A 98,315-nucleotide genomic window follows, 5' to 3' on the forward strand; every position below is an offset into this window, starting at 1 on the left:
AAGGTCGCAAGTGATGCCGTCCAGGCACCGGACCTCATACTTCCCCTGCCCGTGCAGTGGCGCCTGGCCGTCGCTTGTGCCAAAGAAGATATTAGCGCCATCGCTTGTCAACCACGGGTAGGTTGCGGACAAGTTAGCACCGTCCGGTATCAGAGTGCCGTCCGGGTATGTCCATGGATAGCGGGCGACACCCCAGTGATTCCTGATAAGCGGGTCGTAAGGTATATGAGATATCGGATAGACAGCGTCGAATGCGGCGGGATCGCAAGGTGGCGACGAGGGATCATAGGCGCTGTAGACACTGTCATATTTACCCTCAATCAGCCGGCCATCCTCGGCTCGATATGAAAGTTCTGCACCCGATACCCGGCCGACCATGAAATGGCCGTCACCGCTGATCATCGTCTCAAGTAACACCTTAATGCCAGGCCAGACGGCGCCTCTTTTCGGTTCGCCCGTGCGTATATCAGCAATGGCTGCATCAACTGTCTTGGGATTGCTTACTTCGACCGTCACGTCGGTGCCCCAGATTTCAAGCTGAGCATCCTCGGCGTTGTAGAAAGGGGTAATGACCGAGAAGTGATGGCAGTCGTTCTTGCCACCTTGTCCGCAGGTCGTCATGGGCTTGCCCGGATCATTGCAGATAGCCGAGTGCAAAGACTCTGACTCGCCTGCGGCTTCTGACGCTACGAACCGATGCCTGGGCAGGGCGTAACTGTCTCGATTGGCTACGATGTCCATGCCGGCGCCGTTGGTGGCGCTGCCGGGCGGCGAGGAAAGGAAAGAAGTGTTGATTCGCTTTGGCTCAAACAGGAAAAACCGGAACACTTCTGCTGTCGGGTCTTTGGTGCGGGTTCGCGTCTGCATCGCAATCCGGCCGTCGGCCGTGGTCCGATAGGGTGGAATATGGGGGCGAGTGAAATAGCCCTCGTCGCGGGTATTGCTGTCCGGATCGGTGCGGGCACCGTCGCCTACTTCCACGAGGTGAATGTCCCGTTTGATTGCAGGCGCCAAAGGCAGCGCCCGCTGGTCATCCGCTTCAGTGCCAACGCTGCCGTCAGTGCAGCTTCGATCCAGAGATGGGTTTTCATCGCAGGTTTTGATGACGGGCGGCGGCGGGGGCGCGACGCTTAGCGAAAGCACGGCGCGGCTTTCAGCGCCCTGATTATCCTGCGCCACGGCGACCAATTCATAATTGCCCTCGGCAACGTTTCTCAGGAGCGCATCGTGACTGCCGCCGGGTGCACCCCATTCAAAAGGGGGCCCTGTGAGCTCGCGTAGGACAGTGCCATCAACATACAGGATGACGCTGGCGATGGAGCCATCCTTGTCGACCGCTCCAGTGACGACATGGATATCGTCCCCAGCATTCAGGCGTGCGCCTGACAACGGCATGGTGAATGTGACTTCGGGGGCCATGTTGGCGGGCGTTTCGGTGCCACCGCCTGGATTCCCGCCAGAAACCAAGCCTTCATCATTGCCACTGCCACTGCCACTGCCACCGCCGCAGGCGTTAAGGAGCGTAAACAAACCAATCATCCAATAGCGAGAAAGAAATAGCACAGCGTTCCCCTGGTCTGGTTCGGCCGCCGCGGCCACGGGTTCTACCCCGTTTCCACGGACGGTTACAAAAGAGCTGAAAACTTCTGACCCTGCGCAGCACCTCTTCGGCGCATCCTGGGACTAAGGAACCGTTCGATGTAATCGAACAAGTCCACCCTGGCCTTGTCACGGGTGCGGTACCGGCGATGGCCCACACGGTCAAGTTTGAGCACCCGGAAGAACTCCTCACAGGCTGCGTTGTCGCCGCAGTGGCCCACCGCGCTCATGCTGCTGACTAACTGCTTCGAGCTGAGGTAGTGAGTTTATACAATGTTTGCTCGGCATTGGGTTCCAGAGCGCTTATATCCACGCCGCCGCCAACATACGAGTTATTGGCAAAAGCCTGGCTGGAAGAAGCGGCACCCAGCATGACAAGCACTACCGGACGCAGCGTTCGCACGCCTGATTTACGGCATGCAATCAAGGCTGAGATCACCGACAGCCAGACCAGACCGAACGAACCAACACCCGTTTCAGACACAACGATGTCTTTACTCTGCTTGTTTACACCATCGATAAGCGCCTGAAGCTCTTCCAGGCTATCAAGCGAGCCGCCAGAGGCTGCGATGGCCTGCTGATAGTAGGCCAGCTGCCTTGCATCAACACGCTCAAGACCCACGATGCCATTCAGAACATCGATGGTGATGTCACTCGCGTCATTGCTTCCAGCCGCCGCACTGATGCCGGCCAACAGTTCATCACTACAGTCACGCACCGCGCCCTCAATCATCCAGCCATAGGTTTCGCTCAATACACTCAGGGCGCCTTCCGCATCGCAGTAGCTCAGACCTGATGCGCCCAGCCTTGCGCCCGGCACCAGATCCAGGGCTGCCCAGGCAGTGAGCATGTTCTCGAAGCTTTCATCGCTGATTGCGCTATTGGAAAGCATGTCATACATAGTCATCGCACCTGAGACGTTCCAGCTGCTGAGATCGCCAGCAAAGCTGCTCGCCCCGGAAAACGCACTCGAAAGATCTTGCACATTAGAAACGTTCCAGCGACTTACATCACCGTTAAAGCTTTCGGCCCCCCTGAACATGGCGTTCATATCGGTGACCTCTGACACATTCCAGCCACTCACATCACCGTTAAAGCTTTCCGCTCCCCTGAACATGGCGTTCATATCGGTGACCTGTGACACATTCCAGCCGCTCACGTCACCGTTGAAGCTGGCAGCATCCCTGAACATCTGATTCATGGTTGTCACTTGCGAGACATTCCAGCCACTCAGGTCACTGTTAAAGCTGGCAGCTCCGCTGAATATTTCAGTCATGTCGGTAACCTGGGACATATCCCAAGCGCTCACATCACTGTTGAAGCTTGTGGCACCCTGGAACATCGCATTCATGTTCGTCACTTGGGACACATCCCAGCCACTCAGGTCACTGTTAAAGCTGGCAGCGCCGCTAAACATTGCAGTCATGTCCGTAACCTGGGACATATCCCAAGCGCTCACATCACCGTTAAAGCTTGACGCACCGTTGAACATATAGGCCGTATTCGTAACCTGGGACGTGTGCCAGGTGCTCACATCACCGTTGAAGCTCGTGGCACCCTGGAACATCCCATTCATGTTTGTGACCTGAGAAACATCCCAGCCGCTCAGGTCACTGTTGAAGCTGGCAGCGCCACTGAACATTTCAGTCATGTCCGTCACTTGGGACATGTCCCAGCTGCTGACATCACTGTTGAAGCTTGACGCACCGTTAAACATATAGGCCGTATTCGCAACCTGGGATGTGTCCCAGGCGCTCACATCACCGTTGAAGCTCGTGGCATCCCGGAACATCCCATTCATGTTCGTGACCTGAGAAACATCCCAGCCGCTCAAGTCACTGGTAAAGCTTGACGCACCTCCGAACATATTGCTGGTATCTGTTACCTGGGACACATCCCAGCCGCTCAGGTCACTGTTAAAGCTTGGCAAACCGTAGAGCATATAGGCTGTATTGTTTACCTGAGACATGTCCCAGCCACTCAGATCACTGTTAAAGCTGGGTGCATTGGCGAACATTCCAGTCATTTCCGTAACCTGAGAAACGTCCCAGCTGCTGAGATCACTGTTAAAGCTTGACGCAAGGTTAAACATATAGGCAGTAGTCGTAACCCGGGAAATGTCCCAGCCACTCAGATCACTGTTAAAGCTGGTTGCCCCACCGAACATCACGCGCATGGTAGTCACTTTCGACACATCCCAGCCACTCAGATCGCCGTTAAAGCTGCTGGCAGATTTAAACATCTCAGCCATGTTCGTCACATTCGAGACATCCCAGGCACTGACGTCACCGTTGAAGTTCTTTGCTGTATGGAACATCGAATTCATGGTAGCCACGTGGGATACATCCCAAGCATTCAAATCTGCGTTAAAATTCTCAGCACCGTAGAACATTTGAGACATGTTCGCTACCTGTGACACATCCCATAGGGCGATGCTGACATTAAAATCACCGTGCACGTCTCTAAACGCAGCCCGCAGAGACGTAACTGCGGCAAGGCCTGGGACGTCTATTGCATTCATGCTCATATTGCTACAACCATAAAATGCGTGGTGAAAACTTGACCAATCTGACGTTCCCCACTGATCAACAGAGCGGATCTTCAGCTTGTCCCCGCCATTATTAAAATAGATTCTGAGTGTGGCGGAGGTCGTGGGCATAATGCGCACGGAATAAACACCCGGGTTGGCATAGGTGTGTGAAGGCGCGACACCAGCACTGACTGATTCAATGGCTGATCCATCGCCCCAATCAACGTCAAAATCAGCAAGGGAGTACTGCATGGGAATGGTGATGCTTTCGCTGGCCAAGGTGGTTTCCCACGTGGTCACGAAATCATCCGCGAATGCAGCAAATGCCTTCGACGAACACAGCACCATTAGTAAGTTGATCAAGGCGACCCGAAAAACGTTCGGATAGCCTTGCCTGATTATTGGTCGAATGTAGCGAGACATTGTGTGTGAACTCAAGGAAGGGACATTTTGGCAATTGTGTCACAGTTCACACCGCCCGGAAGTGTCGGGGCGCAATATGTCCAGACATGCAGGGTATTTGTCTATTGCTGCATGCTCCGATAGCTATGGATCGGTAGTGTCAGGGAGGGTTATCACCGCGGCCGGCTGTTTAGTAACGAAGGAAATGATCTGGGATAAGCGCCGCTAGAGTTGGCACAAAACGTAACCGGAGATAGCACATCGAACTGAGCGGGTTTTGCTTTTTGCTATCGCCGCCGCACTCACCCACCTTCTTGATCTTCACGACTTACGGTGTTGCTGACGGTATTCTCTTGGCGACTCGCCAGTCCATCGGCGGAACGCACGGGCAAAATTTGACGGGTCGCTATAACCCAGCACAGCGGCGATGTCGTCCACCGAGCGCTGACTATGCAACAGGTAATGCACAGCCAGCCGCCTACGCATTTGCTCGATCAGACTCTGATAACTGGTGCCGGCCTGCTGCAGCCTGCGCCGCAGGGTTCTCGTGGTCAGGTGTAATTCGCCTGCAACCTTCTCGAGGGAGTTTTCATCCGTCAGGTGGCGCCGGGCAATATCCCGTACCCGGCTAACGATATCGTTACTTTCACCAGCCTGGCGTAACTCCTCTTCACAACGGGCCGCCGCTAATGCGGCAAGCGTAGGGTCTGCTGTGCTAATGCTCATATCCAGCAATGCCGCCGGGAACTGCAGCTGCATCCAGGCGCGGCCAAATTGAAGATTCAGCCCGGTTTTCTTGCGCCAGCCCTGATGGTGTTGCTGCTCGGCATAGGGCAGGCAGAGGGTAACTCGGTGCGCCAACATGACGCCAAACATCTGCTGGCCAATGGCGAGAATCGATGTGATCACCGCATCCGCCACTATCTGGGTCAGGTCGCCAAGGTCGTAGCGCTCTTCCAACACCAGTGCAGCGCGCTTGCCATCACGCTCGATGCGAATATCGAACAAACTGGTTCGGGTGCGCAGGAATCTTACCGCCAGATCGAAGGCCTCGCCGAGATTGCGGCTGGACTGGAAAGCATAGCCAAGAAAGCCGTGGCTACCGATGTTGAGCGGCGCGCCGAGCCGAACGCCGAGATCCGGCGACGGATCAATCGCCCTGACATTACGTAGCAACTGCAGAGTGGCCGCCAATGACATGCGCCGGCCCGGTTCCTGTAATTGCGCGCGGGTCAGCCCGGTGCCGGCCAGCACGATATCTTCAGCAACCCCTTTTTCACCCAGCAGGCCACAGAGCAGATCACCGTAATGCGCGAGCAGCACGCCCTCCGGGGCGGCAATGGCTACTGTCATGCTGGCCTCCAATGACCGATTTATGGCTGAAGATAACCTTCTTGTCGTAGATGGCACAAGTAACATCAGTGAATGTCGATTTGATTCGCAGGAGGTTGTATGAACGCTGTCTCTGCTCCCGCTAGCAATGTCCGCCGTCTTGCCGGTGCCAGCGTCGGCATCCCGCCACGTCATCTGGATTTCAGGATCCCCGAGGCGCCGCGCTATTTCCTCGCCGACAACGCCACTGCCACTACCTTTATCGCCGTGCTGTCGGCGTTCTTTCCTCCGGGCGAGCGCTTCTTCATGGAATCGGTGCGTCACTTCCGCAAGAACATTACTGATCCGGTTCTGAAAGCGGAAGTGGCCGGCTTTATGGGACAGGAAGCCATTCATGGCCGCGAGCACGAGCGCCTGAATGAGCTACTGATGGAACGGGGCATCAATACCAAAGTACCGGAAGCCGCCGTCAAGGTGGCGTTGAAAGTGCTGGAGCAGTTTTCGCCGAGCCAGCAGCTCGCCTGTACCACCTTTATGGAGCACTTCACTGCTCTGGTTGGCGAACAGCTGCTGACGGACAAGCGCTTTCAGGAAAGTGCCCATGGCGAAATGCTGCAGCTGTGGCTGTGGCATGCCCTCGAAGAGCTTGAGCACAAATCGGTGGCTTACGACGTTTACGAGACCATCGGCAATAGCCGTGCCGAACGCGTGCTTGCTTTCCCGCTGGTCACCATGGTCATGCTGCCGGCGATCTTCAGCAGCTGGGGCTACCTGCTGGCAAAGGAAGGCAAACTGTTCGATCGCCGGGACCTGCGCAAGGGGCTGAGTCTGATTCTTGGCGGCCGGCGCGGTTTGATCAGCCGCATCCTGCCGAAGATGAGACAGTTTGCGCGCAAGGATTACCACCCTAACAAGAAGGACACCAAGGCACTGGAGGCGCAGTGGCGCGAAAAACTGTTTGGTGAGAACGGCACCCTGCGAGATCAGGTCAGCAACCTGCAATCGCTGATCCACTGACAACATCGCTCGAATAGAGCGCGACCAGATTGCGCGTCGCACACGCGGGTTCAACAGCACTCTGTTGAACCTCTTTTTTTAGGAGAAGAGTATGCCAGTTCAGGGTCCGTTTATCGCCACACCACTGCAGGAACATATCCCCGGTGAGCTTGCCTCATTGGTTCATCGCACCAGTGGCAAGATCACTGATCGCGACAAGAAGCTGGGCATTGATCTGCTGGTGGATGCCTACTGCGATGTGGTGGATCACACCCTGATCGGGTTGCTGGATGAAATTGGCCGCAGCCATGACTCGTCGCAGCTTGGACAAGCCCGCCGGGTCGCCAATGACGTCAAGGACAAGGCACGCCATTACGTCGGCTGGGCCGGCGGACTGATTGCCAGCCACCGACTACCCCCGGTTATCCATCACTTTAATGGACTGGTTCACCAGATTGATCTGGGCAGCGGTGACCGCTCCCATGCCGTGCTGCCAGTATCCGTACCGCTGGCGACCCGAGCGGATACGGTACTCGCAACCTTGCGTGATGGCAGCGCCAAAGACCTGCAGGAGGGAGTTCGGTTACTGAGCACAATCGTCGACGAGCTGATGATTCCGCTCGCCATCGAACCGAAGAACCTGCTGGATTTCAATTTTCTGGTCAGCAAGCCACTGGATGGCGCCATCAGTCTGGTGCGCACCTTAATCCATCGCATGCTGGCCCGCTTTGGCGAGCAACTGACACCGGAACTGTACCCGGTGGTGGCGTTGCATCTGGAGAAATTCCTGATTCTCGAACACAAAACCAACGCCGCATAAAGCGGCGTCAGGGATCTTTGTCAGCGCTCAGGCCCTTGGAGTTGCCCGCTCAATAATCACCGCACAGTCAACGCCTCGGGGCAAGGCGCCGTAGTTGTGATGCCCGGCACCAGCCAAACGCGAAACACAGAAGCCATCAGCGATGCTCTGGGGAGAATTCTGCACCAGCAATGCGCCCTGCAGGGCCAAGGCCATTCGGTCAACCACATCACGGGCACGGTATTCCAGATCCGACAAATCCGCGAACTCGCTTTTCAGCGCATTGACATGCTTATCAAGATGACTATTACCGCCCCTGGCCCTGGCTAGCTCGGCAAAAAAGGCATCAACGACAGCAGGTGTTTTCTGCATGGCACGTAACACATCGAGACACTGGACATTGCCACTGCCTTCCCAGATCGCATTGACCGGTGCTTCCCGATACAGCCGCGGCATCATGCTGTCTTCCATCACGCCACTGCCACCGATGCACTCCATGGCTTCATAGGTAAAGTTCGGCGTGCGCTTGCAGATCCAGTACTTGCCGACCGCAACACCAAGGCGCATCAACAGGGATTCATGCTCGTCATCAAGGCTGTCCAGTGACCGCGCCATGCGCATGCCGGTGACCAGTGCCGCTTCACTTTCGATGGCCATATCTGCGAGCACGTTCTGCATCAGCGGTTGCTGATTCAGGACATTGCCAAAGGCATGGCGAATGGAGGTGTGATGCAATGCCTGGGACGCCGCCATGCGCATGGTGGCGGCGGAGCCGATCATACAATCGAACCGGGTCAGGCTGACCATTTCGATAATGGTGCGCACGCCGCGTCCTTCCTCGCCGACCAGCCAGCCCATGGCGCCACGGAATTCGACTTCGCTGGAGGCATTGGAAGCATTACTCAATTTTTTCTTCAGCCGCAGTACCTGAAGTGGATTCTTGCTGCCATCCGGACGCCAGCGCGGCACCAGAAAGCAACCCAGTCCGGCCTCGGTTTGCGCCAGTACCAGAAAAGCATCACACATCGGCGCGGACAGGAAAAACTTGTGGCCCACCAGCTCATACACTTCACCGGCACCACGGGCAGCCACCGGATAAGCACGGGTGGTATTGGCACGGACATCGGAGCCGCCCTGCTTCTCGGTCATGCCCATACCAATGGTGACACCCTGCTTCTGGCTGTCCGGCACATTGCGCGGGTCATACAGGCGCGAAGTGATCTTCGGCTCCCAGTACTCGGCAAGCTTTGGCGTGGTGCGGATCGACGGAATCGCCGCAAAGGTCATGGTGATCGGACAACCGTGGCCGGCCTCGACCTGCGACTGCATGTAGGTATGCGCCGCGCGGGCGACATGGGCGCCGGCTTTCGGGTCGGTCCACGGCGATGAGTGCAGACCGTTCTCGATCGCCGTCTGCATCAGGGTGTGATAGCTGCCGTGATACTTGACCAGATCGACCCGATTACCGAAACGATCATGGGTATCGTATTCCGGCAGGTATTTATTGGCCTGAAAACCCAGCTCCAGATAGTCGGCACTGCCGGTCAGTGCACCAAAGGATTGCAGGGAAGATTCGGCCCAGCCGGCGCCTTCGCGCTGCACTGCTTCCTGCAGGGCGCGGTCCTGAGCGTAAAGGTTATAGTTCGTCAGTTCGCGCGAGACATTCTCGACCTGATGCGTGTCCGCCATAAACAGGCTGCTGTGACGATCATTTTTCGGTGCATTCATGCTCAGTCCCTCCTCTCATGCCGCTGATATCAGTGTGCAGCGGATGAAACAATGCGTAGCACATCTAAATAGCCGGGCGGCGGTGGCACTTCCTGACGCTCGCGCAGCAACTTATGCATGTGCCGCAAGCGAAACCACGGCACCGATGCCATCACATGGTGCTCGATGTGATAGTGGACTCGTAATGGCGCGACAAAGGCCCGCGCCAGCCAGCCGGCGCGGGTGGTACGGGTATTACGGAACATGTCGGCGCTACGTTCGGTGCAGGCATGCTCGGCGAGCGAACGGATACGCAGAAAAAACGGAAACGGGGTGACATAGGACAGCACCCAGAACAGGTATAACCAGGCATGGCCAGTCAATGCCAGCAGCGAGAAAATCACTGCATTAGTGATCAGCATCGGCAGCATATTGCGCAGCAACAAAGCGAGGTGCTGGTACCAGTGTTTACCGTCACGCGGCAGCCAGACCACGTCATTGGCCACGGTCCACTTCAGCAAGCCGGCATCCTGCAACAGCCGGCCAAACAGGAACTTCAGCCCGGTCAGCCCGGACAGGTCGCGGGCAAACTTGCGCAACAGTGAACCACGGCTGGTCGGAAACGGGGCGATCAGGGAAATATCGGTGTCCTCATCGCTGCCGGTACGGGTGTGATGCACCAGATGATGGACCCGATACTTGTGCAGGTCATTCCAGATCGGTCGGGCGCAAAGCCAGTCACTCAGGACATCGTTCAGCCACCGGGTTTTGAACAGAGTCCCGTGCGAAGCATCGTGCATCAGAATTGCCAGACATAACTGACGACCGGCGATCACCGCCATGGCCAGCAAGAAGACTGGCAACGCAATCCACCACGTCCGGGTACTGGCCCAGACCATCAACACAAACGACAACGCGATAATTCCCCAGGTAGAGATAATCGCCCAGGCACCCATCAGATCGGAGCGCGCGGTCAGCACCCGGATCTCATCGCGACTGAAAATATCGGTGACCCGGCGACGAGTCACCGCGCTGTGACTAAAAACATCCTCGTTACTGATTTCGGCGGGGTTGGCTTGCATATTCATCACGTCACTCACTGCAGGGCTTGCCCGGGCCGGCGGTCTTCCGGCGCCAGAGCGTATTGCTGATAAAGACGCTGCCACAGGGCGTAGCCGGCGCGGTCGAATTTTTTTACGGTATTGACGAACGCATGGCGTGCCTGCGCATCCACCAATGGCGCTGGCAGCAACGGATCAAATACGATCTGCCGGATCGCCCGACCTCCCAGAAGAAAGGATTCCCGTGCGGCATCTTCCAGTTCCAGCTGATCCGCTTTTTCCAGCCAGCGCTCAAGTTGCTCGCGCTGCCGCAGATATCGCTGATTCAGTGCTTCGCTATCCCACAGGGTACGCAACCGCCCTTCCCTTTCCGCGTCAAAATCGCTGGCAATGAACACCGCCGCTTCAGATTCCAGACCCAGCGCATAGAGACGGCGACGAATCGCATCGGCGCCGCCGATAAGATTGTCCGGACGGACAAACAAATCCCGCTCCAACTCGCGCAGACCAAGCATTTCCAGCGCCCGCTGGCGACGGCGCAGCGCAGTGCGGTCAGTACGACCAAGCGGCCCGCAGTGAACCATCACATAGCGGCCGGTCCACTGCGCCAGCCGCGCTTCGGCATCGCGCCAGGTCGCGACGTCGCCGGCCAGCACCGTGGCGGCTTCGCCCAACTGGTAGCTGCCTCGCTCCCCGGAAGCGATCAGTCCGGCGGCAGACAAGCGCGCCAGCGCTACCCGGGCATTGTTTTCGGTAATTCCGAACAGCCGGCAGGCGGCAACAATCTGCCGGCTGGAAAGGGCCTCGCCCTCCTCCTCTGCCTGCAACAGGCCCATGACAATCTGCCGGGCATTCGGCGCCCCTTCACGACTCATTACGTATTCCTGCAGATAATGTTGACTCAATGAAACATTACTAATAATGTCAATGTCAACACTATTTAGTAATCATTCCACCGGAGACCGCCATGACCCCGCCCGTTGTGCTGATCGAGCGCCGTCCGCCACTGGTCCACATCCGCATTAACCGGCCTGAAGCACGCAACGCGGTAGACGGCGCCACCGCTGCGGCGCTGGTGGATGCATTTCGCCAGTTTCAACAGGATGAAGCATTAAGCGTTGCCATCCTCAGCGGCAATGGTGAGCACTTCTGCGCCGGAGCGGACTTGAAGGCCGTAGCCAGCGGCACGGGCGGCAACCGCATTGCCGCAGAGGGTGACGGCCCCATGGGGCCGACCCGCATGCAACTGTCCAAGCCGGTCATCGCTGCGGTATCCGGTTACTGCGTCGCCGGGGGCATTGAACTGGCTGCCTGGTGTGATCTGCGGGTGGCCGATCACACCGCCGTGTTTGGAGTGTTCTGCCGTCGCTTTGGTGTACCACTTATCGATGGCGGGACAGTACGCCTGCCACGGCTGATTGGCATGAGTCGGGCCATGGATCTGATCCTCACTGGCCGCCCCGTGAGTGCTGATGAAGCGCTGCAAATGGGGTTAGCCAATCGGGTGGTTGCGGCCGGCAAAGCTATCGAAGCCGCCGAGCATTTAGCGCTGCAACTGGCCGGCTTTCCACAACAGTGCCTGCGCGGTGATCGGCAAAGCGCATACCAGCAATGGGGCATGGATGAAGTTGACGCCATCGCCAACGAATTTCGTCATGGCCTCACCACCCTGCAATCTGGCGAAACGCTGTCCGGCGCCGCACGCTTCCGCGATGGTAGCGGCCGCCATGGCGACTTCTCTGATCACTGACACTTCACTGCCAGCACAAGGAAACTTTATGCAAACCCTGACCAGCATGACCTATGAGGTTACCGGCAAGATCGCCCGCATAACCCTGAATCGTCCCAGCCGTGGTAACGGCATCACCATGCAGATGCCGCAGGAACTGGCTGCCTGTGTCGAAAAAGCCAATCTCGATCCGCAGGTGCATGTGATTGCCCTCAGCGGCAACGGCAGCGGCTTCTGCGGTGGCTACGATCTGGTAGAAAGCGCAGAGGGCATGCTCAAGGGGGAGGCCGATCCGTCGCGATCGAAGGGCTCGCCGCTTGATCCCATGGTGCAGATGCAGAACCACATGCCGAACACTGCCTGGGACCCGATGATCGACTACGCCATGATGAGCCGGAACGTGAAGGGCTTTATGAGCCTGTTCCATTCTGACAAACCAGTAGTGTGCAAGGTGCATGGCTTTTGTGTTGCCGGCGGCACGGATATGGCACTGTGCTCGGACTTGCTGGTGATCGCCGAGGACGCCAAGATCGGTTATCCACCGGCTCGGGTCTGGGGCTCGCCCACCACCTCAATCTGGTTTCATCGCATCGGACTGGAAAAAGCCAAGCGGCTGCTTTTTACCGGTGACTGCCTGACAGGAAAACAGGCACTGGAATGGGGCATGGCCACCGAGTGCGCGCCGGCGGATCAGCTTGATGAACGTTTTGAAGCTTTGCTCAATCGTATCGCCCTGATGCCGATCAATCAGCTAATGATGATGAAACTGCTACTAAACCAGTCAGTCATGCAGCAGGGGCTGCACACCACCCAGATACTCGGCACCGTGTTTGACGGCATCACCCGTCACACGAAGGAAGGCTATGCCTTTCAGCAACGCTCTGCCGAGGTTGGCTTCAAGCAGGCGGTAAGGGAGCGCGACGAGCCATTCGGCGATTACGGGCTGAGCAATTTTCGCAACTGAACGTTGCTACGGCCCCGGGGCGAGCTGCATAGAGGATATCAGGGAGTAAACAGAAACTGGCGCATCCGTACCAACCTGCTAAGATTCGCCCCATGACTGCGACCAAGAAGAATCATCCCCTGACCATGCTCCGGCAACTCGGCAAGCGCGTCCTGCCTTCAGACAGGAAAGCGCCGGGCGCCCACGAGTACACCATTGACGAGCTGGCCCGTCTGGCCGATACCACGGTGCGCAATGTCCGCGCCTATCAGGATCGGGGCCTGCTGCCGCCGCCGGAAAAGCGTGGCCGCACCGGTATCTATTCCGACGTGCACATGGCCAGGCTGCGGATCATCAGCAAGTTGCTGGAGCGTGGTTACACCATAGCCAATATCAAGGACCTGCTCGCTGCCTGGGAACAGGGACGCGACCTGAACGACATTCTGGGCCTGGAAGTGGCGGTCACCAGCCCATGGGCAGAAGAGGCCGCTTCCTATGTGGACTATGAGGATCTGCTCAGATGGTTCGGCGAGCAGATCACCCCGGATGTGTTGCAGAAAATCATTGCACTGGACTACGTCCGACCAGAAGGCGATCGTTTGCGGGTACCCAGCCCACGGATTCTTAATGCCGGCATTGAACTGGTTGATGCCGGCATTCCTCTGGAAGCGCTACTCGACGAGGTCAATTCCGTGCGCGGTCAGGTGGACATGATTGCCGACGGTTTCGTTCGGCTTGTGGTCACCCACCTGATTGATGCCAAGTATGGTGACAAGGGACTGCCAGAAGGTGAGGATGTGGCCAACCTGGCCGAGTTCATTACTCGGGTAAGACCCATTGCCGATATGGTAGTAAGCGGCGAGCTGGCCCGCATTCTGGACAAGGCCATCAACAAGGTACTGATGGATCGTCTGGCCAATGTGCTGGAACACCTGGAAACTCGCACTCCAGGATAACCTGTTAAAACAAAAAAGCCGCCTGACTAAGGCGGCTTTTTTGTTTTAACAGGGCAACTACTTCTTCAGACTATCGCGAATTTCCCGCAACAGAACAATGTCCTCCGGGGGAGCAGCCGGTGCCGGCGGTGGTGCTGCCTCTTCCTGACGCTTTAGCCTGTTAATGCTTTTGACTAGCAAGAAAACGGCAAACGCAACAATCACAAAACTGATTACATTGTTGATGAACAGACCGTAGTTGATGGTCACCGCGCCCGCTGCTGCTGCGTCTGCCAGAGTCACGAGGTCACCCTCACCCTTCAGCACCACAAACAGGTCAGTAAAATCTACCCCACCAAGCATCAAGCCAATCGGCGGCATAATGACATCGGAAACCAGACTTTTCACAATGGTCCCGAAAGCACCGCCGATAATAATACCAACCGCCATATCCACCACATTGCCCTTAACGGCAAATTCCTTGAACTCCTTGACCATTCCCATAGCGCTCTCCCTTGGACTCCAGCGCGGGACCGCCCCGCGTGCCGCCAAGCATAGAAGGAAATCCGGATTGCGCCCAGAAGAAATTCTCCCCACCCCATGAAGGCTCGCTTCAAACCTCTGAAAGTCGGTCAAAAAAAAGCCCGGCTCTTATGAGCCGGGCTTTTTGGTTGGCGTCCCCTAGGGGATTCGAACCCCTGTTACCGCCGTGAAAGGGCGGTGTCCTGGGCCTCTAGACGAAGGGGACTTAAACCTTCTTGAAGCGTGTGCGTGTTGCCCAGGATATTCGGTAGATCTATTTGGTGGAGCCAGGCGGGATCGAACCGCCGACCTCTACAATGCCATTGTAGCGCTCTCCCAGCTGAGCTATGGCCCCATATGCTGGCACCGGGCTGGCGCCCCGTGTGAGGCGCGCATTGTAGCAGTGATCAGGGGGCTGTCAAGCACGGCACCGACTGATTGATCACTCTGTGTCCGCCCCATCCAACGGCAGACCCTGCTCAATACGCTGCCAGTTCTTTTCCAGCTTTTTGGCCTGCTTTTTTGACACTCCGCCCAGCACCTCAATGGCCTGACGAATGCGTGCCCGGGACAGATCCGAGCCGATAATCTCCATACTGTCTACCACCGAGAAGCTGGCGGTAGTACCTGCAATGGCAACGAACACCGGGTGCAATACATCCTTGACCTTGACGCCCGTCGCCGCTGCAATACGCTGCGCCTCAGCAAAGATCGCGTCACGGTTCCAGTGGCGCAGAGTCTCCAGCGCCCAAAGAAAATACTGCAACCACTCACGCATCTGATCGTGGCTAAACTTGTCATGGTCAAAAGCAGAGGCATTTACCGGCGGCACCCCGGTAAAGCAGAAACTGCCACGCTCTGCCACCTGACTCAGGGTTTCCACCCGACCGCGCAGATGTGGCAGTACCTGCATCACATAGTCCCGATTAAACGCCCATTCCATCAGGGTGCTGAGAAACGCCTCATCATCCAGTTCACGCAGCCACAGACCGTTAAGCCACGACAGCTTCTCTACATCAAATACCGGGCCGCCAAGCGAGACACGGCTGATATCGAAGCTGGCAATCATCTGCTCGAGGGAGAACTTTTCACTCTCATCCGGCATGGACCAACCCATGCGACCAAGATAGTTGGTCAGCCCTTGCGGCAGATAGCCCATGCGCCGGTAGAAGTTGATGCTGGTCGGGTTCTTGCGCTTCGACAGCTTTGACTTGTCCGGGTTGCGTAGCAACGGCATATGACATAACACCGGCATCTGCCAACCAAAGTACTCATATAAAAGCTTGTGTTTGGGGGCGGAATTGATCCATTCCTCACCGCGAATCACATGGCTGATTTCCATCAAATGATCGTCAACCACATTAGCCAAATGATAGGTCGGCATACCGTCTGACTTAAGTAGAATCTGGGCATCCACCTGGGCCCAGTCCAGCTCCAGATTACCGCGCAACAGATCGCTAATATCGCAGCGACCTTCCTCAGGCACTCGCATACGGATCACATAGGAAGCTCCGGCAGCATGACGGCGCTCTACCTCATCCGCAGGCAGCTCCAGATCAGACGGCTTCAAGGCACGCTGCACCCCGCGGGCCTTGAGGTCCTCGCGAAGGGCATCCAGCTCCTCGCCGGTGCGGTAGCAACGAAACGCATGGCCTTTCTCTACCAGCTCTTCAGCATAGCGGCTATAGATCGCGCCACGCTCACTCTGTCGATAGGGTGCATGCGGCCCACCGATATCCGGGCCTTCGTCCCACTCAAGTCCCAGCCAGCGCATTGAATCGAAAATCATCTGCTCGGATTCAGCCGTGGAGCGTGTCTGATCGGTGTCCTCAATGCGCAAAATGAACTGACCGCCATGCTGGCGGGCAAAACACATATTAAACAATGCGATATAGGCAGTGCCCACATGCGGATCACCAGTGGGCGACGGGGCAACTCGGGTACGTACGGTCATGACCACTCCTGCAGCGGAAATCCGATGGCTGCTGGCAGAAAGAACTGCCAGAACCATGTCTGAAGGCGCGCATTATACGCACTTGTACGGGCAATGGCGTTTCTCTCACCGGCGGGATGCATTCGCACAAGCAAAAAAAGCCGGCACAAGGCCGGCGTTCCATATCAAGTTAGAGTAACCGTTTGCAGATCAGGCGGCGTTAACCTGAACTCTCGCCAAATCAACGTTATACGCACCCGCCTTAAGACAGCCGGCGATAGTCAGTGGCTTATCATGACTATCACGCTCAACCTCCAGCAAATTGACAACTCTAGGCATGGATAGCTGACGCTTGTCCTGATCAAGCACCACCATCACCTGCGGGCGCAAGCGGCGAGTTGGGTTCTGGGCAATCACCACACCCACTTCGTTGTTGGAAAGCTCTACAAGGGTTCCAGTGGGATAGACGCCAATGGCCTGGATAAACTGCTCCACCAGCGCACTTTGGAATGCCTTGTCGCGCTGATCATAAAGGTTTGAAACTGCCTCCGTGGAGGTCACTGACTCAGCATAGGGGCGCGGGCTGGTAATCGCATCATAGGTATCAACAATGCCGGCAATGCGCGCCAATAGGGGAATCTGGCTGCCACTAAGACCATGGGGATAGCCACTGCCGTCATGACGCTCGTGGTGATACTGCACCACCCCCAGAATCTGCTCATTGATATTGTCACAGCTCTCCAGCATATCCAGACCGTAACGCACATGCTGACGTAATTCGGCTTGCTGTTCACCACTCAGAGATGCCTCTGCACGGCCAAGCAACTCCCTGGGCATACGCGCCATGCCAATGTCCATCAGCAAAGTGCCAGTCGCCAGATTGAGCAGCACGTCCTCCGGCAAACCAATATGACGGCCAAACACAGAGGCCAGAATCGATGCCCGGACGCTGTGGCTGTAACCGTAGGAATCTTTGTCTTTCAAACGCGCCAGCCAGACCATTGCATCCGGGTTGCGCATAACGCTTTGCACCACCACTGAGGCGGCCTTTCTGGCCACCGGAAAACTCAGCGCCTTGCTCTCTCTGGCCTGCCCCAGCAAGTGCAACATCGCACGACTGATTTCACGATGATAGGGAGCAGCAGTGGCTACTTCTCGCTTGAGTGGCTGACTGGTGCGATAGCGGGTCGGAGTAAACTTGCCAAGATTGCCTCGCACCGCTGTCGGGGCGGCAGGACGGACAACGGGACGGTCGCTTACCGCATGGGGAGGCAGTGCCGCATTAATGACACTGCGACGCACATCAATAAGAACGAATTTGCACCACACCCTCAGTTTTTCGATATCGTCCTGAGAACGAATGGGGAAGCCCTGCAGGGGAAATGGCGTCTCAATCCACGGACGATCCAGCTGCGACACAAACATGCCGACCTGCAGATCCGATGTGGCGACTTTCTCGACCTTGACTGCCATAACATGCCTTCTGACGAAGAGGTGGTGTAGCGCTTTACAGTATCTACTACTTTCTTACTAACAATTAGGGATCATCTCACACTGGATACGTGATAATCATCACACTCAGAAAAAAAGCCCAGTTTCTGCCGACGAACGGCTGCTGGCGGGCTCTCAGCGCATATCCGCCGGGCTGCGCAGCCACAGCAAACGCCCCCCACCCGGAGCCATAACGTCCACATCAACACAGGCAACAGCGCCCACCGGGAACGGATAACGCTGACCATCCACCAGCACACCACACAGCAGGTCCACAAATGGCATATGACTGACCAGAGTCCAGCCATCATCAGCCCGCAAAGCGATCAACTCCTCAATGACTTGGGCAGGCTCGCCATCCGGGGTAATACTGCTCATCTCGCCGCGAGCCACCTGAGGAAAGCTCATGGCAATAATATCGGCGGTCTGGCGCGCCCGCACATAGGGACTCGTGATCAGCTTGCTCGGCGTGACACCACGCTGGGACAACGCCTGCCACAACTGCGCCACATCTTCCCTGCCACGCTGGGTCAATGCTCTGGCCTGATCTGTTGTGGTCTGCCCTTCTGCCTCACCATGACGGACGATATACAGGCGCATCAGTGTTTCCCCGGCACCACAAACTCAACATCATGGTTATGCTCGCCGCCCATCAGATCGGCGATGACCTTCTGCACTGGCTTGCCGGCAAACAGTATCTGCCCAAGTCCGGCAGCAATGGGCATATAAACGCCCAGCTCTTCCGCCCGCGCGGCAACCAGTCGCACCGTATTGACGCCTTCCGCGGTCTGGCCCAACTCTGCCACCGCCTGATCAACTGACTTCCCCTGACCAATGGCATAACCAACCCGATAGTTACGCGATAGCGATGAAGTGCAGGTAACAATCAGGTCACCAACGCCGGCCAAACCGAGAAAAGTAAGCGGATCCCCACCCAGACGCACGGCAAAGCGACTCATCTCCGCCAGGCTACGGGTAATAAGAAAAGCGCTACTATTTTCGCCGACACCAAGCGCTGCGGCCATACCGGTGGCCATGGCATAAATATTCTTCAGTGCGCCAGCCAGCTCCACGCCGAAGCGATCCGGATTATCGTAAACCCGGAAATAGCTACAGCTCATGGCATCCTGAACCCGTTGACACAAAGTCTCATCGGGGCTGGCGATGACCGTACCGGAAAAGCGCTTTTCAACCACTTCGCGAGCAAGGTTTGGACCACTAAGCACAGCGACACGCGCCTGCGGCCACTCACGCTCAAGCAGTTGGCTCATAAGCAGGAAGCCATCCGCATGAATGCCCTTGGTGCAACTGACAACTATCGTATCTGGACGAATCAGCTCCCGGGCAAGTGGCAACACATCTGCAAATGCCTTGCTTGGTAATGCGACAAAAACCAGAGTGGCTCCACTCAGGGCATCCTCCAGCGACTCAGTAGCCAGCAGCCCCTCCGGCAAAGCCTTGCCGGGCATATATCGAGTGTTTTCTCGCTGCTCGTTAATGGCCGCTACAGTTTCCGGGTCGCGCACCCAAAGACGAGCATCATGGCCGTTCTCCGCCAGGATGGTTGCCATCGCCGTACCAAAACTGCCACCACCAAGGATGGTGGCCACTTCACGAGAATCTGTCATTGCAGAGTTCATCTCCAGATTATTTTTTGCATAGTGCCGTCAGTGCCTGATCAATTGATGGATAGGCAAAGGTGAAACCCTGACTATCAAGGCGCGCTGGCAAAACCCTCTGACCACCAAGCAGCAGAACGGACATTTCCCCCAATGCCAACTTCAACGGCAAGGCAGGAGCAGAAAACAGCGCCGGACGGTGACAGGCACCAGCAAGGGCCTCATGGAAACGACTGTAGGTGACCGGCTGCGGAGCCACCGCATTGTACACACCCTCCGCAGATTTCTGCTCAAGGCAGCGCACCAGCAAGGTCACCAGATCATCCAGATGAATCCACGACAGCCATTGCTGACCGCTACCCAGTCTGGCGCCCAGGCCAAGACGATAAAGTGGTATAAGCCGGGATAGCATGCCGCCATGCCCCAACACCACACCAATCCTCAGAACACAAACTCGTAAACCACGACGGCCAATATCTCGGGCGGCTTTTTCCCAAGCATCACAAAGTAAATAGGTGAAATCACGGCGCGCTGCCGGGCTGGCTTCCGTCAACTCAAGCGAACCCGCGTCTCCATAAAAACCGACGGCGGAACCATTAACCAGAACTGAAGGGCGCTGATTGAGACGATCCACCAACTTTGCCAGCGCTTCGGTAACACCAACCCGGCTGTCCAGCAAGGCCTGCTTGCGTGCCCTGCTCCAGCGCCGGTCCGCAATGCCTTCACCGGCCAGATTGATCAAGCCATCAATTTTTTCGTCGTCAGCAATTTCATCCAGGGAGCTGACCAATCGGGTGCCGTCAGGCAGTTTGGCCGCAGCCTTTGCAGGCGAACGAGACAGCACAATCAGCTCGTGACCACGCGTAGCCAGTTGTCTGCAGAGAGCCGTACCAACGAAACCACTACCGCCGGTGAGCAAAACTTTCATCGCGTCACTTCCGTCAGAGAAACAATATCCGCCGGCGAGTAGAAGTACTCCAGACTACCGGTGCCGACTCGCACGCTGAGCGTCAACTGACGCTCAGTGACTGCCGTGAGAATACCGGTTCTTGTGCGCGTATCACGACTGGTGATAGTCACTTCACGGCCTACCATAGCCGTAAACTCAAGTGCAGTCTCTGCGACTTCAGACAGCGTCTCAGGCTCTTGCGCCTCGCTGGTAGCAGTGCTCTCTGGCACAACGGGCTGGACTTCTGGCAAGCCACCCTCAGCCAGTTCAACACCCGCTAGCAACACCTGCTGACCACTGGCAAGAACAATGTATTTGAGCTCCTGCTCAGCATAGGAAAACTCTGCCGTGCCGCCAGCCACATTGGACTCAATAAACAAACGATTACGGCGCAGACCACGCAGAATCCCCTCTCGGGTGCGGCCATCAACCTGATAAATCACCCCTTGCTGGCCGTTTAGCGTGTCCAGCGAAGCAAACTCCAGTGTCACCGGCGGCGGCGCCTCAGCCACAACCTGACCACGCTGGGGGGCGGCACCAGGAACCACCAGACGGAGCTGCTGGTTACCACCTTCTGCCAACACCCGGGTCTCCATCTTGCCCGGTCGCACGGCCCAGCCAATGTCTGCGCGATCAAACTTCATATCTCGCTGCTCAATACGACCATTCACCAGGGTGATGGTGGCAACGCTGACACCCCCGCTTTCGCTCATTAACAAGCGAGTGTCACTGAATTGGATGCTGCTAACCGTTTTTTCGGGAAACTGGGTTTCCAGGTACTGGCGACCAACGTATTCCAGGGTGTCTGGGTGATCATAGGTTAAATCGACGCGATCTTTGATAAAGCGCAGGTTGTTGGTACGCACCGCAAGCTCCCCAGACAGGTAACTACGATCCGGGTCCGGCAGAATCACTTGCATAAAACCGGTCAAGGTATGCGCGTCGCGACGGGTTAACTGCAGCTCCATCTGGTAGCCGCCACGAATGATCTCTGTATGTGGCGTGCTACCGTCCTCCGCTCGCCAGGTAATCTGCAACTCTGGCGCGGACTCATCCGCAGGCCTGACATAGAAGGTCTGCCGCTCCTGTGTCACCGTTGCGGGATCCAGATCAAGCAGAATGCGAACCTCAATATCCGGGATAAATCCCTCACCCTGCTGAGCAGATAGCACGCCTCCAACCAGCTTGGCATGACTGTACAAAAACGGCTGGCCACGTAGCCGCCCGGACAGCATCGGATTGGCGTCACTACGAATGGCCAGCAGCACCGCTTCCTGTGAGTTGGCAAAGGTATTAATCTCGGCTCGCTTACTACCAACCAACTCTGCAGGCGCACTGACACCGAACAAACGGCGCGGCTGCTCTAGCACTAGAGGGTCCCTTGCCACCGCAACCGCTCCGGAAATCAACACCAAAGTCGCGCCCGCAACCCTTAGCAAGGCCGCCAGCCAGACATCCGACCAGAAATGCCGAATATAGCCACTGCCGGCAAATGGCAGGGCAAACATCAACGAACTCCTGCCACGATGCTGGGCGTCCATCCCCAACATGACGGTACCCATTAAAAAAATGGTCAGACCAACAATCAGCAGGGCACTCACCATAGCTTCCTGATTCCTCTGTAATATCTGCCCGGCGGACAGTGCAAATCACCTGCACTTTACAAAGGAACCTCCGGACAAGTCCATGACGAATGCCCGCTTCTGGCGCATCGACTGATAACCTGCGCAGATTCACATCCAGGCCACATACATCGATACTTGGCGACTCTGCTGGCTACAACCAGCCACAGATCACATCACAGAGCCAGAAAGCATGCACAGCGACCGCCACAATCCCGTACTCGGTATTAGCTATGCCCTGGCTACCAGCCTTGTAGCCAGCACCGCTGCTGCCAGTGCCAAGTACCTTAGCGGTAGCCTGTCACCGTGGTTCATCGTCTGGTGTCAGTACGGGCTGTGCACCTTGCTGACTCTTCCCTGGGTGCTACGTCAGGGCATGGATGGCTTACGCAGCCGACGCCTCGGTCTCCACTTGGTACGCTCGTTAGGCGGCTGGCTTGGCTTTACCACCTACTATCTCGCCCTGCCATTTATCGCGCTGGCGGATGCAAGCGTGCTTCGGTCTGCCGCTCCCCTGTGGGTGCCCCTCATTGTTTTTGTATGGTTTCGCGAAAAGGTTCCCGCTGTCCGCTGGATAGCGCTGCTATCTGGCTTTGTGGGCGTCCTCCTGATCCTGCGCCCCGATACTGGCAGCATTAATCCGGGTCACCTGCTCGGCATGTTTGCAGGCATCGGACTTGCCATTTCCATGGCCACCACCCGCGCGCTGTCCACCAGCGAACCAGCGACCCGGGTATTGTTTTACTACTTCTTCATTTCCTTTATCGCTTCTAGCCCCATGGGCATAGCCCATTTCAGCCCGGTTTCTGCGGCTCAGTGGCCCGCTTTGCTGTACGTCGGCCTGTCCATTTTTCTGACCATGGTGCTGTACAACCGGGCCTACAGCCTCGCACCCACCAGTCTGGTGGCACCTCTGGGGTATGTGGCTGTGCCAGCAGCGGCATTAATTGACTGGCTGATCTGGGATCACCTTCCGGACCACTGGATGCTGGCCGGCTGCACCCTGATTATCCTCAGCGGCATCTTTGCAGTAACCCTGCGTGGGCGAGGTCAGGGCGACCACTGACCTCCTCTGCACAACCATTTGTCTGGCAAAAATTCTGTGATGAAAAAAAATGCTTGTCGAATGACATCGTCAGCGCTATATAGGCGCCAAGAGAGCAATGCAATCTATCCGTTTGCCTGACCTCTCGAACTGGCAGTCATGTGATACTCAGGGAGCCGTGCATACGCCTCCGGGCGTGCGCGGACCCCAACAACAACATGGGGACCGTCATGGCCAGCAGTCGCATTAATACCGATCAAGACGAAACGGATGATTTGCTGATGAACGAAGACGCTGATTTCATCGAAGAAGAGCAGGACGAGGCGGACGTTCAGAACAGTCGATCTAAAAGCTTCAATCTAGACATGCGCCATCGTATAGAGAACAGGCTTGAAGAGAGACGTCTGCAACGCGAGCTGAATGAATACGAATTCTTCGAGCTGGACGACGAAGATACTGTGCATTAAAAAAAGGCCCGCATAGCGGGCCTTGTCATAGTGCGCTGTGGCACCCGCGTCGCCCTCTGGACGACACGGGTACTATTACCAGCCTGTCAGCTCTTTAAGAGCCAAACCCATCTCGGATGGGTTACGCACAGTTTTCACTCCGGCAGCTTCCAGTGCCGCGAACTTCTCATCAGCAGTGCCTTTGCCGCCGGCAATAATGGCGCCTGCATGGCCCATACGCTTGCCCGCCGGGGCAGTCACACCGGCAATGTAAGATACTACCGGCTTGGTAACATGATCTTTAATAAACGCAGCAGCTTCGTCTTCTGCGCTACCGCCAATCTCGCCGACCATGATAATCGCCTCGGTCTGCGGGTCATCCTGGAACAGGCGTAAGGCATCAATAAACGTCATACCAGGAATCGGATCGCCGCCAATACCGATACAGGTAGACTGACCAAAGCCCAGCGCCGTGGTCTGATTCACCGCCTCGTAGGTCAGCGTGCCAGAGCGGGAAACAATACCCACCTTGCCCGGCTGATGAATATGGCCAGGCATAATGCCAATCTTGCACTCGCCCGGAGTAATAATGCCTGGACAGTTCGGACCGATAAGGCGGACACCGCCCTTACGGATGACATACTCCTTTACCTCAAGCATATCCAAGGCCGGCACACCTTCGGTGATGCAGACGATTAACTCGATACCTGCGTCCGCCGCTTCCAGAATAGAATCCTTGCAGAATGGCGCAGGCACATAGATCACTGAGGCATTGGCACCAGTGGCCTCCACCGCTTCGCGCACGGTATTAAAAACTGGCAGGCCCAGATGGGTCTGACCACCCTTGCCAGGAGTTACACCACCAACCATTTTGGTGCCATAGGCAATCGCCTGCTCAGAATGGAGTGTCCCCTGAGAGCCGGTAAACCCCTGACAAATAACCCGGGTTTCTTTATTGATCAGTACGCTCATGCTGCACCCCCGACCGCCTTAACGACCTGCTCGGCAGCATCGTTAAAACCAGTTGCTGCGATAATGTTCAGGCCGCTTTCAGCCAGTTTCTTACTGCCCAGCTCGGCGTTGTTACCTTCGAGGCGAACGACCACCGGCACCTTAACACCCACTTCCTTGACCGCACCGATAATACCCTCGGCAATCATGTCGCAACGGACAATACCGCCGAAAATATTCACCAGAACAGCTTTCACATTGCTATCGGAAAGAATGATCTTGAACGCTTCGGTGACCCGCTCTTTGGTGGCTCCACCGCCAACATCAAGGAAGTTGGCCGGAGCGCCGCCCTTCAGCTTGATGATATCCATGGTCGCCATGGCCAGACCGGCACCGTTGACCATGCAGCCGATGTTTCCATCCAGGGCCACATAGTTCAGCTCCCATTCCGCCGCGCGACGTTCGCGTTCGTCTTCCTGAGAAGGGTCTTCCATTGCCTTTAGCTTGGGCTGACGATAAAGCGCACTACCATCCAGATTAATCTTGGCGTCCAGACAATGCAGGTTGCCTTCTTTGGTAATAACCAACGGGTTTACTTCCAGCAACGCCAGATCGTTCTCTTCAAACAACTTGGCGAGGCCAAGGAAAATCTTGGTGAACTGCTTGATCTGCCCAGCATTCAAACCAAGCTTGAACCCAATCTCTCGTGCCTGATAGGGCTGCGCGCCAACCAGCGGATCAATGGCCGCCTTGAGAATCTTTTCCGGAGTTTCGTGGGCAACTTTCTCAATTTCCACGCCGCCTTCCGTAGATGCCATAAAGACGATCCGACGACTGGCACGATCGAGCACTGCACCTAGATACAATTCCTGGGCAATGTCAGTACAGGACTCAACCAGAATCTTGGACACCGGCTGGCCGTGCTCATCAGTCTGATAAGTGACCAAGCGCTGGCCGAGCCACTTCTTGGCAAAGGCGGCGGCCTCTTCTGCAGACTTGACCAACTTGACGCCACCAGCCTTGCCACGACCACCGGCATGCACCTGAGCCTTGACCACCCACTCAGTGCCACCAATTTCTTTAAGCTTTGCCGCTACCTCTTCCGGGGTATCGCAAGCAAATCCTTTGGAAACCGGTAGTCCGTATTCTGCAAACAGCTGTTTGCCCTGATATTCATGGAGATTCATGTTCTGATCCCGTTATCTTCCGTTAAGGAACTGTTCTCCGAAACAACCCAGTGACCTTGTGAGCCACCGGATCAACCTTCGTTCTGTGTTATTTCTTGCGCTTACGCTGAGCAATGTGAATCGCTTTAGAGTCCACCGCCAGGGCAGCCTCATGCACCGCTTCAGACAGCGTTGGATGACCAAATACCATCAGCTGCAAATCTTCCGTGGTGGCACCGAACTCCATTGCGATCACGCCCTGCTGGACCAGCTCGGAAGCCTGTGGTCCAAGCACATGCATGCCGAGAATGCGATCTGTCTTCTCATCGGCAATAAACTTGACCATGCCGTGACTTTCACCTGCCGCGAGCGCTCGGCCGTTAGCCGCAAATGGCACAACACCGGTTTTGTAAGGCTCGCCGCTGGATTTCACTTCCTCTTCGGTCTTGCCTACCCAGGCAAGTTCTGGATGGGTGTAAATTACCCATGGAATAGTGTCGTAATTCACCTGTGTATGCTCACCAGCAATTACGTCGGCGACCATAACACCCTCTTCCATTGCCTTGTGAGCAAGGGCTGGACCACGCACCAGATCACCAACGGCGTATACCCCTGGCACATCCGTGCGACACTGCTGATTCACATAAATAAAATTACGCTCGTCCATGGTCACACCGGAATCCGCAGCCAAAAGATTCTGTGTTACCGGACGACGCCCCACTGCCACGATCAGACGATCAAAGGTTTCCTGATGTTCGCCACTGGCATCGGTGTAAGTGACATTAACTTTCTTGGCCTTTACTTCAGCGCCGGTTACGCGAGCACCAAGGCGGATATCCAGACCCTGCTTGGTAAGAATCTTACGCGCCTCCTTAGCCAGCTGCTGGTCCACCGGCTGGAGAAACCCGTCTACGGCCTCCAGCACGACCACCTCGGCTCCCAAACGGGACCAGACACTCCCCAGTTCCAGGCCAATCACACCGGCACCGATCACGCCGAGACGCTTGGGCACTTCACTAAAATCCAGCGCACCCGTGGAATCAACGATGCGATCGTTATCCACCGCTGCCACCGGAATACTTACAGGCTCTGAGCCCGCCGCCAGAATCACATTCTGGGCAGCCAGCACCTTAACTTCACCGTCGTTACTGGTGAACTCAACTTGCTTGCCGGCAAGCAATTTACCGCTACCCTGCAACCAATCAATTTTGTGTGCCTGAAACAACTGGGCAATACCACCGGTCAGCTGCAGAACCACCTGATCCTTACGCTCAACCATTTTCTTAACATCAATAGACAGTTTGCCCGTGCCAATACCATGATCGGCAAAACTGGCCTCGGCCTCGTGATAGCGCCAGCTGGAATCCAGCAGAGCTTTCGACGGGATACAGCCAATATTCAGACAAGTGCCACCCAGCGCAGGCTTGCCTTGCTTATTAATACGCCGCTCAACACAGGCCACCTTCATACCAAGCTGGGCACAGCGAATTGCAGCGACATAGCCGCCCGGGCCACCGCCGATTACGACGACATCGTATTGTTCAGACATAATCTTTCCCACTTCTGTCATGGAGGCGCCGGTCATGCCGGCGCCGATGCGTCAGATATCCAGCAACAAACGTGCCGGATCCTCAATAAACTGCTTGATGGCCACGAGGAACTGCACCGCTTCACGACCATCAATCAACCGGTGGTCATAAGAGACTGCCAGATACATCATCGGCAGGATTTCCACCTTGCCATCAACTGCCATCGGCCTTTCCTGAATCTTATGCATGCCGAGAATGGCTGTTTGCGGCGGGTTCAGAATGGGAGTCGACATCAGCGATCCAAATACACCACCGTTGGAAATAGTGAAGGTCCCGCCAGTCATCTCTTCGATGGACAACTTGCCTTCCCGAGCTTTTTTCCCAAACTCGATAATATCTGTTTCGACTTCCGCCAGCCCCTTCTGATCAGCGTCGCGCAACACAGGAACTACAAGGCCCCGATCACCGGACACGGCGACGCCGACGTCGTAGTAACCGTGATAAACAATGTCGTCGCCGTCGATTGAAGCATTCACCATGGGGAAGCGTTTCAACGCCTCAACACAGGCACGCACAAAGAAGCTCATAAAACCAAGGCGAACACCATGAGCCTTTTCAAAGTCGGCCTGATAATGCTTGCGCATATCCATGATCGGCTTCATGTTGACTTCGTTGAAAGTGGTCAACATGGCAGCATTATGCTGGGCATCCACCAAACGCTCCGCAATACGTTTGCGCAGCCTGGTCATTGGCACGCGGCGCTCTTCACGATCGCCATTTGCCACTGGCGCCGGCGCAACCGCAGCTGGCGTCACTGGCGCTGGCGCTGAGGCTTTCTGCTGCTCGCGCTGCTTCAGCGCGTTATCCACATCATCGCGGGTAATTCGCCCACCCTTGCCAGTGGCCTCAACCTTGCTGGCATCCAAGCCGGCTTCCGCCAAGCGCTTGCGAGCTGCCGGCCCTGCCACTGGCGCCTTATCTTCTGCAGCAACAGGCGCGCTGGCAGGCTCTGATTGAGTTTCTGTCGCCGGCGCAGCACCATCGCCCGCTTCGAGCACCGCCAGTAATGCCTGGCTTTCGATGGTGTCGCCTTCACCATGGTGAATCTTGGTCAGCACACCATCCGCTGGCGCCACGACTTCGAGCACGACCTTGTCGGTCTCGATATCCACCAGCAACTCATCACGACTGACACGATCACCTTCCTGCTTATGCCAGGTTGCGACGGTACCGTCAGCCACGGATTCGGGAAACTGCGGAGCTTTGATTTCAATAGACATGATCTGTCCTGCGTCCTTTTATTGATCCGTTATTCGGTTATTCGATGCCAAATGCATCGTTAATCAGTCGTTGCTGCTGCTCTACATGCAAAGCCATGGATCCAGCCGCCGGGGCAGCCGCGCTTTCCCGGCCAGCATATTGCAGGTACAGCTGAGCATTGTGCTGTTGAATCACATGACGCATGTGATGCTGACTACAGTACCAAGCGCCCTGGTTCTGCGGCTCTTCCTGACACCAGGCAACGTGCTTTAGATTCTTGTAAGGGGCGATAACTTCCTGCAAACGCTGCTCCGGAAACGGATAGAGCTGCTCAATCCGGACAAGCGCAGTATTGGTAATGCCATCGTTCTCGCGCTTTTCAAGCAGGTCGTAGTAGACCTTGCCTCCACACAGCACCAGACGAGTTACCTCATCTGCATTTACATCAGTATCCGCAAGAACGGTTTCAAAGCGGCCTTCAGATAACTCCTCCAGCGTCGAAATTGCCCGCTTGTGGCGAAGCAGACTCTTCGGGCTCATCACCACCAGCGGCTTGCGCGTTGGGCGCAACGCCTGGCGGCGAATAAGGTGATAAATCTGCGCCGGCGTAGTCGGGGTACACACCTGAATGTTCTGCTCAGCACAAAGCTGCAGAAAACGTTCAAGACGGGCAGAGGAGTGTTCAGGCCCCTGCCCTTCGTAGCCATGCGGCAGAAGCAGCGTCAAACCGCAGATGCGCGCCCACTTGGACTCACCTGAAGAAATAAACTGATCGATCACCACCTGAGCACCATTGGCGAAATCACCGAACTGGGCTTCCCAAATGATTAATGCCTGTGGCGTTGTTGTCGCATACCCATACTCAAATGCCAGCACGGCCTCTTCAGAAAGCAGCGAGTCATAAATATCGAACGGCGGCTGGGCTGGATCAATATGCTGCAGTGGCACATAGGCCTCACCATTTTTCTGGCTGTGCAGCACTGCATGGCGATGTGAGAAGGTACCTCGGCCAACATCTTGGCCAGTGAGACGCACTGGAACGCCCTCATCAAGCAAGGTAGCGTATGCCATGGTCTCAGCGTAGCCCCAATTGATTGGCATGGCACCGGCGGTCATTTTCTGACGGTCTTCAACAATCTTTTTGACCTGACGCTGCAACACCACACCTTCAGGAATTGTTTCCAGACGGCCGCCAAGCTCCTGCAAACGCTTGAGGCTGAAGGAGCTATCCCAATCATCGCTGAGCGTATGCCCCAGATAGGGAGACCAATCAACAAACAAAGCCTTATTCGGCTCTCTCACCAAACTCTTGACGACATGAGTACCTTCGTCGAGCAGGTTACGATAGTCCTCAATAAAACGGGCATTCTCAGCCTCGTTGATAATCCCTTCGCGCATCAACTGCTCTGCATACAAAGTGCGAGTAGTCGGATGGGACTTGATTTTCTTGTACATCAGCGGCTGAGTAGCAGACGGCTCGTCCGCCTCGTTGTGACCAAGACGCCGGTAGCAGATCAGATCGATAACCACATCTTTCTTGAACTGTTGACGATAGTCGACGGCCACCTGAGTAACGAAATACACCGCCTCCGGATCATCCGCGTTGACATGGAAAATGGGCGCTTGCACCATTTTAGCCACATCTGTGCAGTACTCCGTTGAACGAGCATCTTCGCGCTTGTGAGTGGTAAAGCCGACCTGATTATTGACGATCACATGCACGGTGCCACCGGTTTTGAAGCCGCGGGTCTGGGACATCTGGAACGTCTCCATGACCACACCCTGACCAGCAAATGCCGCGTCACCATGAATCAATAATGGCACCACCTGATCGCCCGCATCGTCATCACGACGATCCTGACGAGCGCGTACCGAGCCTTCCACTACGGGAGACACAATCTCCAAATGTGACGGGTTAAATGCCATCGCCAGATGCACTTCTCCACCGGGCGTTTGCACATTAGAAGAGAAGCCCTGATGGTATTTCACGTCACCGGAGCCCTGCTCGATAAAGCTCTTTCCTTCAAACTCACCAAACAGGTCTGCAGGGCTCTTGCCGAGTGTGTTGACCAACACATTCAAACGGCCACGGTGGGCCATGCCGATGACCACTTCCTTGACGCCATAACTACCGGCTCGCTGGATCAACTCATCAACCAGCGGAATCATAGACTCGCCACCTTCAAGGCCAAAACGCTTGGTCCCCGGGTACTTGTTACCCAGATATTTTTCCAAGCCTTCGGCCGCAGTAAGACGCTCGAGCAGATGTTTCTTGATATCGGCGCTGTATTGCGGATGGCTGCGCACGGTTTCCATACGCTGCTGCAACCAGCGTTTTTCTGCGGTATTGACGATATGCATATATTCCGCACCCACTGTTGAACAGTAGGTGCCTTTAAGGCAATCAACGATTTCCCGCAGCGTGGCTTCCGGTTTGCCGATAAACAAATTACCGGTCTGGAACACGGTATCCAGATCCGCACTGGATAGACCGTGATGGGACAGCTCAAGATCCTGAACCTCCTCACGCTCCATCTGGCCCAGCGGATCAAGCCGCGCCACCTGATGACCGCGGTTGCGGTAGGCAGCGATCAAATGCAGTACACGTACCTGACGACGCTCATGCTCACTACTTACCGAGCCTGCACCAACTTTCTGCACTCGCGAGCGGTTTTTCGCCTGCAGCAGAAAATACTCGCGCACGGCAGAGTGCGGCACGTCAGACTCAACGGCACCATCAACAGCAGGGAGTTTTTCAAAATAGGAGCGCCAGTCTTCAGGCACGGAGTTGGGATCAGTTAGCCAATCTTCATACAGGTCATCGACCCAAGCGGCGTTTGCGCCACCAATATGGGAGGAACCCCATTGCCGATACATGGAACTGTCTTGCATTGCAGCGCGTTCCCTCATGAGGAAGGATGCCACACTCCAGCTGCTGGCCTGGTCGATATGGTGACCGCAGGGAGATAGCCCCGTTCCCACTTCTCTTCAGTTCAAGAGCCGGCACTTTGTGAGCACCAACTCTCCCTTATTCGGTTGTCTCCGAGGGGTTACCCCGGATTGCTCCAAAGTCTAGCCCCTTTTGCTGAGCATTGTTAGGCACAATGCGTAAAAAGTGACTGACACAACACAACATTTTGCAGATCAACCCTGCCATCAGGGGTAAAAAAAAGGCGACCCGCAGGCCGCCTCTTTTACTTATACCGCCCGCTCGAGCAGCATCTCCCGAATATGGCCAATGGCCCGGGTTGGATTCAACCCCTTCGGACAGACACTGACGCAGTTCATGATGCCGCGGCAACGGAACAGCGAGAACGGGTCATCCAGCTTACCCAGACGCTCATCAGTGGCCTGATCACGGCTGTCCGCAAGGAACCTGTAGCTCTGCAGCAATGCAGCCGGCCCCAGGAACTTGTCCGGGTTCCACCAGAACGACGGACAGCTGGTTGAGCAGCAAGCGCAAAGAATACACTCGTACAGACCGTCGATCTTCTCGCGATCTTCCGGCGACTGCAGGCGCTCTATAGCCGGTACCGGGGTGTTGTTCTGCAGGTACGGCTGCACCTTTTCGTACTGGTTGTAGAACATGGTCATGTCGACAACCAGATCACGAATCACAGGCAGGCCCGGCAGAGGACGCAGAATCAGCGCCTTCTTACCCTCCAACACGCCCGGCGCGGTGGCCGACAGCGGTGTAATGCAGGCCAGGCCATTCTTGCCGTTGATGTTCATGCCATCCGAGCCACACACACCCTCACGGCAGGAGCGCCGGTAACCCATGCTATCGTCCTGCTCCTTCACCAGGTTCAGAACATCCAGCACCATCAGGTCCTTGCCACCGGTGTCGACCTCGTACTCTTTCATGTACGGCTCGCGGTCGGTCTCCGGGTTGTAACGGTAAATACTGACTTTCATACAGGCTCTCCGTCAGTAGGTGCGAACTTTCGGCTGGAAGGTATCGACGGTCTTCGGCTTGAAGTTAACGTCGCGCTTACCAAGCTGCTTGGTTTTAGGGTCGAAAATTGAGTGGCACAGCCAGTTCTCGTCATCACGATCCGGATAGTCGTAACGGCTGTGGGCACCACGGCTTTCGGTACGACCTTCAGCGGCGATGGCGGTGGCTTCTGCCACTTCGAGCAGGTTATCCAACTCCAGCGCCTCGATGCGCGCAGTATTGAAGGCCTGGCTCTTGTCGCCCAGATGCGCTTCGCCAATACGGCTACGCAGATCAGCCACTTTCTTGACGCCATCAATCATCAGGTCACCCTTGCGGAATACCCCGAAGGCGTTCTGCATAGTGCTCTGCAGCTCTTTACGCAGGCTGGCCACTGACTCGCCGCCCTTGGAGTCGTCCCAGCGACGCAGGCGAGCCATGGCACGATCCATGTCATCACTATTTGGCTCGGCCTGATCCATGCCCTGACGCAATGCATCTTCGATATAAAGACCCGCTGCGCGACCAAATACCACCAGATCAAGCAACGAGTTACCACCCAGACGATTGGCACCATGCACAGATACGCAAGCCACTTCGCCCACCGCAAACAACCCTGGAATTTGCTCTGCCTGACCCTGGTGGCCGCCATCCAGACGCAGCGCCTGACCATGAATATTGGTCGGAATACCACCCATCATGTAATGGCAGGTGGGCACCACCGGAATCGGCTCTTTCACCGGATCAGCATGAGCAAAGGTCTTGGATAGTTCACAGATGCCCGGCAGGCGGCTATGCAGCACTTCCTCACCAAGGTGATCCAGCTTCAGGTAGACATAGTCACCGTTCGGACCGCAACCACGGCCATCGAGGATTTCCATCATCATCGAACGGGCCACCACGTCACGGCCGGCGAGATCCTTGGCATTGGGGGCGTAACGCTCCATAAAGCGCTCGCCATCCTTATTAATCAGGTAGCCACCTTCCCCGCGGCAGCCCTCGGTCACCAGCGTACCCGCGCCGGCAATACCGGTGGGGTGGAACTGCCACATCTCGATGTCCTGCACCGGCACGCCAGCGCGCAGCGCCATGCCGATACCATCACCAGTGTTGATCAGGGCATTAGTGGTAGAAGAGTAAATACGGCCGGCACCACCGGTGGCAAAGACAGTCGCTTTTGCCTTGAAGAATACGGTCTCACCGGTTTCGATGCAGATAGCGATTACCCCGGCAGCATGGCCACGGGCATCGGTGACCAGCTCAGCGGCATACCACTCGCTGTAGAACTGGGTGCCATTCTTCAGGTTCTGCTGATACAAAGTATGCAGCAGGGCATGGCCAGTACGGTCAGCTGCAGCACAGGTGCGGGCAGCCTGACCACCCTCACCAAAGTTCTTCGACTGACCACCGAAGGGACGCTGATAGATGCGACCTTCTTCAGTACGGGAGAACGGCAGGCCCATATGCTCAAGCTCGAACACGGTCTGCGGACCAACCGAACACATATATTCGATGGCATCCTGGTCACCGATATAGTCGGAACCCTTGACGGTGTCATACATGTGCCAGCGCCAGTCGTCATTCGGATCAGCCGAAGCGATGGCGCAGGTGATACCACCCTGAGCAGACACCGTATGCGAACGGGTTGGAAAGACTTTCGAGATCAGTGCGGTTTTAAAGCCGGACTGGGCCATTTGCAGCGAGGCACGCATGCCTGCACCGCCGCCACCAACTACGATGGCATCAAAGGTTACCGTGCGAATGCTCATGGATCAGGCGCCTCCCCAAATAATCACCAGACCCCAGAGTACGTAAACGAGGGTCAACAACGCGATAACGAGCTGAGCAATCAACCGGACCACGGTACCCGCAGCACCAATCTGACGATTGGTCAGATAGTCGGTAGTCACGGTCCACAGGCCGACCCATGCATGGGCGCCAACAGCGACGATCATAAAAGTATTGGCAATCTGCATCACCAGACACCCCATAAAGCCTGACCAGGCCTCATAGGTAACCTCGCCCTGAGCAATCAGCCAGCCCAGCACGACCAATGTATAAATAGCCAGAAGGACAGCACTAACACGCTGTACCAACCAGTCTGACAGGCCATTACGGCCCAGACTTGTAACGCTGGTTACCATACCCAGACCCCCGCGAGAATGATCAGTACCGCAGCAATAGCGAAACTAAGAATGGCGCCGCGGCGGCCGCCTTCCAGAGTTTCACCGATGCCCCAATCCATAATCAGGTGCTTGATACCAGCCACCAGGTGATACAGCACAGCTGCCAGAATCGCCCAGACCACCAATTTGGCGAGGGGCGCTGTCAGCAGTTCTTTGGTTTGCGCAAAGCTTTCCGGAGATGCCAAAGAGCGATCCAACAGCCACAGCAAAATCGGAATCGCCACAAACAGGGCGACACCGGCAACACGGTGGGTGATGGAGGCCAGGGCGGGAACCGGGAACTTGATCGTAGTCAGATCGAGATTTACGGGACGCTTGTCGTTCACGTTAGCCATCACTATGCCAGGCTCCTGTGGAAGGAGCGGTTGTCGGGAACGTGCGAAAAAACAGCACTGGACGGAATCCGTTACCACTCATCGGGTATGCCCCGGTGCGTAGCGGGGCGCAAGTATAGCCCTGTGTCCATCGAAAACAAACAACCTGAGCGGAAAAAAACCGCCAACATACTGTTTTCAAAGGGCCAATTTCACGCGACCCTCAGGTCACAGATTTTCCGACGTAACATGCTGTTTACCTTGCACATTTATGAAAGTGTGAAAAATACCCGTTTCGTTGACAAAGATGTGTCAAAACTTTAATTTCGCCCAGCCTCGGCGAGCCAAACAGATCCCTGCCATTTACGTCCGGCCGCCACTCCGCCTGCGAAGGAGAACATCCATGACCGAGAAGAACGCCATCCTCAAGGTAGAGGGCCACGACGATATCAGCCTGCCAATCTACACGCCGACCATGGGTCAGGACGTGATTGATGTGGCCAGCTTGACCGGCAAGGGCCTGTTCACCTTTGACCCAGGCTTTACCTCCACCGCCTCCTGCGAGTCGAAGATCACCTATATTGATGGTGAGAAAGGACAGCTGCTACACCGTGGCTACTCCATCGAAGAGCTCGCCAACAAATCCGATTATCTGGAAGTCTGCTACCTGTTGTTATTCGGAGAGCTGCCCACTGCTGAGCAGAAGGAATCCTTCGTCAGCACCGTGAAAAACCACACCATGGTTCACGAGCAGCTGCAGTTCTTCTACCGCGGCTTCCGCCGTGACGCACACCCAATGGCGGTCATGTGTGGCGTGGTTGGTGCCCTGTCAGCGTTTTATCACGACTCCACCGATATCAAGAACCCAATGCACCGGGAAGTCACTGCCTATCGGCTGATCGCGAAAATGCCGACCATTGCTGCGATGTGCTACAAGTATTCCGCTGGCCAGCCATTTATGTATCCACGCAATGACCTGAGCTACTCGGAAAACTTCCTGCACATGATGTTCGGCACCCCGTGCGAAGAGTCGAAGATCAGCCCGGTACTGGCCAAGGCCATGGACCGCATCTTCATTCTGCATGCGGATCACGAACAGAATGCCTCCACCTCGACTGTGCGTTTGGCAGGCTCCTCCGGTGCCAACCCGTTCGCTTGTATCGCTGCTGGCATTTCCGCATTGTGGGGCCCCGCACATGGCGGTGCCAACGAAGCCGTGCTGAACATGCTTGACCAAATCGGCGACGTGTCCAACATCGACGCCTACATCGCTAAAGCCAAGGACAAGAACGACCCATTCAAGCTGATGGGCTTCGGTCACCGGGTATACAAGAACTATGATCCACGCGCTTCCGTAATGCGTGAGTCATGCCACGAAGTACTGAATGAGCTCGGCATCCATGATCCGCAGCTGGAGTTGGCGATGAAGCTGGAAGAAATCGCCCTTTCTGATCCGTACTTCAAGGAGAAGAAGCTGTTCCCGAACGTCGACTTCTACTCCGGCATCATCCTGAAAGCGATGGGCATACCCACTTCCATGTTCACCGTCATCTTTGCCCTGTCCCGTACCGTGGGCTGGATCGCTCACTGGAACGAGATGATCTCCAATCCGTACAAGATTGGCCGTCCGCGCCAACTGTACACTGGCTATGACGAGCGCAAGTTCACCCCGGTGAATGAACGCAAGTAATTGCCCGCTAAAACAGAAGTATGAAAACGAGAGGCCACCTTAGGGTGGCCTTTTTTGTGCGCCAGGCGTTTTATGCGACACAGACAAAGTCGGCTTCCGCCTACCCATTAGCAGCACCCAGCTGACCGCCTCTTACTCTTACTCAAAGATAGGCACTACCCCGTTCTTCTGATTAGAAAGGGAAACAAGGAATGCTGTTTATCTAAAAAAGGCCCGAAAGGAAGGCAAATGTCAAAAGGTGTCAGACTTAGAGATTACTAATTAAGTAATTTTGGCCCGCAAACATGAGCCTGACTGGCCCGGTGCTGAAGCCGACAGTACAACGAATCATTTCGAAAACATAAGGAAAATACGACCATGGCGAATATAAGAGCAAATGCCGTGCAAGGTGTAGCAAAAGCGGCTCTCATAGGGCTAGGAGTCTTACTTCTGGCAGCATGCGATATAGACGTAACCACCAGCTCAGGCGGCGTAGTAACCTCATACCCTGCAGCCATCAACTGTGGAACGAACCTCCCAGCAGATAAAAAAGTCTGTCGGATTCAGAGTTATGAGAATAAAAAAGATGTCTTCGGCAATGTTAGTGAAATCAGACTACTTGCGACACCGTCAAAGAATTATAGCTTCTCTCACTGGGAAGGATGTGACAGAACCGACCGACTATATTGCTACAAATCTCTCGGAAGCAATGTAAGCATCTCTGCAAAGTTCAAGTATGTGGTGGCAAATGACGCTCCTGCTTCGAATGAAGTACTTCGATTTGTCGCAGTAGGTGACATGGGTACAGGGAAAAATGGCCAGCTCAGGGTGGCCAATGCTATTCAACAGATCTGCGATCCAGCAACAAACCCCTGTCATTTCGCAATCGGTCTTGGCGACAATATTTACGAGAAGAATGTCATCAGCCCCTATGACAGTGTTTTTAACTCGCACTTCGTCACACCCTATGAAAAGCTGGGATTCCCCTTCTACATGGCTTTGGGAAATCACGATAGCGACCTGCTTATCGATGGCTTTGGCAACTTCGCAATAGCCGGCCAGACACAGGTGCTTTATAGCAACCTGAACTCACAGTGGAAAATGCCGAATCGCTACTACGAGCACTCTCATCCTGCCAATGCAGGCGCTCCTACTGCAAGCTTTCTGGCACTCGACTCAACGCCCATGATGGCCATTATTGACCCGCTACTTCTGATTGACCCTGAGTATGCTTCAAGACAGGGAACCTGGGCACGTAACCGGCTGGCCAGCAGCAACGCAACGTGGAAATTTGCCTACGCACATCATCCATACTTATCCAATGGCAAACATGGCAATGCAGGCAATTACGACGGATTTAATGGCTCCGCTCCACTGCTCTATCGTCAAGCAGGGGAGTACTACAGGGTATGGTTAAAAGACAACATTTGCGGCAAGGTCGATGTATTCTTCACGGGCCATGATCATGATCTACAGCTGCTGCATGCAATACCGGAATGCGGCAATACACTATTCGTAGTCTCTGGTGCCGGAGCGAAGAGAAACGATCCCAAAGACACGAAAACAAGCGCTTCCAGCAAGTACAATCCGGCGATTTACTACGCAACAGATACTCTAGGATTTGTTGTGGCAGAAATACAAGGAAACAGAATGAAACTAATGTATTACACAGTGCCCGGCGGCGACAGTGATGCAGTCAATTTCGGCTTACCCATTAACAGCACACCAGCTGCCACCTATACCTTCAATCGCCGCACTCGAATGAACTGACGTGCTGATCAATTTCGTTTCCTGAGCGATTTGGCCAGACCCATGTCTGGCCTTTTTTCTGGCTTACTGATCTTTGAGATAGATCACTCTAGCAATATCGTCACTCCACAAGGCCTGGTCAGTATCAGCCCCCTTGAACAACAACCACAATAAGCCTGAGATTTTGGCTAATCTACTCTCTCCCCTGCTTTGGCGTTCAAGTAGCCGATATAGCGCTCACGAATTTCCCTAACGTAGTTGACCGGCTCGCTACCACGAACATAGCCATAACGCGCCTGTCGGTAATACTCTGGCCGTGATAGCAACAGCATGGCCTGCTCCACATTACCGAACCATTTATTCGGATCTTTACCAATCTTTCGCGCCAGACGGCGAGCATCATGCACATGTGCATGGCCGGCATTGTAAGCAGCAAGGCTAAAATAAATTCTCTCTTCCAGCGGCAGCGACGCCGGGAAGCGATCCCCCAGCCATTCAATAAATGCCATGCTGGCAGCGATATTATCTTTTGGGTCATACAAGTCGCTGTAACCAAACTGCGCAGCCGTTCTCGGCATGACCTGCATCAGGCCCATTGCTCCGGCATGGGATTTTGCCTTGGGGTCAAAGCGGCTTTCCTGATACATCTGTGACACCAGCAAGCGCCAGTCGCGGATTTGCTCTGTACTGTACTGGCGCAGCAAATCATCCCATGGAGAGATAGGCTCACCGGGCTCCACACGCTGGGCTCGGTACTGGCTGATAAACTTCGGTTCGGCAAAGTATTTTTTCCAGGTGACGTTGTAGAAAACGCCCCGGTAATGCTTGCCAATAAACTGATTCAGCTCCGCCAGTAGTTTCGGCTGATCCTGTCTTACCACCCAGCCGATTTCCTTTTCCTCTGCCAGATCAAGCACCACTGCAAGGTCGTCACGAAAAGTAGTCTCCATGGCAACCAGATGGCTATCGACCAATGTCAGGTCATACTCTTCTGCGGCGACCGAATCCATCAACATTTCGGAGGTGGCATTGGCAACAACGGCTATCTTCAGGTTAATGCCCTGTTGTTGTAATTCGAGAAGGGTCTGGTAATAGCTATGCTCAGGGTTAACCGCAACGACCTTACCCGCCAGCCCGGCAACGTCGTTCAGGGGGGCGCTACCTTTGGCGCCAACGAACTGTTCGGTAACCAGCAAATAACGACGGCTGAACTTCCAGCCACGGGCCACCCGCTCATCCGTGCGTGTAACCGCGGCGGCAACCACATCTCCATAGCCTTCCGACAACGCTTTATACATGGACTCCTGACCGTCGCGAACAATGATGCTGACGCGTAGGCCACGCTGACGGGCGAACTCGCGGATCAGGTCGTAATCAAACCCCATTAGCTCGCCACGCCAAAGAAAGTAGCTGGCCGGGTTGTTGGAAGTAATCACCCTTAGCACGCCGGCCTTTTCAATCGCTGGAAAATCCCGTGGCTGAATCACACGACGGGAAGTAATCACGCGCTGAGCGGTGAGGTATTCATTCAAAGAGCGTTGCAACTGTTCATTGTCCGGGCGCATAGCCCAGCCGATTTCCCGCCCCTGAGTTACGGTTGGGCCGATCCGCACTCCCGCAACCATAGGAACCAGCGCGGCGGCGATATCGCTATCCATGATGGTGGCCTGATAGGTGCCACTGGCAACGCCGTCCAGCATTGCCCAATCGGTGCTCGCGCCCGGCTCTGTCTGTAGACTGATATGGGGATAGCGGGCGGCAAGCTGTTGTACCGTCTCCTGCCAGGCAGTGCCCGCTGGCACTGCAATCGACAACTCTTCAATGTCCTCAAGGTTCTGCGCAGTTGAGCCTTTCGGCAGGATAAGCACCTCATCGACGATGGCCAATGGAACACTAAATGCCAGCAAATCGTTACGACTGTCGGTGCGGGTCAAGTTGGTAACAATAAGGTCACCACGACCATCCAGCACCGCCTGGGACAACGCATCAAAGTCATCCACCACAATCCACTGCGGCATTAGGCCAAGGGAGCGAACAAAAGCTTCGGCAGTCTCTCGGTAACTTGCCAAAGGCAAGCCATCACGGGGTAATGAAGGATCCTCATCAAACTTTGGCGCAAGCAAGCGCACCACAGCGCGCTCTCGCAATTCAGGCAGATCTCCGGTTTCGATATATGGGTTCTGCATACTGCGCTTGGCCGCTTCTTCAGATGACTGCGGCGACTGATCACAAGCGGCGCTTATCAGCGCCAGTAACAATAGCGGAAGCCGTGGCAGAAATTTCATAAAACCTCCTTCTCCGGACTTCAGTTGTGCGAGCATGCCATTGCTTCGGCAGGCCGTATGACAAGTCACTCTTCACGACTGGGTGCTCCTCATGACAAGGTACATGGCCCTCTTCTACACTGCCACCACTGACAAGGAGACACATATATGCGCATCACTATTGCAGTACTTGCCTCGCTGCTGGCTTACCTGCTGTTCTGGCCGGTACCGATTGATCCGGTGGCCTGGCAGGCCCCTGCTGCACCAGCATTGACAGGCGAATATGGGGTGAATGACCGCCTTGCCGGGATACCGCGTCTTGCTGAGGGAGAGGGATATGGGCCAGAAGACGTTGCCGTGGATAGCGCCGGCAATCTGTTTGTTGGCTACGAGGACGGCCGCGTGATGCGCTTTGACAACAACGGCAAAAACGGGGATCTGCTCGCCAACACCGGAGGCAGACCACTGGGGCTGGATTTCGATACAGACGGGAACCTTATCGTTGCAGATGGTTATAAGGGCCTGCTGCGGATCGCCATGTCAGGGAAGGTCGAGGCACTATCCAGCGAATCAGACGGAATTCCCTTTCTATTCACCGATGACGTTGATGTCGCCGAGGACGGAAGAATCTACTTTAGTGATGCATCAAGTAAGTTTGGCCCAGCTCTAAAGGCCCGCGACGATATTCTGGAGCACGGCGGTCATGGTCGCCTGCTGCGATTTGACCCCGCCACTGGCATCACCACTACGCTGCTGGATGGCTTGCAGTTCGCCAATGGCGTGGCTGTGGCGCCGGATCAGCAGTCGGTGCTATTCACTCAGACCGGTAGCTACAATATTGTTCGTTACTGGATTGAGGGGGAGCGTGCCGGCACGCATGAGGTCTTTTTTGACAACCTTCCTGGTATCCCCGACGGCATGTCAAGCAATGGCAAGGATACTTATTGGGTAGCGTTATATGCGCCGCGTAACGCCATACTGGATGCCCTGTCCGAATGGCCATTTCTGCGCAAGATGGCTTTTCGTCTACCCACGTGGATGCAGCCACAACCGGCGCCCCATGCATTTGTTCTAGGGCTTTCCCTTGACGGCACCGTGACACACAACCTGCAACATGTAGGCGCAGACAGCTTTTATCCAATTACCAGCGTTGAGCAAGCAAACGGAAAGCTCTACCTCGGCAGCCTCACTCAGCCAGCGTTTTCCGTGATCGACGCCCCCGCCGGAGTCAGTACGGATGAGTAAGGTCGCCTTTGTTGGGCTTGGCGTAATGGGTTACCCGATGGCAGGACACCTTCAGGACGCTGGTCATGCGGTGACCGTTTATAACCGCACGGTTTCCACGGCAGTGGCCTGGGTGGCAGCACATGGAGGTCGCCAGATGGCGACGCCGGCACGGGCGGCCAGCGATGCAGATTATGTGATGACCTGTGTGGGCAACGATGATGACCTGCGCGCCGTGGTACTGGGGGATCAGGGTGTGCTGGCAGGCATGGCCGCGGGCTCAGTGCTGATCGACCACACCACTGCCTCTGCATCCGTAGCCCGCGAACTGGCCGTAGCCGCAGCAGAGCACGGCGTGGCATTCATTGACGCACCGGTATCCGGCGGCCAGCAAGGCGCCCAGAACGGCGCCCTGACGATAATGTGTGGCGGCGACTCGGGAGCGTTCGAACGGTCTGCTGTCGTCATGAAAGCTTATGCTAAAGCAATCACTCATCTCGGTCCGGTGGGTGCCGGCCAGCTCACCAAGATGGTCAACCAGATTTGTGTGGCCGGTGTGGTGCAAGGCCTTGCAGAAGGCATGAACTTCGCCGCCCGGGCGGGGCTGGATGTGCAGAAGGTCATCGACGCCATTTCCCAGGGCGCTGCCAGTAGCTGGCAGATGGTGAATCGTCACAAAACAATGATTGCTGAGGAATACGAGCATGGTTTTGCCGTCGACTGGATGCGCAAGGATCTGGATATAGCTCTGTCCGAGGCTGCCGAGAATGGCTCCGACCTGACAGTAACCACTCTGATTAACGAGTACTACCGGGATGTGCAGAACATGGGTGGCGGGCGCTGGGATACTTCGGCGTTATTGAAGCGCTTACAGTCCCGATCCTGATCGGTTTATGCCATACTTCGCCACCTTTTTGGCAGCCCTGGGAGCCCATCATGTTCAAGGTAAACGAGTACTTCGACGGCAAGGTAAAATCGATCGCCTTCCAGACTGCCACGCTGCCGGCTACAGTCGGCGTGATGGCGCCGGGTGAATATGAGTTCGGTACCAATATCCGGGAAACCATGCGAGTAATCAGCGGCGCCCTGACGGTGAAGCTGCCGGGCAGTGATAACTGGGAATCGTTTGCTGCGGGCAGCGAGTTTGTCGTTGCTGCCGACGTGAAGTTTCAGGTCAAGATCGCCGAAGACACTGCGTACCTTTGCATTTACGGCTGAGCTGTCAGTTCGTCACCTCTGCACTTCTTGCGCCACCTGCAGCGCCCCAATGGGGCGCTCACTCCCCTACAACTCAATATCAACCAGATTGCTAAATGTCTGTCTCAGGCCCATGGACCAGGCTTCGCGCAGCTGCTGAAAACCGGGGTGATTGTCGTTGATATCAAAGTATTCATTGGGCGAGAACGAGTCTCGCCTGTAGATCAATAGATCCAGCGGCATACCCACTGAGAGATTAGAGCGAATTGTCGAATCCATACTGATTAAAGCGCACTTCACCGCATGGTCAATCGGTGTACTAAAATTGATCACTCGGTCAATAATAGGCTTGCCATACTTGATCTCACCAATCTGGAAATAAGGTGTATCCATGGTGGCCTGAATAAAATTACCCTCCGGGTAGATATGGTAAAGGTCCATATCCTGCCCCTTGATCTGCCCACCAACAATAAAGTTACAGCCAAAATCCACTGCGGACTGCTGCTTGCCGCTATCACGATTGATTACTTCCCGTACTGTGGCACCAATCAGCTCGGCCACCTCAAAAAATGAGCCCTGATTGAACAGGTTGGGCGTGTCGTGCCCCAAGCGTGTACGAAGCAAACTCAATACACTTTGGGTGGTGGCCAGATTACCCGAGCTAAGCAGAACGATCTGTCGCTCCCCCGGCAGACAGAAGCTATGTAACTTGCGAAATGTTGCAATATGATCAACACCGGCATTAGTCCGGGAGTCCGCCAAAAATACCATACCCGACGATAGCCGCATGGCTACGCAATAGGTCATTCTCTATCCCCTGAACATCCTGCCATTGGTTTCTGCAGAGGTTACTGACTAACCTGCAGATCACTACGCTCCACCAGTGCGAAAGCATGCATGCTTTCCACTCCACCGCCGTAGCGCACACCCCGTACCGGGCAAGCATCCAGATAATCCAGTCCCACCGCAAGCTTAAGATGGTGGGTCGGCTCGATGGCCTGATTGGTCACATCAAAGGTGTGCCAACGGTCATTTAGCCAGACCTCAGCCCAAGCATGGCTGGCAACATGATTGCTGTCATTGGTATACAAATAGCCGCTGACATAGCGGGCTGGAATGCCGAGCACACGGCAGCAACTCAGAAACACATGAGTATGATCCTGACAGACCCCGCGCCCGGTAGAGAACGCCTCCGTGGCCGTGCTGCTTACCACCGTTGACCCTGGCACATAGGGCATCAGCTCCAGCAGCGCAGCGCTAAGCTCTGCCAGTCTCTGCAGCGGCTGGGAACCAGCAAAGCCCTGGGCAAAACTACGGATCATCTGGTCAGCACGGGTAATAGGGGTAAAGCGCTGGAAGACCAAAGGCGACAGACGCTGGTCATCATCCTCAAGGTGCTCATCAACGATCTCTACCTCGCCCTTGGCAGCAATAGTAATAGCATCATGAGGCCGGTCCATGGTCAGCACGTGGAGGATATTGCCAAAGCCGTCGGTGCCACGGGTTGCCACATCAGGCATATCCAGGTCCCATGACAAAATTCTCTGGCGTGCTGACGATTTCGGCGTCAGACGCAGATACTGGGTGCTATGAGACACCGGGGTCTCGTAGCAGTACTCCGTGCGATGCTCAATTGACAGTTTCATACAACCTCCAGATATTCCTGACCCAAGGTATTCGCCAGATCATTAATGCGGCGCAAAAAATCGTCCAGATAGTCATTCACGCCAACATCCATAATGTGGCGCATATCACCATACTGCAGACGCGCAAAAAGCACCGTCACCTGACGTTTGGCATTCAGGCCAGCATTACCCTCAATGGCTGGAAGCAGCTCGCACAGCATTTCAACGCAGGAACGTAGCGAGCGAGGTACTTCCCCACGAAGAATCAGCAATTCAACAATATTCTCGAACTGCAGCGCATCACTATAGATCTCGCGATAGGCCTCGAAAGCACCCACCGAGCGCAACAGGGCGTTCCAGCGATAAAACTCCACAGCTGTATTGCCCGGCGAGCCATCTACCTGCTCCCGACCACCGAGAATTCTGGCAGTGTTATCCGCTCGCTCAATAAAGGTGCCAATACGCAAAAAGCGGAACGCATCATTGCGCATAATGGTCCCGTAGGCCGCCCCACGGAAAAGATGGGAGCGCTGTTTAACCCAATCAAAAAATGCAGACACACCGATACTTAGCAGGCCAGCCCGGCTCATCTCCTGAAGTTCGATCCAGGTAGTGTTGATGCTCTCCCACATCTCCGAGGTTATCTTGCCTCGCACCGCATGGGCATTTTCCCGAGCCATACGCAGGCTATTGAAAATGCTGCCCGGGTTATCCCGGTCAAGAGTCAGGAAGTGCAATACATTATGTACCTGCAAGGTGCCATAACGTTCCATATAAAGCTCTTTGGCACCACTGATTGCCAGCGGAGTGCTGAGCTCGTCACGGGCCGTGACTGAAAATGGAATCAATGACATATTCCACGCCACATCCAGCATCCGCGCCGTGTTCTCGGCCCGCTCCAGATATCGCGACAACCAGTACAACTCGGCAGCAGTCCTACTCAGCATGACGGCTCCTCCAGTACCCAGGTGTCTTTGGTGCCTCCTCCCTGGGACGAATTCACCACCAGCGAACCTTCCTGCATGGCCACCCGCGTCAAGCCACCGGGGGCCATACGAATTTCACGACCACTGAGTACAAATGGACGAAGGTCAATATGCCGCGGCGCTATGCCGCTCTCGGCGAAAATCGGGCAAGTAGATAACGACAGGGTCGGTTGCGCGATGTAATTATCCGGGCGGGCGATCAACCGGTCACGAAACTGGGCAATCTGCTCCTTAGTACTTAATGGACCAACTAACATGCCATAACCACCGGCGCCATGAACTTCCTTGACCACCAACTCGGCCAAATGATCAAGCACATAAGACAGATTGCTGGCATCTCGGCACTGCCATGTTGGAACATTTTTCAGCATTGGCTCTTCGTCAAGATAGAAACGAATCATCTCCGGCACATAGGGGTAGACTGACTTGTCATCCGCTACCCCTGTGCCAATCGCATTAGCGATCGAGACATTGCCCTCCCGATATACCGATAGCAGCCCAGGCACACCAAGCATGGAATCTTGACGAAACGCCAACGGATCAAGATAGTCATCGTCAATGCGCCGATAGATCACATCCACTTGTTGCGGCCCGGCAGTGGTGCGCATATACACATGACTGTCTTTAACAAAAAGGTCCGGCCCCTCCACCAGCTCTATACCCATTTGCTGTGCTAGAAATGCATGCTCAAAGTAGGCGCTGTTGTAACGACCCGGTGTTAGAAGCACAACATTCGGGTGACTGACATTGCTCCCCTGTTGCAAGGTCTCCAGCAGCAGTGACGGATAGTGATCTACCGGGGCCACCGAGTTACCAGAGAACAACTCAGGGAACAGACGCATCATCATGCGCCGGTTTTCAATCATGTAGCTGACCCCGGACGGAGTGCGAAGATTATCCTCAAGGACATACCAGTCGCCCTTGTCGTCGCGAATCAGATCCACGCCACTGATTTGCGCATAAACATCATTGGGTAAATCCACGTCCTGCATGCAGGGCTGATAGTGGGCATTGCCAAAAATCTGCTCAGGGGGAATGCGCCCTGCTTTGAGAATATTCTGGTCGTGGTAAATATCGTGCAGGAACATATTCAGTGCTTGCACACGCTGGCGAATACCATTCTCGAGCCAGCCCCACTCCTGTGCCGGAATCACTCTGGGCAGACTATCAAAAGGGATTAGCCGCTCGGTACCACTGGATTCACCGTACACGGCAAAGGTAATACCCACCCGGTGAAACAGCAGTTCCGCTTCGCGGCGCTTGCGCTCCATTTCTTCCAGCGGACGCTTGTTGAGCCAGCTCCAATAGCTGCCGTAGTGCTCTCGCACCTGACCATCGGCCAGCAGCATTTCGTCGAATATCCCGTTTCCGGGCAGTTTTGCGGGGAACATCTGATCACCCTGCGGCAGTTGTCATCCTGACTCTGCAAGGGTCGCGCCAGAACAGGGCAGGCGCAATCAGGCGTTATGACCGGAGTTTTTTAGGGATAGAGGATTTTATGGCACCAATTTGGTGCGAAAAAAGCACGGCCGCCACATGTAGGAGCGGCTTTACCAGCAGAAGGGCGGCCCTTAGCCGCCCACAAAGTTTAGCAGCACACCCGCCGCCACCGCGGAGCCAATCACACCCGCCACATTTGGCCCCATGGCATGCATCAACAGGAAGTTCTGTGGATTTGCCTCCAGACCAACCTTGTTAGCAACCCGCGCCGCCATAGGCACCGCCGACACACCGGCGGCACCGATAATGGGGTTGATCGGCATGCTACTGAAGCGATTCATAATCTTCGCCATAATCACGCCAGAACCTGTACCGATGGCAAATGCCGCCAGACCAAGCACCAGAATACCCATGGTTTCCGTTACCAGAAACTGCTCCGCACTCAGCTTCGAGCCCACCGCCAAGCCCAGCATAATGGTGACAATGTTGATCAGCGCGTTGGTAGTTGTATCAGTCAGCCGAGCGACAACGCCAGACTCCTTCATCAAGTTACCAAAGCAGAACATGCCAAGCAGCGGCGCCGCATCCGGGAGAATCAGCGCCACCAGCACCAGCAGCACAATGGGAAACATGATTTTTTCCCGCTTTGACACCGGGCGCAGCTGCTCCATACGAATCTCACGATCTGCTTGAGATGTCAGCAAACGAATGATTGGCGGCTGAATCACCGGCACCAAAGCCATATAGGAATAGGCGGCCACGGCTACTGCGCCAAGTAAATCCGGTGCTAGCTTGGTGGTCACATAGATAGAGGTGGGGCCATCAGCACCGCCGATAATGCCGATGGAGGCTGCATCAGCAACGCTGAAATCAAGGCCAATAAAATTAAGCGCCAGGGCGCCAATCAGGGCAGCAAAAATACCGAACTGGGCAGCAGCGCCGAGCAACAGGGTGCGTGGATTGGCCAGCAGCGGGCCAAAGTCTGTCATTGCGCCTACGCCCATAAAAATGAGCAATGGGAAAATACCGGTGGTCAAACCCACCGTATAAATCAGGTAAAGAATGCCATCGCCGTAATTGGCGTCTCTGGCCATTTCGTGAACCAGCATTCGCAGTGCCGGCTCCGCCTGATAGTAGGCGCTGTACATGGCCTTAACACCTTCTGCAGGGTCAATACCGAGCGCACCGGCAATGCTGGCAATCAGTTCCGGCGAACCAAGGTGCAGAGCCTGACTCACCGCCGACTCCGCCATCCCCGCCATAGGAATATTGGCGAGCAAACCACCCACGCCAATTGGCAACAGCAGTAACGGCTCAAAGCCCTTGCGAATGGCAAGAAACAACAAACACAGACAGACCGCAATCATGACCGCCTGACCTGGCTCTATGTGATACAAACCAGTGCTGAACCAGAGTTTTTCCAGCTTATCCATTGATCTGTCCTCAGCCGATGGTCAACAGCAGGTCACCAACGGTGACCGCGTCGCCTTCCTTGGCCTGGACCGCAATCACGGTTCCGGCTCGAGGCGCACAAATATCAGTTTCCATCTTCATGGCTTCCAGCACGATGATCTTTTCGCCAGCGGCCACCTGTTGCCCTGGCTTCACCAGCACACGGAAAATATTGCCGGCTAGCGGTGCATTTAGCGGCTCCCCGGCCCCCGCTGGTGCAGAGGCCACGGCAGTGCCGCCGCCCACCGGAGCGATGCCGGTAACGTCGCCACCCGCGGCGACAGTGACACTGTAGTTCTGGCCATCTACGGTAACCGTATAGATCTCTTCACCGCTGTCCGTAGTCGGCACATCATGGCCAGTGGGCACCGGCTCAAAGGCTTTCGGATTGCCCCGGTTTTGCAAAAATTTCAAGCCGATCTGCGGGAACAGCGCGTAGGTAAGCACATCATCAATATGCTGTTCACCATGGGCCAACTTGATACCTTTCTCTTTCGCCAAGCCATCCAGCTCAGTGCTCAGCTTATCCATTTCATTGCTGATCAGATCCGCCGGACGACAGGTTATTGGCTCATCACCATCCAGAGCACGGGCCTGCAGCTCAGCATTAAAGGGTGCCGGCGCCGAGCCATATTCACCACGCAAGATACCGCGAGTTTCTTTCGACATGGCCTTGTAACGCTCGCCGGAAAGCACATTCAGCACTGCCTGAGTGCCGACGATCTGCGAAGTTGGCGTAACCAGAGGAATAAAGCCAAGGTCTTCGCGGACTTTCGGAATTTCCGCCAGCACTGCGTCGAACTTGTCTTCGGCATTCTGTTCTTTCAGCTGGCCTTCCATATTGGTGAGCATGCCACCCGGCACCTGGGCTACCAGAATGCGTGAATCTACACCGCGCAGACTGCCTTCAAATTTCGCATACTTTTTCCGTACTTCCCGGAAGTAGGCGGCAACTTCTTCAAGCAGATGAATGTTCAGGCCGGTGTCGCGATCAGTACCTTCAAAGATCGACACCACCGCTTCGGTAGGGCTATGACCATAGGTCATCGACATGGATGATATTGCCGTGTCGACAGTATCAATGCCCGCCTCCACCGCCTTGACGATGGTGGCGGTGGACAGGCCCGTGGTGGCATGGCAATGCAGCTGCACTGGAATTGCCAGCGTCTGCTTCAAACGACTAACCAGCTCGAACGCCTCATATGGGCGCAGCAGGCCAGCCATATCCTTGATGGCAATCGAATGGGCGCCCATATCTTCAATTTTCTTTGCCAGATCAATCCAGGCTTCGAGGGTATGCACGGGGCTGTTGGTATAGGACAAAGTGCCCTGAGCATGTTTGTCTTCACGAATCACTGCGGCGATGGCCCGCTCCAGATTCCGTGGATCATTCATGGCGTCGAATACACGGAACACGTCAACACCATTTTTCGCCGCCCGCTCGACAAAGCGATCAACCACATCATCGGCATAGTGCCGGTAGCCAAGCAGGTTCTGACCGCGCAGCAGCATCTGCTGCCGGGTATTCGGCATGGCTTTTTTCAGCTCCCGAATGCGATCCCATGGATCCTCACCCAGATAACGAATACAAGCATCAAAGGTAGCGCCACCCCAGGACTCCACCGACCAGAAACCGACCTGATCAAGTTTTGCCGCAATCGGCAGCATGTCATCTAGCCGCAGCCGGGTAGCAAAGAGGGACTGATGCGCATCGCGCAGCACAACGTCGGTGATACCGAGAGGTTTCTTGTTCATGGCCAGAGCCTTTTCAGGTAGTGGTCAGTGGAATCAACCGCGTCCGGTACGGGCGCGGTGCTGGCGAATCGCATCCTCAATGATGCGCAGGGTGGTAGCTTCTACCGGCGCAGCAGTACTGGCCGTGACAGCGGGTGCTGCCGCAGGAGCCGGCACGGCTTCCGGGAAATAACGGTTTACAAACCAGGACATCAGGTTGGTGCAACCCACCAACACGATCAGGAAGGAAAATACCACGCCCATGCCAACTAGCATGAGTTCTAGGCCTTGCTGCATCAGCGTATCCATGGAGTTTCCCCTGTTTGAGGTGTCTCGTTGGTCGTCATTCAGGGCCTTGTGGACCCGGATGGCGCGGACTGTAACCAGATTGTCGACAATCTGCAATGACAACTCCGCTCTGCAAAATGTGACATTGCCGTCACCGGAAAACCAGTACGACGGGTAAGCCCCGACCCTGTACCATAAAAAAGGCCGCCCAACTGAGGGCGGCCAAGAAGGGGAATCACTATCAGCGCAGCTATACGTTTGTCACTCGGGGGTCACTCCGACTGGATCGGCACCATGCGCGGCTTGGCCTCTTCTGGCACCACCTGCTCCAGTTGCACTGTCAGCAGACCATCCTTAAGACCGGCGCCGGTAACCCGAACATGGTCCGCCAGACGGAACGTCCGCTCGAAAGCACGGCGGGCAATACCACGGTGCAGCCAGGTGCGGTCACCCTCATCATCCGTTGGCACCTCGACTCGACCACTCACCCGTAACTCGTTTTCCTGCACCGTGATATTCAGTTCCGACTCACGAAACCCCGCCACCGCCATAACAATGCGGTATTGGCCATCCGCATCACGGATGATGTCATAGGGCGGATACCCCCCGGACTGATCCGCCCGCAATGCGTTATTAATCAGATCGTCAAACCTGTCAAAACCTACGCTGTGACGAAACAGCGGGGCCAGAGAAAAGCCACTGTTCATAATTACCTCCAGACACTTCGGCAAGTAGGCCATCCCCGCAACGGGCAATGGCAGTCAGCGTGATCACGAAGTCAGTAATGGAGACGGCATAACGAATTTTCAAGGAATATTTTTAACGGGCTAGCTGAAGGTCAATACGAGCCTTCAGAGGTGGTAACTTCAGCTTCAGAGGGGTATCACCCAAGTCGGTTTCTGCCTCCAGCAGCAATCCCAGCCGACCGCTTTTCGGCGCATCCGCCGGCACATCAACACGCACCCGCAGACAGATCGGTTGACCCGCTGTTACCGGCAACCAGCGACTGACATCTTCATCAACAAATTTCGATTGCTCATTACATTGTGGATCAAGCAAAAAACGGTGCTGCCAGTTGGTGCCAGTTGCCTGCTCGGCACGGTAGCGAAACCGGACCCGGCCGGAAGTCTGGGGCAGATAGCGGAACAGGAACAGCTGGGTCGATCCCGGCGTTACCGTGCGGGCCGCCGGGGTTTGCCAGCGCGGCGCCCGGATCAAGGCCAGCATGATGCCATCCTGCAGATACTCACGCCGTGCAGTGAACTGCCAACGGCCATCGCCCTGCCAGACAAACGGCGACAACGGCAGGTCATTCGCCCGGGCACTTACCGCGTGCCAACCCGACGGCATATCCGCCTCCAGAATCAATGACCGGTCGGCAAGTGACTCCGGCAGTTCCAAAGCAAACAGCCCAAGGCCATTAGTCAACGTCTGGGCATGCACCTGCTTGCCCTCTCGCACCCTCACCTGAGTAGCGGCGACGCCTGCCTCGCCACGCTGACGCTGGCCGTCATGTGCCGTAGCAGTACCAGCACCGTTATCTTCAAAAATCTGACCGGCCAGTAACATTCCAGCAGGGCGACACAGATAGCCGGCAGCCACACCGGGCAGGTCCTCGCTGCGCACCTGATCGAAGTGGCTAGCATCGATGTCAGGCAGCAAGGCGCCGCCTCCAGACAGCAGGCGGCCACCTCCGCCCGCACCGCCCGCCGCCGCGCCCTGCCCCCCTTTACCGCCACTCAGTAGCCAGTGGCGTTGCTGCTGATCAGCAAAAGCGGCCTGAAGCAACATGGTGCCGCCACCCCCTCCACCGCCAGCACCTTCGTCACTGTCACGGCCACTTTGGCCGCGTAGATCAAACTCACCCGCTCCCTCCAGTCGCCCGGCACGAATAACGATAATGCCGCCGCCAGCACCGCCACTACCTGCCAACCCTGCGCCGAATGAACGACTGCCGGCACCGCCGCCACCGCCGGGACTAAGCAGCAGCAGATCCCCTAACCCTGCACCACCCTCACCGCCAAACGGCTGGCCAGCGGCATTCAGACCAGTTCTCCCCGGAGCACCACCAGCACCACCACCGCCACCGACCGGCTCACTATTGTCTGGACGCAAGCTGCTGGCACCGCCACCGGCGTTGGCCGGTGCTCCGCGGGCCATGCTGCCATTGGGATAGCCATCACTGACCGTCCGGGCATCTGCTTGTCGGCGAGAATCCAGCGCCACTGTGTCTGCACCGTCCGTGGCTAGCCAGCGTGGAGTGCCAGCCAGCCCCTCTCCCTTACTGGCATGCTGACCAAAAGCCGCAGCCAACTCGGCAACAGCAGGGGCTCGATAGCGATAATCCGTCACATCCCCCAATGCACCCACCAGCGGCAAAGCTGCACCGCCGCGAAACCCGGCACCGGCCACCGACAGGCGATGACCGTTCAACTGCAAACTGCGACGCACATCCACAGCCAGAATGCCGCCACTGGCGCCGTCCCAGGGCAACACAGCAAGATCACCCGTCAAAGAGAGGCTCTCGTACTGCGGCACTCGGACCAGCTGCCAGCGCTGGCGGCCGGATTCAGCGGCACCATTCGGTTCACGACTACGATAGGCATGGAACACACCACTATTCGGCCCGGCACCTCGAACTCGCACCCTGTCAGCCTCAACTTCCTCAATGCGCACAAACTCAAAATGGCCGGCCTCAAGCTCAAGCCAGCCTCTGCCCTGCGCGTCACCGCGAATACCATCGCCATAACCGTCGTCATTACTGGCCGCAATCCGGGCACCTTGCATTTGTACCAGCAGTCCCAGGTCTCCCGGACCAAGCTCGCCCGGACCGCGACGTGCCGCCACCGGGAGCCAACGACTACCGGGTGCAACGTCACTGGAGGAAGCAGACTCAAGCCAAAGATTGACCACGCCCTTTGCCTGAACAGCGCCGTCACGACCGGGGAAACCACACAGACCAGCGGCCCCCACAGGCACCGCCGCCAGCATAAAGAGGCTCAGAGCGAAGGCGCGGACCACGGCCCCGGCCCTTCATTGCGCCGGAACCAACCGGCAATACTGATACGATCCGCATGGGCAGCCAGCACCTCATGGGGAATGCGCTCGGAAAGAAAACAGACCAACGTACCGGCACGTGGTGCCACATCGAGCAGCGGCGTCACCGCGTCCACATCAGGCCAGACCCGCAAACAGCCGCCATGTGACTGTTGCCAGCGTGGATTCAGATAGACAACAACGGATACCACTCGGGGGTTATCACCGCGAAAGGCATCCAGGTGGCGTCGATAGAAGCCGCCTGGCGGGTAAAGGGCAAAGTGCGCTTCAAGATCAAACAACCCCAGAAACAGACTGCGGTTGATCTCGATACGAAGCTGCTCCAACTCGTCCAGCAAACGCAGCTGTGCCAGAGTGCTGCCGTCCAGCCAGAAGGTCCGGTCACGGCGGATGAACTCGTTCTGCTGCTGCAGATTATGACGACCAACGGCCGCTTCGCTGAACTGTCCGCGGGCATCGCGCTGGCGAACCTCGCGGCGCAGAGCTCGAACAAGCGCAGGCGAAACGTAACCGGGCTCGGCCGCAAAACCGCAGGTCAGCAGGCCCTCGACAATGCGCTGCCGCGGGCCATCGCCAACACCACCAGTGGTCTCAATCAGCTGCGCCATGGCTGGGCTCTCAGTGCAAGGCGTCGCGTTCGGGCACCGTTTCATCCTCCGGACCGAACAAACAGCCCAGTTGCTGGCACTCTTCCAGCAGCTGGGCAGTGGCATCAACGTTAGCCTGAACAAAATGGATGAACTGCTCGAAGGTAACCCCGGCTCGACCAAGCAACAGATCACAGGCCACCAGTCTTGGCAACGCATCATCATTGACGTCAATGAAGATCTTCAGAGTGGGCCAAGTCATATTCAGGCGTGAAATTTCACTTAACAGCATCAACAGGCTACCAGGACGGATCTCGATTTCTGTAGTGAGTAGCAAGCCGTCTTCCTCGACAAACAGGCGGCTGTCCAGCACTCCTTCGCGACCCTGTAACTCCGACAGGTGCAGGCCATGGCACTGATCGCAGATATAGTGATGAATGCCAGCTTGTTGCAGCCAGCGCTCAACCTGAGCTGCATCGGGAACCAGTAACACCAGCATGATCACTCTCCTGCACTATTCAAGGGCGCATGATCAGGCATTCTGCCAGCCAAGGGAAGTGATGCTGAATTGACCGATATGCCCGCGCATCTGGCCGGATTGGCTTTGGCGTAACCCCCCGGCGCAGCTATTATGCCGCTAGTCAGCGAACAACAAGAACGGGGAATTGCATGTCCGATCACACTACCTGGGTAGCCTTCCGGTCCAGCGACACACTGCATCAGACCACCGATAGCTTCATTAGCCGGATGCGTGGTGGCGCATCAAAACCTGAACCTGAAACAATCGAAAAAATCATGTCCACATTTATGCAGGAAGTACTGCATAACTTTTTCATTATTCCTACCGAGCAAGCTGGACTGCCACCATCAACTCAGAAGGTGGTTCAATTCACCGTCGACACCATCAATAAAGCTACACACCTCGTGATCAAGAGTACTGTTCGCAAGTTGGATATTGATCAGAATCGTCGTGCGGCGGAATATATGGATACCGTGCGCTTTAAACTGGAGGAAGGTGGTAAAGAAATCTGGTACGTGGCCTTTCCTCTAAATGAAATGATGGCCGCCAAGGGGCGCAAGGCATTTGAGATGGGTGTAAGTGGTCAGGGTCAGCAGGCTCTGCCAGCATTACTAGAATACTTTCACCAGCTCACCGATATCGCTTTGTACTGGTACTTTGAAGAGCCAATGAAGCTGCTGCGCTTTGGCCCCATTATGCGCAAAGTTTCAGAAGTGGGCGTGGCTACAACTCGCAAAGCCACCCATACGGTAATCGATAAAGTCATTCCCGGCATGAGCGCAGAACAACTGGTTACTGTTTGCCAGTATGCGCAGATGCAGCTGGTGAATGGCCCACAGCATCACGACATTTGACCGCCTATATTTGCGCATTCCGCAAAGGAGTGCGCAAATAATCGATCAGAAAGTCTGGCGCTGCCGTTACCACTCAACACTGCCTGAAATGCTGATCCACGTGAAGTATGTTAGACTTCGCCAATCCGATGACGGGGTAAGCGCTTTGTAAAACGTGCTTTTTTACCACTTCGTTCATCTCTCTCGGCCCAATGGGCACCCTTCTGGCAACCGTTTTAGCGAACTCGATCAGGAGACTAACTCACCTACGAACGAGGTAGCCTACCGTGACAGCACCTATAAAAAAGGACATCAACAAGGGATATATTGCTCTTCTTGGCTGGAGTCTCAATGCCGTTGAGGCCGCCGAAAACTTTGATCGGCGCTATATTGTAGTCGCCCCTGACTGGGCAGAGCCGTACTGCACGGAACATAACATTCCCTATCTGCCTTGGAATTTTGAGCGACTAAATGATCGCTCAATGGAAATTGCAGAAAAACTACGTGATCTGGGTGTTGACGCAGCCATCCCTTTATTTGAAGAGACGGTGGAGTGGGCTGGCGCCATCAACTCCGTATTAATGAACAACCCCCGTCTGTTCGGCCAATCCATGCTGATGCGTGACAAATCACTTATGAAGCGTCGCGCTCAGCTGGGTGGCATTCGAGTCGGAATTTTCGAAGAAGCCCATGACCGTGACGATGTCATCCGTTTCCTCAAGCGAGTCAACCAGACACTACTCAAGCTAGATGGCGATCCCAATGACCCGATTCACTTCAAGGCCTTTGACAAGGCTGGCTGTCTTGGCCACAGGGTAATTCGGACGCCAGACGACGTAGATGCCATCCCCGAAGAGGAGTTTCCGGCTCTGATGGAATCCCATCTTGATGGCTGGGAGTTCGCGGTGGAAGCCTGGATTCACAATGGCAAGATTGCTTTCCTCAACATTTCTGAGTACGTCACTCTCGGATACTCGGTATATGTCCCAGCCTCTCCAGCTCTGGAGGAGTACAGACCTCAGATCCGGCAACAGATTGAAAAGCTGATTCGTACCTTTGATATTGAGTTCGGCTTTATTCACCCGGAGTACTTCGTCACCAGCGACGGCGAGATGTACTTTGGTGAGGTCGCCTATCGGCCGCCGGGCTTCAAGGTATTTGAGCTGCTAGAGCGGGTGTATGGCTTTAATGCCTATCAAGCACTGATTTTATGCTTTGACCCCAAGGCCACGGATGAAGAAGTGCGCGAATTTTTCCCCCGCGAAGTAGTGGACGCCAAGGGGTACGCCGGCTGCTTCGGCGTCTATCCTCGTCGCAGGGTTGTCAGCACATTGCAGATTCCGGAGGAGACCGAGTCCCATGCTTACTTCGAGTCCCATGAGTTAACTCCACCGCTGGAAGAAACCGTCACCAAACGTACTGCGTTTGGCACTCACTGGGGGCTAGTGTATTTTGTCGGTGACGACGCAGATACTTTGCACAAGCTGCTTAAGCATCAGGAAGAACTGGACTTTTATCTTTGACGATGCATTGCCAAGGACCACTGCATGACAGATGTCAGTAGCAAAGACAGCAATGAAAGCAGTGACACCTCAACGCCAGCACACCTGATCGACAAGCTTGATCAGGCCGTTGGATTGCTGGAAGCAGCGCGCGACTTTGCCAAAGCGGGAAAGCTGCCGAGAGTACTGGACACTTGCCGTCGGGTACTGCTGCATCACGACGGCCTGTCAGTCATCGAGGCACGCGCCGAGGCATTGGAAAATGCGGGCGTGTTTCTTGGCTCGGATTGGGCGGCACCACAACATCTGGTGGCGCCCCTGTCCCGCCATGCGCTCACCGGCGGTGTTGATATTCTGCTGATTGAAACATTAAGCGATCTGCGCTTGCTGGCGGTGGCCCGTGGTAAATACCGCCACCCATTGATCTCAGCGGAATACGCCAACCAGTACTTGACGCAGATCCTCGCCATCAATCTGGACTTGCTGTTTAACCCAGCAGATGAGGCGCGACGGCTGCATCAGGGTCGTCTGACATTTTTACCACATGCCCTACTGGAGCACCTCGCAAGCCACATCGGTTACGAGCAGATTGTAGATAAGTTGATCGGTGAAATCTGGCGTGTACTTGAACAACGCCCCATCCAAACCGGACCGGCAAAACAGATGATTACGCGGATTGCCGCCTGCCAGTATGACCCGGAAATTGCCTTGACCGGCGCTGGTGCAGACCGCCTGGTGAGCAGTCTGTTCGGCCCGACCCGGGCAAGCCGAGAGGACCCTGGGCTAGAAGTCTATCAAGAGCGGCTGGCAACCATGGACGAGATGACCTTGCAAACTGAGGCATCAGGCTTTGCCCGGTCCATGCACGACACGGGCCTCGTGTCCGCATATCACACGCTGCTGCTGTTGCATCTGTTGGAACATCAGGAAAATCTGCTCGCCGATGCGCTGGGCCTGTCAAGCACCGGTCGTGATTGCATGCTGTGTTACAGACAGTTAGTGCACGCTCTTATTCATCAGGCAGTTACCCCGCAAACACCTCAGTCAATTTACGGCTTGGCGCTAATGCTTGAGCGCGGCATTCTCTATCAAGCCCCCTTGGCTCCTGCCCTGTGGCGACAACTGAGACTGCAGCTGTGCCCAGAGGCCATCAATCGGCTGGCACTGGTGTCCTTGCCTGATGTGCCAGCAGAAACACGCTTGATGGAAGGAGTCTTATGCATGCTCGGTCAGCCGCTCGGTGTCGGCCAGGGCAACAACCCCACCTGTCAGTCAGCGCGCGCCTTGTCCATGTGGTCCTGCAACGACCCGGACTACCTGCTGCAAATGGTAGCTTGGGCCGCCCGTGACGACGAGATCATCATGCACTTTGAAGGCCAACCTGTGTCATCACGGCTTGCCGGCACCGGCGTGGCATTAGCAGCACCGATCGATCTTGACCCGGTGTCCATGGTAGTGGTGCCGCATCTTGATCGCATTTACGCGGAAATGGGCCGGCTTTGTATTGGTCGCGTTGGCGACCCGCATCGCTGGATCAACCCCGAGTTTCATGGCTGGTGGACCGGCCGTGGCTTTCGTATTGGCGTTGATGTGCAAACCGGCCTGCTGCTCGAAACTGAAACTTTTTTGCGCCACTTCTATGCCAGCTATCACCCCTTCTACAACGGCAATCAGCCGCTGATTCATCCACAGCCAGCCGGCATTGCCGTCACCGATAGCGCAGCGAGATTTATTGGCTGGCATGCGGTAACCATCTTGCGAGTCGGTCTGGACCAGGAAAGCGTGATGAGGGTGTATTTCTACAACCCGAATAATGACAGCGGTCAGGACTGGGGCAATGGCGTTGTTGTCAGCACTGCCGGTCAGGGCGAACGGTATGGCGAGGCATCACTGCCATTTGAAGAGTTTGCCTCGCGTCTTTACATCTTCCATTACGATCCTCTGGAGCATGGGGTGTTAGCCGCAATCAGTGCTGAAGAGCTACATAGGGTAATAGCGATGATTCAGGGAAGCTGGGGTGAAAGCCGCCTCCCCGAGACACCTATGCAGATGCTACCGGACTGAAACTGTACTCAGTCCGGCGTGCTTTCACATTGCTCCAGCATCCGCGCTAATGCTTTCGCTTCTTCCTCTTCCACAGTCAGGCCATAACGCTGCTTGACCCGCTGCCAACGGGTTGCGTACTGACACCAGAAACGCTCAAGTGGCACCCAGGACACGGGGCTGAGATCGCCACGCTCCTTGGCTGATATCGTATCCAGAATGATCAGATTGTCGTGGTCATTAGTGAAAGCAATCTTCTGCTCGTCACTCCATCCCTTGGCACCATGCTGCACGGCATGGGCTGGAGTCACCAGTGGCACCACCCAGGTCAGACTAAGCGGCAACTGAACATCCCTGCCCCAGCTCTGCCATGCGCCACCGGCCAGCTGGCAAGCTTCCGGATCAGCCCAAGTAATCAGGTTGGCGGCATTTTCGACCAGCACCCGGGTTTCTGTGTCCTGGCAGGAACCCTCTTCAACCAGCCACACCAACGGCCAGGACTCTTGCTGCTGCGATGCTTCATCCGCCTGCGCGGCGGATGGCGCGGCATATTCGCCACAGCTCGCCAACATCAACAATAGGGCGATTAGAGCAACACGTAATTTGATCATCAGACTCCTCCGCTATTCCGCTGCCCAAGCATGCACGGCCACCCCATCAACAGCCAACGAAGTTTGTCGGCTATTTGTCACCGGCTGTCCGAACATGGGGCCCTTTGCAACTTGCCAGTGTGGCAGCGATTGACTAAGGTCAGCCGGCCTTTATACGGATTTATAACTGCCATGAAGCATGACGATACAGCCACTCCTGATCAGCTAATTGATGCAACAGGTGCGCCACACTGGGGAATATTCCCGGGCAGCGTGACATGCATCAATGGACTTCAGGCGGACTACCGCAACGCCCTGGGCGCGGTCGTGCCGGGCTGGCGAAAACGATTCAACTACAAGCAATTCCAGTACTTCGGCGTGATAAGCGATCAGGTACTGATCGGCTGCGCTCTGGCAGACACTGCCTGGCTCGGCCTGGCCTTTGTTTATGTGTTTGATGCTCGCAGCCAGAAGCTACAGGAGTATACCTGGCGCTCGCCGCTATCCCGGGCATTGCAGTTAAGCGACTCACCCTGCGAAGGCGAGAGTCGCTTCCAGCAGCGTGGCATAGATATCCGGCTCGGCTATCGTCGCGACAATGGCGTACTGGTAAAGACACTGCAGGTCGACAGCAAAGCCCTGTCAGTGAATGCACAGATGGTCGAGTCACCCCCCTTCGCGCCCATGTCCCTGTGCACTCGAGCAGGCATCAATGGCTGGGTATATGCCAATAAAGTCGCTGGCATGCCAGTCAGTGGAGAGCTGCGTCTGGAGCAGGAGGTTCTTGATCTGGGCACAATCGGGGCCTGTGGCCACCATGACTTTTCTGCTGGCTTTATGCGCCGCGAGACTTTCTGGAACTGGGCCTGCTTCAGTGGTCGCCAGCAGGGCCAACTAGTTGGCATAAACCTGTCCTGCGGGGTCAATGAAACCAGCTATACCGAAAACTGCCTATGGCTCAATGGGGAGCTGATCAAGGTAGACACGGTCCGCTTTGACTACAATCGTGATGACCTGATGCAGCCTTGGAAAGTGGATAGTCTGGACGGTCAGGTTGAACTAACCTTCGTACCTCAAGGCAATCACAAGGAAAAAATGAATCTGGGCCTGTTTGCGAGTAACTTTAATCAATTGTTCGGTCAATTTCAGGGTGTACTGCGCCCAACCGGACGTGAGCCGGTTGAAATAAAGCAACTAAACGGATTTGTTGAGGAGCAATACGCCAAATGGTGAGCCCGGAGCAGCCCAACAACGACAAAAACGGCAAACAAACCAAAGACATCGATCACGGCGTGACTCGAGTCCGGGAAAACTATAGCCGTATGCTGTTTTGGTGCGTTCAGTACTGGCGCGAGCTACTCAACTTCAAGTTCGACAAGTACATGATTGTGCAGGTGCTCCCCGGTGTTTACGGCATCCTGCTGGTGGCCCTGCTACTAAGCATTCTTACTGCCACCGTACTGGCGTTTATGAAAAGTATCTGGCTGGGAATCGGCTTTATGATTCTGCCGGCGCCACTGATTTTTCTAGTGGTTGCATCAATTCTACGAGCGCTGCTGGAGTTCTACCTGGTGGTATTCCGCATCTCGGAGCATGTCGACGAGCTGGTCGGGCTGCGTGACACGGTGGACCGACTGTCTGGCATCAGCGACACGGTCGATGACATGGTGTCATTGACCAGACGAATTCCCTTCTGGAAAGCCATGTCCCGACGCAGCAACCGGCGAACGGTGCCGGAGCCGCGACGCCGGCGTCAGGATCATGACCAGGATTCAGACGAATAAATGGCAACTCACCCTGCCCGCCTATCCTGCTGTAGCACTTAACGCAGCCAGCAACAAACGACGGTATAGCCGTTCCTTCATGGATTGGGGCGCGGTCAGCCCCATGCGTTGTAGATGGGCTGAAAAATGCTGTACTTGATCGCGCTCCTCCCTCAGTGCTCCACGCCCCAGTTGTAGATACTCTTTCTGAGACATCTTCCTTTTCAGCCATCCCAGTGCCGCAATAAGCTGTTGTTCAACGGCGCTAAAGTCACACCCCAGTGGGAACATCGGGAAGTCGTCATCACTGAACTTCTGGCGCACTTCAGATAGCCGCTCTGGCCGGTTAGCACTAAATAATTCCGGAACCTGATAGTCGGCGCTGAGTTTGCCCACAGACTTGGCTTGCTGCAGCAGTGCCTCCTGAAAACGTGAGTCCGTGATATTCAGCATTGCCTGAACCACTTCGCTATCATTGCGACCACGCAAATCAGCGATGCCGTACTCCGTAACGACAATATCGCGCAGATGACGCGGAATGGTGTTATGACCATAGGACCAAACAATATTGGAAGCCGCTTCCCCGCCCCGTTCGCGCCAGCTACGCAGCATTAATACCGAACGTCCGCCATCAAGCTCATGGGCCTGAGCAACAAAGTTGTACTGCCCACCGACACCGCTGAGCACCCGACCGTCCTCAACCTGATCCGCTACACCTGCACCCAAAGCAGTCATGGTAAAAGCAGTATTAAAGAACCGGCCATGCTGGCGCTGGGCTCGCTTAAGCTGCTCATCCCCATAAAGCTGATTAACGAAACTGATACGGGTCATATTGACCGACGATCTTTCCACCTTGTCCAATGCGCGAAGCCGCGCATAGAAGGCCTCTGGCCCAAGGAAAAAACCGCCATGCAGCAGGGTGCCACCAAGCAAGCGTTCACCAATAAATGGAGCCAACGCATCACGAGTTGCTCCGACATTCAGGTTATTAGGCACCACACGAGAGTCCGGCAGTAGCAACGTTTCAGCGTTACACTGAATGCGCGAATCGATAATCCCGAAGCGCTGCAACCAAGCCAGACTGGCGGCCGTCAGCTCAGCCTGAATGACGCCACGCTGTAGCAGCACATCAATAGCATGAGGGCCAAGTGGCTCTGACAGAGAGCCCTCATTGATTAACGTCTGCAGGGCCAGATCGTCATATACCGGGCGCCTGATAACCCCTGCATCAAACAATGCCAGCAACGCCGCCGTAACCATCTCACTACAGCCATACAGGCCTTGGCGGAACTCTCCCAGCCCCCCTGTTGAATCAATGATGCCTGAAAAGCGGGCCATGCCCGCCGCTTCGCAAATATCCTGATAACGATCGTTGTCCAGCGCTCGCTTTAAGGCATGGTGCACAAGAGCATCACCCAGTGAACCGATACCAATCTGAATCAGACCTCCATCGCGCAGCAGACTGCTGGCATGTAAACCGACAAAGTGATCTTGCAAGTCCACCGGCATGTTTGGCGTGGAAAATAGTGTGGTCTGTGCCGCAGCATCATCAATCAATAGATCAAATGAGTCCTGACTTACCTGAGCATCGCCGGTCATCTTTGGCAGTTCATCATTTAACTGCCCAATAACCATAATGGCTTCGCCCGCTGCGCGACGGTCCTGCAACAGGGGCAATAAATCCAGGGTAATTTCCGGATTACAGCTCAGGCTGACGCTATGTTCGTCAATGGGAGCCACCATCTGTGCAACCACATTAACGCGACGCTGATTGATATCCCGTGGCGCATGCGTGTAGTTCGAGCTGATGTAATGCTGCTGGGCGTGGCCGTTACCCAACATACTGCCCGGCTGAAAAAAGAACTCACTGACGATGACATTTTCAGGCAGCTTGCCGGCACGCAAATCATGCAGATAGTCCAGCTCTTCGTAATCTCCAAAGACACGCTCTACAAACGGATTGAGAAAACGCTTCTCCAGATCGCTGCCAGCCTTCGGCCGGCCCAACGACAGGGCGGTATAGATCGACAGGGAGATATGTGGATCTTCACATGCACGGCGGTACAGTTCGTTGACGAAGCGATTCGGCTTACCCAGCCCCAGAGGCAACCCGAGTCTGATCTCCCCTCCCACTGTTTCCAGCACTCTATCTACCGCTTGTGCGGCACTGGTCACTCGTTGTGTCATCTGTCCTCCAGCATTTTTTTAGCTATGCCGGCATGATGCCACAAACCCGTCCTTGGTCTCCTCTGATTCGCTCAGGCCGCCCGATCCGCAGCGGAGTCCTGACTGCCAGCCTCCCAGGCCGCCTGCAGTACCGGATCGGTATACGGGTTACGGTGCCCTCCACTAAGCCCCGCTTGACGACCGGCGGTATAGGCAGCCTCAACATCCGGCCCTCCACCGGCAGCCGCTGACTCGCCCATCAGGCGCTGGCGCCAACCTGCTCCCGCCACCATCAAACAGGGAACAAGCAACAGGCTGACGAGAGTGGCGAACATCACACCCGCCGCCAGAGACACAGCCATAGGAAGCAGAAAACGTGCCTGTGCACTGTCAGCGATAATCAACGGCGCCACGCCCAGCACAGTGGTCAGGGTAGTCAGCAGTATTGGCCGGAATCGACTAGCGCCGGCCTCAACCACCGCCTGCACCAGGGGCTCACCCTCCTCACAGCGGCGATTGATTTCATCAAGCAACACCAGGTTGTCGTTTACTACCACACCGCTCACCGCAATCACCCCGACCATAGACCAAAGCGTCAACTCAATACCCAGAATAAGATGTCCCAGCGTGGCGCCGACCATACCAAATGGTACGGCGCTCATAACCATCAGTGGTTGCCGATAATTGCTAAACAAAACCGTCAGGACAAAGAATATTCCCATCAAGGCAAGCAGGTAGCCCACACTCAGATAATTCATAAACTCCTGGATGGCCCGTGGCTTGCCAGCTATGCCCCAGTCAGCTCCGGGCCATTGTTGAGCAATGCCATCAAGAAAATCGTTTTGCAATGAAGCCATCACCAGTGACGGCGAGGTAACATGGTTATCAACTAAAGCGGTCAAAGCAGCATGGCGGCGCCGTTCATAACGTCCGATTACCGCCGGCGCTTCGGAGATGCTCAACGTCGCCAACGCACCCAACGGCGCCCAGCTACCATCCGCTAAAAATACGGGCAACTGCTCCAATTGCCAGAGACTGTCACTGTCAGCACCCGCCAGCCGTAATACCACCGGAATTTCCTGATCCGCCTCTGCCAGCCGATCTACCTCAATCCCCTGAAAAGCATGGCGAATCTGGCTACCGATATCAGCCATTCGCAAGCCCGCATGGCGACCGGCGTCCGTCAATGCAATATCAACAATCGGCCGCCGAGCCTGCAGGCTGTTGCTCACTTCATGCACCCCCGCGTACTGACGCATACGAACTTCCAGAGCCTCCGCCATCTGGTCAAGCTGGGAGAGGTCATCATGGTAAAGATGAATATGAACATCCGGCTTGGTCTGCAGCACACTGGCGTCAAAGCGCTGGGACAAAGCATCCGATACCCTGCCATGGCGCTCGCGCCACGCATTGGCAAACTCACTGGCGCCCACAGTGCGCTCATCGGCTAAACGCAAAGTAACGCGCAGCCGCATGGCTGCATCAGGATCTGCCGCATTGGATACCTTCTGTCGCAGCCCTTGCTCAACCAGCACAGACTCGATCAGTGGCGATTGACCTTGCTGGTGCCAATGGGATGCCTCCTGCCTGGCAGAGCTTTCCAGCATCAGCGCCTCTTGCTGAATGCGGGCAGCAGCAGTACCCCGTGGAAAAACCATTTCCGCCACGACCTTGGGCCCCTCGACCCGAGAGAACAGCACCATCTGTACCCAGCCGCTGTGGATCAGTGCCACACAAATAATAAACATGCATAGAAACGCCGTCAGAACCACACCGTGACGGTTAACTGCTCGCCACATTAACGGCCGATATATGCGTGCCAACACCCGGTCAAGCCATTCATTAAAGGACGTCGATAGCTGCTCAGAGCGCTGCCAGAATTTTCCTTTCGGTGCTGGGCTGGAAAGGTGGGCCGGTAGAATCCATAAGGACTCGACCAGTGACAGGGCGAGAACCGCCATGGCCACCAATGGCACCACTCGCATTAGAGCGCCTTCGGGCCCCGGCAAGAACAATAGCGGCGCAAAGGCAATTACCGTGGTTAGTACTGCAAAGCAGACAGGTTTGACCACATCTCTGGCACCATTAATGGCGGCATCCAAACCTGTTTCGCCAAGGCGTTGGCGATAGTGAATCCGTTCACCGACAATAATCGCATCATCAACAACGATGCCAAGCACCAGAATAAAGGCGAAAAGGGAAATGGTATTCAGGGACTCCCCCATCAACGGCAAGACCGCCACGGCGCCAAGCATGGCCACCGGAATACCCAAAGCAATCCAGCCAGCGAGGTAGGCGCCCAGTGCCAGCGACAGCAGCAGCAGCAACACCACCAAACCTTGCCATCCGTTGTCCCAGAGGACGGCGGTACGGTCTCGAAACTCCGCCGCATCGTCCTCCCATAACACCAGACTGGCCCCAGAAGGCAGACTCGCCTTACCCATATAGCGCTGCACCGCATCAGCAACATCCAACACCTGCTGAGAGCCGACTCGATATACGTCCAACGCCACCGCTGGATGACCATCTTGCCACGCGGCAATCTGGCTACGCTCAAAGCCATCATGCAATGTGGCGACATCCGACACTCGCAACACGCTACCATCGCTGGTATCGCGGAGCGGTAAATCCAGGTAACCATCGCCGCTACTGATCCGGTTACCGGCAGACAGCAGCAGATCACCTTGAGCACTATGCAGAACGCCGGCAGTCACCGGGCGGGCCGCGTGCTGTACTGCAGCTGCCATACCGTCAAGCGTCATGCGAAACCGGTGAAGATTATCGCGCCGCACTTCCAGCGCAACTTCGCGGGCAGGAAGGTTCTCGATATCAATAACGCTCAGGCTATCGTCTCGCAGCAACTCCTGACGAACCCTGTGGGCAAGCTGATACAGTTGCAGCTCGGACATAGCGCCGACCAGCAACAGCCGCATCACCCGATTGCGGACAATCAGCTCCTGCACTAACGGCCGACTGGCCTGCACCGGCAGCCCGCGAATACCGTCTACCGCAGTACGCACCTGATCAAGCACCTTGCTCGTCTGATATCCCTGCTGCACATCCATGCGCAACATGCACAGACCATCGTAGGCTTCGCTGGTGAGTTCGCTTAGTCCCTCCAGACCCGCCACTGCCTGTTCCACCGGCGCACATAGCAATGTTTCCACCAGAGCGGGACTGGCCTCAGGCATCTGCACGCTAATACCGATACGATCCAGTGGTACATTGGGCAGGGTTTCCTGACGTACCACAGACATACCCAGCCAACCACCAAGCAGCAGCATAACCATCAGCAAATTGGCAACCGCTGGATTACGGGCGAACCAGGCAACCGAGCCGTTCATGGGAGCTCAACCGATGCGGAGCCAGATGACGATATGGGTGCACCGGGAGAGATGGCCACCGCACGCTGCAGAGGAATAACCTGAGCTCCCTCCAACCAGCGAGATGCACCACTTAGAGCAACTTGATCACCGTCTTTCAAACCGCCACCGATATAAATGCGATCGCGGTTCTGATGGATAACATCCACCTTGCGACGGCGTAACTGCTGCTGATCATCTATCAGCCAGACATGGGTTCCGCCGGATAATACCGAGCGCGGCAACGAAGCAATATGCGGATGATATTTTCCTTCGATCTCGGCCTGAACTAACACGCCTGGCTCAAGCGGCACCTCACCCTTGTCCGCTTCGTCAACCTGTACCACCAGATACAGCATACGATTTTGATTTATGCCGCCTTCGCGGCGCACCAGCTGGCCATGCCAGACCACATCACGACCGGCAAATCTGCCGAGCAGACGGGTCGCCACCGGAGTAACTTGCTCGTCACCACTTAGCGGTAGCTCCAGCAGTGCAAGCCACTCATCACGCACCGGCAAACGCACTTCAATACGGTCAGTACTGAACACGGTAGCAATGGCCTCCCCGGCGCGAACAAACTGCCCGGGGTTTGCCCTGACATCTCTTAGCCGACCATGAAAAGGGGCTTCAACACTGGTCTTGGCCAGCTCCATTTCTGCCCGCGTCAGACTAGCCTGAGCAGCCGCCAAACGCGCCTCTGCTTCCTCCAGATGGGGTACAAGGCGCGCATAATCATTGCCCTTGTCACCATTCACTCGCCGGGCCACCTTGGCCCGAGCCCGGGTGTCCGCGAGATGCAGTCGAGCTGCGCTGACCTGACTACGTCGCTCCGCTAATGCCAGCTCATAGCTCTGCGGATCTATCTCCAACAACAACTCGCCTTCTGCAACCACGCCTCCATCGCGCAACGCATCAGGCCGATTAATCACGCTGCCGGACACCTCGGCCAAAACCACCACTTGATCCGCAGCACTGGCAATCCCCTCAAGCAGCACAGGAATACGCTGACCAAGAAATTGTACGCCGACCACATCGACTCGCAGGGCACCATCAACAGACTCTACACGCTCGCTCTTTGGGGACCAGCCATACATCAGCAGCAACGCCGCTACAGTTACCGCCAGGACCACCAACATGGCCGAACGCCGGCGAAAAAATTCAAGCATTACACTTCTCTCCATTTCGCCCGACGAATTGGCTCGACAACGAGCTCCGTATTGCGATGGCCCAGTCTTTCATCAGCGACTGGCAGCGCTCAGCTCCAAAACCAAGCACGGCATTGAGCTTCAGCATTAACACAAGGCGACCGTTACAGATCAACCAGCAAGCAGCCACCGGATAAGCCGGGCTGCCCGGCGGGACTGCCCACATCAATGTATCTAGCGGATAATCACTGCCCTGCCAGTCAATACTCCATTCACCCATACTGCTAAATGAACCAAGATGTTGCCGCTGCTGCATAAGCGGCAATAGCCGATTAACCAACCACTGACCGCCTAGCGTTGCCACCAGCCGTGCCTGATGCCACATCCACCAGTGCTCGTTATTACGTATCGCCTGAGAAAGTTGCTGCTGGATTGCCACGCCATCGGTGCGGCCGGTGAGTGAAATGCAAATTCCACTGGCATGGTTCATTTCGTCAGAGGGAAGAGTTAAGGCACCACGTAGCGTCACCGGGACAAACCAGCCACCGCCACCCTGAACCAATAGTTGCTCGCTAACAACATTGTGCAAAGCCGCCATAAGCATGGCGTTCAGCGGAACAGAGTCAGATTTTGCCTGCTGGCGGAGGCGCCTGGTCTGTTCCTCACTAAAGTACTCAACAGCAATAAACTGATCCTTTGCATCAACAGCTGCCAGCGCTCTTTTCCGCCACATCGGTGCTTCAAATTTCTTCTTGCGCTGCTGTGCGCGCCAGCACTGAAGGAAGCCGGGAATTGGCATGCTCTTACCTGTTACGCCCCGCCAGTCACTCACCGGGATGCGACGCAGCAGTTGCATGAAAGCGCCCACCCCATCGCACTGCTCATGAGGCACAGAAAATACATGACGCTTGCCGTCAGAAGGCTCAATCATGCCGAAGTAAATGGTGTCATCAATACCGTGAAGACGACGCGCTCTAAACCAGGGGGCTGCATAGTCCTGCATCATTTACTCCTAAAGGCGAGCCAACTCTATATACCCCGGCCGGCCATCCAGCCCATCACGAGGATCTCCGTGATAGCCAATGAGAAAGTGATGACTACGCATGGTTTGCCGACGGCAGCCCTGCACTGCTGCCCGCAAAGGATCATCCAGAAAGAAACCTGCACTAATAGCAGCACTTTTTCTGGCAGCGCTATGGGACATCTCAGCCAGCAACTCTCTTAGCACCTGAGGATCCTCATCGCGGATCAACACGGAGTGGAGCATGAGATAGCGGATCATGCCGCCCGCAGGCGGCAAATGCAGGCCACCAACCAGACTAGTCCAGAAATTCCAGAAAAAGCGCAGCCAGGAAAGACCTGCCGGGTAGGAAATCACTCTGGTCTGCTTAAAAGACTTTTGATCCCATAATGCAGCCATACCGACAATTTTTTCGTTATCCAGAGCAAGCCAGTAGTCCGCCACTTGCAGACCACTAAAGTAAGGATTGCCGTCAATAATGCCGGAAAACTGATAGCAGGGATAAAACTGACGCTGCGGCGCATGCTGATCATGAAATTTCTGCATCGCCGGAAGGTCTGCCAATGTGGCGGGCCTGAAGGTCAGAGAGGACCGCTTACCTCTGGGCACGCGAAACAACAGGCTGGTTTCAATATCCCCGTTCGGATAGTAAGTAGGCAGCCCTGCCCTACCACTGGCAACGGAAGTCATGGAGCTTGTGTTCTCGCTCAGGATTACCGTTTGGACAAGATCATCCGGCGCGATAAAACTCCCAACATGTTTGGACATGCGCAGAATCAAACGCCCGCCACGGGCGTGTTCCGCAATACGCAGGTCATGGGCATAGCGAACTTTCCTTGCCACACCGTTTACATACATGAGTCGACTGCCAATGCCATACAGCATTAACAATTTTCCCTCGGTGCTACGGGCGATATGAACTTCCGGTTCCTGACAGATCACACTGCCGCCGCGAAAATAATCCGGCTCGCGCTCGAAGTTCAAAACCACCCGGCCACGCTGAGGCGTGTCACGGAATAGCTGTAGAATATCAGCGCCATCCGCTGCACTGGCGGCATGGAAAGCGCTCATCAGGCAACTCCTTCCAACACCCCGTCTGCAACCATTTCTGCCAGCTCCATTCCCGGCCAATAGCGCAGAGGCTCGATTTTCACATTACCATCTACCATGCCTCGTTTCTGACAATACCCCAGATAGCATTGCTGCATATCCGGACGGCAAAGAACCCGCACAGGCGCCAACTGACCAAGATCACGGGCCAGTCGATAATGGAAAAGACCTAACAATTCCTTTTCCAGAAGACCGGACAACTTACCCGCTTCCGTCAACATGTGGGCGTGGGATCCCTCCGTCAATAAGACATAGCCTGGTGTTCCTTTTCCGTCGCTATCATCCAGAGCAAGCAGGGTCACCGGATGCATGTCATGGGGCATATCAAGTCTATCGACCAGTTGTTGCACCATTACGGCAGAAAGCTTCTCTCCAACCAGATCAACACCATCATCACGGCCAAGAAATGTGAAGCACGGTACCTTGCCGATCATGCTATCCACACGCAGGCGGTCGCTCATCCGGTAGCGCAGCAGACCGGCTCCGGTGCTTAACAGAGGCGTGACTTCCTGACCGGGCTCTAGCGCCCAGGGCGGTAATATCTTGCCACTGGCAATATCAGCGAACTCATAGACATGGCTACGAAACGCCAGCGGATATTTCTCCTGCCAGGGGAAAGTCACCACGCCTTCGGTTGCCCACAGTCCTTTGCCCTGAAATGCCACCCCGGGAAACAGATCACTGAGCTTGGTCGCCCAGGACGCTGCGGCAGCGGTGTCCCAGGCGCTGATAAGCGCCAGCTTAGGCCACAGCTGGGCAAAAAAGGCCGGCGACTGACGGCCATCCCATTGACGTAACAAGGCCGCCCGAAAAGGAGCCTTGGGGCAACGAACCATACTCAGCGACCGGCCCCGAATACCAAAGCTTCCCGCTTGCAGGCACTGCGCCAACTCATCACGCCATACACTCAGATCATCGAGTAATGCCAGAGCAAAAGTCGGACTCCAAACAGACATAACACTGAGAGACTCATCCGCCACCAGCCACGCCAATGTGGCAAAGCGAGAATCCGCAGAGGTGGCTGCACTGGCTACGGTTTCAGGGACTGCCTGAGTTATTCCTGCGAGGAATCGCTTGCCAAAGGAAAGCAACTTCATGTCGTCGTTAATTTGCCCTTCAAGCTCACTGCGCAGGGAAGTGGGCACCCAGGATAACGACCAGTAGTGGCTACCGGAGCGAATATCCGGATAACTCCGGTACATGTCCCCCAGCCAGGGACAAATCGCCTGATCCAGCTCATCGAGGAAGCGCTTCGTATAGGGCAACCATTTTATTGCCGAGGTTGAACCACTGGTGGGCTGATAACGCTGCACAGGAGAAGCAATCAGCGAAGCCCCTCCCAAGCGCTGCTCATCAATAGCAGGACGCCAATGGTCATAATCCGTTTCCGGCATTTCTGCAGCGTAGCGCTCGAACGACCAGCTCGAGTCGATGTTGCTTCGCTGTCCTGCGGGCGTTGCCGCGACAGCGCGTAACAGGGAAGACAGCTTAGTGCGCTGAATGTCTTCCATATTCTGGCACTGCTGCTCAAATGCAATCCTGGAGGGCGAGACGAGGCGTGACAAAATGCCATGGCCTAAAGCATAACGGACGCTCACTGTCGGCTCCGCACCATCGCCTGCCCGTTGCTATTTTTCTTCTTCCGACTTGCGGATATCACGCGAACTGCTACCGCCACCCGGGGTACATGATTCCCTCTGTCAGCTGCCTCCACCGGCTGGGCAGCCGGGTGGACCGCGCCCTGAGACGGCTTGCGCCAGACTTTGTTCAGGTAGCGAAAGACATAACGAAATGCATCAGAGAATCCGATGCGGCCTACACAAGGTAGTTCAGTACCACGGTGCCACTCCGGGTTGCAGGTTTCGAAATAGGCCGCAGCGGCGCTGGCCTGACGCACCTGATCAGTAATCGGTGCCACATCGTCCTTAAGACGCTGGTAGCTATCGCCGAAGTCCAGCACACCACGATCAGCATCATAGTATCCGGGGAATAGCTGTTCGCAGTACTGCGGGATCAGCGATTGATACTCCTGATAGCGATTCTGCGGATGGGGATAGAAGCGGAAAAGATTGTTCGCCATCAGCAGGTAGGTTTTGTAGCCCTTGGAAATCAACAACCAGAATACTGGCGTCATAGGGTGGCGCAGTATGGTTCTCACCAGGTAAAGGAAAAACGCCAGCGGCAGTGCTCTGGTGCCCCAATACTCACGTTCAATAATGGTATCCCCGCTGAAGACGCCCTTAATGCGCTTACCATCCACTTGCATATCCATCGTAGCAACCGTGGAAAAGCCGACAATCTTCTGATCGCTACGCCGACGCAACATAAAGACGCCGGTTTTACGGCTCATGTCACTAACGAAGGTATCCAGATCAGAGTTCTCGTAATAGTTTTGAAAGATGCCATACATCTTCAAAACATCCGCCGGAGATATGCGATTGATCGGACAATAGCGAGCGGTTATCCGATTGTTTGGCTTGCTCATGGTCAGGCCTGCTTATTGTTGTTTTTCAGAATAGATAGGATTGACCATTGCCCGCATCGCCGTACAGGTTCCCCACCGCCATCCTCTTGTCCATTTGCGACAACTTGCTAGTACCTCCTACCGACTCGCAGAACGGGCCAATATGTGTACATATATTCACATATATTGTTGATAAAATGGCCCAATCTGCAGGAACAGAATATTTCTATAGAATAATAATATTTAATAAAAACAAAAGGTTGGTAGATATGAGACTGTCGCCTTCACTTGTCAACGATGTTCCACTTGTCCCGGTTGTGTACGTCCGTATTCTTATGAGACTAATGTCCCAACTGGGTGTTTCTCAGCAATCCCTGTTGTCTGAATCGGGCATTCATGATGCCCTGATCTCCGATCCGGAGGGCCATGTTTCAGTCAACCAACTACTGTCGCTATTTCGTTCCGCCGAGCGACAAAGCCCGGTTCCATGCATCGGCGCACGCTATGGAGCGCTGCTTGATTTGTCAGCGCACGGCCTGCTCGCCTACTCAATGCTATCGCAGCAACGTGCAGGGGACCTGACCAGACGGGCTATTCAGTTCTTGCGCATCCGCGTGCCATTGATGGAAGTTGAACTTGTGCCTGTTGGGGATGGCTCCGTTATCCGCCTGCATCAGCGGTGGCCGCTGGAGGACATGGAGAACTTTCTTGTCGATTGTTACCTCGCCAGCATGTGCCGACTTAGCGCAACCATGAGCAAGAACGCCAGCATCCAACTGCAGAGTGACGACCCTCTGCGCCTGAAAAACCTGGAAGAAATTCTCGGCGTTAATGTGGAAGGAGGGCATAGCTCTAATCAACTGCTGATTAGCCAATGTCAGGGCAACCAGAAGAACCGCTTGGAGCTGGGCGGAGTTAGCGACGCCGAGTGGAACGCGGATCAGGTTACCGCATTAATCCGCCACTATATCCACTGCAACCCTGGTCGCTACTGCACACTGGAGCATGCCGCGGAAAAGCTTGGCCTGACACCACGCACACTGACTCGCTACCTATCAACTGCCGGCGAATCGTTTTCACAGTTACGTAACGCTGCAAGGGAAAAGTTCGCTCGCCATTACCTGCATGAAACCGAATTCAGCATTGCTGATATTGCGGAAAAGCTTGGCTATAGCGATCAGGCCAGCTTTACCAAGGCCTTTCGTAGCTGGACAGGACACTCACCGGGACGGGTTCGCAAGGAGCAAGGCCTGCAGGCGTGGCAGACGGGGGGCAGTACACGGATAGCCTGAAAGAGCGAAACAGGACGTGCAATAAAAAAGGGCCCGCAGGCCCCTTTTTTTGCAGCAAAAACCTTACGCAGTTTCAGCAGCAATTTTCTTCATCAGCTCAACCTGAGCAGCGGTCGGCTGTGCAGTCTGCAGCGCCATCAACTTGCTCATGTCGCCTTCGATGCGGATCTGACCGGTCATAAAGCCCTGCATACCAGCAGATTGATCACCTTCAATGAAGATGCGCTTGGCCAGATCAGCCGGCAGGATCATTGTGGTCGGTGCGTTCGGATGATGACCTTCTTCCAGCATTCCGCCTACCAGAGACATTGCCTTGTCAACAGAACCACCAGTGATGGTGACATTGATAATCAGGTCAGCCAGCGCCGCCGGGGCTTCCAGAGCACCAGCTTCATCACGCAGAGTCTTAACCATGGCGAACCAGCCTTCAGACAAAAATTCCTGACTCATAATTATCTCCTCGATGTTGTTGTCATAACTCGTCCTGTTCAAACGAGCGTTCGAAACGTTCAGTACCATATAGAAAGGCCCGAATCATGGCAATAGCGCCAGCGTCCATGCCGGCGAGCATTCCTGTCAGGCTGCAAAAGGCCGGATCAGAGGTCGTAACCACGCTCTTCATGCAGGGCAATATCCAGCCCCTGAGATTCTTCTTCCGGAGTCACACGCAGAGAAGTGAACAAGCCAACCAGACGCAGGATGATCCATGTCGCAAGCGCTGTGTAGAGAGCGGTTGCCAGCACACCGACTGCCTGCACACCGACCTGATCCAGCATGCCGTAGTGATCAAAAGCGAAGCCGTAACCGGAGAACAGCCCCAGTTCGGTAGAAGCGAACACCCCTGCTGCCAAAGTGCCCAATATGCCGCCTACACCATGCACCGGAAACACATCCAGCGAATCATCAATTTTCAGGCGCTGCTTGATTAGCATTACTGCATAGAAGCACACCACCCCGGCAGCGAGGCCAATTACCAAAGCGGCTGCCGGGCTAACAAAGCCGGACGCCGGAGTAATAGTTCCAAGACCAGCGACCATACCGGTAGCAATACCCAGCGCCGAAGGTTTGCCAAACTTCTTCCACTCCAGCGCGATCCAGGCCAGCGAGCCCGCCGCCGCAGAAATATGGGTAACCAGCATAGCCATGGCCGCATTGCCATCCGCCGCAACAGCGGAACCACCATTGAAGCCGAACCAGCCAACCCAGAGCATGCCTGCCCCCATCACGGTCATGGTCATGTTATGCGGCTTCATCCCGGCGCCGGGAAAGCCATTGCGACGCCCCAGCACCAGAGCTGCCACCAGCGCTGCCACACCAGCAGTGATATGTACCACGGTGCCACCGGCAAAATCGTACAGGCCGAGCTCCGCCAGCCAACCACCACCCCACACCCAATGACAAACAGGCACATACACCAGCAGCAGCCACAGCATGGAGAACGTAAGCATGGCACCAAAACGCATGCGTTCCGCGAAAGCACCGACGATCAGTGCAGGCGTGATAATGGCAAAAGTCATCTGGAATAAGCCATGCAAAGCCGTTGGCAAGGTACCCGTGATCGACTCACGATCAATGCCACTGAAGAACACATAATCAAGACCACCAATCCAGGCATTGACGCTGCCTCCATCACTAAACGCCAGCGAATACCCCACCACTAGCCATAACAAGGATGCGCCGCAGGCAATGGCAAAACATTGCATAAGCACGGACAGCACGTTCTTTGCACGGACCAGGCCCCCGTAAAAAAGCGCCAGCCCTGGCAGAGTCATAAACAGGACCAGAGCAGTGCTGGTCAGAATCCATGCTGTGTCAGCGCCGTTCATCTGATCGGCGAACGCCAGCGCCGGACATAGCAGTGCCGCCAGCAGGAAAGATTTGCTGAAAAGTTTCATTGGTAGAATTCCTCAGATCGCTTCGCCGCCGGTTTCACCGGTGCGGATACGGACAACCTGCTCAAGCGCAGAAATAAAGATTTTGCCATCACCGATCTTGCCGTTACCGGCAGAACCGATAATGGCTTCAACGGCGGCGTCCACCTGCTCATCGCGGACGGCCAGCTCCAACTTCACCTTGGGGACGAAGTCGACTACATACTCGGCACCACGGTACAACTCGGTATGGCCCTTCTGGCGGCCAAACCCTTTCACTTCAGTAATGGTCATGCCCTGTATGCCGATTTCCGCCAAGGCGTCGCGAACATCGTCGAGTTTGAAGGGCTTGATCACGGCGGTGATCATTTTCATTTTTTATCTCCTGAGTGGCGGCTCACGCTGCACCAATATCGAACCTTATCAACAAGATGCACCGGATCAGGGCATGCAGAATGCGGGCCAGCTCAGGAGTTCAGTAATTTCAGTAGGTTAAGCTGAGTGGAGCGAGTAACGATGCATAAATGCACCATATTAATGCAGCATCGCAGGCGTTACGCACCAGCATGGATCACCCTGAGTGCTCCATGCTGGCACGATAGAAGCTGCAAAACAGTTAGTGCAGATAGTTGAACATCTTGCGGCGGTATTCACTGGCCAGCGGATCACCCTTGGGCAGGCAGTCAAACACCTTTAGCAACGCGCCACGGGCCAACCCGTCACCAAAGTCACGGTAATCACGCAGCATTTGCAGCAGAGCCTGCAGGCCAGTCTCAAACTGGCCTGCGGCGGCGGCCCGCAGGCCATATTGATATAGGTCTTCCGGGGTGGGAGTTGCTGTCACTCTGGCGGCCAGCTCCGCCAACGACACCGGTGCCGACTCCTCGAGTTCCTCCAGTAATGCAAAACGGGCTCGAAATGGCCGCAACTCAACCACATCCTCGGCGATTTCCGCTAGCACTGACTGAGCCTCATCAAGACGCCCTTCACCCAACAGATACTCCACCAGCAGCGCCCGAAAGCCATGACGCGCCGGCTCATGCAGCAACGCATCACGCAATGCCGCCTCAGCCTCGGCACCATGACCATGGGCCATCGCCAATCTGACCTGCTCTACAAAGGCCTCGGCACCGGCCTCCGGATCCGACTCTGCCAGCACCGGCGCCAGCCACTGGCGCAATGCCGCCTCGGTCTGGGCACCAACCAACTCATCCGCCAGCCGGCCCTGCACCACCAGTTTCAGGGTAGGCAAGCTACGAACCTGGAACTGAGCGGCCACCTCCTGCTGCTCATCTGCATTAACTTTAGCCAGCAGCAACCGGCCATCCAGCTCACGCACCAACTTTTCCAAAACAGGGGCCATCTGCTTGCAAGGCTGGCACCAGTCAGCCCAGAAATCGACGATTACCGGTGTCTGCATGGACGCCTCCAGAACCTGCTGGAGATTGGCGGAGGTAACATCAATGATGTGGCTGTCTGGTGTCACTGTGGGCTCCTGAAAACGGTGTGCGCTTAAAGGATGCAAGTATAGCAGGCAGCCCACTCACTGGTGGACGGCAGGGCCAAATGACACCGTTTTGACATTATTCAGAGGCTGAATCTAATATCAGCATTTCTACCTACCTGATAAAGACTTCAAATAACAAGCTGGGGGATCAACCGCATGACCGTCCTTTACCGTCTGATAACCGGTATTCTGGCCACTTCCGTCGCCACTTCAATCTGGGCAGAAGAGCTAGATGACCGCCTGGCCCAAGCAGAGGCCCGTCTCGCCGCGCTGGAAGCCCAGAGCATGTCCAGCGAGAAGTTTCGCTTTAATGGATTCATCACGCTGGGGATGGAAAGAACCAACACGATTGAAGGGATAGTAGTTGACCCGGCTCTGGGGCCCGTGGCCGGTCAACCCATTTCCTATCGTGGCAGCAATTCTGAAAACTGGAATCTACGCGAGTACAGCCGCGCGGGATTCCGCATTGAAACAGATATCAATGAACGTACCGGGGCAGTTATACAGATACTGGCCAGTGGCCAGAATGACTATGACGCCGAGCTACAGTGGGCCTACCTGTCCTACAACATCAAGCCGGAACTGGTATGGAGAGCAGGTCGTCTGGTGCTGCCGACCTACATGCACTCTCAATACACTCAAGCGTCCTATGCCTACCCCTGGATTGAGCTGCCCAGTCAGGTCTACGGCACACTCCCGGTGAATACAATGGAGGGCATGGATCTTACCTGGCAGTTCAGCACCGGCAATGTTGGTCATGCCCTGAATGTGACATGGGGCACCGCCGATGTGCCCACCGAAGTCGGACGCTACCTGGTAAACAACCAGGCCGGAATGAATCTGAAATCTTTCTTCGGCAATTTCACTACTCGTATCAGCTACTCCGTAGGAGAGACCGATCTCGATCTGCCAGACTTAACGGCCCTTGGCGGACCTGATTTATCGCCCTACAGCCTTGATAGCAGCTTCGGCTATTTCGCCAGCGTCGGCGGTCAGTACGATAACGGTTCAGTGCTACTAATCAGTGAAGTCGTACAGCTTGGTGTTAACGCTCCCTACGGCTGGTTCCCCACACAGACCGCCGCTTACCTCACCGCAGGCTATCGCATGGGACGGCTGATGCCTCACCTGACCTGGTCTGGGGTAGAGTCGGACGTCAATGACAGATGCGCATCCGCCCCAAGTGCCGTTGCTTGTGGCTCGCTGGTCTCGCAAAACGTGGCACGCTCAAAAAGCTGGACCTTGGGCGCACGATATGACCTGGATGCCGGCATAGCGCTTAAGGCCGAAGCTACTAGCTTCTACGATTTCACAGGTGACAAAACTGCCAACGGCACCCTGTTTTCAGGCCTGCCAACAAGCAACGATGTCGTAGTCTTCCGTCTCGCCGTGGACGCTGCATTCTAAGGAGAGCTGAAATGAAAAAATCATTCATTATGTTGCTGCTCTTCTTGCCGTTGTTGGCAAAGGCAGAGCTGGTAGTCGTAGCTGGCAGTGGCTCGGAATTTAGCTCGCTAACAGAAAGCGAAGTACGTCAACTTTTCTCTGGACAACTGAAAACTGTTGGCGGAAAGCGCGTGCAGCCATTGGACTTGCCCGTCAGCTCGAAGGATCGGGAGAGTTTCTACACCAAACTCATGGGTCGCTCACCAGAGCAGATGCGCGCTTACTGGACCAGACTGATCTTCACTGGTCAGGGCAAGCCACCAAGAGAAGTTTCCAGCGCTCAAGAGTTAACCACTCTGGTTAACTCAGGCGACTATATTGGCTATCTTCAAATGGATGCTGTGCCTGACAACGTTAAAGTGCTTTACCGCATTCAGTAGCAACAGGAACATGGGCGACCTTAGGGTCGCCCCGTATAAAAATACGGATTTACAAGGAAGCGAATCTCTGCCCATACTTATCGAATAAAATTCCATGGACAGGAAATAACAATGAGCAAACTTTATTGCTTGGGGGCAGGAGCCGTAATAGCACTTTGCCTTCCAGTCGGTGCTACAACTCTGGAGGATCGCATCGCTGCTGCAGAGCAGCGCATCAATGCCATTGAGCAGCAAAACAGCGAAATACCTGTTCGCATCAACGGCTTCCTCACTTATGCCATACAGCGCACCGACACGATCCGCGATGCACTTGGTAATGATATTACCTATGGCACAACCGGTACACAGTGGGACTCTCGCCCCCTGAGCCGGGCCGGCCTGAGACTCAGCGCAAAAATCAGCGACAAAAGCAGCGCAGTTCTTCAGCTGCTTGGCAGCGCCGAAGAAGACTACGACACCAGCATGCAATGGGCCTATCTGCAGTATGACGTATCGCCGGCACTGACCTGGCGAGCAGGCCGTTTGGTGCTACCGCTATACATGCATTCCCAATACACCCAAGCTGCATATGCCTATCCATGGGTCGAGTTACCTGCTCAGGTTTATGGCACTCTTCCGGTCGATACCATAGAAGGCTTGGACCTGACCTGGCAATTCACCAGCGGCCAAATACGCCATCGTCTGAATATTACCTGGGGTAACGCGGAGGTGCCTGGCGACGGGTTTTCTGGCGGCTTTCAAGGACGCGATCAGGCAGGCATCAATCTCAACTCTTCATTGGGCAGCTGGTCTGTACGGTTAGGATATGCCAGCGCCCAAACAAGCCTTGCGTTACCCGATTTGTCCGCATTACCGCCACCTAACACCGGGCCAGACCTATCAGCGCTCAGTCTTGATAGCGCCTACGGCTATTTCGCCAGCTTCGGCACCCAGTTCGATAACGGTCGCCTGCTGGTGATGGCCGAGATGGTAAGGCTGGGCATTGATGCCCCACAACATTGGCTGCCCACGCAAACCGCCGGCTATATCACTGCCGGATATCGCATTGGCAAAATGATGCCGCATCTGACTTGGGCTGCGGCGGACAGTGACGATGACTCTGACTGTGCCGCAGCCGCCGACCCGGCGGGCTGTCAATTTTTGTTATCGCAAAATTCCTCAAGATCAAAGTCATGGACTATTGGCGCTCGCTACGACCTGATCAGCGGCGTTGCCTTGAAAGCTGAGGCAACCCGCTTCCATGACTTTAGTAATAGCTCGGTTACCAATGGGGTGCTATTCAGTGGCCTACCAACCAACGGCAGCCCCATGGTGTTCCGCTTTGCCGTAGATGCCGTGTTTTAATTGTCAGGGAGACGCATGATGCTAAAGAAAGCCGCAGTGTTGTTAACCCTGCTGATGCCACTATTCGCTCAGGCGGAGCTCGTCATTGTCACAAACCAGGACTCACCGCTTAGCAGCCTGAACCAGAATGAAGTAAAGCAGTTATTCTCCGGGCAATTGCGGTCGCTAGCGGGGAAACCCGTGCAGCCACTGGACCTCCCCGCAAAAGACCCCACGCGGGAAAAATTTTATTTGCACATTATGGGACGGACGCCCGAACAGATGCGTGCTTACTGGACGCGACTTATATTTACTGGCCAAGGCAAACCTCCACGGGAGGTGTCTTCAAGCCATGAATTAAAAATACTTCTGGGTTCTTCAGCAGAGTATATCGGCTATATAGAAGAGGAAGCCCTGACCAGTAATATGCGGGTGCTTTACCAACTCCCTTGAGGAGCCCAGTCCACCGGCATTTTATCCTGAGCAACAAGATACTCATTGGCCTTGGAAAAATGTCCACAACCAAGAAAGCCCCGATGGGCTGACAGGGGCGATGGATGAGGGGCAGTCAGTACCAGATGTCTATCACGATCGATCAAGGCACCCTTCTTCTGCGCGTAACTGCCCCACAACATGAATACGATACCGTCACGCTCACGGTTTAGCCTGTCAATGACCGCATCAGTGAAGCGCTCCCAGCCCTTGCGCTGGTGGGAACCGGCCAGCCCCTTCTCTACCGTCAAGGTGGCGTTCAGCAATAGCACACCCTGATCAGCCCAATGCTCCAGATTGCCATTTTTGCTTGCCGGCTTCGCCAGATCCCGTTCGATCTCCTTGAAAATGTTAACCAGACTGGGCGGTGGACGGGTTCCTTCAGGAACGGAAAAACACAGGCCATGGGCCTGACCAGGACCATGATAAGGGTCCTGACCAAGGATCACGACTTTCACCTGATCAAACGGAGTGTGCTCAAAGGCATTGAAGATCAGGGAGCTGGGAGGATAAATCTCCTTGCCCTGCTGCTTTTCTGCGCGCAAGAAAGCTCGCAGATGCGTCATATAGTCACTACTTAACTCACCGGCCAGAACCTGCTTCCAACCAGCTTCAAGGCCAGCCCAGTCACTGGACTCAGTCATGCCGGGATGTCATGAACAGCTCCAGCATGCGCCGTACCAATGCTCGCAGGTCTTGCATGGAGAACTGCGGGTCCAGCAGCAGGCGATGCTCCAGATTCATGATCGATGCCCACATCAACTGCGCATCCTGAGCTGGCTCCGCAGTACCAAGCTTCTCACAGGCAGTCTGCAGAACCTCCACCAGTTTATTGGCGTACACCAGAGCCAGATCGCGCAACCGCTCGTCCAGCACCGCCTCCTGCATGAACGCCTGCTCAGCAATCAAGTGGTCACGTTTATCGCGCGACTCCTGATAGAGGAAGAAAGTGGTCATATCGGTCAGCGACTCCGTCAACCGTAGGCGCTCTGCAGGGTCCTGCAGCCGACCACTATCAAACTGCTCCAGCAAGCCGAATGCCTGCTCCCGGAACGGCTCAATCACCTCTGCCATGGCCTGCTCGGCAAACAGGGTGAAGGTGTCGGCGATCAGGTCAGAAATATCCTTGAAATAATAGGTTGTCGCTGACAGCGGCACATCAGCTTCCTTGGCAACTGCACGGTGTCGAACATTGCGAATCCCTTCACGAACAATAATTCTCAGCGCCGCTTCAAGGATACTGCGACGGCGCTGTTCACTACCTTCACGGCGAGCCTGACGGCCCTGATACTGAATGTCGGTCATAAGGCGCTCACTCCTTGACGTAAGTGTGTGCTTAAAAGCTACTTGTGTAGCGGCCGCATATGCGGAAACAGAATTACATCCCGGATTGAAGGTGAGTCAGTAAACAACATCACCAGTCGGTCAATACCAATGCCCTCTCCCGCAGCCGGCGGCATGCCATACTCCAGGGCAGCGATATAATCCTCGTCGAAAAACATTGCCTCATCATCGCCAGCTTCTTTCTCCGCCACCTGCTTGTGGAAGCGCTCGGCCTGATCTTCTGCATCATTAAGCTCGGAAAAGCCATTGGCGATTTCCCGGCCACCGACAAAGAACTCAAAGCGATCGGTGACGAACGGATTGCTATCGCTACGCCGGGCCAGTGGCGACACCTCCGTCGGATATTCGGTGATAAAGGTGGGCTGCTTTAGCTGATGCTCAACGGTTTTCTCGAAAATCTCGATCTGGACTTTGCCCAAACCATAGCTATCTTTAAGCGGAATACCCAGACCCTTGGCAATTTCTCTGGCCTCCGCTATATCACCGAGCTGCTGCTCAGTAACATCCGGATTAAAATGCAGAATGGATTCAACCACAGTCATTCGTGCAAACGGCTTGCCGAAATCAAAGGTTTCACCTTGGTATTCAACTTCCGTTTTACCAAGCACATTCGCGGCAACTGTACGCAGCATATCCTCGGTCAGATTCATCATGTCGCGGTAATCGGAATAGGCCTGATAGAACTCGACCATGGTGAATTCCGGATTATGCCTGGTGGATACACCTTCATTGCGGAAGTTGCGGTTAATTTCAAACACGCGATCAAAACCGCCCACTACCAGGCGCTTCAGATATAGCTCTGGAGCAATGCGCATATACATCTGCAAGTCCAGCGCATTGTGATGGGTAACAAACGGCCTTGCCGTTGCCCCACCAGGAATAACCTGCAGCATAGGGGTTTCCGCTTCGTAAAAGCCGCGCTCAACCAGATACTGACGTATGCCACTGATCACCGCCGCACGGATGCGGAAAGTATCTCGGGTTTCCTCATTAATAATCAGATCAACATAGCGCTGACGATAGCGCTGCTCGGTATCGGTCAGACCATGCCATTTCTCAGGCAAGGGGCGCAGGGATTTGGTCAATAGCTGCTGACGCTCAATCATCACATAGAGGTCGCCCTTGCCCGACTTATGCAGCACACCTTCAACACCAACTATATCGCCGATATCCCAGTGTTTGATTTCCTGTTGAATCGCCTTGTCCGCATAAATCTGAATACGACCAGACTGATCCTGCAGCACCATAAAGGGACCACGACGGGCCATTACCCGACCGGCCACCTTGGCGCGAATGGTCAAGGGCTCCAGCTCTTCCTTGGTCTTTTCACCATGGGATTGCTGCAGCTCGGCAGCCAGCACGTCATGACGAAAGTCATTCGGAAACGGGTTGCCCTGCTCGCGCAGCGCATCCAGCTTCTGGCGACGCTCGGCGATCAGTTTATTGTCATCATGGTGCTGCTGGTCGTCAGTCATTCTTTCACCTGGTTGCTGGTATGGCTCGGGCGACGAAATAATTACAGCCCGGATTTCAAGGAAGCCTCGATAAACTTATCCAGATCACCGTCCAGTACGCCCTGAGTATTACGGGTTTCTACGCCGGTGCGCAGATCCTTGATGCGCGCGTCATCAAGTACATAGGAGCGAATCTGGCTACCCCAGCCGATATCCGACTTGGTGCTTTCCAGACGCTGCTTCTCCGCATTTCGCTTTTGCACTTCCAACTCGTAAACCTTTGCCTTAAGCATCTTCCAGGCTTCATCGCGGTTCTGATGCTGGGAACGACCACTCTGGCAGGCGGCAACCACGGTGTGCTCTTCCTTGGTATCAGGATCGGTAAACACATAGGTCAAACGCACTGCCGAATCTGTCCGGTTAACGTGCTGGCCACCGGCGCCGGAAGCACGATAAGTATCGGTGCGTACCTTGCTCGGATCGATATACAGATCGAAATCGTCATCCACTTCCGGTGATACAAAAACAGAGCTGAACGAAGTGTGACGTCGACCACCAGAGTCGAACGGGGATTTGCGCACCAGACGATGAACGCCGGTTTCTGTTCGTAGCCAACCAAAAGCATATTCACCCTGAATATGCATAGTGGCGCTCTTGATGCCGGCAACTTCACCGGCGGACACTTCAATCAGCTCTACTTTGAAATCGTGAGCCTCGCACCAACGCAGGTACATGCGCAGCATCATCTCGGCCCAGTCCTGCGCCTCGGTACCACCGGAGCCGGCCTGAATATCAACGTAGGCGTTGCAGCTATCCATTTCGCCGGAGAACATGCGGCGAAACTCCAGACCAGAGACCACTTTCTCCAGTTGATCGATATCACCTTGCAGGTCTTCCAGACCGGACTCATCACCTTCATCGGCAAGCATCTGCAACAACTCGTCAGAGTCATCAAGGCCGCTGAAAAGCTGATCCAGATTCTTCACCACGCCCTCCAGCTGGGCGCGTTCACGGCCCAGTGTCTGAGCACGGTCGGGGTTGTTCCAGATGGCAGGGTCTTCGAGCTCGCGCTCGACTTCGGTCAGACGTTCCCGTTTTCCCGGGTAGTCAAAGGTACCCCCTCAACGCATCAGTGCGTTGGCGGATATCGGCGAGCTGGTTACGCAGCGGATTGATTTCCATGAAAAACTCATCAGCAAAGACGGAAAGGCGCGCATTCTAGCCGGTGTGGGGCCGGTTTTCATCCAGCCCCAAACTCCCTCAAGTGCGGAGCTCAGTCCACCAGCTCGTAAACATGGTACGAACGCGGCTCCATCTGGTTATAAGTGGTGCCCACATAATTGGCATCAGCGGGAATGCCCTGGCCGGTGTGGAACACCTTGAAGCGGCGCACATCGACGGCGGGATCCATCACCCCGGCCGCATCCAGCTCGGCCCAGATAAAAATACTCTTGGCCGCTAGCGAAAATTCCACCTTTAACGGACTGGCGTCCTCAGGCATACGCAGTTCCTGCACTTCGTCACCGGGTGTCAGACGGTATTTATGAATGGTCTTCATGTTCTCTCCTTAAGCCGGAACTGGCCTATCGGGATGGGATGCTATCAGAAAAGCCGCACCGTAGGAGCCGCTTCAGCGGCGATCTTTTGTGGCCAGCGGGATCAGATACTCAAACAATAACTGCGGCGAACGCTGGCCACGATAATCATTTACCCCGAGCTGGTAGATCCCTGCCACACGCTGGCAATTTCGCGGCCAATCCGCCACCGGGGCATTAAAGTGAATGGCGTCGATCACCCCGCGGCTGCTCGGCAGACCGAGGGTCAGCTTGAGGTGACGCTCGCCAACCACTCGCTGGTCCAGCACTTCAAACTCGCCATCAAAACGGGGCGCCGGAAAGCCCTGTCCCCAGGGATAGGCATGGGCCAGCAGCTCAGCATTTTTCAAGGTCAGCTCGGACTCTTCCAGTACGCCATCCGTGTCGATAACACTGGTGAAGATATCCGCCGGGGCAAGCTGCGCCACAATCTGTGCAAAAGCCTGACGAAACTGTTCCAGCTGGTCCGCCGCCAAGGTCAGCCCCGCCGCCATGGCGTGGCCACCAAACTTGCGCAGCATGCCGGGATGACGGGTAGCCACCGCATCCAGAGCGTCCCTCAGATGCAATCCCTGAATGGAGCGGCCGGAGCCTTTTAGCAAGCCCTTCTCTTGAGCCTTGGCGAAGGCGATCACCGGCCGATGTACCGCTTCCTTGACTCGCGAGGCAAGAATACCAACCACCCCTTCATGCCAGTGCTCATCATGCAGACACAGGCCCAGTGGCAGATCCCCTTTTTCCTTAAGGCGCTGTACCTGAATCATGGCCTCATCGCGCATGCCCTGCTCGATCCCTCGCCGCTCACGGTTGATGCTGTCGAGCTGCTCTGCCAACTCAGCGGCCCGACCAGTGTCATCACAAAGTAAACAACTGATGCCATAGGTCATATCGGAAAGCCGGCCAGCGGCGTTCAGGCGCGGACCAACAATAAAGCCCAGATCCTGGGCCACCACCCTTTCAGGATCACGACGGCCGACCCTAAGCAATTCAGGGATGGCGGGGATGCACTGCCCGGCTCGTATGCGGCGTAAGCCCTGCTCCACCAGAATGCGATTGATGCGATCGAGCACCACCACATCGGCCACTGTGCCCAGCGCCACCAGATCCAGCAGAGACGCGGGATTGGCATTGGCGGGCAACAACCCGGCATCACGCAGTGCACTACGCATGGCCAGAATCAGATAAAAGGCCACGCCAACGCCGGCCAGATTAAGAAAAGGTGACGCCGGATCAAGGCGCGGATTAACGATGGCATCCGCATCCGGCAGCAGTTCACCTGGCAGGTGGTGATCGGTGATTAACACCTTGATGCCAGCGGCATGGGCCGCGGCAACTCCATCAAGGCTGGCGATACCGTTATCCACGGTAATGATCAAATCGGGGGCCGCTTCCTGCCTGGCCAGCTCTACAATTTCCGGCGACAGCCCATAGCCATACTCAAACCGGTCTGGCACCAGAAAGCCCGGCGTGGGCAGCCCCAGCAACGCCAGCCCGCGCACCATCAGCGCGGTTGCGGTGGCGCCATCGGCGTCGTAGTCACCGATAATCAGAATCTTCCAGCCCTGCTGGCGGGCTTCCATTAGCAGGGCAACCGCCTTATCAAGGCCCGGCATAAGGCTCGGCGACGGCAGCTGATCAAGGGTCAATGGCACCTCATCAGGCCTCTGAATACCGCGTCCGGCCAGTACCCGCGCCAAAATCGGCGGCAGATCCTGCCATTCAAGCAGGGTGGACAGTTCACGACGACGTATTTGCGGCAGTTTCAAGGGAGGCCTCCTGAGGGTCGCGGCATTATAGACAGGATTGGCCAGACAGGCCCGCAGCCATTAGCCAGACCATCTGGTCACAATCAGGGGCTTAAATCCTTGCTTCACGCGCCTATACTTGGCGCCCGTTCCCTTTTGCCTTAGTGGGGACGTGGACATGCTGGAGTGAGCAAACGCTCACATGAAAGCGGTTTTATGACCACTTCAGCCGGGGCCGCCCCGTGCAGGCTCCGACCCAATCAACGTGGAGAGCAAACCATGATTTATTCCGGCAAGGCCGTCAGCGTGACGCTGCATGACGGTGGCATCGCCGAACTGAAGTTCGATCTTCAGGGCGAGTCCGTCAACAAATTCAATCAGGAAACCGTTGTCGATCTTGGCAAAGCTGTCGACGCCATCAAAGGCAACAGCGACGTCAAGGGCGTGGTGGTCACCTCGGGCAAGAGCGTCTTTATTGTCGGCGCCGACATCACCGAGTTCACCGACATGTTCAAACTTCCGGAAGACGAAATCGCCGGCTGGTGCCTGAAGTCGAACCAGGTGTTCTGCGCGTTCGAGGACCTGCCGGTCCCGACCGTTTGCGCCATCAACGGCATCGCCCTTGGCGGCGGTCTGGAAATGGCCCTGACCTGCGACTTCCGCGTAATGGCCGACACCGCTCAGGTGGGTCTGCCGGAAGTGAAGCTCGGTTTGTTCCCGGGCTTCGGCGGCACCGTGCGCATGCCGCGTCTGATCGGCGTCGATAACGCCGTCGAGTGGATCGCTGCCGGTGGCCAGCACAAGGCCGACAAGGCACTGAAAGATGGCGTGGTTGATGCTGTGGTTGCTGGTGACAAACTTTTTGATGCCGCCGTTTCGCTGATCAAGCAGTGCCTCGAAGGCAAGATCGATCACATGAAGAAGCGCTCGGAAAAACTCGAGCCGCTGAAACTGCCGCCGCTGGAAAACATGATGGCGTTCCAGACCTCGGGTGCGTTTGTTGCCCAGCAGGCTGGCAAGAACTACCCGGCGCCAGTGGCCGCCGTTAACGTCATGCAGCAGCACGGTGGCATGAAGCGCGACCAGGCGCTGGAAGCTGAAGCCAAAGGTTTCGCCAAAGTTGCCAAGACCCCGCAGGCAACTGCGCTGGTTGGTCTGTTCCTCGCCGATCAGGCGGTGAAAAAAGCCAATGGCGGCCACATGAAGAAAGGAGCCAAGGACCTGAACCAGGCCGCCGTACTGGGTGCCGGCATCATGGGTGGCGGCATCGCCTATCAGTCCGCCTCCAAGGGTACGCCGATCATCATGAAGGACATCGCCGACGCCGCGCTGGACCTGGGCATGGGCGAAGCGTCCAAGCTGCTGGCCAAACAGGTTCAACGCAAGCGCATCGACCCGGCAAAAATGGGCAAAACTCTGTCCATGATCCGCCCGACCCTGAACTACGGCGACTTCGCCAACGTTGATGTTGTTGTTGAGGCAGTTGTCGAGAACGAGAAGATCAAGCAGTCCGTGCTGGCCGAAACCGAAGGCACGCTGAAAGACGGCGCCGTGCTGGCTTCCAACACCTCGACCATTTCCATCACCCGTCTGGCCACCGCCCTGAAGAAGCCGGAAAACTTTGCCGGCATGCACTTCTTCAACCCGGTGCACATGATGCCGCTGGTGGAAGTGATCCGTGGCGAAAAAACCTCGGACGAAACCGTGGCAACACTGGTGGCCTACGCCACCAAGATGGGCAAGAACCCGATCGTAGTTAACGATTGCCCCGGCTTCCTGGTTAACCGTGTTCTGTTCCCGTACTTCGGCGGCTTCGGCATGCTGATGCGTGACGGCGCCGACTTCCTGGCCGTTGATAAAGTCATGGAGAAGTTCGGCTGGCCCATGGGCCCGGCATACCTGATGGACGTGGTCGGTATCGACACCGGTGTCCACGCTGCCAAAGTCATGGCGGATGGCTTCCCGGATCGCATGAAGCACGACTTCAAGGATGTGTCCGAAGTGCTGTTCGAAAACAAGCGCTATGGCCAGAAGACCAAAGCCGGCTTCTACCAGTACGTTCTGGACAAGAAAGGCAAGCAGGTGAAAACCGCAGATGCCACCACCTGGGAACTGATCAAGCCGCACGTCGCAGAGACCCGCGAATTCGATGCCGACGAAATCATTGCCCGCCTGATGATCCCGCTGTGCACCGAGACAGTTCGCTGCCTCGAAGACAACATCGTGGGCTCGGCTGCCGAAGCAGACATGGCGATGATCTACGGCATTGGTTTCCCTCCGTTCCGCGGTGGCCCGATCCGTCATATCGAATCCATCGGCATCAAAGAGTTCGTTGCCCTGTGTGACAAGTACGCACACCTCGGCAAGCTCTATGAAGCGCCGCAACTACTGAAAGACATGGCCGCTTCCGGCAAGTCTTTCTTCGCCTAATTAACGGATCAGGAGAAACGAAATGAGTCTGAATCCGAATGATGTAGTGATCGTTGATGCGGTCCGCACGCCCATGGGCAAATCCCGTAACGGCATGTATCGCCATGTTCGCGCAGAAAAACTTTCCGCCCTGCTGGTGCAAGCTCTTATGCAACGCAACCCGGGCTGGAAAACCGAGCAAACCGAAGATGTGATCTGGGGCTGTGTAAACCAGACCAAAGAACAGGGCATGAACATCGCTCGCAACATCGGTCTGCTCGCCGGCCTGCCACGCACCACCGCTGGCCAGACCATCAACCGTCTGTGCGGCTCGTCCATGCAGGCCCTGCACACCGCAGCGCAATCAATCATGACCGGCAACGGTGATGTGTTTGTTATCGGTGGCGTTGAGCATATGGGCCACGTTGCCATGGACCATGGCGTCGACCTGAACCCGGAAGCCAGTAAGTTCACCGCCAAGGCGTCGAACATGATGGGCCTGACCGCGGAAATGCTCGGCCGCATGCATGGCATCAGCCGCCTGCAGCAGGACGAGTTCGGCCTGCGCTCGCACATGAAAGCCTGGGAAGCCACCCAACAGGGCCGCTGGAAAAATGAGATCGTGCCGATCGAAGGCCACGATGCTAATGGCGGCAAAGTGCTGTGTGAAATCGACGAAGTGATCCGTCCGGAAACCACCCTGGAAGGTTTGCAGGCGCTGAAGCCGGTATTCGATCCGCGCAGCGGCACCGTCACCGCCGGTACCTCATCGGCACTGTCCGATGGCGCTTCTGCCATGCTGGTGATGAGCGCTGCCAAGGCGCAGGAAATGGGCCTCAAGCCACGCGCCAAAATCCGCGCCATGGCTGTGGCTGGTTGCGACGCTGCGATCATGGGTTATGGCCCGGTACCGGCCACCCAGAAGGCACTGGCCCGCGCTGGCCTGACCATTGACGACATCGACTACTTCGAGCTGAACGAAGCCTTCGCCGCGCAGTCCCTGCCGGTGATCAAGGATCTGAAGCTGATGGACAAGATGGAGGACAAGATCAACCTGAATGGTGGTGCCATTGCACTTGGCCACCCACTCGGCTGCTCCGGCGCCCGTATCACCGGCACCCTGCTAAACGTGCTTGAGTGGAAAGACGGCACCCTGGGTGTGGCGACCATGTGTATCGGTCTGGGTCAGGGTATTGCGACAGTGATTGAGCGGGTGTAACAAGCACTCACTCTGGTAAGTGAAGACCACACAAAGCCCCGACTTCATGTCGGGGCTTTGTGTAAAATCCCCGCCAAATTTGCAATAAAATGCCCCGCAGTACCGACAGATGCCCTACCCTGTAGCAAGCGCTAACAGGAAGGACTGCCCTGAATGAAAGTTGTTGATGTGTTCCTCGGCCAGAAGCGCCTCTGTCTGATGGCACTCGCCCTGATATTGCTGGGGCCGCTTTGCAGCGTTCACGCCATCTCCCTCAAGGCCAGCCGCGTTACCCTGAATAGCCCCACCGGCGCGAGCCCACCAAGCTTCACTACGATTAACTTCCGGCAGCCATTTGCAGCGCCGCCGGTGGTCATCGCTATGCCAACCAAATCCAGCGCTGACCCTTTTTCGGTTCGAATTCGTAATGTCACCAGCACGAGCTTTGAAGCCGCCGTGGTATTCCCTGATGGCACCACCAGCGCAACCCCTTCGATGGATCTGCACTATCTTGCCGTGCCTCCCGGCACCCACACTTTGGGCAGCAGCACCCTTGAGGTGGGCACCCTGAGCACCAGCGCGTTTCAAAGCAAGTTTGGTGGTGCCAGCTGGAGCAGCATCACGTTTACCAGCGGCTTTAGCCAACCGCCGGCACTGCTGACCACCATACAGACCATGAACAATGAGCCGGCAGCGGACCTGTCGACCGCGTCGGTACCCTGGATGACCGTGGCAGCCCGCAATCTCGCCACAACCGGAGCCCAGCTGGCACTCGAACGCGCGGAGGTCACCTCCGGCACCATTAGCGTGGCAGAGACCATTGGCTATGTGGCCATTACCAACAACACCAATACGGTTTTCAACGACTCTCTGGGCAACAGCATTCGACTTCAGGCAGTAAGCTCGGGGGATGTGGTCACCGATGGCTGTACCAACACTTCTTTCCCCGTTGCCTTCACCGGCCCTCCCCTACTGGTGGCAAGCCAGAATTCGCGCGACGGCGGCGATGGTGGCTGGGCACTACGTTGTGCTCTCAGTAACAGCATTGCTGGTACGCTGATTCAGGAAGATCTGGCCAGTGATACCGATACCACCCACACCACGGAGCTGGTTGGACTACTGGCCAGCAGCACCGCGTTCCGAGCCCTGCCGGCACAAATTGGCTTCGACCTGGAAATGGATCAAAGCACCCTGACGCCGGGAAGCGCCGGCGGCCTGAACTGGACATCAGTAAACTTTGCCAACGCTTTCTCAACCACGCCGCTGATTTTCGCGCTGCCCACTGATGAGGGGCCAGACCCGGCCTCCCTGCGTTTACGCAATATCACCAGCACCGGCTTCGACATCGCTCAGGTGGAACCGCTGAATGAACTCGGCGCCCACGAATCCATGACGGTGGACTATCTGGCGGTAATTCCCGGCGTCAACGTACTCGCCGAGGGCAGAGTCATTGAGGCCGGCAGCGTGGCGGTGATTGCCGAGCAGGCAGAACCATCTACCGGCATCACGACGAGCTGGGACACCATTACTTTCCAGTGGGATGGCTTCAGCCAGCCGCCAACCCTGATTACTGCAATACAGACCATCAATAACGAGCCAGCGCTGGACCCCGGCGCACCTTCCAGCCCGTTCCTCAATGTCACCACACAAAACCTGACAACTACCGGGGTGGAAGTGGCTCTGGAACGTGGCGAAGCCACAGCCGGATCCGTGGTGAGCAGCGAGCAAATCGGCTACCTGGCCATCGATGCCGGCATCACCGATACACTCACCGCCAACGACAGCCTGCCGGTGAGTTTCGAAACCCAGCAGCGCAGCGGCATTCTGGGCTGGGACAACGGTTGCTACAGCGGCGGCTTTGCGGGCAGCTACACCAGCACCCCGCTTGCCTATGCCAGCCAAACGTCGCGGGCCGGCAATAACGGCGGCTGGCTACGCCGCTGCGCCATATCGAATTCCAGCCTGGGATTAACCGTTGATGAAGATCGCTTCGGTGATACCGAGCGCGGGCATATCGCCGAAACTGCCAGCGTGTTGATCTTCGCCCGACCATTCGAGTACGACTTCCCCCAGGCCAATCTGGAAATCTCCTATCTGGTTGACGGCAACCCCGCCCTGGACGCAGACCCCGGCCAACCGGCGACCCTCAGTGTAGGAGCCAACAACATCGGAACCATCAGCACCTTCAACGTGCAACTGATTGCTGCGGTACCCGAGTTTGTTGGTCTGGTTATGGATGCCTTTGCCGGTCAGCCGCTGCAGTTTATCGACGACGCCCCTGCCACCGGCATGTCCATTGGCACCATCGAATATTCCGACGACAACCAGGCAAGCTGGACTTATGCACCGGCGGCCACCGGGGTCGACACCAACGTGACCCACTGGCGCACCACCCTGAACGGCAGCCTGCCGCCCGGACAAATCGTGACCGTGGAGTATCAGGTACAGGTTGCCCCCTGAACGGGGCGCGCAACCATATATTGGCCCCATCTGCGCTAGCACCCCATCGCGCGATGAGGGATAAAGTGTACATGCGTACACAAAGTTCGTCCTCATTCTCTCCCGATGCCCGCTTTTTGCTTGGCATCTCCCAGCTCAGCCTGTCACTGGCGGGCGAAATATCGGATACCGTAGGCACGGTACATCGGGAAGTGCACAGCTCCACGCCGCTTGGCCTGCTGCCACCGCAAACCCACATTGCCCGGCATGTCTTCGCCCTGCTGAAACACAGCTTCCTGCTGCCAGCGCGCATGATCGGCCTGGCCGGGCACCAGATCCCGCAGCGCGAAGTGGACACCATGACGCTCAGCGTGCAAGCCGCCATCAACGGTGTGTTCGGTGACATGCTCGCCGGCCAGAACAACCCTTTGGCGTTTGGCATGTCCCTGCACGGTGATACACCGGTCGCCGGCCAGCCGCTGGCACTGTTTGTCCACGGCCTGTGCCTGCACGAACAGTACTGGCACAACCCGGCACATCTGGCCTTTAGCGACGACCTGAGCAAGAAGGGTTTTCGGGTCAGCCGGCTGCGCTACAACAGCGGCCTGCCGATTGCCGAAAACGCCCGCCTGCTGGCAGAACTTCTTGAAACCACCGGCGCCTCGCGCATCGTGCTGATTGGCCACTCCATGGGCGGGCTGATTTCCCGCAGCGCGCTGCACCAGGCCAGCGACGCCGGCCTTCGCTGGGCCGGCCAGACAACACATCTGGCCGCCATCGGCAGCCCGCACCACGGCGCCGAAGCAGAACGCCTGGGCAACTACGCCAACCGACTACTGAACCTCACTCGCTGGAGCGCACCCCTGACCCGCCTTGGCAACCTGCGCTCTGCCGCCATCCACGACCTGCGCTTTGGCAACCTGCTACATAGCGACCGCGAACGCGCCGCCGACATCTTCCACACCCACGACCCGCGCGAACCGATTCCTTTGCCGGATCATGTTGAGCACTTGTTTGTGGCCGGCACCCGCACGGTGGAAAAGACCGCGACGAAACTGCGCAGTGATTTGCTAGTGACGCCAGCCAGTGCGTTGGCGGAAGAGTATCCGGGATCGCATGGCGTCACGCGGGAGTTGCTGCATGGGGTGGATCATATGCAGTTGCTGAGGGATGAGGGGGTTTATGGGCGGATGGGGAGGTGGATGGGGAGGAGCTGACGGGTCAGGCGACCGCCAGCGTCTGAAAAGAACGAAGCAAACGAGCTGGCATAGGAATTTCCAGCTTCCATGTAATGCTCATGGGGCGACTACCCTCATGCCTCTCATAGATCACCGGACCGAGATAACAGTATGGCTGGGAGTATCCACCAACCTTGGCCACGGTACGCACAAAGAGTAAAGGTGAATAGCCCATCGTTTGATGCTTGATATACCGCCGCCCAGTGGGGGAATCCTCGGAAGTAGTGCTCTGGGATTGCCAGTGGAAGCGATCGCTGCTGATAGCGTAGTCCTCGTAAAGGGTCGAGGGACTGTAATGCTTCTCGTTCTTCTCGATGGTGGCAAGAAATACATCTAGCTTCTTGTCCGGCAAGTGTCGCACACCCTCGCGCATTGGAGGCTGATTCGCCCAACTCCAGTTACCCGCAAGTATTAATACTTCATCTCGAGTGTAGCTCGAATGAGGCACTAGCAATGTATTAGCGGGCTGCACCTGATGCCGAATCAAGTTCGGACAACTCAGGCGCCATGCAATAAGCTCTCGAGCTTCTACAAGAATATCCGGGCTCTGACACAGCCTTTGCCAGATCATTTCTGGCTCATTCAACTCTAGCGGTTTGACAAGCGGCACCACTAGCGCATGCACCAATGGATCACTGCCCTCACCGCTCGTCAGCCATCGCAGCCAGCGAGCCAGTCGCAATTCGTCATCCGCATGAGCAATGCGACGCAACCACTTAGCCCAGATAACATTATCCGCAGCAATGGGCTTCTCTATCAAACTGGCCCGTGCGCAAAGCGCAGACCAGGTATCACGGCGATAGATGTCATCCGGATTCAAGCGGTAATGATCTAGGAAGTTAGCAAGAGTTAGAGGCTTGCCTGTATCTGCGGCGAACTCGGCTATATTTCTAACCAATGGTTGAGCCCCAGCAAGAAATGACTCCTTGATATTGGCAAGAATTCGCTCTCTGGCGACCCGCTCGAGCTGGATCGCACAACCTGCGGGAAGATGAGGAAAGCCTTCTTCCAGTTCCGCCTGAAGATCGGCTTCAGGCTTGGTAGACAAGGCTTTCAAACGCAGATCGAAACGGAACTTGCGATGCATCTGCCCAACAAAATCCAGCACCGTTAAGTAATCCTTATCCTCGGTCAGGCGAAGGCCTCTGCCAAGCTGCTGCAGGAATACTGTGAGACTTTCTGTCGGGCGCAGAAACAGAACAGCATCCACTTCCGGAATATCGATGCCCTCATTGTAAAGATCCACCACAAACAAAAAGTTAATCTCTCTCTGACGAAGGCGCTGTCGAGCACTATCACGAACCACATCCGTGCTACTTGCAGATAGCGCTAAAGCCGGGATACCTGCACGATTAAAAAACTCGGCCATAAATTCCGCATGAGCCACGCTGACACAGAAACCCAGCCCGCGAACCTCATGGATATTCAAGAGACGCTTACAACACTGATCAACAATATTTTGTGCTCGAACATGGTTCCCAGTAACCAGCTTGTCAATTTCACTGACACGATAACCGCCTCGCTCCCAGGTGAGCCTAGAAAAATCCATATCCGCAGTATCAGCCACGCCGTAATAATGAAATGGCACAACCAGCCGACGGCCTATCGCGTCCGGCAAACGAATTTCGCTTACAATCCTGTCGTCAAAATACTTGAGCACATCCTCGCCATCCGTCCGCTCCGGCGTGGCCGTTAAGCCCAGCAATACTGTTGGTCTGAGAGCATCGAGAATTCCTTGATAGCTCTCAGCGGCAGAGCGATGCGTTTCATCTATCAAAACATACTCAAAAGCACTTTCACCCCATTGCTGGGGAAGCTGTCGGCGATGCAGAGTTTGCACTGTTGCAAAAATATGTCGAGACGAACCAGGGTCATTATTGCCATCCAGCAGAGCGCCGAAATTCTGATCCCGCAGTACCGCCCGGAATGTGTGTAGCGTTTGCTGAAGGATCTCCCGCCTATGAGCAACCACGAGCAAGGACGGATAGGAACCACCTTGATCAGCCACAAAACGACGATAATCGAAAGCCGCGATCATCGTCTTGCCCGTACCGGTTGCGGCAACGACCAACTGACGGTGAGGCGGCGCCTTGCCGATCCGATCGCAGGCAAGTGCATCGAGGACTTCTTCCTGAAACTGATACGGACGGAGTTCAAAAACAGGTAGATTCTGGTTTCCCGCACCCTGCCCAGACTCCTTCTGCAAGGCAAGCCTTAGCCTATTCTCTTCAAAGGCTTCGAATTCTGCGTCCTGCCAATAGGTTTCGAAGGTAGCGAGTACTTTGTCCCAGATCGGCCTGTCTGCGTACTGGGTAACTTTGACCGTCCACTCCAGTCCCTCAGTAAGCGCTGGACGAGAAAGATTAGCCGAACCGATATAAGCGGTACTGAAGCCTGTTGCACGCTCAAATAGGTATGCCTTAGCGTGAAGCCGAGTACGGTGCACGTCGTAGGAAACCTTAACTTCCGTTTGCGGCAATTCCGCCAGCACCTTCACGGCCTGTAAATCCGTCGCGCCCATATAACTCGTCGTGAGCACTCGCAGTCTCGTGCCGGGGCGCTGTGTAAATGCCTCCAGAGCATCGCGCAACAAACTTATGCCACCCCACTTAATAAACGAGCAGAGAATGTCAACACGGTCCGCGGTGGCTAACTCCTGCTTGAGCTGGGAGAGCAGACTGGGATCCATCCGAGTCCCCGTGAGGAGACTGGTTTCACTTAATGGCGTATCAGGGCGCGTTTTCACCAAATCGGTAGCGCCAACAGCCAGCAAACGCTCAAGTGCGGCGGGCAAAAAGGCACCGTAGCTCTGACCATCATCCTGACGAGAAAGCAATTGAATAATCTGGTTAGCGAGCTCTCGCTGATGACTGAGGCGATCCTTTGCTGGCAATCGACGTAACGCTGCAGCGATAAGGTCTGACAGATGCTCGGCAAGGACGATATGGCTGTCCGCTGGGTCCAAGCCCTCGCGCAACACCTCCTCCGAAATTTGCTCCAGCTGTTCGGCCAGAGATTCGTCAATAACCTGCTCGTAGAGTCCGTTCTTCATACCGACAACCAGATAAAAGCCAGGCTCGCCAGGTTGGCGGAAGTCGCCATCTGAATCAATAACTGACAGCCAGAACCGATACCTCGCCCAGGCAATAGCTCACGCGAGTTTGCGAAATCACCCCCAGGCACCGGCCACGATTCCAGGGCACGCTGCCTCTCAGACAGCCAACCAAGGAGCGGAGCCATGACCAGCAAGAACCTCGAAATCCACTACCTCTATCGCGACGCCGCCAACTACAAGCAGTACGCCAGCGTCATAGTCCCCAATCCCAAAGGACTCACTCCCGAGCAGGTCAGGGCAGCGTTGCTCCAGTACTTTTCCGCCGACCAAGTCTGGCCCGACATCCTGCACTTTCGCCCGGAAGATCTAGGCTGGCCGACCGCCTACTTCGATGATCACGACGAAGCCGGCGATGACCTGAATCTGCACGAGCTGGAGAGCATCACCGATGCCAATAGCCAAACGACGGCAAGCCATGAGCTACCAAGCCCGCTATTCCAAAAGTTCGACTGACCACCACAGCTGCTGAAACACCCCGAGGATAAACACCTCAGCCTGCCACCCAGGGGTTGACAGCCAGCCCCCTATCCCAGACTATCTTGCACGATCGTACCAATATGATATCCGGCAGCAGTCGAGCGTTCGCTCAGGAACCGGAAGTTCCGATAACAACAACAAGGAAATCGATGATGCGCCGCACCCGCTTGTACCCTGCCCTGCTGCTCGCCTGCCT

The 98,315-nt window shown here is 55.8% G+C and carries 81 protein-coding genes, 2 tRNA genes and 1 pseudogene; 27 read left to right on the forward strand and 57 right to left on the reverse strand.

The genetic code is table 11. The annotated features are described in order from the left end of the window. From J1C54_RS12115 to J1C54_RS12130, 4 genes and pseudogenes are all read right to left on the reverse strand, one after another. Positions 1-1,563: Ig-like domain-containing protein (locus J1C54_RS12115; protein ID WP_229148192.1), on the reverse strand; the 1,563-nt coding region annotated here is incomplete at its 3' end. Between the two features lie 62 nt (positions 1,564-1,625). Beyond that, positions 1,626-1,859 (reverse strand): annotated as a pseudogene (locus J1C54_RS12120) (IS3 family transposase); the annotation flags it as partial. Further along, positions 1,838-4,552 (reverse strand): BspA family leucine-rich repeat surface protein, encoded by a 2,715-nt coding sequence (locus J1C54_RS12125; protein ID WP_370635654.1) that lies wholly within the window; start codon positions 4,550-4,552, stop codon positions 1,838-1,840. The pseudogene J1C54_RS12120 and the gene J1C54_RS12125, both read right to left, overlap by 22 nt. Before the next feature lie 300 nt (positions 4,553-4,852). Then, complete coding sequence (locus J1C54_RS12130; protein ID WP_229148193.1) at positions 4,853-5,884, reverse strand: AraC family transcriptional regulator; 1,032 nt, start codon at positions 5,882-5,884, stop codon at positions 4,853-4,855. A 99-nt stretch (positions 5,885-5,983) separates the two neighbouring features. Between J1C54_RS12130 and J1C54_RS12135 the strand changes: the two genes are divergently transcribed. Together J1C54_RS12135 and J1C54_RS12140 are read left to right on the forward strand one after the other, a co-directional pair. Further along, positions 5,984-6,880 carry a metal-dependent hydrolase gene (locus J1C54_RS12135; protein ID WP_229148194.1) on the forward strand — a complete coding sequence of 299 codons (897 nt, stop codon included), beginning with the start codon at positions 5,984-5,986 and terminating at the stop codon, positions 6,878-6,880. Positions 6,881-6,971: 91 nt separating this feature from the next. Continuing rightward, on the forward strand, positions 6,972-7,679 hold the full coding sequence (locus J1C54_RS12140; protein ID WP_229148196.1) for a hypothetical protein: 708 nt from the start codon (positions 6,972-6,974) through the stop codon (positions 7,677-7,679). Between the two features lie 27 nt (positions 7,680-7,706). On the opposite strand, the gene J1C54_RS12145 is transcribed toward J1C54_RS12140, so the two are convergent. Genes J1C54_RS12145 through J1C54_RS12155 form a run of 3 tightly spaced genes read right to left on the reverse strand, consistent with a single transcriptional unit; the run spans position 7,707 to position 11,301 of the window. After that, a complete protein-coding gene (locus J1C54_RS12145) occupies positions 7,707-9,386 on the reverse strand; it encodes an isovaleryl-CoA dehydrogenase (RefSeq protein WP_229148198.1) in 1,680 nt (559 codons plus the stop codon). A 29-nt stretch (positions 9,387-9,415) separates the two neighbouring features. Beyond that, entirely contained in the window at positions 9,416-10,453 is a 1,038-nt protein-coding gene (locus tag J1C54_RS12150) for a fatty acid desaturase family protein (protein ID WP_229148201.1), read from the reverse strand. Positions 10,454-10,461: 8 nt separating this feature from the next. After that, positions 10,462-11,301: a PaaX family transcriptional regulator C-terminal domain-containing protein gene (locus J1C54_RS12155; RefSeq protein WP_229148203.1), complete on the reverse strand. Its 840-nt coding sequence runs from the start codon at positions 11,299-11,301 to the stop codon at positions 10,462-10,464. A 92-nt stretch (positions 11,302-11,393) separates the two neighbouring features. Between J1C54_RS12155 and J1C54_RS12160 the strand changes: the two genes are divergently transcribed. The 3 genes from J1C54_RS12160 to J1C54_RS12170 all read left to right on the forward strand — a co-directional run bounded on the left by J1C54_RS12160 (position 11,394) and on the right by J1C54_RS12170 (position 14,054). Continuing rightward, on the forward strand, positions 11,394-12,176 hold the full coding sequence (locus J1C54_RS12160; protein ID WP_229148207.1) for a crotonase/enoyl-CoA hydratase family protein: 783 nt from the start codon (positions 11,394-11,396) through the stop codon (positions 12,174-12,176). Between the two features lie 28 nt (positions 12,177-12,204). Next, a complete protein-coding gene (locus J1C54_RS12165; protein WP_229148209.1) occupies positions 12,205-13,119 on the forward strand; it encodes a crotonase/enoyl-CoA hydratase family protein in 915 nt (304 codons plus the stop codon). Between the two features lie 92 nt (positions 13,120-13,211). Then, positions 13,212-14,054: a MerR family transcriptional regulator gene (locus tag J1C54_RS12170; RefSeq protein ID WP_229148212.1), complete on the forward strand. Its 843-nt coding sequence runs from the start codon at positions 13,212-13,214 to the stop codon at positions 14,052-14,054. 57 nt (positions 14,055-14,111) lie between these two features. Here the strand turns inward: J1C54_RS12170 and mscL are convergent, their stop codons facing one another. The 9 genes from mscL to J1C54_RS12215 all read right to left on the reverse strand — a co-directional run bounded on the left by mscL (position 14,112) and on the right by J1C54_RS12215 (position 22,148). Beyond that, on the reverse strand, positions 14,112-14,537 hold the full coding sequence (gene mscL / locus J1C54_RS12175) for a large conductance mechanosensitive channel protein MscL (RefSeq protein ID WP_229148215.1): 426 nt from the start codon (positions 14,535-14,537) through the stop codon (positions 14,112-14,114). Between the two features lie 168 nt (positions 14,538-14,705). After that, positions 14,706-14,781, reverse strand: a tRNA-Glu gene (locus tag J1C54_RS12180). A 53-nt stretch (positions 14,782-14,834) separates the two neighbouring features. Then, a tRNA-Ala gene (locus J1C54_RS12185) sits at positions 14,835-14,910 on the reverse strand. A gap of 87 nt (positions 14,911-14,997) precedes the next feature. Beyond that, a complete protein-coding gene (gltX, locus tag J1C54_RS12190) occupies positions 14,998-16,509 on the reverse strand; it encodes a glutamate--tRNA ligase (RefSeq protein WP_229148219.1) in 1,512 nt (503 codons plus the stop codon). A 189-nt stretch (positions 16,510-16,698) separates the two neighbouring features. Continuing rightward, the gene (locus tag J1C54_RS12195) at positions 16,699-17,961 is read right to left on the reverse strand and encodes an HD-GYP domain-containing protein (protein ID WP_229148221.1); all 1,263 of its coding nucleotides are present in this window, start codon (positions 17,959-17,961) and stop codon (positions 16,699-16,701) included. 153 nt (positions 17,962-18,114) lie between these two features. After that, entirely contained in the window at positions 18,115-18,579 is a 465-nt protein-coding gene (gene sixA, locus J1C54_RS12200) for a phosphohistidine phosphatase SixA (RefSeq protein ID WP_229148222.1), read from the reverse strand. After that, the gene (locus J1C54_RS12205; protein ID WP_229148223.1) at positions 18,579-19,607 is read right to left on the reverse strand and encodes an NAD(P)H-dependent glycerol-3-phosphate dehydrogenase; all 1,029 of its coding nucleotides are present in this window, start codon (positions 19,605-19,607) and stop codon (positions 18,579-18,581) included. The genes sixA and J1C54_RS12205 overlap by 1 nt, the downstream gene beginning before the upstream one ends. 19 nt (positions 19,608-19,626) lie before the next feature. After that, a complete protein-coding gene (locus J1C54_RS12210) occupies positions 19,627-20,526 on the reverse strand; it encodes a TIGR01777 family oxidoreductase (protein WP_229148225.1) in 900 nt (299 codons plus the stop codon). Further along, positions 20,523-22,148, reverse strand: coding sequence for a hypothetical protein (locus tag J1C54_RS12215; RefSeq protein WP_229148226.1), 1,626 nt, complete (start codon positions 22,146-22,148; stop codon positions 20,523-20,525). The genes J1C54_RS12210 and J1C54_RS12215 overlap by 4 nt, the downstream gene beginning before the upstream one ends. Before the next feature lie 214 nt (positions 22,149-22,362). Here J1C54_RS12215 and J1C54_RS12220 point away from each other — a divergent pair, with 214 nt between their 5' ends. Further along, on the forward strand, positions 22,363-23,235 hold the full coding sequence (locus J1C54_RS12220) for a DMT family transporter (protein ID WP_229148227.1): 873 nt from the start codon (positions 22,363-22,365) through the stop codon (positions 23,233-23,235). A gap of 197 nt (positions 23,236-23,432) precedes the next feature. After that, entirely contained in the window at positions 23,433-23,681 is a 249-nt protein-coding gene (locus J1C54_RS12225; protein ID WP_229148229.1) for a PA3496 family putative envelope integrity protein, read from the forward strand. Between the two features lie 75 nt (positions 23,682-23,756). Here the strand turns inward: J1C54_RS12225 and sucD are convergent, their stop codons facing one another. The 9 genes from sucD to sdhC form a co-directional block, all read right to left on the reverse strand. Continuing rightward, the gene (sucD, locus tag J1C54_RS12230; protein WP_229148233.1) at positions 23,757-24,632 is read right to left on the reverse strand and encodes a succinate--CoA ligase subunit alpha; all 876 of its coding nucleotides are present in this window, start codon (positions 24,630-24,632) and stop codon (positions 23,757-23,759) included. Then, positions 24,629-25,798, reverse strand: a complete 1,170-nt coding sequence (sucC, locus tag J1C54_RS12235) for an ADP-forming succinate--CoA ligase subunit beta (protein ID WP_229148236.1) — start codon at positions 25,796-25,798, stop codon at positions 24,629-24,631. The genes sucD and sucC overlap by 4 nt, the downstream gene beginning before the upstream one ends. 88 nt (positions 25,799-25,886) lie before the next feature. Further along, a complete protein-coding gene (lpdA, locus tag J1C54_RS12240) occupies positions 25,887-27,326 on the reverse strand; it encodes a dihydrolipoyl dehydrogenase (RefSeq protein ID WP_229148239.1) in 1,440 nt (479 codons plus the stop codon). Between the two features lie 51 nt (positions 27,327-27,377). Next, positions 27,378-28,586 (reverse strand): 2-oxoglutarate dehydrogenase complex dihydrolipoyllysine-residue succinyltransferase, encoded by a 1,209-nt coding sequence (gene odhB / locus J1C54_RS12245; RefSeq protein ID WP_229148242.1) that lies wholly within the window; start codon positions 28,584-28,586, stop codon positions 27,378-27,380. 37 nt (positions 28,587-28,623) lie between these two features. Further along, entirely contained in the window at positions 28,624-31,458 is a 2,835-nt protein-coding gene (locus J1C54_RS12250) for a 2-oxoglutarate dehydrogenase E1 component (RefSeq protein ID WP_229148246.1), read from the reverse strand. 306 nt (positions 31,459-31,764) lie between these two features. Beyond that, positions 31,765-32,481, reverse strand: a complete 717-nt coding sequence (locus J1C54_RS12255; protein ID WP_229148247.1) for a succinate dehydrogenase iron-sulfur subunit — start codon at positions 32,479-32,481, stop codon at positions 31,765-31,767. 12 nt (positions 32,482-32,493) lie between these two features. Further along, positions 32,494-34,269, reverse strand: a complete 1,776-nt coding sequence (sdhA, locus tag J1C54_RS12260) for a succinate dehydrogenase flavoprotein subunit (protein WP_229148252.1) — start codon at positions 34,267-34,269, stop codon at positions 32,494-32,496. Between the two features lie 3 nt (positions 34,270-34,272). Then, the gene (sdhD, locus tag J1C54_RS12265; RefSeq protein ID WP_229148255.1) at positions 34,273-34,644 is read right to left on the reverse strand and encodes a succinate dehydrogenase, hydrophobic membrane anchor protein; all 372 of its coding nucleotides are present in this window, start codon (positions 34,642-34,644) and stop codon (positions 34,273-34,275) included. After that, positions 34,638-35,012, reverse strand: coding sequence for a succinate dehydrogenase, cytochrome b556 subunit (gene sdhC, locus J1C54_RS12270; protein ID WP_370635655.1), 375 nt, complete (start codon positions 35,010-35,012; stop codon positions 34,638-34,640). The genes sdhD and sdhC overlap by 7 nt, the downstream gene beginning before the upstream one ends. A 391-nt stretch (positions 35,013-35,403) precedes the next feature. On the opposite strand from sdhC, the gene gltA reads away from it, so the two are divergent. Together gltA and J1C54_RS12280 are read left to right on the forward strand one after the other, a co-directional pair. After that, positions 35,404-36,690, forward strand: coding sequence for a citrate synthase (gene gltA, locus J1C54_RS12275; protein WP_229148260.1), 1,287 nt, complete (start codon positions 35,404-35,406; stop codon positions 36,688-36,690). 357 nt (positions 36,691-37,047) lie between these two features. Then, entirely contained in the window at positions 37,048-38,439 is a 1,392-nt protein-coding gene (locus J1C54_RS12280; RefSeq protein ID WP_229148261.1) for a metallophosphoesterase, read from the forward strand. 167 nt (positions 38,440-38,606) lie between these two features. Here J1C54_RS12280 and J1C54_RS12285 read toward each other — a convergent pair whose 3' ends face one another. Beyond that, positions 38,607-40,703, reverse strand: coding sequence for a transporter substrate-binding domain-containing protein (locus J1C54_RS12285; protein WP_229148264.1), 2,097 nt, complete (start codon positions 40,701-40,703; stop codon positions 38,607-38,609). Positions 40,704-40,850: 147 nt separating this feature from the next. Here J1C54_RS12285 and J1C54_RS12290 point away from each other — a divergent pair, with 147 nt between their 5' ends. From J1C54_RS12290 to J1C54_RS12300, 3 genes are read left to right on the forward strand one after another with little or no spacing between them, the layout of a single operon-like run. Continuing rightward, the gene (locus tag J1C54_RS12290) at positions 40,851-41,927 is read left to right on the forward strand and encodes an SMP-30/gluconolactonase/LRE family protein (RefSeq protein WP_229148269.1); all 1,077 of its coding nucleotides are present in this window, start codon (positions 40,851-40,853) and stop codon (positions 41,925-41,927) included. Next, positions 41,920-42,792: an NAD(P)-dependent oxidoreductase gene (locus J1C54_RS12295; protein WP_229148271.1), complete on the forward strand. Its 873-nt coding sequence runs from the start codon at positions 41,920-41,922 to the stop codon at positions 42,790-42,792. Before J1C54_RS12290 ends, J1C54_RS12295 begins: the two co-directional genes overlap by 8 nt. A 50-nt stretch (positions 42,793-42,842) precedes the next feature. After that, positions 42,843-43,124, forward strand: a complete 282-nt coding sequence (locus J1C54_RS12300; RefSeq protein ID WP_229148272.1) for a pyrimidine/purine nucleoside phosphorylase — start codon at positions 42,843-42,845, stop codon at positions 43,122-43,124. 66 nt (positions 43,125-43,190) lie between these two features. Here the strand turns inward: J1C54_RS12300 and J1C54_RS12305 are convergent, their stop codons facing one another. The 11 genes from J1C54_RS12305 to J1C54_RS12355 all read right to left on the reverse strand — a co-directional run bounded on the left by J1C54_RS12305 (position 43,191) and on the right by J1C54_RS12355 (position 54,771). Next, on the reverse strand, positions 43,191-43,910 hold the full coding sequence (locus tag J1C54_RS12305) for a proteasome-type protease (protein ID WP_229148273.1): 720 nt from the start codon (positions 43,908-43,910) through the stop codon (positions 43,191-43,193). A gap of 41 nt (positions 43,911-43,951) precedes the next feature. Beyond that, complete coding sequence (locus J1C54_RS12310; RefSeq protein ID WP_229148274.1) at positions 43,952-44,749, reverse strand: transglutaminase family protein; 798 nt, start codon at positions 44,747-44,749, stop codon at positions 43,952-43,954. Further along, complete coding sequence (locus J1C54_RS12315; protein WP_229148275.1) at positions 44,746-45,675, reverse strand: alpha-E domain-containing protein; 930 nt, start codon at positions 45,673-45,675, stop codon at positions 44,746-44,748. The genes J1C54_RS12310 and J1C54_RS12315 overlap by 4 nt, the downstream gene beginning before the upstream one ends. Continuing rightward, on the reverse strand, positions 45,669-47,105 hold the full coding sequence (locus tag J1C54_RS12320; RefSeq protein WP_229148276.1) for a circularly permuted type 2 ATP-grasp protein: 1,437 nt from the start codon (positions 47,103-47,105) through the stop codon (positions 45,669-45,671). Before J1C54_RS12320 ends, J1C54_RS12315 begins: the two co-directional genes overlap by 7 nt. 180 nt (positions 47,106-47,285) lie before the next feature. Beyond that, on the reverse strand, positions 47,286-48,587 hold the full coding sequence (locus tag J1C54_RS12325) for a sodium ion-translocating decarboxylase subunit beta (protein WP_229148277.1): 1,302 nt from the start codon (positions 48,585-48,587) through the stop codon (positions 47,286-47,288). A gap of 10 nt (positions 48,588-48,597) precedes the next feature. Then, positions 48,598-50,361 (reverse strand): sodium-extruding oxaloacetate decarboxylase subunit alpha, encoded by a 1,764-nt coding sequence (oadA, locus tag J1C54_RS12330; protein ID WP_229148278.1) that lies wholly within the window; start codon positions 50,359-50,361, stop codon positions 48,598-48,600. Between the two features lie 33 nt (positions 50,362-50,394). Further along, complete coding sequence (locus J1C54_RS12335; protein ID WP_229148279.1) at positions 50,395-50,745, reverse strand: OadG family protein; 351 nt, start codon at positions 50,743-50,745, stop codon at positions 50,395-50,397. 155 nt (positions 50,746-50,900) lie between these two features. Next, positions 50,901-51,335 (reverse strand): Hsp20 family protein, encoded by a 435-nt coding sequence (locus J1C54_RS12340; RefSeq protein WP_229148280.1) that lies wholly within the window; start codon positions 51,333-51,335, stop codon positions 50,901-50,903. Positions 51,336-51,447: 112 nt separating this feature from the next. Continuing rightward, the gene (locus tag J1C54_RS12345; RefSeq protein WP_229148283.1) at positions 51,448-53,649 is read right to left on the reverse strand and encodes a hypothetical protein; all 2,202 of its coding nucleotides are present in this window, start codon (positions 53,647-53,649) and stop codon (positions 51,448-51,450) included. Then, positions 53,628-54,293 carry a 2OG-Fe(II) oxygenase gene (locus tag J1C54_RS12350; protein WP_229148286.1) on the reverse strand — a complete coding sequence of 222 codons (666 nt, stop codon included), beginning with the start codon at positions 54,291-54,293 and terminating at the stop codon, positions 53,628-53,630. The genes J1C54_RS12345 and J1C54_RS12350 overlap by 22 nt, the downstream gene beginning before the upstream one ends. 10 nt (positions 54,294-54,303) lie before the next feature. Further along, positions 54,304-54,771 (reverse strand): YbjN domain-containing protein, encoded by a 468-nt coding sequence (locus J1C54_RS12355; RefSeq protein ID WP_229148288.1) that lies wholly within the window; start codon positions 54,769-54,771, stop codon positions 54,304-54,306. Between the two features lie 170 nt (positions 54,772-54,941). Between J1C54_RS12355 and J1C54_RS12360 the strand changes: the two genes are divergently transcribed. From J1C54_RS12360 to J1C54_RS12370, 3 genes are all read left to right on the forward strand, one after another. Beyond that, complete coding sequence (locus tag J1C54_RS12360; protein ID WP_229148290.1) at positions 54,942-55,646, forward strand: hypothetical protein; 705 nt, start codon at positions 54,942-54,944, stop codon at positions 55,644-55,646. 278 nt (positions 55,647-55,924) lie between these two features. Continuing rightward, positions 55,925-57,148, forward strand: coding sequence for an ATP-grasp domain-containing protein (locus J1C54_RS12365; RefSeq protein ID WP_229148353.1), 1,224 nt, complete (start codon positions 55,925-55,927; stop codon positions 57,146-57,148). 24 nt (positions 57,149-57,172) lie between these two features. Beyond that, complete coding sequence (locus J1C54_RS12370; RefSeq protein WP_229148293.1) at positions 57,173-59,191, forward strand: hypothetical protein; 2,019 nt, start codon at positions 57,173-57,175, stop codon at positions 59,189-59,191. An 8-nt stretch (positions 59,192-59,199) separates the two neighbouring features. Here the strand turns inward: J1C54_RS12370 and J1C54_RS12375 are convergent, their stop codons facing one another. Further along, entirely contained in the window at positions 59,200-59,781 is a 582-nt protein-coding gene (locus J1C54_RS12375) for a hypothetical protein (RefSeq protein WP_229148294.1), read from the reverse strand. Between the two features lie 171 nt (positions 59,782-59,952). Between J1C54_RS12375 and J1C54_RS12380 the strand changes: the two genes are divergently transcribed. Both J1C54_RS12380 and J1C54_RS12385 read left to right on the forward strand, forming a co-directional pair. Continuing rightward, positions 59,953-60,993 (forward strand): DUF2804 domain-containing protein, encoded by a 1,041-nt coding sequence (locus J1C54_RS12380; RefSeq protein ID WP_229148295.1) that lies wholly within the window; start codon positions 59,953-59,955, stop codon positions 60,991-60,993. Beyond that, positions 60,987-61,544, forward strand: a complete 558-nt coding sequence (locus J1C54_RS12385; RefSeq protein WP_229148296.1) for a DUF4282 domain-containing protein — start codon at positions 60,987-60,989, stop codon at positions 61,542-61,544. The genes J1C54_RS12380 and J1C54_RS12385 overlap by 7 nt, the downstream gene beginning before the upstream one ends. A 21-nt stretch (positions 61,545-61,565) precedes the next feature. Here the strand turns inward: J1C54_RS12385 and J1C54_RS12390 are convergent, their stop codons facing one another. The 7 genes from J1C54_RS12390 to J1C54_RS12420 all read right to left on the reverse strand — a co-directional run bounded on the left by J1C54_RS12390 (position 61,566) and on the right by J1C54_RS12420 (position 72,815). Next, on the reverse strand, positions 61,566-63,710 hold the full coding sequence (locus tag J1C54_RS12390) for an acetyl-CoA hydrolase/transferase C-terminal domain-containing protein (RefSeq protein WP_229148297.1): 2,145 nt from the start codon (positions 63,708-63,710) through the stop codon (positions 61,566-61,568). 71 nt (positions 63,711-63,781) lie between these two features. Then, entirely contained in the window at positions 63,782-67,033 is a 3,252-nt protein-coding gene (locus tag J1C54_RS12395) for an efflux RND transporter permease subunit (protein ID WP_229148300.1), read from the reverse strand. Next, entirely contained in the window at positions 67,030-68,220 is a 1,191-nt protein-coding gene (locus J1C54_RS12400) for an efflux RND transporter periplasmic adaptor subunit (protein WP_229148302.1), read from the reverse strand. Before J1C54_RS12400 ends, J1C54_RS12395 begins: the two co-directional genes overlap by 4 nt. Beyond that, positions 68,213-69,205 (reverse strand): hypothetical protein, encoded by a 993-nt coding sequence (locus J1C54_RS12405; RefSeq protein WP_229148303.1) that lies wholly within the window; start codon positions 69,203-69,205, stop codon positions 68,213-68,215. Before J1C54_RS12405 ends, J1C54_RS12400 begins: the two co-directional genes overlap by 8 nt. Before the next feature lie 6 nt (positions 69,206-69,211). Beyond that, positions 69,212-70,291 carry a hypothetical protein gene (locus J1C54_RS12410; RefSeq protein WP_229148304.1) on the reverse strand — a complete coding sequence of 360 codons (1,080 nt, stop codon included), beginning with the start codon at positions 70,289-70,291 and terminating at the stop codon, positions 69,212-69,214. Further along, positions 70,291-71,928 carry a GH3 auxin-responsive promoter family protein gene (locus tag J1C54_RS12415; RefSeq protein ID WP_229148305.1) on the reverse strand — a complete coding sequence of 546 codons (1,638 nt, stop codon included), beginning with the start codon at positions 71,926-71,928 and terminating at the stop codon, positions 70,291-70,293. The genes J1C54_RS12410 and J1C54_RS12415 overlap by 1 nt, the downstream gene beginning before the upstream one ends. Further along, complete coding sequence (locus J1C54_RS12420) at positions 71,925-72,815, reverse strand: hypothetical protein (RefSeq protein WP_229148307.1); 891 nt, start codon at positions 72,813-72,815, stop codon at positions 71,925-71,927. Before J1C54_RS12420 ends, J1C54_RS12415 begins: the two co-directional genes overlap by 4 nt. 323 nt (positions 72,816-73,138) lie before the next feature. Between J1C54_RS12420 and J1C54_RS12425 the strand changes: the two genes are divergently transcribed. Then, complete coding sequence (locus tag J1C54_RS12425; RefSeq protein ID WP_229148309.1) at positions 73,139-74,086, forward strand: AraC family transcriptional regulator; 948 nt, start codon at positions 73,139-73,141, stop codon at positions 74,084-74,086. Positions 74,087-74,149: 63 nt separating this feature from the next. Here the strand turns inward: J1C54_RS12425 and J1C54_RS12430 are convergent, their stop codons facing one another. The 5 genes from J1C54_RS12430 to trxA all read right to left on the reverse strand — a co-directional run bounded on the left by J1C54_RS12430 (position 74,150) and on the right by trxA (position 77,443). Continuing rightward, complete coding sequence (locus tag J1C54_RS12430) at positions 74,150-74,536, reverse strand: SCP2 sterol-binding domain-containing protein (protein WP_229148311.1); 387 nt, start codon at positions 74,534-74,536, stop codon at positions 74,150-74,152. 22 nt (positions 74,537-74,558) lie between these two features. Beyond that, positions 74,559-74,708, reverse strand: coding sequence for a hypothetical protein (locus J1C54_RS12435; protein WP_229148314.1), 150 nt, complete (start codon positions 74,706-74,708; stop codon positions 74,559-74,561). Next, complete coding sequence (locus tag J1C54_RS12440; RefSeq protein ID WP_229148316.1) at positions 74,683-75,981, reverse strand: ammonium transporter; 1,299 nt, start codon at positions 75,979-75,981, stop codon at positions 74,683-74,685. The genes J1C54_RS12435 and J1C54_RS12440 overlap by 26 nt, the downstream gene beginning before the upstream one ends. 12 nt (positions 75,982-75,993) lie before the next feature. Then, positions 75,994-76,332, reverse strand: coding sequence for a P-II family nitrogen regulator (locus J1C54_RS12445; protein WP_229148320.1), 339 nt, complete (start codon positions 76,330-76,332; stop codon positions 75,994-75,996). A gap of 241 nt (positions 76,333-76,573) precedes the next feature. After that, entirely contained in the window at positions 76,574-77,443 is an 870-nt protein-coding gene (gene trxA / locus J1C54_RS12450; RefSeq protein WP_229148322.1) for a thioredoxin, read from the reverse strand. 177 nt (positions 77,444-77,620) lie between these two features. On the opposite strand from trxA, the gene J1C54_RS12455 reads away from it, so the two are divergent. The 4 genes from J1C54_RS12455 to J1C54_RS12470 all read left to right on the forward strand — a co-directional run bounded on the left by J1C54_RS12455 (position 77,621) and on the right by J1C54_RS12470 (position 81,066). Further along, a complete protein-coding gene (locus tag J1C54_RS12455; protein ID WP_229148326.1) occupies positions 77,621-78,871 on the forward strand; it encodes a hypothetical protein in 1,251 nt (416 codons plus the stop codon). A gap of 11 nt (positions 78,872-78,882) precedes the next feature. After that, positions 78,883-79,290, forward strand: a complete 408-nt coding sequence (locus J1C54_RS12460; RefSeq protein WP_229148328.1) for a hypothetical protein — start codon at positions 78,883-78,885, stop codon at positions 79,288-79,290. 111 nt (positions 79,291-79,401) lie between these two features. Next, positions 79,402-80,634, forward strand: a complete 1,233-nt coding sequence (locus J1C54_RS12465; protein WP_229148330.1) for a hypothetical protein — start codon at positions 79,402-79,404, stop codon at positions 80,632-80,634. A 15-nt stretch (positions 80,635-80,649) separates the two neighbouring features. Then, the gene (locus J1C54_RS12470; RefSeq protein WP_229148331.1) at positions 80,650-81,066 is read left to right on the forward strand and encodes a hypothetical protein; all 417 of its coding nucleotides are present in this window, start codon (positions 80,650-80,652) and stop codon (positions 81,064-81,066) included. On the opposite strand, the gene ung is transcribed toward J1C54_RS12470, so the two are convergent. The 6 genes from ung to recJ all read right to left on the reverse strand — a co-directional run bounded on the left by ung (position 81,051) and on the right by recJ (position 87,258). Beyond that, on the reverse strand, positions 81,051-81,749 hold the full coding sequence (ung, locus tag J1C54_RS12475) for a uracil-DNA glycosylase (protein ID WP_229148332.1): 699 nt from the start codon (positions 81,747-81,749) through the stop codon (positions 81,051-81,053). The genes J1C54_RS12470 and ung overlap by 16 nt on opposite strands. Then, the gene (locus tag J1C54_RS12480; protein WP_229148333.1) at positions 81,742-82,410 is read right to left on the reverse strand and encodes a TetR/AcrR family transcriptional regulator; all 669 of its coding nucleotides are present in this window, start codon (positions 82,408-82,410) and stop codon (positions 81,742-81,744) included. The genes ung and J1C54_RS12480 overlap by 8 nt, the downstream gene beginning before the upstream one ends. Positions 82,411-82,448: 38 nt before the next feature. Continuing rightward, the gene (gene lysS / locus J1C54_RS12485) at positions 82,449-83,924 is read right to left on the reverse strand and encodes a lysine--tRNA ligase (RefSeq protein WP_229148335.1); all 1,476 of its coding nucleotides are present in this window, start codon (positions 83,922-83,924) and stop codon (positions 82,449-82,451) included. A 41-nt stretch (positions 83,925-83,965) separates the two neighbouring features. Continuing rightward, positions 83,966-85,085 (reverse strand): peptide chain release factor 2 gene (prfB, locus tag J1C54_RS12490; protein ID WP_229148337.1). Its coding sequence is split into 2 segments (ribosomal slippage): positions 83,966-85,012 and positions 85,014-85,085, totalling 1,119 coding nucleotides; the frame shifts between segments, so codons are not numbered across the junction. A gap of 91 nt (positions 85,086-85,176) precedes the next feature. After that, positions 85,177-85,461, reverse strand: a complete 285-nt coding sequence (locus J1C54_RS12495) for a hypothetical protein (RefSeq protein WP_229148339.1) — start codon at positions 85,459-85,461, stop codon at positions 85,177-85,179. Between the two features lie 72 nt (positions 85,462-85,533). Continuing rightward, positions 85,534-87,258 carry a single-stranded-DNA-specific exonuclease RecJ gene (gene recJ / locus J1C54_RS12500; RefSeq protein WP_229148354.1) on the reverse strand — a complete coding sequence of 575 codons (1,725 nt, stop codon included), beginning with the start codon at positions 87,256-87,258 and terminating at the stop codon, positions 85,534-85,536. 264 nt (positions 87,259-87,522) lie between these two features. Between recJ and fadB the strand changes: the two genes are divergently transcribed. From fadB to J1C54_RS12520, 4 genes are all read left to right on the forward strand, one after another. After that, positions 87,523-89,673, forward strand: coding sequence for a fatty acid oxidation complex subunit alpha FadB (fadB, locus tag J1C54_RS12505; protein ID WP_229148340.1), 2,151 nt, complete (start codon positions 87,523-87,525; stop codon positions 89,671-89,673). 22 nt (positions 89,674-89,695) lie between these two features. Continuing rightward, a complete protein-coding gene (gene fadA, locus J1C54_RS12510; protein WP_229148343.1) occupies positions 89,696-90,871 on the forward strand; it encodes an acetyl-CoA C-acyltransferase FadA in 1,176 nt (391 codons plus the stop codon). Between the two features lie 153 nt (positions 90,872-91,024). After that, on the forward strand, positions 91,025-93,310 hold the full coding sequence (locus J1C54_RS12515) for an H-type lectin domain-containing protein (protein ID WP_229148344.1): 2,286 nt from the start codon (positions 91,025-91,027) through the stop codon (positions 93,308-93,310). A gap of 71 nt (positions 93,311-93,381) precedes the next feature. Next, positions 93,382-94,506 (forward strand): alpha/beta fold hydrolase, encoded by a 1,125-nt coding sequence (locus J1C54_RS12520; protein ID WP_229148345.1) that lies wholly within the window; start codon positions 93,382-93,384, stop codon positions 94,504-94,506. A 4-nt stretch (positions 94,507-94,510) separates the two neighbouring features. Here J1C54_RS12520 and J1C54_RS12525 read toward each other — a convergent pair whose 3' ends face one another. Next, the gene (locus J1C54_RS12525) at positions 94,511-97,579 is read right to left on the reverse strand and encodes a DUF3427 domain-containing protein (protein WP_229148348.1); all 3,069 of its coding nucleotides are present in this window, start codon (positions 97,577-97,579) and stop codon (positions 94,511-94,513) included. A gap of 186 nt (positions 97,580-97,765) precedes the next feature. On the opposite strand from J1C54_RS12525, the gene J1C54_RS12530 reads away from it, so the two are divergent. Then, positions 97,766-98,095, forward strand: a complete 330-nt coding sequence (locus J1C54_RS12530; RefSeq protein ID WP_229148350.1) for a hypothetical protein — start codon at positions 97,766-97,768, stop codon at positions 98,093-98,095. Positions 98,096-98,315: the final 220 nt, after the last annotated feature.

Origin of the sequence: Alcanivorax sp. 1008 (assembly GCF_020667895.1) — a bacterium.
In the GTDB taxonomy this organism is placed as follows: domain Bacteria; phylum Pseudomonadota; class Gammaproteobacteria; order Pseudomonadales; family Alcanivoracaceae; genus PGZG01.

Excerpts from the sequence above, each read along its gene's own strand:
- lpdA (WP_229148239.1), bottom strand. The coding sequence starts at position 27,326 with ATGTCTGAACAATACGATGTCGTCGTAATCGGCGGTGGCCCGGGCGGC.
- J1C54_RS12155 (WP_229148203.1), bottom strand. The coding sequence starts at position 11,301 with ATGAGTCGTGAAGGGGCGCCGAATGCCCGGCAGATTGTCATGGGCCTG.
- J1C54_RS12165 (WP_229148209.1), top strand. The coding sequence starts at position 12,205 with ATGCAAACCCTGACCAGCATGACCTATGAGGTTACCGGCAAGATCGCC.
- J1C54_RS12385 (WP_229148296.1), top strand. The coding sequence starts at position 60,987 with ATGGTGAGCCCGGAGCAGCCCAACAACGACAAAAACGGCAAACAAACC.
- J1C54_RS12445 (WP_229148320.1), bottom strand. The coding sequence starts at position 76,332 with ATGAAAATGATCACCGCCGTGATCAAGCCCTTCAAACTCGACGATGTT.
- J1C54_RS12355 (WP_229148288.1), bottom strand. The coding sequence starts at position 54,771 with ATGCTGGTGTTACTGGTTCCCGATGCAGCTCAGGTTGAGCGCTGGCTG.
- J1C54_RS12440 (WP_229148316.1), bottom strand. The coding sequence starts at position 75,981 with ATGAAACTTTTCAGCAAATCTTTCCTGCTGGCGGCACTGCTATGTCCG.
- lysS (WP_229148335.1), bottom strand. The coding sequence starts at position 83,924 with ATGACTGACGACCAGCAGCACCATGATGACAATAAACTGATCGCCGAG.
- J1C54_RS12160 (WP_229148207.1), top strand. The coding sequence starts at position 11,394 with ATGACCCCGCCCGTTGTGCTGATCGAGCGCCGTCCGCCACTGGTCCAC.
- J1C54_RS12310 (WP_229148274.1), bottom strand. The coding sequence starts at position 44,749 with ATGAAACTGTCAATTGAGCATCGCACGGAGTACTGCTACGAGACCCCG.
- J1C54_RS12340 (WP_229148280.1), bottom strand. The coding sequence starts at position 51,335 with ATGAACAGTGGCTTTTCTCTGGCCCCGCTGTTTCGTCACAGCGTAGGT.
- J1C54_RS12460 (WP_229148328.1), top strand. The coding sequence starts at position 78,883 with ATGAAAAAATCATTCATTATGTTGCTGCTCTTCTTGCCGTTGTTGGCA.
- J1C54_RS12295 (WP_229148271.1), top strand. The coding sequence starts at position 41,920 with ATGAGTAAGGTCGCCTTTGTTGGGCTTGGCGTAATGGGTTACCCGATG.
- J1C54_RS12220 (WP_229148227.1), top strand. The coding sequence starts at position 22,363 with ATGCACAGCGACCGCCACAATCCCGTACTCGGTATTAGCTATGCCCTG.
- J1C54_RS12315 (WP_229148275.1), bottom strand. The coding sequence starts at position 45,675 with ATGCTGAGTAGGACTGCTGCCGAGTTGTACTGGTTGTCGCGATATCTG.
- gltA (WP_229148260.1), top strand. The coding sequence starts at position 35,404 with ATGACCGAGAAGAACGCCATCCTCAAGGTAGAGGGCCACGACGATATC.
- J1C54_RS12420 (WP_229148307.1), bottom strand. The coding sequence starts at position 72,815 with ATGAGCAAGCCAAACAATCGGATAACCGCTCGCTATTGTCCGATCAAT.
- J1C54_RS12380 (WP_229148295.1), top strand. The coding sequence starts at position 59,953 with ATGAAGCATGACGATACAGCCACTCCTGATCAGCTAATTGATGCAACA.
- J1C54_RS12495 (WP_229148339.1), bottom strand. The coding sequence starts at position 85,461 with ATGAAGACCATTCATAAATACCGTCTGACACCCGGTGACGAAGTGCAG.
- sdhD (WP_229148255.1), bottom strand. The coding sequence starts at position 34,644 with ATGGTAACCAGCGTTACAAGTCTGGGCCGTAATGGCCTGTCAGACTGG.
- J1C54_RS12290 (WP_229148269.1), top strand. The coding sequence starts at position 40,851 with ATGCGCATCACTATTGCAGTACTTGCCTCGCTGCTGGCTTACCTGCTG.
- J1C54_RS12150 (WP_229148201.1), bottom strand. The coding sequence starts at position 10,453 with ATGAATATGCAAGCCAACCCCGCCGAAATCAGTAACGAGGATGTTTTT.
- J1C54_RS12390 (WP_229148297.1), bottom strand. The coding sequence starts at position 63,710 with ATGACACAACGAGTGACCAGTGCCGCACAAGCGGTAGATAGAGTGCTG.
- J1C54_RS12455 (WP_229148326.1), top strand. The coding sequence starts at position 77,621 with ATGACCGTCCTTTACCGTCTGATAACCGGTATTCTGGCCACTTCCGTC.
- J1C54_RS12280 (WP_229148261.1), top strand. The coding sequence starts at position 37,048 with ATGGCGAATATAAGAGCAAATGCCGTGCAAGGTGTAGCAAAAGCGGCT.
- J1C54_RS12170 (WP_229148212.1), top strand. The coding sequence starts at position 13,212 with ATGACTGCGACCAAGAAGAATCATCCCCTGACCATGCTCCGGCAACTC.
- J1C54_RS12130 (WP_229148193.1), bottom strand. The coding sequence starts at position 5,884 with ATGACAGTAGCCATTGCCGCCCCGGAGGGCGTGCTGCTCGCGCATTAC.
- J1C54_RS12375 (WP_229148294.1), bottom strand. The coding sequence starts at position 59,781 with ATGATCAAATTACGTGTTGCTCTAATCGCCCTATTGTTGATGTTGGCG.
- J1C54_RS12525 (WP_229148348.1), bottom strand. The coding sequence starts at position 97,579 with ATGAAGAACGGACTCTACGAGCAGGTTATTGACGAATCTCTGGCCGAA.
- J1C54_RS12400 (WP_229148302.1), bottom strand. The coding sequence starts at position 68,220 with ATGCTTGAATTTTTTCGCCGGCGTTCGGCCATGTTGGTGGTCCTGGCG.
- J1C54_RS12435 (WP_229148314.1), bottom strand. The coding sequence starts at position 74,708 with ATGAAGAGCGTGGTTACGACCTCTGATCCGGCCTTTTGCAGCCTGACA.
- J1C54_RS12125 (WP_370635654.1), bottom strand. The coding sequence starts at position 4,552 with ATGTCTCGCTACATTCGACCAATAATCAGGCAAGGCTATCCGAACGTT.
- J1C54_RS12135 (WP_229148194.1), top strand. The coding sequence starts at position 5,984 with ATGAACGCTGTCTCTGCTCCCGCTAGCAATGTCCGCCGTCTTGCCGGT.
- J1C54_RS12225 (WP_229148229.1), top strand. The coding sequence starts at position 23,433 with ATGGGGACCGTCATGGCCAGCAGTCGCATTAATACCGATCAAGACGAA.
- J1C54_RS12205 (WP_229148223.1), bottom strand. The coding sequence starts at position 19,607 with ATGACAGATTCTCGTGAAGTGGCCACCATCCTTGGTGGTGGCAGTTTT.
- J1C54_RS12480 (WP_229148333.1), bottom strand. The coding sequence starts at position 82,410 with ATGACCGACATTCAGTATCAGGGCCGTCAGGCTCGCCGTGAAGGTAGT.
- J1C54_RS12405 (WP_229148303.1), bottom strand. The coding sequence starts at position 69,205 with ATGATGCAGGACTATGCAGCCCCCTGGTTTAGAGCGCGTCGTCTTCAC.
- sixA (WP_229148222.1), bottom strand. The coding sequence starts at position 18,579 with ATGCGCCTGTATATCGTCCGTCATGGTGAGGCAGAAGGGCAGACCACA.
- sucC (WP_229148236.1), bottom strand. The coding sequence starts at position 25,798 with ATGAATCTCCATGAATATCAGGGCAAACAGCTGTTTGCAGAATACGGA.
- mscL (WP_229148215.1), bottom strand. The coding sequence starts at position 14,537 with ATGGGAATGGTCAAGGAGTTCAAGGAATTTGCCGTTAAGGGCAATGTG.
- ung (WP_229148332.1), bottom strand. The coding sequence starts at position 81,749 with ATGACTGAGTCCAGTGACTGGGCTGGCCTTGAAGCTGGTTGGAAGCAG.
- J1C54_RS12195 (WP_229148221.1), bottom strand. The coding sequence starts at position 17,961 with ATGGCAGTCAAGGTCGAGAAAGTCGCCACATCGGATCTGCAGGTCGGC.
- J1C54_RS12520 (WP_229148345.1), top strand. The coding sequence starts at position 93,382 with ATGCGTACACAAAGTTCGTCCTCATTCTCTCCCGATGCCCGCTTTTTG.
- J1C54_RS12350 (WP_229148286.1), bottom strand. The coding sequence starts at position 54,293 with ATGGCGCAGCTGATTGAGACCACTGGTGGTGTTGGCGATGGCCCGCGG.
- J1C54_RS12140 (WP_229148196.1), top strand. The coding sequence starts at position 6,972 with ATGCCAGTTCAGGGTCCGTTTATCGCCACACCACTGCAGGAACATATC.
- J1C54_RS12395 (WP_229148300.1), bottom strand. The coding sequence starts at position 67,033 with ATGAACGGCTCGGTTGCCTGGTTCGCCCGTAATCCAGCGGTTGCCAAT.
- sdhA (WP_229148252.1), bottom strand. The coding sequence starts at position 34,269 with ATGAGCATTCGCACGGTAACCTTTGATGCCATCGTAGTTGGTGGCGGC.
- J1C54_RS12430 (WP_229148311.1), bottom strand. The coding sequence starts at position 74,536 with ATGAGTCAGGAATTTTTGTCTGAAGGCTGGTTCGCCATGGTTAAGACT.
- J1C54_RS12465 (WP_229148330.1), top strand. The coding sequence starts at position 79,402 with ATGAGCAAACTTTATTGCTTGGGGGCAGGAGCCGTAATAGCACTTTGC.
- sucD (WP_229148233.1), bottom strand. The coding sequence starts at position 24,632 with ATGAGCGTACTGATCAATAAAGAAACCCGGGTTATTTGTCAGGGGTTT.
- J1C54_RS12145 (WP_229148198.1), bottom strand. The coding sequence starts at position 9,386 with ATGAATGCACCGAAAAATGATCGTCACAGCAGCCTGTTTATGGCGGAC.
- J1C54_RS12410 (WP_229148304.1), bottom strand. The coding sequence starts at position 70,291 with ATGAGCGCTTTCCATGCCGCCAGTGCAGCGGATGGCGCTGATATTCTA.
- J1C54_RS12530 (WP_229148350.1), top strand. The coding sequence starts at position 97,766 with ATGACCAGCAAGAACCTCGAAATCCACTACCTCTATCGCGACGCCGCC.
- J1C54_RS12210 (WP_229148225.1), bottom strand. The coding sequence starts at position 20,526 with ATGAAAGTTTTGCTCACCGGCGGTAGTGGTTTCGTTGGTACGGCTCTC.
- odhB (WP_229148242.1), bottom strand. The coding sequence starts at position 28,586 with ATGTCTATTGAAATCAAAGCTCCGCAGTTTCCCGAATCCGTGGCTGAC.
- J1C54_RS12305 (WP_229148273.1), bottom strand. The coding sequence starts at position 43,910 with ATGACCTATTGCGTAGCCATGCGGCTATCGTCGGGTATGGTATTTTTG.
- J1C54_RS12325 (WP_229148277.1), bottom strand. The coding sequence starts at position 48,587 with ATGGATAAGCTGGAAAAACTCTGGTTCAGCACTGGTTTGTATCACATA.
- J1C54_RS12470 (WP_229148331.1), top strand. The coding sequence starts at position 80,650 with ATGATGCTAAAGAAAGCCGCAGTGTTGTTAACCCTGCTGATGCCACTA.
- J1C54_RS12360 (WP_229148290.1), top strand. The coding sequence starts at position 54,942 with ATGTCCGATCACACTACCTGGGTAGCCTTCCGGTCCAGCGACACACTG.
- oadA (WP_229148278.1), bottom strand. The coding sequence starts at position 50,361 with ATGAACAAGAAACCTCTCGGTATCACCGACGTTGTGCTGCGCGATGCG.
- J1C54_RS12320 (WP_229148276.1), bottom strand. The coding sequence starts at position 47,105 with ATGTTCCCCGCAAAACTGCCCGGAAACGGGATATTCGACGAAATGCTG.
- J1C54_RS12370 (WP_229148293.1), top strand. The coding sequence starts at position 57,173 with ATGACAGATGTCAGTAGCAAAGACAGCAATGAAAGCAGTGACACCTCA.
- J1C54_RS12250 (WP_229148246.1), bottom strand. The coding sequence starts at position 31,458 with ATGCAAGACAGTTCCATGTATCGGCAATGGGGTTCCTCCCATATTGGT.
- gltX (WP_229148219.1), bottom strand. The coding sequence starts at position 16,509 with ATGACCGTACGTACCCGAGTTGCCCCGTCGCCCACTGGTGATCCGCAT.
- fadB (WP_229148340.1), top strand. The coding sequence starts at position 87,523 with ATGATTTATTCCGGCAAGGCCGTCAGCGTGACGCTGCATGACGGTGGC.
- J1C54_RS12300 (WP_229148272.1), top strand. The coding sequence starts at position 42,843 with ATGTTCAAGGTAAACGAGTACTTCGACGGCAAGGTAAAATCGATCGCC.
- J1C54_RS12255 (WP_229148247.1), bottom strand. The coding sequence starts at position 32,481 with ATGAAAGTCAGTATTTACCGTTACAACCCGGAGACCGACCGCGAGCCG.
- J1C54_RS12425 (WP_229148309.1), top strand. The coding sequence starts at position 73,139 with ATGTCCCAACTGGGTGTTTCTCAGCAATCCCTGTTGTCTGAATCGGGC.
- J1C54_RS12515 (WP_229148344.1), top strand. The coding sequence starts at position 91,025 with ATGAAAGTTGTTGATGTGTTCCTCGGCCAGAAGCGCCTCTGTCTGATG.
- J1C54_RS12285 (WP_229148264.1), bottom strand. The coding sequence starts at position 40,703 with ATGAAATTTCTGCCACGGCTTCCGCTATTGTTACTGGCGCTGATAAGC.
- fadA (WP_229148343.1), top strand. The coding sequence starts at position 89,696 with ATGAGTCTGAATCCGAATGATGTAGTGATCGTTGATGCGGTCCGCACG.